94 protein-coding genes, 8 pseudogenes and 1 riboswitch (2 of these 103 only partly in view) are annotated in these 115,015 nt (G+C 58.9%); of the genes and pseudogenes, 57 read left to right on the plus strand and 45 right to left on the minus strand.

The window, feature by feature from the left end; genetic code table 11:
- Nucleotides 1–139: the 3' end of a GntR family transcriptional regulator gene (locus tag AC1RZR_RS36520; RefSeq protein ID WP_481829801.1), read on the plus strand. 488 nt of this gene lie to the left of the window's left edge; 139 of the gene's 627 nt are visible here — the last part of the coding sequence; its start codon lies beyond the left edge, outside the window; the stop codon is at nt 137–139.
- Nucleotides 140–216: 77 nt separating this feature from the next.
- Here the strand turns inward: AC1RZR_RS36520 and AC1RZR_RS36525 are convergent, their stop codons facing one another.
- The 3 genes from AC1RZR_RS36525 to eutB form a co-directional block, all read right to left on the minus strand.
- Complete coding sequence (locus tag AC1RZR_RS36525; protein ID WP_481829802.1) at nt 217–1,002, minus strand: maleate cis-trans isomerase family protein; 786 nt, start codon at nt 1,000–1,002, stop codon at nt 217–219.
- Nucleotides 1,003–1,527: 525 nt separating this feature from the next.
- Complete coding sequence (locus AC1RZR_RS36530) at nt 1,528–2,517, minus strand: cyclodeaminase (protein WP_481829803.1); 990 nt, start codon at nt 2,515–2,517, stop codon at nt 1,528–1,530.
- Nucleotides 2,510–3,523 (minus strand): hydroxyectoine utilization dehydratase EutB, encoded by a 1,014-nt coding sequence (eutB, locus tag AC1RZR_RS36535; protein WP_481829906.1) that lies wholly within the window; start codon nt 3,521–3,523, stop codon nt 2,510–2,512. Before eutB ends, AC1RZR_RS36530 begins: the two co-directional genes overlap by 8 nt.
- Nucleotides 3,524–4,512: 989 nt before the next feature.
- Here eutB and AC1RZR_RS36540 point away from each other — a divergent pair.
- From AC1RZR_RS36540 to AC1RZR_RS36550, 3 genes and pseudogenes are all read left to right on the plus strand, one after another.
- A complete protein-coding gene (locus AC1RZR_RS36540; protein ID WP_481829804.1) occupies nt 4,513–5,667 on the plus strand; it encodes a M24 family metallopeptidase in 1,155 nt (384 codons plus the stop codon).
- Nucleotides 5,668–5,836: 169 nt separating this feature from the next.
- A pseudogene (locus tag AC1RZR_RS36545) lies at nt 5,837–5,964 on the plus strand (bifunctional methylenetetrahydrofolate dehydrogenase/methenyltetrahydrofolate cyclohydrolase); the annotation flags it as partial.
- A 515-nt stretch (nt 5,965–6,479) separates the two neighbouring features.
- Nucleotides 6,480–8,138, plus strand: coding sequence for an MFS transporter (locus AC1RZR_RS36550; protein WP_481829805.1), 1,659 nt, complete (start codon nt 6,480–6,482; stop codon nt 8,136–8,138).
- Between the two features lie 209 nt (nt 8,139–8,347).
- Here AC1RZR_RS36550 and AC1RZR_RS36555 read toward each other — a convergent pair whose 3' ends face one another.
- Together AC1RZR_RS36555 and AC1RZR_RS36560 are read right to left on the minus strand one after the other, a co-directional pair.
- Nucleotides 8,348–8,533 (minus strand): glutathione binding-like protein, encoded by a 186-nt coding sequence (locus tag AC1RZR_RS36555; RefSeq protein ID WP_481829806.1) that lies wholly within the window; start codon nt 8,531–8,533, stop codon nt 8,348–8,350.
- A gap of 498 nt (nt 8,534–9,031) precedes the next feature.
- Nucleotides 9,032–10,327 (minus strand): annotated as a pseudogene (locus tag AC1RZR_RS36560) (aminotransferase); the annotation flags it as partial.
- Here AC1RZR_RS36560 and AC1RZR_RS36565 point away from each other — a divergent pair.
- A pseudogene (locus AC1RZR_RS36565) lies at nt 10,313–10,482 on the plus strand (pantoate--beta-alanine ligase); the annotation flags it as partial. The pseudogenes AC1RZR_RS36560 and AC1RZR_RS36565 overlap by 15 nt on opposite strands.
- 3 nt (nt 10,483–10,485) lie before the next feature.
- Here AC1RZR_RS36565 and AC1RZR_RS36570 read toward each other — a convergent pair.
- Nucleotides 10,486–10,761: pseudogene (locus AC1RZR_RS36570) on the minus strand (3-methyl-2-oxobutanoate hydroxymethyltransferase); the annotation flags it as partial.
- Between the two features lie 183 nt (nt 10,762–10,944).
- Between AC1RZR_RS36570 and AC1RZR_RS36575 the strand changes: the two are divergent.
- From AC1RZR_RS36575 to AC1RZR_RS36630, 12 genes are all read left to right on the plus strand, one after another.
- Nucleotides 10,945–11,904, plus strand: a complete 960-nt coding sequence (locus AC1RZR_RS36575) for an NUDIX hydrolase (protein WP_481829807.1) — start codon at nt 10,945–10,947, stop codon at nt 11,902–11,904.
- 62 nt (nt 11,905–11,966) lie between these two features.
- Nucleotides 11,967–12,941: a quinolinate synthase NadA gene (nadA, locus tag AC1RZR_RS36580; RefSeq protein ID WP_481829808.1), complete on the plus strand. Its 975-nt coding sequence runs from the start codon at nt 11,967–11,969 to the stop codon at nt 12,939–12,941.
- Entirely contained in the window at nt 12,938–14,479 is a 1,542-nt protein-coding gene (locus tag AC1RZR_RS36585; protein WP_481829809.1) for an L-aspartate oxidase, read from the plus strand. The genes nadA and AC1RZR_RS36585 overlap by 4 nt, the downstream gene beginning before the upstream one ends.
- A complete protein-coding gene (gene nadC / locus AC1RZR_RS36590) occupies nt 14,479–15,333 on the plus strand; it encodes a carboxylating nicotinate-nucleotide diphosphorylase (RefSeq protein ID WP_481829810.1) in 855 nt (284 codons plus the stop codon). The genes AC1RZR_RS36585 and nadC overlap by 1 nt, the downstream gene beginning before the upstream one ends.
- 159 nt (nt 15,334–15,492) lie before the next feature.
- A complete protein-coding gene (gene bioB / locus AC1RZR_RS36595; RefSeq protein WP_481829907.1) occupies nt 15,493–16,434 on the plus strand; it encodes a biotin synthase BioB in 942 nt (313 codons plus the stop codon).
- On the plus strand, nt 16,431–17,570 hold the full coding sequence (locus AC1RZR_RS36600) for an 8-amino-7-oxononanoate synthase (protein ID WP_481829745.1): 1,140 nt from the start codon (nt 16,431–16,433) through the stop codon (nt 17,568–17,570). The genes bioB and AC1RZR_RS36600 overlap by 4 nt, the downstream gene beginning before the upstream one ends.
- Nucleotides 17,571–17,581: 11 nt before the next feature.
- A complete protein-coding gene (bioD, locus tag AC1RZR_RS36605) occupies nt 17,582–18,217 on the plus strand; it encodes a dethiobiotin synthase (RefSeq protein ID WP_481829746.1) in 636 nt (211 codons plus the stop codon).
- On the plus strand, nt 18,217–19,482 hold the full coding sequence (locus AC1RZR_RS36610) for an adenosylmethionine--8-amino-7-oxononanoate transaminase (protein ID WP_481829747.1): 1,266 nt from the start codon (nt 18,217–18,219) through the stop codon (nt 19,480–19,482). The genes bioD and AC1RZR_RS36610 overlap by 1 nt, the downstream gene beginning before the upstream one ends.
- Complete coding sequence (locus tag AC1RZR_RS36615) at nt 19,479–20,462, plus strand: 3-oxopimeloyl-[acyl-carrier-protein] synthase BioZ (RefSeq protein WP_481829811.1); 984 nt, start codon at nt 19,479–19,481, stop codon at nt 20,460–20,462. The genes AC1RZR_RS36610 and AC1RZR_RS36615 overlap by 4 nt, the downstream gene beginning before the upstream one ends.
- Nucleotides 20,463–20,527: 65 nt before the next feature.
- Nucleotides 20,528–20,980 (plus strand): aspartate 1-decarboxylase, encoded by a 453-nt coding sequence (panD, locus tag AC1RZR_RS36620; RefSeq protein WP_481829812.1) that lies wholly within the window; start codon nt 20,528–20,530, stop codon nt 20,978–20,980.
- Between the two features lie 527 nt (nt 20,981–21,507).
- Entirely contained in the window at nt 21,508–21,861 is a 354-nt protein-coding gene (locus AC1RZR_RS36625) for a hypothetical protein (RefSeq protein ID WP_481829813.1), read from the plus strand.
- Between the two features lie 258 nt (nt 21,862–22,119).
- Nucleotides 22,120–22,590, plus strand: a complete 471-nt coding sequence (locus tag AC1RZR_RS36630; RefSeq protein ID WP_481829814.1) for a Ros/MucR family transcriptional regulator — start codon at nt 22,120–22,122, stop codon at nt 22,588–22,590.
- A gap of 243 nt (nt 22,591–22,833) precedes the next feature.
- Here AC1RZR_RS36630 and AC1RZR_RS36635 read toward each other — a convergent pair whose 3' ends face one another.
- On the minus strand, nt 22,834–23,046 hold the full coding sequence (locus tag AC1RZR_RS36635; protein WP_023749661.1) for a cold-shock protein: 213 nt from the start codon (nt 23,044–23,046) through the stop codon (nt 22,834–22,836).
- Between the two features lie 470 nt (nt 23,047–23,516).
- On the opposite strand from AC1RZR_RS36635, the gene AC1RZR_RS36640 reads away from it, so the two are divergent.
- A complete protein-coding gene (locus AC1RZR_RS36640) occupies nt 23,517–24,992 on the plus strand; it encodes an NAD-dependent succinate-semialdehyde dehydrogenase (protein WP_481829815.1) in 1,476 nt (491 codons plus the stop codon).
- 292 nt (nt 24,993–25,284) lie between these two features.
- On the opposite strand, the gene AC1RZR_RS36645 is transcribed toward AC1RZR_RS36640, so the two are convergent.
- The 5 genes from AC1RZR_RS36645 to AC1RZR_RS36665 form a co-directional block, all read right to left on the minus strand.
- Nucleotides 25,285–25,533, minus strand: coding sequence for a DUF982 domain-containing protein (locus AC1RZR_RS36645; RefSeq protein WP_481829816.1), 249 nt, complete (start codon nt 25,531–25,533; stop codon nt 25,285–25,287).
- Nucleotides 25,534–25,742: 209 nt separating this feature from the next.
- Entirely contained in the window at nt 25,743–26,045 is a 303-nt protein-coding gene (locus tag AC1RZR_RS36650) for a DUF982 domain-containing protein (protein WP_481829908.1), read from the minus strand.
- A gap of 402 nt (nt 26,046–26,447) precedes the next feature.
- Nucleotides 26,448–28,406, minus strand: a complete 1,959-nt coding sequence (locus AC1RZR_RS36655) for a putative bifunctional diguanylate cyclase/phosphodiesterase (protein WP_481829909.1) — start codon at nt 28,404–28,406, stop codon at nt 26,448–26,450.
- 320 nt (nt 28,407–28,726) lie between these two features.
- Nucleotides 28,727–30,940: a bifunctional diguanylate cyclase/phosphodiesterase gene (locus tag AC1RZR_RS36660; RefSeq protein ID WP_481829817.1), complete on the minus strand. Its 2,214-nt coding sequence runs from the start codon at nt 30,938–30,940 to the stop codon at nt 28,727–28,729.
- Between the two features lie 447 nt (nt 30,941–31,387).
- Nucleotides 31,388–31,933 (minus strand): DUF309 domain-containing protein, encoded by a 546-nt coding sequence (locus AC1RZR_RS36665; protein WP_481829818.1) that lies wholly within the window; start codon nt 31,931–31,933, stop codon nt 31,388–31,390.
- Nucleotides 31,934–32,125: 192 nt separating this feature from the next.
- Here AC1RZR_RS36665 and AC1RZR_RS36670 point away from each other — a divergent pair, with 192 nt between their 5' ends.
- Entirely contained in the window at nt 32,126–33,775 is a 1,650-nt protein-coding gene (locus tag AC1RZR_RS36670; protein ID WP_481829819.1) for an MFS transporter, read from the plus strand.
- 986 nt (nt 33,776–34,761) lie between these two features.
- Here the strand turns inward: AC1RZR_RS36670 and AC1RZR_RS36675 are convergent.
- The 3 genes from AC1RZR_RS36675 to AC1RZR_RS36685 form a co-directional block, all read right to left on the minus strand.
- Nucleotides 34,762–35,904, minus strand: a complete 1,143-nt coding sequence (locus AC1RZR_RS36675) for a porin (protein ID WP_481829820.1) — start codon at nt 35,902–35,904, stop codon at nt 34,762–34,764.
- Nucleotides 35,905–36,220: 316 nt separating this feature from the next.
- The gene (locus AC1RZR_RS36680; RefSeq protein WP_481829821.1) at nt 36,221–36,892 is read right to left on the minus strand and encodes an antitoxin Xre/MbcA/ParS-like domain-containing protein; all 672 of its coding nucleotides are present in this window, start codon (nt 36,890–36,892) and stop codon (nt 36,221–36,223) included.
- Nucleotides 36,893–37,727: 835 nt separating this feature from the next.
- Complete coding sequence (locus tag AC1RZR_RS36685; RefSeq protein WP_481829822.1) at nt 37,728–38,024, minus strand: DUF2958 domain-containing protein; 297 nt, start codon at nt 38,022–38,024, stop codon at nt 37,728–37,730.
- A gap of 425 nt (nt 38,025–38,449) precedes the next feature.
- Between AC1RZR_RS36685 and queC the strand changes: the two genes are divergently transcribed.
- From queC to AC1RZR_RS36730, 9 genes are all read left to right on the plus strand, one after another.
- The gene (gene queC, locus AC1RZR_RS36690) at nt 38,450–39,148 is read left to right on the plus strand and encodes a 7-cyano-7-deazaguanine synthase QueC (RefSeq protein ID WP_481829823.1); all 699 of its coding nucleotides are present in this window, start codon (nt 38,450–38,452) and stop codon (nt 39,146–39,148) included.
- Nucleotides 39,148–39,504, plus strand: coding sequence for a 6-carboxytetrahydropterin synthase QueD (gene queD / locus AC1RZR_RS36695; RefSeq protein WP_056567317.1), 357 nt, complete (start codon nt 39,148–39,150; stop codon nt 39,502–39,504). The genes queC and queD overlap by 1 nt, the downstream gene beginning before the upstream one ends.
- Entirely contained in the window at nt 39,501–40,238 is a 738-nt protein-coding gene (gene queE, locus AC1RZR_RS36700; RefSeq protein ID WP_481829824.1) for a 7-carboxy-7-deazaguanine synthase QueE, read from the plus strand. The genes queD and queE overlap by 4 nt, the downstream gene beginning before the upstream one ends.
- A gap of 257 nt (nt 40,239–40,495) precedes the next feature.
- A riboswitch (TPP riboswitch) is annotated at nt 40,496–40,612 on the plus strand.
- 102 nt (nt 40,613–40,714) lie between these two features.
- Nucleotides 40,715–42,550 (plus strand): phosphomethylpyrimidine synthase ThiC, encoded by a 1,836-nt coding sequence (gene thiC / locus AC1RZR_RS36705; protein ID WP_481829825.1) that lies wholly within the window; start codon nt 40,715–40,717, stop codon nt 42,548–42,550.
- The gene (thiO, locus tag AC1RZR_RS36710; RefSeq protein WP_481829826.1) at nt 42,547–43,545 is read left to right on the plus strand and encodes a glycine oxidase ThiO; all 999 of its coding nucleotides are present in this window, start codon (nt 42,547–42,549) and stop codon (nt 43,543–43,545) included. The genes thiC and thiO overlap by 4 nt, the downstream gene beginning before the upstream one ends.
- Complete coding sequence (gene thiS, locus AC1RZR_RS36715) at nt 43,514–43,711, plus strand: sulfur carrier protein ThiS (RefSeq protein ID WP_481829827.1); 198 nt, start codon at nt 43,514–43,516, stop codon at nt 43,709–43,711. Before thiO ends, thiS begins: the two co-directional genes overlap by 32 nt.
- A gap of 2 nt (nt 43,712–43,713) precedes the next feature.
- Entirely contained in the window at nt 43,714–44,487 is a 774-nt protein-coding gene (locus AC1RZR_RS36720; protein WP_481829828.1) for a thiazole synthase, read from the plus strand.
- Complete coding sequence (locus AC1RZR_RS36725; RefSeq protein WP_481829829.1) at nt 44,484–45,089, plus strand: thiamine phosphate synthase; 606 nt, start codon at nt 44,484–44,486, stop codon at nt 45,087–45,089. Before AC1RZR_RS36720 ends, AC1RZR_RS36725 begins: the two co-directional genes overlap by 4 nt.
- Entirely contained in the window at nt 45,080–45,841 is a 762-nt protein-coding gene (locus AC1RZR_RS36730; RefSeq protein ID WP_481829830.1) for a hydroxymethylpyrimidine/phosphomethylpyrimidine kinase, read from the plus strand. Before AC1RZR_RS36725 ends, AC1RZR_RS36730 begins: the two co-directional genes overlap by 10 nt.
- 666 nt (nt 45,842–46,507) lie before the next feature.
- On the opposite strand, the gene pmtA is transcribed toward AC1RZR_RS36730, so the two are convergent.
- From pmtA to AC1RZR_RS36770, 8 genes are all read right to left on the minus strand, one after another.
- Nucleotides 46,508–47,104 (minus strand): phospholipid N-methyltransferase PmtA, encoded by a 597-nt coding sequence (gene pmtA, locus AC1RZR_RS36735; protein WP_481829831.1) that lies wholly within the window; start codon nt 47,102–47,104, stop codon nt 46,508–46,510.
- A gap of 75 nt (nt 47,105–47,179) precedes the next feature.
- Nucleotides 47,180–48,073, minus strand: a complete 894-nt coding sequence (gene panC, locus AC1RZR_RS36740) for a pantoate--beta-alanine ligase (protein ID WP_481829832.1) — start codon at nt 48,071–48,073, stop codon at nt 47,180–47,182.
- Nucleotides 48,070–48,915 (minus strand): 3-methyl-2-oxobutanoate hydroxymethyltransferase, encoded by an 846-nt coding sequence (gene panB / locus AC1RZR_RS36745; RefSeq protein WP_481829833.1) that lies wholly within the window; start codon nt 48,913–48,915, stop codon nt 48,070–48,072. The genes panC and panB overlap by 4 nt, the downstream gene beginning before the upstream one ends.
- 1,648 nt (nt 48,916–50,563) lie before the next feature.
- A complete protein-coding gene (locus AC1RZR_RS36750) occupies nt 50,564–53,179 on the minus strand; it encodes a GAP1-N1 domain-containing protein (protein WP_481829834.1) in 2,616 nt (871 codons plus the stop codon).
- Nucleotides 53,180–53,183: 4 nt separating this feature from the next.
- Nucleotides 53,184–54,275 (minus strand): TRAFAC clade GTPase domain-containing protein, encoded by a 1,092-nt coding sequence (locus AC1RZR_RS36755; RefSeq protein ID WP_481829835.1) that lies wholly within the window; start codon nt 54,273–54,275, stop codon nt 53,184–53,186.
- Nucleotides 54,272–55,330, minus strand: a complete 1,059-nt coding sequence (locus AC1RZR_RS36760) for a TRAFAC clade GTPase domain-containing protein (protein WP_481829836.1) — start codon at nt 55,328–55,330, stop codon at nt 54,272–54,274. Before AC1RZR_RS36760 ends, AC1RZR_RS36755 begins: the two co-directional genes overlap by 4 nt.
- Complete coding sequence (locus AC1RZR_RS36765) at nt 55,330–56,358, minus strand: GTPase-associated system all-helical protein GASH (protein WP_481829837.1); 1,029 nt, start codon at nt 56,356–56,358, stop codon at nt 55,330–55,332. The genes AC1RZR_RS36760 and AC1RZR_RS36765 overlap by 1 nt, the downstream gene beginning before the upstream one ends.
- Before the next feature lie 3 nt (nt 56,359–56,361).
- Entirely contained in the window at nt 56,362–57,741 is a 1,380-nt protein-coding gene (locus AC1RZR_RS36770) for a metallophosphoesterase (RefSeq protein ID WP_481829838.1), read from the minus strand.
- An 834-nt stretch (nt 57,742–58,575) separates the two neighbouring features.
- On the opposite strand from AC1RZR_RS36770, the gene AC1RZR_RS36775 reads away from it, so the two are divergent.
- The 5 genes from AC1RZR_RS36775 (at nt 58,576) to AC1RZR_RS36795 (ending at nt 62,243) form a co-directional block, all read left to right on the plus strand.
- On the plus strand, nt 58,576–59,175 hold the full coding sequence (locus AC1RZR_RS36775; RefSeq protein ID WP_481829891.1) for an RraA family protein: 600 nt from the start codon (nt 58,576–58,578) through the stop codon (nt 59,173–59,175).
- Nucleotides 59,176–59,287: 112 nt separating this feature from the next.
- Nucleotides 59,288–59,587, plus strand: a complete 300-nt coding sequence (locus AC1RZR_RS36780) for a UxaA family hydrolase (protein ID WP_481829839.1) — start codon at nt 59,288–59,290, stop codon at nt 59,585–59,587.
- A complete protein-coding gene (locus tag AC1RZR_RS36785) occupies nt 59,584–60,774 on the plus strand; it encodes a UxaA family hydrolase (RefSeq protein WP_481829840.1) in 1,191 nt (396 codons plus the stop codon). The genes AC1RZR_RS36780 and AC1RZR_RS36785 overlap by 4 nt, the downstream gene beginning before the upstream one ends.
- A gap of 140 nt (nt 60,775–60,914) precedes the next feature.
- Nucleotides 60,915–61,418, plus strand: coding sequence for a DUF3830 family protein (locus AC1RZR_RS36790; protein WP_481829841.1), 504 nt, complete (start codon nt 60,915–60,917; stop codon nt 61,416–61,418).
- A gap of 441 nt (nt 61,419–61,859) precedes the next feature.
- Nucleotides 61,860–62,243 carry a hypothetical protein gene (locus AC1RZR_RS36795; RefSeq protein ID WP_481829842.1) on the plus strand — a complete coding sequence of 128 codons (384 nt, stop codon included), beginning with the start codon at nt 61,860–61,862 and terminating at the stop codon, nt 62,241–62,243.
- Nucleotides 62,244–62,412: 169 nt separating this feature from the next.
- Here AC1RZR_RS36795 and AC1RZR_RS36800 read toward each other — a convergent pair whose 3' ends face one another.
- Both AC1RZR_RS36800 and AC1RZR_RS36805 read right to left on the minus strand, forming a co-directional pair.
- Nucleotides 62,413–63,480 (minus strand): 2Fe-2S iron-sulfur cluster-binding protein, encoded by a 1,068-nt coding sequence (locus tag AC1RZR_RS36800; RefSeq protein ID WP_481829843.1) that lies wholly within the window; start codon nt 63,478–63,480, stop codon nt 62,413–62,415.
- An 84-nt stretch (nt 63,481–63,564) separates the two neighbouring features.
- A complete protein-coding gene (locus AC1RZR_RS36805) occupies nt 63,565–64,893 on the minus strand; it encodes an aromatic ring-hydroxylating oxygenase subunit alpha (RefSeq protein WP_481829844.1) in 1,329 nt (442 codons plus the stop codon).
- A 121-nt stretch (nt 64,894–65,014) separates the two neighbouring features.
- Between AC1RZR_RS36805 and AC1RZR_RS36810 the strand changes: the two genes are divergently transcribed.
- The gene (locus AC1RZR_RS36810) at nt 65,015–65,914 is read left to right on the plus strand and encodes a LysR family transcriptional regulator (RefSeq protein ID WP_481829845.1); all 900 of its coding nucleotides are present in this window, start codon (nt 65,015–65,017) and stop codon (nt 65,912–65,914) included.
- Between the two features lie 197 nt (nt 65,915–66,111).
- Here the strand turns inward: AC1RZR_RS36810 and AC1RZR_RS36815 are convergent, their stop codons facing one another.
- From AC1RZR_RS36815 to AC1RZR_RS36845, 7 genes are all read right to left on the minus strand, one after another.
- Nucleotides 66,112–66,891 (minus strand): ABC transporter ATP-binding protein, encoded by a 780-nt coding sequence (locus AC1RZR_RS36815; protein ID WP_481829892.1) that lies wholly within the window; start codon nt 66,889–66,891, stop codon nt 66,112–66,114.
- 74 nt (nt 66,892–66,965) lie between these two features.
- Complete coding sequence (locus tag AC1RZR_RS36820) at nt 66,966–67,766, minus strand: ABC transporter permease (protein ID WP_481829846.1); 801 nt, start codon at nt 67,764–67,766, stop codon at nt 66,966–66,968.
- Between the two features lie 89 nt (nt 67,767–67,855).
- The gene (locus tag AC1RZR_RS36825) at nt 67,856–68,863 is read right to left on the minus strand and encodes an ABC transporter substrate-binding protein (RefSeq protein ID WP_481829847.1); all 1,008 of its coding nucleotides are present in this window, start codon (nt 68,861–68,863) and stop codon (nt 67,856–67,858) included.
- 40 nt (nt 68,864–68,903) lie between these two features.
- Nucleotides 68,904–69,674: an ABC transporter permease gene (locus tag AC1RZR_RS36830; RefSeq protein ID WP_481829848.1), complete on the minus strand. Its 771-nt coding sequence runs from the start codon at nt 69,672–69,674 to the stop codon at nt 68,904–68,906.
- Between the two features lie 633 nt (nt 69,675–70,307).
- Complete coding sequence (locus AC1RZR_RS36835; protein WP_481829849.1) at nt 70,308–71,153, minus strand: fumarylacetoacetate hydrolase family protein; 846 nt, start codon at nt 71,151–71,153, stop codon at nt 70,308–70,310.
- Nucleotides 71,154–71,169: 16 nt separating this feature from the next.
- The gene (locus tag AC1RZR_RS36840) at nt 71,170–71,847 is read right to left on the minus strand and encodes a hypothetical protein (protein WP_481829850.1); all 678 of its coding nucleotides are present in this window, start codon (nt 71,845–71,847) and stop codon (nt 71,170–71,172) included.
- Nucleotides 71,834–72,634, minus strand: coding sequence for a 2-keto-4-pentenoate hydratase (locus tag AC1RZR_RS36845; RefSeq protein ID WP_481829851.1), 801 nt, complete (start codon nt 72,632–72,634; stop codon nt 71,834–71,836). Before AC1RZR_RS36845 ends, AC1RZR_RS36840 begins: the two co-directional genes overlap by 14 nt.
- Nucleotides 72,635–72,830: 196 nt before the next feature.
- On the opposite strand from AC1RZR_RS36845, the gene AC1RZR_RS36850 reads away from it, so the two are divergent.
- Nucleotides 72,831–74,285: an FAD-dependent oxidoreductase gene (locus AC1RZR_RS36850; RefSeq protein WP_481829852.1), complete on the plus strand. Its 1,455-nt coding sequence runs from the start codon at nt 72,831–72,833 to the stop codon at nt 74,283–74,285.
- Between the two features lie 375 nt (nt 74,286–74,660).
- Nucleotides 74,661–75,617 (plus strand): IS481 family transposase, encoded by a 957-nt coding sequence (locus tag AC1RZR_RS36855; RefSeq protein ID WP_481829853.1) that lies wholly within the window; start codon nt 74,661–74,663, stop codon nt 75,615–75,617.
- A gap of 19 nt (nt 75,618–75,636) precedes the next feature.
- Here the strand turns inward: AC1RZR_RS36855 and AC1RZR_RS36860 are convergent, their stop codons facing one another.
- Entirely contained in the window at nt 75,637–77,256 is a 1,620-nt protein-coding gene (locus tag AC1RZR_RS36860; protein WP_481829854.1) for a GMC family oxidoreductase, read from the minus strand.
- Nucleotides 77,257–77,561: 305 nt separating this feature from the next.
- Between AC1RZR_RS36860 and AC1RZR_RS36865 the strand changes: the two genes are divergently transcribed.
- Nucleotides 77,562–78,341 (plus strand): IclR family transcriptional regulator, encoded by a 780-nt coding sequence (locus AC1RZR_RS36865; protein WP_481829855.1) that lies wholly within the window; start codon nt 77,562–77,564, stop codon nt 78,339–78,341.
- Nucleotides 78,342–78,498: 157 nt separating this feature from the next.
- On the opposite strand, the gene AC1RZR_RS36870 is transcribed toward AC1RZR_RS36865, so the two are convergent.
- Together AC1RZR_RS36870 and AC1RZR_RS36875 are read right to left on the minus strand one after the other, a co-directional pair.
- Nucleotides 78,499–79,410, minus strand: a complete 912-nt coding sequence (locus tag AC1RZR_RS36870; protein WP_481829856.1) for a nucleotidyl transferase AbiEii/AbiGii toxin family protein — start codon at nt 79,408–79,410, stop codon at nt 78,499–78,501.
- The gene (locus AC1RZR_RS36875; protein WP_481829857.1) at nt 79,400–79,816 is read right to left on the minus strand and encodes a DUF6088 family protein; all 417 of its coding nucleotides are present in this window, start codon (nt 79,814–79,816) and stop codon (nt 79,400–79,402) included. The genes AC1RZR_RS36870 and AC1RZR_RS36875 overlap by 11 nt, the downstream gene beginning before the upstream one ends.
- A gap of 510 nt (nt 79,817–80,326) precedes the next feature.
- Between AC1RZR_RS36875 and AC1RZR_RS36880 the strand changes: the two genes are divergently transcribed.
- Together AC1RZR_RS36880 and AC1RZR_RS36885 are read left to right on the plus strand one after the other, a co-directional pair.
- On the plus strand, nt 80,327–82,366 hold the full coding sequence (locus AC1RZR_RS36880; protein ID WP_481829858.1) for an ATP-binding protein: 2,040 nt from the start codon (nt 80,327–80,329) through the stop codon (nt 82,364–82,366).
- A gap of 287 nt (nt 82,367–82,653) precedes the next feature.
- Entirely contained in the window at nt 82,654–84,069 is a 1,416-nt protein-coding gene (locus AC1RZR_RS36885; protein ID WP_481829859.1) for a hypothetical protein, read from the plus strand.
- A gap of 226 nt (nt 84,070–84,295) precedes the next feature.
- On the opposite strand, the gene scpB is transcribed toward AC1RZR_RS36885, so the two are convergent.
- Both scpB and AC1RZR_RS36895 read right to left on the minus strand, forming a co-directional pair.
- Entirely contained in the window at nt 84,296–85,018 is a 723-nt protein-coding gene (scpB, locus tag AC1RZR_RS36890) for an SMC-Scp complex subunit ScpB (RefSeq protein WP_481829860.1), read from the minus strand.
- Between the two features lie 5 nt (nt 85,019–85,023).
- Nucleotides 85,024–85,983, minus strand: coding sequence for a DUF1403 family protein (locus AC1RZR_RS36895; RefSeq protein WP_481829861.1), 960 nt, complete (start codon nt 85,981–85,983; stop codon nt 85,024–85,026).
- 183 nt (nt 85,984–86,166) lie between these two features.
- Between AC1RZR_RS36895 and AC1RZR_RS36900 the strand changes: the two genes are divergently transcribed.
- Entirely contained in the window at nt 86,167–87,384 is a 1,218-nt protein-coding gene (locus tag AC1RZR_RS36900; protein WP_481829862.1) for a site-specific integrase, read from the plus strand.
- A 38-nt stretch (nt 87,385–87,422) separates the two neighbouring features.
- Here the strand turns inward: AC1RZR_RS36900 and AC1RZR_RS36905 are convergent.
- Nucleotides 87,423–87,941: pseudogene (locus tag AC1RZR_RS36905) on the minus strand (RES family NAD+ phosphorylase); the annotation flags it as partial.
- Nucleotides 87,938–88,273 (minus strand): MbcA/ParS/Xre antitoxin family protein, encoded by a 336-nt coding sequence (locus AC1RZR_RS36910; protein ID WP_481829893.1) that lies wholly within the window; start codon nt 88,271–88,273, stop codon nt 87,938–87,940. The gene AC1RZR_RS36910 and the pseudogene AC1RZR_RS36905, both read right to left, overlap by 4 nt.
- Nucleotides 88,274–88,370: 97 nt before the next feature.
- On the opposite strand from AC1RZR_RS36910, the pseudogene AC1RZR_RS36915 reads away from it, so the two are divergent.
- Nucleotides 88,371–89,065 (plus strand): annotated as a pseudogene (locus AC1RZR_RS36915) (site-specific integrase).
- Between the two features lie 389 nt (nt 89,066–89,454).
- Here AC1RZR_RS36915 and AC1RZR_RS36920 read toward each other — a convergent pair.
- Together AC1RZR_RS36920 and AC1RZR_RS36925 are read right to left on the minus strand one after the other, a co-directional pair.
- Entirely contained in the window at nt 89,455–89,616 is a 162-nt protein-coding gene (locus tag AC1RZR_RS36920; protein ID WP_481829863.1) for a hypothetical protein, read from the minus strand.
- Between the two features lie 133 nt (nt 89,617–89,749).
- Entirely contained in the window at nt 89,750–89,962 is a 213-nt protein-coding gene (locus AC1RZR_RS36925; RefSeq protein ID WP_481829864.1) for a hypothetical protein, read from the minus strand.
- Between the two features lie 838 nt (nt 89,963–90,800).
- Here AC1RZR_RS36925 and repA point away from each other — a divergent pair.
- The 5 genes and pseudogenes from repA to AC1RZR_RS36950 form a co-directional block, all read left to right on the plus strand.
- Nucleotides 90,801–91,988: a plasmid partitioning protein RepA gene (gene repA / locus AC1RZR_RS36930; protein WP_481829865.1), complete on the plus strand. Its 1,188-nt coding sequence runs from the start codon at nt 90,801–90,803 to the stop codon at nt 91,986–91,988.
- Nucleotides 91,988–92,992, plus strand: a complete 1,005-nt coding sequence (repB, locus tag AC1RZR_RS36935) for a plasmid partitioning protein RepB (protein WP_481829866.1) — start codon at nt 91,988–91,990, stop codon at nt 92,990–92,992. Before repA ends, repB begins: the two co-directional genes overlap by 1 nt.
- A 157-nt stretch (nt 92,993–93,149) precedes the next feature.
- A complete protein-coding gene (repC, locus tag AC1RZR_RS36940) occupies nt 93,150–94,355 on the plus strand; it encodes a plasmid replication protein RepC (RefSeq protein ID WP_481829894.1) in 1,206 nt (401 codons plus the stop codon).
- The gene (locus tag AC1RZR_RS36945) at nt 94,352–94,675 is read left to right on the plus strand and encodes a type II toxin-antitoxin system prevent-host-death family antitoxin (RefSeq protein ID WP_481829867.1); all 324 of its coding nucleotides are present in this window, start codon (nt 94,352–94,354) and stop codon (nt 94,673–94,675) included. The genes repC and AC1RZR_RS36945 overlap by 4 nt, the downstream gene beginning before the upstream one ends.
- Nucleotides 94,676–94,829: 154 nt before the next feature.
- Nucleotides 94,830–95,000 (plus strand): annotated as a pseudogene (locus AC1RZR_RS36950) (IS1595 family transposase); the annotation flags it as partial.
- 136 nt (nt 95,001–95,136) lie between these two features.
- Here the strand turns inward: AC1RZR_RS36950 and AC1RZR_RS36955 are convergent.
- Nucleotides 95,137–95,898, minus strand: coding sequence for a GntR family transcriptional regulator (locus tag AC1RZR_RS36955; protein WP_481829868.1), 762 nt, complete (start codon nt 95,896–95,898; stop codon nt 95,137–95,139).
- 253 nt (nt 95,899–96,151) lie between these two features.
- On the opposite strand from AC1RZR_RS36955, the gene AC1RZR_RS36960 reads away from it, so the two are divergent.
- The 8 genes and pseudogenes from AC1RZR_RS36960 (at nt 96,152) to AC1RZR_RS36995 (ending at nt 105,535) form a co-directional block, all read left to right on the plus strand.
- Complete coding sequence (locus AC1RZR_RS36960; RefSeq protein WP_477278949.1) at nt 96,152–96,811, plus strand: amino acid ABC transporter permease; 660 nt, start codon at nt 96,152–96,154, stop codon at nt 96,809–96,811.
- Nucleotides 96,801–97,463: an amino acid ABC transporter permease gene (locus AC1RZR_RS36965; protein WP_481829869.1), complete on the plus strand. Its 663-nt coding sequence runs from the start codon at nt 96,801–96,803 to the stop codon at nt 97,461–97,463. The genes AC1RZR_RS36960 and AC1RZR_RS36965 overlap by 11 nt, the downstream gene beginning before the upstream one ends.
- Nucleotides 97,464–97,748: 285 nt before the next feature.
- Nucleotides 97,749–98,624 (plus strand): ectoine/hydroxyectoine ABC transporter substrate-binding protein EhuB, encoded by an 876-nt coding sequence (gene ehuB / locus AC1RZR_RS36970; protein WP_481829870.1) that lies wholly within the window; start codon nt 97,749–97,751, stop codon nt 98,622–98,624.
- 197 nt (nt 98,625–98,821) lie between these two features.
- Nucleotides 98,822–99,562, plus strand: coding sequence for an amino acid ABC transporter ATP-binding protein (locus AC1RZR_RS36975; protein ID WP_481829871.1), 741 nt, complete (start codon nt 98,822–98,824; stop codon nt 99,560–99,562).
- A gap of 302 nt (nt 99,563–99,864) precedes the next feature.
- Nucleotides 99,865–101,298: pseudogene (locus AC1RZR_RS36980) on the plus strand (transketolase-like TK C-terminal-containing protein); the annotation flags it as partial.
- 532 nt (nt 101,299–101,830) lie between these two features.
- The gene (locus AC1RZR_RS36985; protein WP_481829872.1) at nt 101,831–102,997 is read left to right on the plus strand and encodes a M20 family metallopeptidase; all 1,167 of its coding nucleotides are present in this window, start codon (nt 101,831–101,833) and stop codon (nt 102,995–102,997) included.
- Between the two features lie 212 nt (nt 102,998–103,209).
- Complete coding sequence (locus AC1RZR_RS36990; protein ID WP_477278939.1) at nt 103,210–103,707, plus strand: GNAT family N-acetyltransferase; 498 nt, start codon at nt 103,210–103,212, stop codon at nt 103,705–103,707.
- A 370-nt stretch (nt 103,708–104,077) separates the two neighbouring features.
- Entirely contained in the window at nt 104,078–105,535 is a 1,458-nt protein-coding gene (locus tag AC1RZR_RS36995; RefSeq protein ID WP_481829873.1) for an MmgE/PrpD family protein, read from the plus strand.
- A gap of 288 nt (nt 105,536–105,823) precedes the next feature.
- Here AC1RZR_RS36995 and AC1RZR_RS37000 read toward each other — a convergent pair whose 3' ends face one another.
- The 3 genes from AC1RZR_RS37000 to AC1RZR_RS37010 form a co-directional block, all read right to left on the minus strand.
- The gene (locus tag AC1RZR_RS37000; protein ID WP_481829874.1) at nt 105,824–106,984 is read right to left on the minus strand and encodes an ArgE/DapE family deacylase; all 1,161 of its coding nucleotides are present in this window, start codon (nt 106,982–106,984) and stop codon (nt 105,824–105,826) included.
- A 449-nt stretch (nt 106,985–107,433) separates the two neighbouring features.
- Nucleotides 107,434–108,444 (minus strand): succinylglutamate desuccinylase/aspartoacylase family protein, encoded by a 1,011-nt coding sequence (locus AC1RZR_RS37005; protein WP_481829875.1) that lies wholly within the window; start codon nt 108,442–108,444, stop codon nt 107,434–107,436.
- Nucleotides 108,445–108,468: 24 nt separating this feature from the next.
- On the minus strand, nt 108,469–109,698 hold the full coding sequence (locus AC1RZR_RS37010; protein WP_481829876.1) for a M24 family metallopeptidase: 1,230 nt from the start codon (nt 109,696–109,698) through the stop codon (nt 108,469–108,471).
- Nucleotides 109,699–110,231: 533 nt separating this feature from the next.
- Between AC1RZR_RS37010 and AC1RZR_RS37015 the strand changes: the two genes are divergently transcribed.
- From AC1RZR_RS37015 to AC1RZR_RS37025, 3 genes are all read left to right on the plus strand, one after another.
- A complete protein-coding gene (locus tag AC1RZR_RS37015) occupies nt 110,232–111,458 on the plus strand; it encodes a threonine synthase (protein ID WP_481829877.1) in 1,227 nt (408 codons plus the stop codon).
- A gap of 414 nt (nt 111,459–111,872) precedes the next feature.
- Nucleotides 111,873–113,069 carry a DUF932 domain-containing protein gene (locus AC1RZR_RS37020; protein ID WP_481829878.1) on the plus strand — a complete coding sequence of 399 codons (1,197 nt, stop codon included), beginning with the start codon at nt 111,873–111,875 and terminating at the stop codon, nt 113,067–113,069.
- A 285-nt stretch (nt 113,070–113,354) separates the two neighbouring features.
- Nucleotides 113,355–115,015 carry the 5' portion of a ParB/RepB/Spo0J family partition protein gene (locus AC1RZR_RS37025; RefSeq protein WP_481829879.1) on the plus strand. It continues 490 nt past the right edge of the window, so the window shows 1,661 of its 2,151 coding nt (coding positions 1–1,661); it begins with the start codon at nt 113,355–113,357; its stop codon lies beyond the right edge, outside the window.

The raw sequence follows: 115,015 nt of genomic DNA on the forward strand, positions 1-115,015 counted from the left end.
CGTGGAAGAGCTGTTGAGCGAGTTAAAAGGCCTTTCGGCCGCTCTGGCGTCCAGCGATCTTGGCACTTTCGGCAAGGTGAGAGCGACGTATCTACGCTGGATGCTGAAGAAAGTCAGCCGCTATATTTCGAGCGATTGAGCCCCACGCGACGGCTCAGCCCCATCCCTAGATCACCTCGCATTATTGTCGCTTTTCGCGGGATTTTAGCAGGATTTTCAGTGCTCGCGCAGCAGGCGTCCGTACCCGTCGAACTGATCGCTAATTCCTGCCAGGCGCAGGCAGTTCCACATCATACCCTGGTTACTGGTAATCACAGGCTTTCCCGTGTCTTGCTCTATCTGGTCAATAACGTCGATGGCGCGAAAGCCACCGCAGCTCAAGAAGATCGCATCTGCGTCCGGGTGATCGATCGCTTTGGCAAACTTACGAATGTATGCCGGGGTTACCCTAGTGATATCCTTGTCGTAAACCAGATTTAGCCCCTGGACATTCAGCAGCTCGAAACCGCTCTTTTGCATGTATTGCGCAACGACGGACGTTACGTCATCAGTGTAGGGCGTGCCTATCACAATCTTTCGGGCTGATACGGCGCGAAGCCCCTGGACAACACCGGTCAGGAGCGTCGTCGCCTGCCTATCAGGGTTGGCCCGCTTTAATTCACGGACGACTGCTTCTTCGCCCATTACAGCGGTCCCCGACGTGCAGGCATAACAGATTACGGGAACCTCGAATTCCGGCATCAACTCCGCCGCAGATGCCGCCAATCCGCTTTCCATCGCTGCTAGGTTTTCTACGGTGCAGCCTATCGGCATGTGCGAACGGGTGAAGTGGACACAGACGCCTTCCGGCGCCATGCGCATCATGTCTTCTTCAATCAGATGGTCACTTGAAATCAGGACAAAGCCGATCCTAGTGCGCCATGCACGCCCATTGTCTAACTCTGGTACCCATTTCTCCGAGGCAACTGTCAGAGCCCTCTGGGTTCTCGCCGCTTCCGCCATTTGCATTCCCTCTTATCGTTTGATGGGTGCCGTGCGTCGCGCTCACGGTCTTGTAAGTGGGGATCATAAGGTCCTCTCGGGTAAAATACAAGCTATATACAGCTGAAATTTATCCTAGGGAAGGACTGGGGGCGGTGCCCTGGCTTTCGATTTCTAATCCGGCTGTGATCGCGACGAGAGGGTGCTTGCCTTCGGTCGAGAAGCAATAGGTAGGGGCGCCGTTGTCACCAGCGATTTTCGAATTTCCCGGACCGGACGAAGATCCGGAACGCCGGCAACTCGCTTCGCAGAGTTTCCGCCTCCCTTTGCGGTGAGCCTGGGCCCATCTTGGCTCGGGTATAGTTGATTTGAGCGTTGGTGGCATTTCGTGGTAGTGGCAAGCGGCGATCCCGAACATGTGAAGCCACCTGGCGCTCCGGGGATTGCCACTTTGCTGTGAACAAGCCTCCTTCATTTCCACCTAATTCGAGGCCGCCCGCTCACAGCCCCACCCTGCGCTGGCTGTCAACTGACCGTGAAAATGCACTAATTTGAAATGAAGGTTCCTGCATCGAGACGCAGTGCGCGCTCGAACGCGAAGGCTGCAATAGCAGTGTCTTGGATGCCTGTTCCGGTGAGATCGCAAACTGTGATGTCGTCGTCGGATCTACGCCCCGACTCGCGACCGATGATGACCTCGCCAAGTTCCGGAAAATCGATGTTGGCATCGACGATTCCCGCGGCTATCGCGGGTCGGAGTTCTCCCTGCCGCCGGCATTGCGCCAAGCTGTCGCAAATGTATCGGCTGGCGGTGGAGATCACATCGGGAGCAAGCTCCGTTTTGTAGTCCGCATCGGCTCCCATTGCTGTCACGTGTTGCCCCCGCCTCAGCTGCGACCCCTGGATCAAGGGAATCCGGGAGGGGGTTGTGGTGACGACGATGTCGGCTGCGGCCATTACGTCGTCGATGGTCCCGATCCGCACGTCTATACCCAGCTTTTGCCGGCAATCGTCGGCGCATTGCCGTGCATTCTTCGGATCACGTCCCCAAATGACAACTTCCTGGATTTCGCGGACAAATGTAAGGGCCTCCAACTGTAGGCGAGCTTGTGTGCCGCTTCCGAGTATGCCAGCGACATGCGAGTCTGGTCGCGAAAGCCATTTGGCGGCGACCGCGCCAGCGGCGGCTGTGCGTATGTCGGTCAGATAGCCGTTGTCGAGGTGGATTGCTTCGACGATGCCCGTGCGAGCGGCAAATAGGATCATCAGGCCGCTTACGCTTGGTAGTCCAAGTTTCGGATTATCGAAGTACCCGGGGCTCATTTTGATCGCGAAACTATCAATGCCCGGCACGTACGCGGTTTTCACGTCCACCTCGCCGTTGTGTTCGGCAACATGAAAGCTGAGAATGGGAGGCATTACGACGTCCCGTGTCGCGAGAAGTCTGAAGGCGTTCTCGACACACTCCACGGTATCGAGATCAAGAGCAACGAGTCGGCGTAAGTCGGCCTCCGTGAGGATGTTGATATCAGGCATTTCCCACTATTCTTTCTGCAGCAGGCGCAACGTCGCTGATAGCGCCCTCGATGAGCCGCTTGTGGAGTCCCATGTCGAGATTGCAGCCCGTGACCAGAGAGACGCAGATGCCAGGGTTACCGATCTTACCTGCGAGGAGTGCGGCGATGCCGACGCTTCCCGATCCTTCGATAACTTGTTTTTCTGACCAGTAAGAATGCCGAACCGCGCTAGCGATTTCTGTCTCCGTAACTGTGATCAACTCGTCTGCGAGATCGCGAACCATGTCGAACGTATAGCGATTGTTGAGCCCAATGCCGCCGCCGAGCGCATCGGCGAGTGTGGGGAGTTCTCTCACAAAAATTGGCTTCCCAGCGCGCTGGCTTTCGATCATGGCGGCGCCTCGTTCCATCGAGATGCCTACGACACGGATCGATGGATTCGCGGATTTCAACGCAAGCGCGACACCGGCGAAGAGACCGCCACCGGACAATGGGATCAAAACCGTCTCGACTTCGGGACAATCCGCAAGGATCTCCAGACCTAAGGTTCCCTGACCGGCGATGACGTCAGGATGGTCAAAAGGAGGCAACATGATCATGCCCTCTTCCTCGACAAGGCGGTCGACCTCAATCTGGGCGTCATCCTGAGATCGGCCTGTAACTAGAACTTCGGCACCATGCGACCGAACGCCCTCGATCTTGTTCGAAGGCACCAATTCAGACATACAGATGATGCATCGAACGCCGGCTTCGTTGGCCGCATAGGCAAGGCCGCGTCCGTGATTGCCGGTCGAAACGCCGACCACACCACGGGCACGTTCGGCATCCTTCAGTCTTAGAAGAGCGTTTGTTGCTCCCCGCAGCTTGAAGCTTCCGGTCGTCTGAAGATGCTCCAGTTTCAGATTAATGGTACCTCCAGTCAGATCCGACAATGACGGTGAGACGATCAGCGGAGTCCGTCTTACTCGCCCGTCGATACGTTTTCGCGCTCTATAGATATCTTGAAGGCAGATCGTATTGTCCATTTCGCGTTCGGCCGTCGGCTGCCTTCTATGATTCCGTCCCAATCGGCTGTCAGGCCCGTCATCAAAATGGAACGTGACGTTCTCTTCTCTGCTTTCGGTCGCAGCGCGAAATGCATCTGTATCGCGCATGTTGCCTTGCGACGGCACCGTTGAGGCATTTGATGCTCGCGGGCTACGTCGGAGAAAATGACCAGCATGCCCCGCCACAGTAGCGCTCGAGGCCTGATTGATTGCTGTATATAGCTTGTGTTTTCCTGTCAAGCTTGTAGTAGGGTCTGGTGATTCGTACGCGGGCAGCGATGGGGTCCTCGCCGTGGCGGGCGGCCTTTAGCGCGGCATGCAAGGTGAGGATCGTCAATTCTCGCCCGCCTTTCCAATCCACCCCCATCGTGACAGTCGACTCGACCCCGCTGTACAGGGTCACCAGAGAACAGACCCCCTCTCCGAGTCCTCACGCGGTCCGCCGGTACGGTCTGCGTATCCTGGCTCTGTGTTCGGCGAAATCACAATGATGGCGCGTTCTAACTCCAACACCCTCCCAGGAAATGAAAATGGCGCGAGCGACCAAGGGCTACGCTAGGACGAGGGATGAACGCAGGATCGCCCGCCATACCGTCTGATTCAAGCTATATGTAGCTTGTATTTTCCTCCGATTAACCTTATCATCGCAATCGACATGAGACGTGCGCAACGAACGGGGCTCAGTCAGGATACTGGAGGAACGCAAATGGGACGCGGCTAGGACATACTCGCGAAGGGCGACCGACCACCCGGCGCAGATGCGATCTTCGCCGCTGCGCCACCCTACGTGTCATCAATGTCACTGAGCAGATCGAGCAAGACCGGGGAAAGTTCCGATTGCCAGTAATCATGGGAGGATGACGGTACTACTTGCGCCTGGCTTACGTCAAAGCGGGTCAGTTGGCGGGTCCGGCTGACTTTTGCTAGCGCTGAAAAAATCTCTCGCCAATCCCCGAAGGAAAATAACCATGATGCAAGCCAATCTTATCCCGCAATCAGAATTCGACGTGCGGATGAACAAGTTTAAACAGGCCCTTTCCCAAGGTGGAATGGACGTTGGGATTGTCACGAGCGCGGAAAATATCTTTTACCTCACAGGATTGGATCACCAGGGATACTTCGGACCTCACGCCCTCGCTGTCCGCTCGGATGGCGAGGCGCTTCTGTTTGCCCGAGCACACGAACAAACGACTGTTGATCGTCAAGTAGAGAATTCGCTTTTCGTAGGATATACTGATACAGTTTCGCCGGGGACCTTCATTGCAGAACATCTAAAGAGTGTCGGTCTAGGCGATGCGACTATAGGGATTCAGGGTGAAAGCCTTGGATTTCCACCGGCGTTCGACGCTGCCATTCGCTGCGGACTTCCGAAGGTCCAGTGGTCCGACATCTCCGGGCTTGTCGAGCGGTTTCGCTTGGTAAAGTCGAACAATGAGGTTTTGGCTATTCGAAAGGCCGCCGCCGTCTCAGACGCCTGTATGGAGATGGCGCTATCAGTCTCAAAAGTTGGCATCAACGAGCAGGTTATCGCAGCCGAGGTCCACAAACGGATGTTCGAAATCGGCGGTGACTACGTCGGCTTCGGCCCCTTCATTCGATCCGGCGAGCGGCTGCCCTATGAACACGAGGTATGGGCCGACCGCGTTATCGGTGAGGGTGAGCAACTTCTCTTGGAGATGGCCGGATGTGTCGGTCGGTACCACGCGCCTATGGGAAGGTTAGCATTCGCAGGGAAGGCGCCCGCGGGCACACAGGAATTAGCGGAAATCTGCATTGCAGCACAGGACCGTGTTCTCGAGGCGATGCGGCCCGGCGCGACCGGCGCTGATGTCTACAATGCTTGGCAGTCTGTCGTCGACCAAGCTGGATTGGCGCATTATCGTCGACACCATTGCGGTTACGCCGTAGGTATCGCGTTTCCGCCGACTTGGACCGGCGGCATCGGTGTCGTCAGCATGCATCCCGAGAGCGAGATGGTCCTGGAATGCAATATGGTGTTTCACCAATTGTCGTGGTTGCTCGGCTGCGGCCGAGGTGACTACTTCGTCTCGGACACGGTGTTGGTGGGTGAAGGCGGCGGTGAACGGCTAACCACGGCCGCACGCGATGTCGTTGTGTTCTGACAAGTTTAGTTTCCGAAGAAACTTCTGTTTGCATATCTACGCTGCGCGGGGCAGCGGAACATCTAATAAAACTTCGGGAGAGGCCGCGACGTCGAGGGCCGGGAAGGGGGGAACTTCGCTTCTGAGCGCATGGGCTAAGCAATGACGCACACCAACGACGACAACCGTTATTGAAGCGGTAAAGCAAGCGGCTTTTGGCCTCGAGCCAACAAGGGATGTGAAAGCAGGACTTGCAGTGGTAATTGTCGGCGATCATCCGTCGGCGCCAAGGACCGCATGGCCAAGGCATGCGGCTTCAACTAAACATGCTGCTGGCGCAGACATCGCAAGGCTAAAATCCCGCCATGTGCACTCGCAAAAGATTTGGTCGAAACGAGTCTTGCCGATCTTCAGCCATTCTGACATCGCATGTTCCGAGAGGCGACAACCGTCACGATATCGACCAGCCATTTAGTGAGTTTTCGTACCGTTTTGCGTCGCGAACAGGCGTTTGTCAGTGCGTAGGCTTGATCAGGTTTGGTCCGTCCTGGATCCGATTCTAATCGTTGGGTGAAGACTGCGGGGGTGCGCATCGGGAACGCGCTTTTATCGTTCCGCGCGTGGGCCGCATCCCTGAAATCTATCTGGGTATTAGATGACCGCCATAGATAAACAGCATTCGACGAAGAACCGCCGGCGACTGATTGTCTCCAGATTGAGGCGGGCAGTTTGGCGGCCCTTGCCCTCGACCACTCTCTCTCACGCAAATGTAGCCTAGCCGCATTGGTCGGCAGCATTGGCAGAATTGGTGCAGCAGGTCGAGGCATGGGGGCATGAGCAGGGAGATGGGTCCAGACGAGCGCCCAGGTACGTCGACCACGTTTGCGCCGCTCAGGAACTCGACCTTTCGTTCGATCTGGCTCTCGATACAGTTTGCTAACCTTGGCTGGCTGATGCAGGCCGTTGCCATCAGCTGGCTAATGGCAACAATCTCGACGTCCGATGTGATGGTTGCGCTGGTGCAGGCGTCAGCGACGCTACCTGCATTTATGTTGTCTGTGTTCGTCGGGGCCATCGCCGACAATTTCAGCCGTCGACGGGTTATGTTCGCCGGTTGGTGCCTTATGGCGGTAGCATCTGCGATGCTGGCCGCTTCCGTGGCGCTTGGCTTTCTCGACCCATGGATGATCCTCGGCTTCAGCTTCCTGATCGCGTGCGGCGGCGCTGTCAACGATCCTGCCTGGCAAGCGTCGGTTGGCGATATCGTCGACCGACGCGACGTTGCCGCCGCGGTCACCCTCCTCACCGTCGGCTTTAACACTGTCCGGACCGTAGGCCCGGCGCTTGGCGGCCTCGTCGTTGCCTCGTTCGGGCTTGTGACGGCGTTCACCGTAACCGCGCTCAGCTACCTGGTACCTGTGACCACCATATGGCGCAGCAATTGGAAGGTTCGCTCTTCGCCTCTCCCGCGCGAGCCGCTGAGGACGGCGATCTATGACGGTGTCAGGTTCACGGCGATGTCGTCGGAAATCAAGACAGTGATCGCACGCGGAACCATCTTTGGCCTGGCAAGCATTGCCATACTTGCGCTGCTGCCCCTGGTTGTCCGCGATCAATTGGGAGGAGGCCCCATAGCCTATGGCACCCTCATGGGCGGCTTTGGAACAGGCGCTGTCGTGGCCGGGGTCTCCAACAGCATGTTCAGACGGAGCTTATCGCAAGAGCGGCTGATGAGGCTTGCCTGCGTTGCTTGCGCGGCATGCTGCCTCTCCCTAGCACTGACCTCTTCGATTGCGGTGGCGGCAGTTGCGCTCGCCTTCGGCGGCGCCGGCTGGGTCACCGCATGGTCGGGGCTTGGCGTGAGCGTGCAACTGGCAAGCCCGCGGTGGGTGGTGGGGCGCACCATCTCGATCTATTATGCCTTGATAGATGGCGGCATCGCCGCCGGCAGCTGGTTATGGGGTACGGTTACGCAGAACCATTCCCTGACGCTGGCGCTGGAAGGATCCGCTGGTGCTCTGTTGCTCGTCGCTGCAGCTGGTGTCCTGTTTCCCCTTCGCGATCGCCGCGACTCCGACCCCGATGCTTTGGAGGAGTTTGACACACCGGTGATCGCGCTCAATCTGAAGCCGAGAAGCGGCCCGATCGTCATCAAGGTCGAGTATCTAATCCTCGAGAAAGACATTGAGGCTTTCCTGGATCTCATGCGCGAGCGCCGGCACGTACACACCCGCGTCGGTGCTCGCTACTGGACTCTCCAGCGCAATCTTCAGAAGCCTATGCAATGGACTGAAACATTCCGCACGCCAACCTGGACTGACTACCTTCGCCTGAACCATCGTCTCACCGAAGCCGACAAGGAACTGGACGAGCGTGTCTTCCAGTTGCACGGAGGAGAACTTCCTCCTCAAACGACGCTTTCGATCGAGCGGCCAACAAGTCCCGCTCGCAAAGTCGACCAATCAACACCTTTCTTTCCTCGACGGCATTGAAGCCAGGTTACGGCAGACCCGCACTCCCAACGGCCAACTTACGTCCCCCCGAAGGAACTTTTCTATGACGTCGGATTTGGCTTGAGGTTATTCGCAAGCAGCTTTACTCCGCCCCTCGTCCGTCCTGCAGGAACCCGCGCATACCGGGATAGAACGAGGGCGATCGGCTCAGGCCGCCCATATCGCGTGGGTGGCGTTCAATTTCCTGATCACCTCATGTTCCCGCAACTCAGCCCACCGGCGTTCGATGTTCGGGCAGGCTCTCGGAACCTTTTCAACTTGGGATGCCAGGCCACCAGCATGACGAGATAGATGACGGCCAGCGAGAGGCTGTCGCCGACCAGCCAGTCCTGGCCTTCGAGGACAGCATCGAGAATGGCAAAGCCGCGGTCCATTTTGGCAACCGCAGGTAACCGAATGAACGACCAACGACATGAAGATCATCCAGCGCAGGAAGTCGGCGAGGCCCGGCGTATTCGGCGCCGGCGCCAGGCCTGCCTGCGGGTGGCGCTCGGCCAGCATGATGCAGACCGCCGCCGACTCGGTCATCGAGCTTCCGTCAGACAAGAGGACTCGAACCTGGTTCGGTATTGCACGCGTATAAAGCCTGTACATCAAATCCTCGCCGGCCAGTACGGCACCGGCGACGATCTGAACCGGAAGCACCGCCCCATTCAAGCGAACAGCACCCTCCAGGCTGCAATGACCCATCGGGCCCCTTAGAAAAGCACCCTGCCGATCGGGAGGTAAACCGGCAGGGCGCACTGCGCAGAGCTCGGTGGGAGGACCGGACGGCAGCGGCAAAAGTGGTGGAGCAGGGTATTCAAAAGCTCATCGCCAACGACGTGAGCCAGCGGCTTTCCTCCAACAGTCGCCGTTCCAAGCAGGCTGGATCATATCGCACCCTCGGCCTTTAGGGCGCGATAGGTTGTATCGACCGATTTCGCGGTCGCATCGACAATGATGTCGATTTCGTCCCGGGTAATGATCAGCGGCGGGGCAAAGCCGAGGATATCGCCATGCGGCATGGCCCGGCCGATGACACCGTTCTCAAGCAAAGCAGCGGCGGCACGCACGCCAACCTGCAGTTCGGGCTCAAAAGCTACGCGCGCTTTGGGATCCCGCATCATCTCGACGCCAGACAGGATTCCAACGCCGCGAACTTCACCGACAATGGGATGTCCCTCCAGTTCGGCTTTCATGCGGGAAAGCCAATAGGGCCCGACATCCTGGACATGTTCCAGGATGTTTCTTTCCTTAAGGACTTTGATGTTGGCGAGCGCGGCCGCCGCGCAAAGCGTATGACCGGAATATGTCCAGCCATGGCCCAGAGCTCCGTGCTTCTCCGTTCCTTCTTCCAGGACCTTCCAGACGCGGTCGCCGATAATTGACCCGGAGATGGGGAGGTAGGCGGAACTGACGCCCTTGGCGATGGTGACGAAATCCGGGCGCATGCCATAAAGGTGGGAACCAAACTTCTCGCCGGTTCGCGCGAAGCCGCAAACCACTTCATCGGCGATCAGCAGGATATCATACTTGTTCAGCACCTCTTGAATGGCCGTCCAGTACCCCTTTGGGGGCGGAACGATTCCGCCGGTCCCAAGTGCCGGTTCTCCGATAAAGGCTGCAACCGTATCTGGGCCCTCAGCAAGAATAAGGGCTTCTAGTTCGTCGGCGCAGCGTTTGGAGAAGGCTTCCTCGGTTTCGCCCTCATGCGCCTGGCGATAGTAATGTGGCGTGGTTGTGTGGCGCACCAGGTTCAAAGGCAGATCGAAGAATTTGTGAAAGAACGGAAGGCCTGTCAGGCTACCGGTGAACAACCCGGAACCGTGATAACCCCGGTGTCGCGAGATGATCTTCTTCTTTTCAGGGCGCCCAAGGATGTTGTTGTAGTACCAGACGAGCTTGATGTTGGTTTCGTTGGCATCCGAACCGGACAGGCCAAAATAAACCCTTCGCATGTTCTGCCCGAAATATTCGACGATAGCCTCCGCCAAACGGGCAACGGGTTCCGTGCCCTGGCTGGCATAGACATGAGCGAACGGCAAGTCATGCGCTTGCTTGGCAATGGCGTCGGCGATCTCCGTGCAGCCATATCCCATGTTGACGCAGTAGAGTCCGCCGAAACCGTCGAGGCTCTTTCGGCCTTCAATATCCCAGATGTAGACGCCTTCAGCGCCGGCCATAATAGCCTGGTGCGCGCGGCACTCGAGAAGGCCGACCGGGTGATCGTGACGCTCTTCGTGAACCTGAAGCAGTTCAACAGCCAGGCTGATCTCGCCGCGTATCCGCGCACGGAGGATGAGGGGCCGCCAAGCTGGCGCCGCTTGGCGCGCGTCTGCTCCTAGGAGCCGAACTGCATCGCGATCATCAGCGACTGCTCCAGGCCACGGCGCACGGCCTGACCGTGCAGATCATCATCTCAAGCGTCACGCCCAGCGTCTCCGGCAAGCCGTGGAGCACCATGCGGACGCTGTCGCCAACGAGAACAATGTCACAATGCCGATCAACGAGCTTTGCGATCGGAATGGGTATAGGCCGTCAGGCAGACGAGCGGCGTTCCACCCTTCCGGGAACGAATATCCGGCGAGGTGGTCGCCTCGGTGCTAGCAACCGCAATCAACGAGGGCCGCTGCCCTTACGTTACCAACTGTGGGTGTCGCGTTTGGCACACTTCTGTGCAGGTGCGAAGAGCTAAAATCTTCCACGGGCGTGATGTTGACGCACCAACAATTATCGTAGAAAACCAATCTAAATCGGTTCAGCTGCTCCCGTAGCGGAACCTTGCGCAGCTAGTTCAGGGATCATGGACCATCAGGGAAAGCCAACCAGGCAACGCAGATCTGGAGGCAAGGGAAACGACGTGAAAGCGGACCTGATCGCCGTCGTCGTCGCCATGAATAACAGCGTCCCCGGTGTTCTCACCATCCCGCAGGCAAACGCCCTGCCATCAGGTCCGTTCGAACTCGCTCACCGTTCGCTGCAGTCCGGCCTCAGGGGATGGGTCGAACAACAGACCGGTCACCCGCTCGGCTATATCGAGCAGCTCTACACCTTCGCCGATCGCGACCGTATTGGCGCGGAGGAACGCGTAATCTCGATCAGCTATCTCGCACTCACGCAGGCCGAAGATGCGGGCGCCGCAGCCAGGCGATCCTGGGCAAGCTGGTACGACTATTTTCCATGGGAGGATCACCGCTCCGGCGCCCCTTCGGCAGTGGAAGATCTGCGACCGCGTCTAAGGGAATGGGCGGACAGCGTTGATGAGACAGCCCTGCGGCTCGATCGCCGGCGGCGCACAGCTGTTGCCTTCGGCTTCGACGGCCGGTCATGGAACGAAGAGTTCGCGCTGCAGCGTTATGAGCTTCTCTACGAGGCGGCGCTTGTGGAGGAAGCGATACGCGGTAGACCTTCAGCCGCACCTCCTCCGGTAGCGGGCAAATCGATGATCGCCGATCATCGCCGCATCCTGGCAACGGCTATTGCGCGGCTGCGCTCCAAGATCAAATACCGGCCCGTGGTGTTCGAGCTGATGCCGCCGCTCTTTACGCTTTTGCAGCTGCAGCGAACCGTGGAAGCGCTCTCCGGCAGGCTCATCAACAAGCCGAACTTTCGCCGGCTCATAGAGCAACAAGAGCTGGTGGAGAAAACCGGGGCGACGACCACTGAGACCGGCGGCCGACCGGCGCAGCTCTACCGCTTCCGCCACGAGATTCTCGATGAGAGGCCGATGGCCGGGACGAAATTGCCGCCCATGCGGGCTTGACATCCCTTATAGTCATAAAGGATATATATCTTATATTCTTGTAGACTATAACTGGAGGCTCGATGAGCGCCATCCTGCCCTCAGGCGCTTCCCTGTACGATCGCGTCCGGCGCGTGATCCCGCCAGCCGAATGGCTGACTTTCGCCGACGATATCGACGCCATTCTCGACCTCAAGCGGCAGCGAAACGCCGTCATCCTGGCGCACAACTACCAGACGCCCGAGATCTTCCACTGCGTCGCCGACATCGTCGGCGACAGCCTGGCGCTGGCCCGCAAGGTAATGTCGACGGAAGCAGACGTCATCGTGCTTGCCGGCGTGCATTTCATGGCCGAGACGGCGAAGCTGCTCAATCCTCAAAAGACCGTGCTTATTCCCGATTTGCGCGCAGGCTGTTCGCTGGCGGACTCGATTACCGCCGAGGACGTGCGCCTGATGCGTCGGCGCATTCCGAATGTGCCGATCGTCACCTACGTTAACACGTCAGCCGCCGTGAAGGCGGAATCCGATATTTGCTGCACCTCGGGCAATGCTCGGGCCGTAGTCGAATCGCTCGGCGTGCCACGCGTCATCATGCTGCCCGACGAATACCTGGCCAAGAACGTCGCCGCCGAGACGGATGTCGAGATCCTGGCCTGGAAAGGGCATTGCGAGGTGCATGAGCGCTTTACGCCAGCCGACATCCGCGAGTTGCGCGAAAGCCATCCTGGTGTGATCGTGCTGGCGCATCCCGAATGCCCGCCTGAAGTGGTCGCGGAAGCCGACTTTTCGGGATCGACGGCGGCCATGTCGGATTACGTCGAAAGGCAAAAGCCGCCACGGGTCGTGCTACTCACGGAATGCTCGATGAGCGACAATGTTGCGCTCGCCCATCCCGAGCTCGAGTTCATCCGGCCCTGCAATCTTTGCCCGCACATGAAGCGCATCACGCTCGCCAACATCCGCGAGGCTCTGGAGCAAAACCGGCATGTCGTGAGCATCGATCCCGAGATCGCCGGGCGCGCGCGGCTTGCCGTCGAGCGGATGCTTGCCGTATGAGCGCGGATGTCCGCAGTTTCTTCGGTCGGCCTGTTATCATCGGCGGCGGCATCGCCGGGCTGATGACCGCCCTTCACCTGGCGCCCGAGCCGGTGCTTCTTTTGTCGAGGACGCCGCTGGGAGCCGACGCTTCGAGCCCGTGGGCACAGGGTGGCCTGGCTGCCAGCCTCGGCGATGACGATAATCCAGCGCTGCATCTGGCGGACACGCTCGCCGCCGGCGATGGGCTGTGCGACGCGGAAATCGCCAGTCGCATCCTCCATGCGGCTCCTAGTGCGATTGAGACCCTGGCGAACCTTGGGGTCCGCTTCGATCGGAAGCCAGAAGGCACATTGCGCCTCGGATTGGAGGCCGCGCATGGCCGCCGTCGTATCGCTCATGCCGGCGGCGATGGCAGCGGACAAGAAATCATGCGTGCCCTGGTCGAAGCCGTGCGTTCTGCTCCTTCGATTGTGGTCGTCGAAGGCGTGGAAGCGCGTCGGCTGGCGGTCAAGGAGAATGCGGTCCGTGGTGTCTGGGCAAGCTGTTCGATGGGTTCGGTATTCTTCGGCTCGCGACGGGTGGTCCTCGCCACGGGCGGGATTGGCGGGCTTTTTTTCGACACCACCAATCCTTTGGGCAGTTGCGGACAAGGCCTGGCGCTTGCAGCGCGCGCAGGTGCTGTCCTTGCCGATCTGGAATTCATCCAGTTCCACCCGACCGCGCTCGACGGGCCGGACCGCCCCATGCAGCTCATCAGTGAAGCGGTTCGCGGCGAAGGCGCTGAGATCGTCGATGAAACCGGCCAGCGCTTCCTCGAAGGCTTACAAGGTGCGGAACTCGCGCCGCGCGACGTTGTAGCGCGAGCAATCTGGAACCATCTTTCGAACGGCCACCGCGTCTTTCTCGATGCGCGAGAAAAACCCGGCACGGCGTTCGCGCAGCAGTTTCCGACGATCGCGGCAGCCTGCCGCGATGTCGGCATCAATCCTGCTCATGACCTCATTCCCCTCCGCCCCGCCCAGCACTACCATATGGGTGGGGTCGCCGTGGACGGGTCCGGCCGCACCTCAGTCAAGGGACTCTGGGCCTGCGGCGAAGTGGCCTCAACGGGATTGCATGGCGCCAACAGGCTCGCCAGCAACTCCCTGACCGAGGCCGTCGTGTGCGCGCGCTGGGTTGCTGAAAGCGTCGCTGGTACGCCTGCGCGCAGGACAAAGCCTTTCTTTGCACGCGATTACCCATTGCCAGATCCCATACAAGTGCGCCCTCTCCTGTCGAACGCACTCGGCATCGTCCGGGATGGAGAATGTTTGAAAGCAGCCGCACGTGCCTTGTTGCCGCTCGCCGAGGCCAATGGCGCGGCATCGGATCCGGCTTCTGTCGGGTTGATGATGACGATCGCCGCCTTGTCACGCAAAGAAAGCCGTGGCGCCCACCACCGCGCCGACTTTCCCCATCGTGAAGCCATTGCCAGACGTTGCGAACTCACGCTCGCCGATGCCTTGGCGGCGGCGCGGGAACTCGCACATGTCGCGAGCCTCGAGGGGGCCAGGTGATGAAGCTCGCACCACTTCCCACGGTCATGCTGGAGCCGCTTGTCCGGGCAGCCCTTCTCGAAGACCTAGGCAGAGCCGGCGACGTGACCACCGACGCTGTCGTACCGAAAGAACACCATGCGAGGACCGTGCTGGCGGCGCGCCAGTCGGGAGTTGTTGCCGGCCTCGATCTGGCGATCCTTGCTTTCCGGCTGATCGATCCCGACGTCGAAATCTCCGTGGAGCGGGCGGACGGCAGCGACGTCGCGAAAGGAGAAGTCATTGCGTCAGTGGTTGGTCCGGCCCGAGCCATTCTCACAGCCGAGCGAACGGCACTCAATTTTCTGTGCCATCTGAGCGGTGTCGCCACGGCAACCGCAGCGATTGTCACCGCGGTACGCGGACATGGCGCGAAGATCGTCTGCACGCGCAAGACGACGCCCGGATTGCGGGCGCTGGAAAAATACGCCGTGCGCGCCGGTGGCGGCTCCAATCACCGCTTCGGCCTCGACGACGCCATTCTGATCAAGGACAACCACATCGCAATCGCCGGCGGAATACGCGCCGCGCTCGAGCGGGCACGAAACAGCGCCGGCCATCTGGTCAAGATCGAAGTGGAGGTCGATACCCTGGCGCAGTTGGAGAAGGTGCTTGGGTTCGCCCCCGATGCGGTCCTTCTCGACAACATGTCCCCCGACGATCTCCGTCGCGCCGTCGCAATCGTCGGCGGTCGGGCAATCACCGAGGCTTCCGGCACGATCACATCCGATACAGCGCGTGCGATTGCCGCGACCGGCGTTGATCTGATTTCCGTCGGTCGACTGACGCACAGCGCGCCGATCCTGGATATCGGCCTCGACTATCGGAGCTCATGACAGCGCGGCAAACGAAGGGCGGCAGGTCAATGAACGTTTCGATCGGCGTCAAGCGCACGAGGAAAGCGCGGCAAAAACCAGGACCGAGGGAACAGGATGGACACGCATACAACCAGTTTGACGAAGACATCGCCACAGGCTCAAGCCCCTGACACCGGGATGTGGACCCTGGAGAAGGCTCGGGCGCTCCATGATGCGCCCTTCAATGACCTGCTGTTTCAGGCGCAGACCGTCCACCGCCAGAATTTCGATCCCAACAAGGTCCAGCTCAGCCGGCTTCTCAGCATCAAGACAGGCGGATGTCCGGAAGATTGCGGCTATTGCAGCCAGTCGGCGCATCACGAAACCGGTCTGAAGGCGTCGAAGCTGATGGAAGTCAGGCGCGTCATCGCCGAGGCGACCAAGGCGCGTGACGCCGGCGCCACCCGCTATTGCATGGGTGCCGCCTGGCGAAATCCCAAGGCGCGCGACATGGATGCAGTGGTGGCGATGGTCGAAGGCGTCAAGGCACTGGGCATGGAGACCTGCATGACCCTTGGCATGCTCGATCTTGAGCAGACCGCTCGTCTGAAACAGGCTGGTCTCGACTATTACAACCACAACATCGATACGTCGGAACGCTACTACAGCGAGATCATCAGCACGCGCAGCTTTGCTGACCGGCTCGATACGCTCGAGCAGGTTCGCCAAGCCGGCATCAAGGTCTGTTCCGGCGGCATTGTCGGCATGGGCGAAGAACCGGTGGACCGGATCGACATGCTGGTGACGCTGGCCAATCTGCCGGAGCATCCGCAAAGCGTTCCGATCAACATGCTGATCCCGATTGCCGGCACCCCGCTTGCCGACGCCAAGCCCATCGAGCCGATCGAATTCGTGCGCGTGATCGCGCTGGCGCGCATCATGATGCCGAAATCGCATGTGCGTCTTTCCGCCGGCCGCACCGCCATGACCGACGAGATGCAGGCGCTGTGCTTCTTTGCCGGCGCCAACTCGATCTTCGTCGGCGACACGCTGCTGACGGCGGATAATCCGGGCGAAGACAAGGATATTCTGCTGTTCCGGCGCCTCGGCATCGAGCCAATGGAACTCGAGGCGCAATGAACGGGGCACCGCTTGCCCGCTATGACGCGACCCTGCAGGGGCTGGCGCGCAAGGACCGGCTGCGGACGCTGTCGCCGCGCGCCGGCCTCGATTTCTCGTCTAACGACTATCTCGGGCTTGCCGCTTCGAGAAGGCTAGGCGACGCGGTTGCGGCGGCGATCGCGCAGGGCACGCCGGTCGGCGCGACCGGATCGCGGCTGTTACGCGGCAACGCGCCGGAACATGAGCAACTAGAGGCAGACGCGGCGACGTTCTTCGGAGCCGAACGCGCGCTGTTCTTCGGCAGCGGCTACATCGCCAACTTCGCCCTCCTGACCGCCCTGCCGCAAAAGGGTGACCTGCTGGTCCTCGACGAGCTCGCCCATGCCAGCATGCATGAGGGGGCCCGCGCTGGCCGCGCCGAGTTCAAGCTCGCCGCACATAACGACATCAGTGCCGTCGAGGATGCGATCATGCGCTGGCGCGCCGAAGGCGGCACCGGGCGCGTCTGGATCGTGATCGAAAGCCTCTACAGCATGGACGGCGACCGCGCGCCGCTGGAAAGCCTGGTCGCGCTAGCCGATCGGCACGAGGCATTCATCGTCGTCGACGAAGCGCATGCCACCGGCGTGTGGGGACCGGACGGCCGCGGGCTGGCCGCTGCCTTTGAGGGTCGCGACAACATCGTCGCGCTCCACACATGCGGCAAGGCGCTCGGCGCGTCCGGCGCACTCGTCACCGGGCCGGGACTGCTGTGCGACTATCTCGTCAACCGCTGCCGGCCATTCATCTATTCCACCGCGCCATCGCCGCTGATGGCAGTGGCAGCGCGCGAAGCGATCGCGATGCTGTCCGATGAGCCCCACCGCCGTGTCCAGTTGCAGGAGCGTGTTGCCTTCGCGGGCCGCCAATTGGCCGAGCGCTGCGGCGTGGCACCCAGCGGCTCGCAGATCCAGCCCTTTGTCATCGGCGACAACAGGCGCACCATGGCGGTGGCGGCGGCGCTGCAGGCGCGCGGCTTCGACATACGCGGCATTCGCCCGCCGACGGTTCCCGAGGGCACGTCGCGGCTGCGCATTTCGCTGACGCTCAACGTCGACGAAGCCGACATTTCCGCCATGGTCGAGGCGCTCGTTGAGGTGTTGGCCCAAACATGACCGGGGGCGGCATGACCCAGCGCATCGTCATTACCGGAACCGACACCGGAATTGGCAAGACCGTGTTTGCGGCTGGGCTCGCCGGCCTGCTCGACGGTTTCTACTGGAAGCCGGTGCAATCAGGCCTCGACGGCGAGACCGACAGCGAGGTGGTCGCGCGGCTTGCCGGCCTGCCCTCGGAGCGCGTGCTGCCGGAAGCCTACCGCTTGCGGAGCCCGCTGTCGCCGCATCGTTCAGCCGAGATCGATGGCGTCGCGATCAAGGCTGCCGATCTTACTTTTCCCGTCCTGCCGACGCCGCTGGTCATCGAGGGCGCGGGCGGACTGATGGTGCCGCTCAACCGGCGCACAAGCTTCATCGACATCTTCGCTGAGTGGCGGCTGCCGGTCATTTTGTGCGCCCGCACCACGCTCGGCACCATCAACCACACCCTGCTGTCGATCGAGGCCCTGCGCGCCCGCTCCATCCCGCTGGCCGGCATTGCCTTCATCGGCGATGAGATGGCCGATACGCAAAGGACAATCGTGGAAATGGGCGGTGTACCGCAGCTCGGCAGGCTGCCCTATCTCCACCCGCTGACGGACAAAACTCTGCGAGACGCAATGATTGCCGGCTTTGCCTTCGCCTCGATTGCGGGAGGCGAATGATGTCGCAGTCCAGTGTGTGGCATCCGTTCACGCAGCACGCGCTTGAGCCCGTGATCCCTGAAATCGTCCTGACGGAGGGAGCCTATCTCCACAAGGCCGACGGCACGCGTATCCTGGATGCCATCTCCTCCTGGTGGGTCGTCACCCATGGCCACCGCCACCCCCGCATCATGAATGCTATCGAGACGACCGCGTCGAGCCTCGACCAGATCATCTTTGCTGGCTTCACGCACGAGCCGGCAGAGCGCCTGGCCAAGGCACTTGTCGGCCTCGCTCCCTCCGGTCTCGACTGGGTGTTCTATTCCGACAGCGGCTCGACCTCAGTCGAAGTGGCACTGAAGATGGCGCTCGGATATTTCCGCAACATCGGCGCGCCGCGCTCGCGCATCGTCGTCATGGAGCACAGCTATCATGGCGACACGGTCGGCACGATGAGCGTTGGCGCCCGCAGCGTGTTCAACGCCGCCTACGAGCCGCTGCTGTTCGAGGTCGACACCATTCCCTTCCCGGTCGCGGGGCGAGAGCAGGAGACGCTGGATCGGTTCGAGGCAGTCTCACGCGACCAGCGCGCCGCCGCGCTGATCGTCGAGCCGCTGGTGCTTGGCGCCGGCGGTATGCTGATGTATCCAGCCTGGGTTCTGGCCGAGTTGAAGAAGATCGCCGAGGCCTCGGGCACGCTGGTGATCGCCGATGAAGTAATGACCGGCTGGGGCCGCACCGGAACCATGTTCGCCTGCGAGCAGGCGTCAATCTCTCCCGACATCCTGTGCACCTCGAAGGGCCTGACCGGCGGCGTGATCCCGCTGGCGGCCACGCTTGCCACCAATGCCATCTTCGAAGCTCACTATTCCGAGGACCGCAAGAAGACGTTTTTCCACTCGAGCTCCTACACGGCCAATCCGATGGCCTGCGCGGCGGCACTCGCCAATGTCGAGATCTGGCGTGACGAGCTGGTGGCCGAGCGGGTCGCGGCGTTGAGCGCTATGCAGGCCTCCGGGGTGCAACGCTTTCGCGACAATCCATATTTTACCGACTGCCGCGCCAAGGGAACGATCGCAGCGCTCGACCTCCGAACCGGTTCTGCGGGTTATCTCGCCGAAATCGGCCCGAAGCTGCGCGCTTTCTTCCTCGACCGGGGGCTGCTTGTGCGCCCACTCGGCAATGTCCTCTACCTTCTGCCGCCCTATTGCATCACCGGCGAGGAACTCGACGGGGTCTATGACGCGGTCGAGGAGGCCGGCGAACGCTTCGGCGCGAAGCCGTGAGCAGGTCGTCGCGCCTTCTCGGGTTTGGTCATCATGCGCCCGCGCGCAAGGTCGAGAATCCGGAAATTGAAGACCGTCTCGGGCTTGAGCCCGGCTGGATCGAGCGGCGCACCGGAATTCGTTCGCGCTTCTGGGCAACCGACGAAGACACGCTGTCGGGCCTTGCCGCCTCTGCCGGTGACATGGCGCTGGTGAATGCCGGTATCGACCGCAGCAAGGTCGGCCTGCTGTTGCTCGCCACCTCGACGCCCGATCACCTCCTGCCGCCCAGCGCGCCGCTGGTCGCACACCGGCTGGGGCTCGGCCGGGCCGGCGCGATCGATCTCACCGGCGCCTGCGCCGGCTTCATCTATGCGCTGATGTTCGCCGATGGATTCACCCGCCTGTACGGCAAACCAGCGCTGGTCATTGCCGCCAACATCCTCAGCCGCCGTATCAATCCGGCCGAGCGCGCCAGCTCGGTCCTTTTCGCCGATGCCGCCGGCGCCCTGGTGATTGGTCCGTGCGATGACCCGGATCTAGGCATTCTCGGTGCCTCGGTGGATTCGGACGGCTCGCGTTACGGCCTGATCCAGATCCCGGCGGGCGGAAGCAACAAGCCGTTTCACGGCGACCTCGACCTTGGGCAAACCCGAATGACGATGACCGACGGTCGTGAAGTGTTTGCCAAGGCCGTCGAGATGATGACCGATTCCTCAACAAGCGCGCTTGCTGCGGCCCAGTTGCGGCCGCAGGACATCGATCGGTTCGTGCCGCACCAGGCCAACGCGCGCATTTTTGATGCGGTTGGGAAAAACCTTGGGATAGCGGATCAAGCAATCGTCAAGACCATCGCCGAGTACGGCAACTCTTCCGCAGCGACGATCCCGCTGTCGCTCTCGCTGGCTGATCAGGCGGAGCCGTTTCGACCGGGGGAAAAAATCCTGCTGGCGGCGGCGGGTGCGGGTCTGAGCGGCGGTGCGCTCGTGATCGGAATTTAGCGGAGCGACCAGCGCCCAGAGCACTGCGGGACAAGTCACCCATGATGATAGGAAAGAAGAAGAAAATGCGAAAAATAGTCGCCGGCAAGCTGCACGGCATCCACGTCACCGAAGCGAACCTCAACTACCACGGTTCGATCACGCTCGACCCTGACCACTGCGAAGCAGCAGGGATCTTGCCCATGGAATTCGTGGAGATATGGAACAGGAATTCCGGTGCGCGGATTTCGACCTATGTCATTCTCGGCGAGCGCGGTTCACGATGCTGTATCCTCAACGGAGCGGCTGCCCGCATCTGCCAGCCCGACGATCAGATCATTGTCTGCAACTCGATCTATCTGGACGAAGCGCATATTACCTCCTTGAAGCCAAGGATCGTTACGTTCGATCAGGACAACAACATACTCGACCGCTTAACCTACTCCGTCGATCTCGACGCGGATGGCCGGTACAGCTTCTCGATCCTTGACGAGGCGGATGAGGCTTTGGCCATTCCTGCCCTGATCTCCGGGGCGTGACGGCCGCCGCACAAGTGACATCAGTGTTCGTCAATTGGTGGCCTGCTGGCAAGGCCGAGCCTGGCGCGTTGGCCATCGGCGAAATTCTCGGCGGGCGACTGTGTCTTGAACCGATGAACTGTCAGTTTGCCGTCCTCCACAGTATGAACCACCCATCCCCCACCGCAACGCTTGACGCGCACGTCGTTTGGTTCGCCAGCCACCATTGCTGCCCCTCATTTTCGTCGCCCTGGACCGAGACTGGAAGTCGTTCCCCGCACAGGGAAAAACACCGGACCTTACGTTACGTCAAGCGCCGATTATCTGACAGCTGGCGCCTTATGGACTTGACGGCGACAGCGGCTCTGGCCCGGGCTATCCCGAGCCGGCCGCATCTTGCATTCGGATCGATTTAGATAGCCCGATCTTGCACGTTAATGCTGTCTTAATTATCCACAGCTAATGTCAGTGAGAGCGCGTATTCAGTTCGAGTAGCTCTGCAAAAAGCCCGCCGCTCTTGCCCCCCAAGAGTAGCGGGTTTTTCGGTTGTGAACACTGACGCGGTCGGTGTGGATGCTGCCACAGCACAGGCGCCGTGGGCGTCTTCCCTGCCCCTTTCCATCAATCTCGCGGTGCTGCTTTTCGGGGCGAAGGCTGGTCGAGGACGAAGCCGAACGGGCGAGCCGCGGCTCTTCCTGATGCTGGGCACCGGACCCTCCCGGAGCATGAGCCTTGGCGCCCAGGTTCTCGTGGCAATCGTTTCCGGTCTCGACCAGATCGTTGCAGAGCAACAGGAGAACGCCTGTACTACCGGCGAGTTCGATTCTACTGCTTCACAGGCGGCCAGCTCTGCTCGCGGAGGATGCATTGTTGAGCCTGCCGGACCGGAATTCTTCGAATGACCGATTCCGATCTTCAGCATAGATCGAGAACAGGCTTGGCAGCGTTTCACGTCAGGATCACTCCCTCATGCCACGTCAAGCATGGATGCGCCAACCGCGGTCGGATCAATACGATGCAAGATGGTCCGGATGCGTCGCTATTCACCGCAGTGCGGGACGAGCATCGCAACAGTCTTGCCGGGGCTTTATTGCTTTCAGCGGCAACCGCCACTATGTAGCGACACTTCGCCAGCTGTCTTCAAACCCCCGGAGAGTTTCATGACAGAAGAAACCGACAACAACATCGACGTCCTCATCGAGCTCACCGCCGATGTCGTCTCAGCGTATGTCTCCAACAATCCGGTCCCGGTGGGTGAACTCCCTGCCCTGATCGGCCAGGTGCACGCGGCACTCAAAGGCACGGCCGGCACCAGCATCTCCGCAGAAGAGCCGCAGGTTCTGAAGCCCGCTGTATCGATCAGGAAGTCGGTGAACCCGGACTATCTCATCTGCCTTGAGGACGGGAAAAAATTCAAATCGCTGAAGCGCCATCTGTCGACCCGCTATGGGCTGACGCCAGACGACTATCGCACCAAATGGGGTCTGCCGGCGGATTATCCGATGGTCGCGCCGAACTACGCCGCTACGCGCTCGGCATTGGCCAAGACGATGGGTCTTGGCCGCAAACCCAAAGAGCCGGAAACGCCGCCAACGCCGGCAAAGCGGACCCGCAAGAAGGTCGCAGCTTGATTTCAGAAATCAAGGTTTTATCTGGGCGCGCAGTGCCATCGGCATAATATGCATCTGAACGGAATATGAAAAGGCGGGGTATACCCGCCTTCCCTTTGAAGCAGCTTGGCTCCACCAGGACTTCGCCCGGGCTTGCATCTGTCCGCTGCTTAAGCCGTGCGGTCGAGCCCTGCGCTCGCCCGCCCTTGTCACGCGGCGAGACCTATCGCGTTCACCCGCTGTTGCCAGCAGGCGAGAGAAAAGTCAGCCGGCTTTGCTGAGGCTGCCGGCCGAGGACTTGCCGGTGCGCCGGTCCTGTTCGATTTCATAGTTGATCTTCTGGCCATCAGCGAGGGTCGAGAGGCCCGCTCGTTCTACAGCGGAAATGTGGACAAAAACATCCTGACCGCCATTGTCGGGTTGGATAAATCCAAATCCCTTGGTGCTGTTGAACCATTTTACCGTTCCAGTCGCCATATGCGTTTTCCTTTGTAACAATTGCAGTGTGGGCAGGCCCTCTGGCCAGTCCCGATTCATAACCGAAACTTCTGCGTAGGCGCAGCAAAAAAAGAAATTTGCAAATACGGTTTGACGGGCGGTTGTAACTCCTCATGGACCGTCCAGCACCCACCCGTTGGGGCTCGCGTCGCGACACGTTTTACGGCCCCGATGCGATACCCGAGACGGACGGCTAAAAGCGCAAGAACTACCGGCCAGGGCGACGGAAGTTGATCGCTTGGGTAAAATGGGGCTGTGGATGACGCCACTGGCGGACGGTTCGGGCCTCGCCGGTTAGGACGGAAGCTGGCCGTCCCCTTCCCCGCGGCAGGTTCGCCCGCGTCCAAGGATGCACGATTTTCGGGAGAGGTGGTCCTATGCAAAAGCCACCCGTGCGCAGTAGATGTCGACCCGGCCGGACAGGCCAAGAGCCTTTTGGGGAATCGACATTGCCGCTACTTCCGCCTTTGATCCGCCACCTCAAATCTCCTGACCTGTTTGGCTGCCTTGACCGCCTGCCGGCGCTTGGTAAACCGGTCAGTGAGCGGACATTTGAGGTCCTCAACCCATCGACAGGCGAAGTGCTGGCAGGGCTTCCCGACATGGGCGTCGAGGAGACGCGGGCCGCGGTCGACAAAGCCTATAACGCACAGCCTGGATGGGCGGCCTTGACGGCCCGTGAACGCAGCGACGTTCTGTGGCGCTGGCATCAGCTGATTATCGATCACGCCGATGACCTTGCTGCGATACTGACCGCGGAAATGGGTAAGCCCCTCGCCGAGGCCAAATCGGAAGTGTCGCATGCGGCGGCCTACCTGCAATGGTACGCTGAAGAGGCCAACCGCATCTATGGGGAGACGATCTCCGCGCCATCGACAGACCGTCGCTTGCTGGTGATCAAGCAGCCGATCGGTGTCGTAGGCACGATTACGCCATGGAATTTCCCGGCTTCGATGGTGGCGCGCAAGATCTCGCCGGCGCTGGCGGCGGGCTGCACGATCGTATTGAAACCCGCTGAACAGACGCCGCTCGTTGCCGGCGCAATGTTCGCCCTTGCGCATCAGGCTGGCTTTCCCGAAGGCGTGGTCAACCTGATCTACGCTTCTGAAGGCGATGCTGTCGGCCGCGAACTCTGCACCAACCCACGGGTCCGCAAGATTAGCTTCACCGGCTCGACCGAGGTTGGCCGGCTGCTCATGCGCCAGTGCTCGGACCAGATCAAGAAGGTCAGTCTCGAACTCGGCGGCAATGCGCCCTTCATCGTCTTCGACGATGCAGACGTCGATGCGGCGGTCGACGGGGCGATCCAGGCCAAGTTCCGCAATGCCGGCCAGACCTGCGTTTCCGCGAACCGACTTTACGTCCAGTCGGGCGTTCACGATGAATTTGTCGACAAATTTGTCGAGCGGGTTCGACAGCTTCAGGTTGGTGACGGTTTTGATCCAGGTGTCGCCATCGGCCCGCTGATCGACAGGCAGGCGCTCATCAAGATCGAATCGCATATCGCCGATGCCGTCACAAAAGGCGGTACAATTCGCTGCGGGGGCAAACGCATTGGCAAGGAGGGCACATTCTTCCAACCGACTGTCCTCACTCAAGTCTCCAGCGAAATGACGATTGCGCAAGAGGAGACGTTCGGACCGCTGGCCCCAACCATTCGCTTCGACGATCCGGATCAGGTCGTGCACCAGGCGAATGACACGATCTACGGCCTGGCCGCCTACTTCTATGCCTCGAACCTGCAGCGTGTCTGGCGTGTGGCCGAGGCCCTGGAATACGGCATGGTCGGCATCAACACGGGACGCATGTCGTCGGAAGCGGCACCTTTCGGCGGCATGAAGCAGTCCGGCATCGGGCGCGAGGGTTCGCGCCACGGGCTCGAGGACTACCTCGAAATGAAATACCTCTGCATGGGCGGCATCTGAAGCATCTGCTTGCGAATTCGCGGATTGGCCGCGCAAGCGATCCTCGAACATATGAAGCAGGTCGCACCTCGATGGCGGCGGCTCCGGACCAAAACCGTCGCGTTCTTCACCTTGAGGTCAGCTTCGCGCCGACGCCGCCGTTATGCCGCAGTCAGGCAGATGGTCGCCTCGAGGTGAGCGCGGCCGTGCAAAGCGTCGGGATACCGAACCTGGACAAACGTTCACATCATCGTTCCAGCCCAACGGGTGTCCCGGCGATGGTCAGTCAGCAGCTCCTGATCATCCCAGCTTCCTAATCGCTGCGTAGGACTTTTGCTTCAAGCGCGGCTGCCACGAAAGCTCTTCGAGCAGCCGCTGGATAAGCTTCACCGCGCAATACCTGCAGACAGGCATCCATCGCGGCCTTCCGTTTCACGGTCTGACGTTGAAGATCACGCAGCAAGATAGCGGCAGCATCATTGACCTCGAACACGATCCGCTCTGAGCTGTGTTGGCTAAGCCGAACAACGACTGGCCTTTCAAATCTGCTCAAGCCGGTCATGTCTCCGCTCCTGTGAGGCAAATAGCCTCGATCGCACCTTGGCCAGGCCGAACGGATCCCCTGGTCGCAGAACCTGGCCGCTCGCGATCCATGTGCGGTATCTGATTCATGATGGGATTGCGCCGCTAATGTCGAGACCTGCTTCTGCTTTCAGCTATCCCTGTAAATCTCAACACAATGCCCCCTCGGCCGGCCCCCGTACCAGATGCCTATACCTGCACCTTTCCCCCGCCCGCTTTGCATGCGGCCAGCCATTGCATGGCAGAAATTGCATCTTCCAATATGGCGGCCCGTTTCGCAAAGCCGAAAAAGGCATTGCGCGCTGCGCTTACAGGTTTTCTTCCATCGTATGCATCATAGCAGGCCCTGAGTGCGGCTTCGTGGATCAGGTCTCTGCGATCTTCTGGCCATTCATTGAGGAAATCGATAGCGTCCGCAAGACTGGCAATCTCCTGCACGATGTAGGTTGCACGCTTCACGAAAACTGGGCTGCTGAAAGCCTCAGGGTTCATTCGTTCCTCCCGATCTACTGAACGACTGGTTTGCCTGAACAGGCGCTTCATCGACACCCGCCAACACTCGCAGAATGTGTTGTCAGGGCAATGACGGTTCAAGAGGAAGGCAGCGGCGTGATGCCCTCCGGTAGGCCAGCAGGCCGATTCCATACATACTGTTGCAAGAGCGGCTCATCAGGTGGCAAGAAATCTGCATCGTTCGACCATTTCGTACGAAACGCTTGGTACTCTTCCGGCGTTGACCCGCCACGAGGAAGCGGCTCCGCACCCTCCGCTTCGTCACAGGGCTAATCCCAGGGTTGTACGGACTTGCCGCCTTCAGCCTACCTGAGCAAGGCAACGTGACCGTCGAGATACGAGACAACCAGACCATCGCCGCAAAAGTGCCGGTCCTGCCATTCAAGTACTTAGCTCCTGAACAAACGGCTCCGCGGCAATGCCAGGAATGTCGTCTATCGGGACAGGTTTCCCGATTAAATAGCCTTGAGCTTCATCACATCTGACGCAGCGCAGATAGTCGAGCTGTTCGGGAGTTTCTACGCCTTCGGCTGTTACCTCGATTCGAATCTCATGCGCCAACTCAACCAATGATCGTACAATCGCGGCGCAGTCCGCATCGGTGAGCATATCCTGGACAAAAGATCGGTCGATCTTGAGCCGCGAGAGAGGCAATTTGCGAAGATAAGTCAGGGATGAGTAGCCGGTGCCAAAATCGTCAAGAGCAACTGTGACGGATAGAGAAACTAACGATTGTAAGAATGAAATCGTTTCTTCAAAATTCGAAATCAGCACAGTTTCTGTTATCTCGACCTCGAGTCTTCGGGGCTCCAAACCGGCTTCAGCCAAGGCCACTATAATTCCATCCAGCAAGGCCTTGTTCTTCAGCTGCATTACCGACAAGTTGACGGAGACCCGCAAGTCGCGCGGCCAACGCGCCGCTGCCAAACAAGCCGTTTTGACGACCCAGTGTCCGATGGAGTGAATCAAACCCGTTTCTTCAGCGATGGGTATGAACTCCGTCGGAGGGATCTGGCCATGGGTCGGATGCTGCCACCGCAGAAGCGCTTCAAAACCTCGGATGCGATCGCTCCCGAGGTCGAGAAATGGTTGAAATGCGAGCCAAAGCTGGTCATTGGCCAGTGCAGATGGCAGATCGCGTTCAAGGACATGTCGCCTTGCAGCAGCTTCATCGTCGCCCGGGCTGAAAAACTGGATGGAGCCCGCCCCCAGCGTCTTGGCCCTGTATAGCGCGGTGTCGACGCACCGCAGGAGTTGGTTGGTGTCCAAACCGTCAGCGGGGGCCAAAGCGATACCTATAGAGGCCCTGCAATATATTTCGCGCCCTTCGATCAAGAACGGGGCGCGCATGGCATCTATGATCTGTTTGGCCAAGGACCTGATCTGATCTGGCCTGATATCGCGCGTAGCGATTATTGCAAATTCGCCGCCCTCCAATCTGGCAATGCTATCGCTCTCCCGCGTCGATCTCCGAAGTCTCGCAGCCACTTCGACCAAAAGGGCATCCGCCATTGCTCGGCCAAAACGATCATTCACCTCGGCAAAATTGTTAAGATCGAACAAAAGCAACGCACAGTGCTGGTCAAACTGCTTTGCGTCCACCAACGCGTTCTCCAGCCGCTCGTTGAAGCTGAACCGGTTTGGCAACCTCGTTAGAACGTCCCTGCGAATGGCATTTTCGCTTTCCGCTTGCAGAATGAAGCGTCGGGTAAATTCGAACGCGTGGGCAAGCACCGCGCGAAACAGCGTGATGGCGTAGCTCACTATCAGGATTGCGACGGGCAGATTGACGGCGCCTTCCGCCCACGCGATCGCAAGCATCGAACCGACGAAAATCGGGAGCGTATACGCGACGGCCGCAATAGGAATCGTGGAAAAAGAAGCGGCACCGCCAGCGATCATCCCGGCGCTCAGGCAGGTAATGACGACCTGGGCTGCACTTGTTGCCCCGCTGAAGAACAGAACGGGAAGTGCTCCCCACCATGTGCCGAACAAGAAGGCGTTCCGCACCAGGTTTTGCGTTGTTCGGCGAGACACTGACCTTGGTTTGACTGACTGAAATGATGATCTCGCTCTTAGGCCTACGAACCCGGCGGCGACGATGATAACACTCGCCCAGAGGATGGCTTTCGTTTGGTCCGGGGAGCCCCAAAGCGCCATGACAAGAGTGGCCGCATTGAGTATGTTCGCAGCCATGCCAAGAGGCGTGTTGCGAAGCACGATACTGACCTGCTCCGCCCTGATGCGGCCGGCAAGTGGTTCGATTGTCGAGGGCCCGCCAAAAACTCGCAGGTCTCCCGCCAGAAGATCACCAAACCTTGCGGCATACAGACGCTGCATCACTCTTTCACTCCCCCACGCTAGAGTAGTAGATGCGTGTTGTCCCCTAGCATCGAACACTTCGGAAAAAGTAAATTTCAACGGCAAAAATTGGACAGCCCAGTTGGGAAACCGCGGGCTGCGGAAATTCGAAGATAGCGAAAACCGCGATGCTTCCTCAGGTAACGCGGGAAGGCGCAGCGGTCGATCGCGGCGGGGCGGGCAGAACCGAGTTGCCGAAATGCGCCGCCATGTCAGCATAGGAGCTGCTGACCTGTGGAACACCGCACCATCTCCGAACGCTCGTGAGTCTCACCACGAACGTGCGACGCGCTTGCGCACTACGCCGCGCTGTTCTTGACCAGGCGCAGTTCGTGGTTGCTCTGCCGTCGGGAAGCGGGCGTCCTGCCTTTGCCGCTCGTATGCTGGGCGAAGTCGGAAATCGGGCAGGGTCGGCCAAGTATGTAACCCTGGATCGCATCGCAGGCTTCTTGCCGCAGGAAGGTCAGCTCCGCGTCCGTTTCGACACCCTCTGCCAGGACCGGGAGCTTGAGGCCCCGAGCGAGGCCAAAGACCGCACGCATGACCGCAGCCGCCTCATCGCTGGTATCCACTGCCCGGATAAGAGACTGATCGACTTTGATCTTGTCAAACGGGAATGCCCGCAAATTCGATAGCGACGAGTATCCGGTGCCAAAATCATCCATGGCGATTTGAACCCCAAGGCTTTTGAGCTGACGCAGGACAGCGAGCGCCCGCCCGATATCCTTGATCAGGCAAGTTTCGGTAATTTCCAGCTCGAGGCGGGACGGATCGAGCCCGGTTTCTTTCAGCACTGCGCCGACCAGCTCGGGCAAAGTCCCGCCGTGGAGCTGCATGGCCGAAACGTTGACGCTGATTGCTAGCGGTTGTTGCCAGCTTGCCGCTTCGGCGCAGGCGGTCCGCAGCACCCATTCACCGATCTTCAGAATGGCGCCACATTCTTCCGCGATCGGGATGAACGCCGCCGGCGGAACGGCGCCGCGTTCCGGATGATCCCACCGGAGCAGTGCTTCGAAACCGAAGACATCGTTGGACAAGAGTTGCGCCTGCGGTTGATAGACGAGGCGGAGTTCCTTGCGCGAGATCGCGTGACGGATGTCGTGCTCGAACTGGCGGCGATCGCGCAGATGCTCACCCATGGACGGCTCAAAAACGCAATAAAGGCCACGCCCCTGCATCTTTGCCTCATAGAGCGCAGCGTCGGCATGGCTCAGAAGCGTCGCCCGATCGGGTGCATCGTTCGGGAATACAGCGATACCTATGCTGGTGCCGATGGTGACGCCGGCGGGCAAGTTGGCGCCTGTGTCGTTGAATGCGTCCAGGATGGCTTCAGCAGTGCGCGTCGCATAGCCCGCACTCGGCAGACCGGGAACAATTACAGCGAACTCGTCGCCGCCCAAGCGCGCAACCATCTGCCCGGGCTTAAGGACGCCTCGGATCTTCTCGGCCACACACTGCAGCACGGCGTCTCCGACGAGATGGCCGAAGAGGTCGTTGATCTCCTTGAAGCGGTCGAGATCGAGGAAGAGGACGGCAAGGCACCGCTCAGCGCTGCGATGCGTCGCAAACTCGGCCTCCAGCTTTTCGTTGAAGCTCGTGCGGTTTGGAAGTTTGGTCAAGGGATCGTGGTGGGCAAGGAAATGAATCTCCTCCTCCGCCCGCTTGCGCCCGCGGATATCGCGGACGGCAAGAACCTGGTGTTGCTTGCCGGCATAGAGCATGCTGTGCCGGATCAGCTCAACCGGGACCGTACTGCCGTCCGTCGCGCATAGCCCCACCTCCAGCGGCGTTTGCGCAGTGCCCGTGAGCTCGCCTTGGGGAAGCGTGGGAAAGAAGGACTGCGGGCGGCCGGCCGGCTGAGAGCGGTCGACGCAGGCAAGCGCGGCGAAACTGCGATTGGCTGCCACGATCTCGGTTTCGTTGCCCACGATCAGCCCCTCGACGGCCGAGTTGGCCAGCTCCTGCATACGCGCTGCCTCGCCGGCGCGACGGAAATCGCGCACATCGAGGGCGAGGCCGATGATGGCCAAAAGGATGATGAGGATCGAAACGAGGGCTACGCCAGCCGCCATCCAGTCGGCGGGCAACGCCGTTGCGGAAATGACAATGCGCGGGTCTGGCATGATTGCGGCCGCGCCCATCGCCGTGAAATGGTGGCTGCAAATCGCTACCGTCAGCACGAGGGCGCCGAGCGACTTCCACTTGACCGTGTTGGCGTGAAGGGCAACCGGCAATGAGGCCGCGCCGAACAGCCCACCAAGAATGATCGAGGCGGCGACGAGCGGCACGTCCCAGACGACGCGGCCCGCGATCTCGAATGCGGCCATGCCGGTGTAGTGCATCACGGCGATGCCGCCTCCCACGATCGCACCGCCGATCCAGCGTCCATGTGGAACGCGTGGCGAGATGCCGATCGTGAAACCCGTCCCGGTCAAAGCGATCGCGGCCAGCAACGACATGATCGTCAAGGCGATGTTGTAGCCGCTCGGTACGGCGGGCTGGAAGGCCAACATGGCTATGAATGCGTCGCCCAGAATCTGGGAAGAAATCTACGGCCAAAACTTGAATAAAGCGCTTAAGCGGAAAATCCACTTTGATTATCGTCACCGAAAGTTGTGAAGGACCCCAATGGTCCACGTCTCGCTGGAGAATGCGCGCGCCGTAAATGGGAACGCGTGATTGTAGACCTAGCACTCATGTTGCCTCAGGCTACGGGCGTGAGGCGAACTCAACGGAGGCCGTCGATGTCGAGCTGCACTTGCGGTCGACGATGTCGCCGGCGGAGCTCGAGGTCCACCGCAGGGGCTACGCTGAAGCGGCGCCTGCCATGGGTGCTCCGCCAGAGCCGGGCTCAGCGGTAGGCCAACTGCTCCAGGATTGAAGCTGCCCTTGTCAAACTCACAGACCGGCAGTGCATCCAGTTAACGAAGAAGTTTGAACCGCACGCTAGGTGACGCCTATCAGCCGCTCCCGGATTTGGGTGCGAGAATGAAATTGAAAACGGGCTCAGGCAGCTCGCCAGGCGTCAGCTCTCGCAAAGCAGACGGGAACGTTGTGGCCGCTTCGGCCTCTACCGCGAGGGCGGCAGGTGTGATTCCGATTGCGGCCTCAAAGAGCCGGCTCGGCAGAAGCGCCACCTGACGAAAGAGCGCTGCAGCCCTTGTCGCATGGCGCGCGGCAGCGACCCTCTTTCTCTCGCGGATCTTCACCCCGGCCGCCGCCAACAGGATCAATCCCTTGAAGAACAGGCGATGCTGAGCGCTGCGTTTGGCAGCATGCCATAGAGGCTCCCACGCCTCATGAGCTTCCCAGTAATAGCCGTGGTTGAAAAGGTCGATCCCCCATCGGAAAGCGTTTGAGCTGAGTGATTCCTCGACCGTGACAACGGTCACCGGGTCGCTTTGATAACTGTGACCCAAGGGGTTACGAACCGGATGTGGATTTTTGCCAGGCAGGTAGGCGTAGCCCGGGAAATGCCTTTCGGGCAGCAATCGAAGACGTGACATAGACCCCAGCAATCACGAATGCACGTCGGTGGCAATTCCAGATGAAGTAATCGCTTGCGCCAGAGTGCCAGCGGTAAAGAAATATCTTGCGCTGCGCCGACAAAATGCGCTCATGGGGCCATTCCTCCATGGGCACGTGCGCCGGGAGGGCACCTCTAACACGAGCGATAGACCGAGGGAGGGCTCAACCCAATGAGCAGGGTGGCGCGCGAAGATGCGAGTCCGGCTTCGTCGGCGACATTTGCGCCGCTTGAGAATGCGACCTTTCGTTCGATCTGGCTTGCCACACAGGTCGCCAGCCTTGGCTGGCTGATTCAAACCGTCGCCATCAGTTGGCTGATGGCGACCATCTCGACCTCGGACGTAATGGTCGCCTTGGTGCAGGCTTCGACCACACTGCCCGTATTCGTCCTGTCGATCTTTGCCGGGGCCCTGGCTGACAACTACAGCCGCCGCAATCTCATGTTCGCCGGCTGGTGCGCGATAGCGTTGTCCTCGGCGATGCTGACTGTTCTTGCGGCGCTGGGGATTTTCAATCCTTGGATGGTTCTCGCCTTCAGCTGTTTGGCCGGAGCGGGCGCTGCTTTCACCGATCCTGCTTGGCACGCGTCGGTGGGCGATATCTTGCGAAAACGTGAAGTCCCAGCCGCAGTCACGCTCATCTCGGTTGGATACAACGCCATTCGAAGCGTCGGCCCGGCGCTCGGCGGCATCGTCGTTGCCTCCTTTGGACCTCTAACAGCCTTCGCTGTGGCGACACTGACCTATTTAGCCCTGCTGTGGACCATAGGGCGCCGCAAATGGGATGTTCGCACCTCCCCTCTCCCGCGCGAGCCATTGACCACTGCGATCCATGACGGAGCGCGCTTCACGGCCCTTTCGGCGGAGATCAAGGCGGTCATCGCGCGAGGAGCGCTTTTTGGCCTGACCAGCATCTCCATACTCGCGCTCCTGCCTCTCGTCGCCCGCGATCAACTGGGCGGAGGACCAATCGTTTATGGTGTCCTGATGGCCGGCTTCGGTGTGGGCGCACTGTGCGTCGGCATTTGCAACAATGTCTTGAGGCGGTCTCTGTCCCAGGAGCGGCTGACAACGCTGGCATGCATTGCCTGTGCGGCGTGTGGTCTATCTCTTGCTCTCACGTCTTCAGTCGTGGTGGCGGCTATTGCGCTGGCGCTCGGCGGCGCGGGCTGGGTTGTCACCTGGACGGGGCTCGATGTGAGTGTCCAGTTGGCAAGCCCAAGGTGGGTCGTCGGCCGCACGCTCTCGATCCACTATGCCCTTTCGTCTGGCGGTATCGCGGCCGGCAGTTGGCTGTGGGGCACGGTGGCTGAGACCTATTCGCTTACCTTGGCCCTCGAGGTTTCCGCTGGTGCGCTCGTAATGGTCGCGGCCACCGGCTTCCTGATGCCCATCCGCCAATGGCAGGACTCTGATCAGGATCCTTTTGGCTTCGAAACGCCACAGCTCGCCCTCGACCTGAAACCGAGAAGCGGGCCGATCGTCGTCAAGATCGAGTACTCGATCCCGGAGGCAAACGTCGAAGCTTTCCTGGACCGGATGCAGGAACGGCGACGCGTGCAAAGCCGCGTCGGTGCCCGGCATTGGAACCTCCAGCGTGATCTTCAGGATCCTTCGCTTTGGACAGAAACCTTCCGCACGCCGACGTGGATGGACTATCTGCGCCTGAACCATCGTCTGACGACCGCGGACAAGGAGTTGGATCAACATTTGCTCGAATTGAATATGGGAATTCCGCCTCGTACCAAGCTTTCAATTGAGCGACCGACCGGGGCAACCCGCAAGCGGGATCAATCGACGCGATTTTTCTTCCGGTTGTGATCGCAGGGTTGGGTTGGTAGGGTTTGCATCTTATCTCGGCGCCTTGGTGGGTTTGCAGGGCTTGGCGCTGACGTCGGCTAACGGTGTCGAATTTGGCCACGATGCCGAAAGCGGAGTGCGGGCAACGTTCTTGCGAGCGGCTCGTCGAGCTCCGCCTCATTCGTCCGAGTAGCGCGAATTTCGTTGGGAGTGAGCACCCCTGCTAAAAAGGCATGGTGGCCTCCCCAAAACGGTGGCGGCAAGAAAAGCGCCGCCGATGCGAATTTCGTGACGACCACGCTCGTGTCCTTCAGCACGTTTTTGTGGAATGCCGCCACTCTCCGAGCGTCCCGCGCCTCAGACTGGTCGGTAAGTCCAGAGCTGTGCGGGCGGGATGTTGCGGCGACGAAATCATAGCGAGACACGACGTAGAGGTCGGGCATTTTTCACCACCTCGACAAAGGTCCGTAGGTGAGCTGAATCACAGTCCTCCCGCGAGGAATGCGGGCAAGCAAGTCCTCGAGCAGCCCAACACGCTGTTCCATCGGAAAGCTCAAATCCGGACGGCACTTATCACGCAGTCGAATTGCTCCCCGCTCCGCTCGGCCAGCACCTCCTCCAGCGCGAACGCATCGCCCGATCGAAAATCCACGGTGTCGCGGACCCCTTGCCGGCGGGCATCGGGTAGTCGGGTGCCGGCTCGACGCCTTTGCTTTCAACGTTGAACTGCTGCCAGCGCCGTTTTGCGGATCATGCCGTTCTGGCTTGAAGAGAGCGGCCCGCCTCACAGTTGGCCGCGATCCATTTCGCGTGCGCGAGTCTGATGATAACGCCATAAAAAGGGCGCCCGGGAACAGGGCGCCCTTCTCATCGACGGAATGCTCGGATTGGAGGTCCGCGATCAAGCAATCCGCCGACAACCTCTTCAAGCCTCACCACAATGGTTCAGCCGCAATTGAAGGCTTCCAAATAACCGCTTCGAACGCGGCGAACGGGCCCTTCAATCCTCAGAACGAGCGCTGGAAGCGAAGCAAACCGCCGACGCTGTTTTCCTTGTCGGCATTGGTCCAGTTAGAGACGGTATCCTCACCAACATGGACGTAGTCGACTTCCGCCGTGACCGTCAGACCCGGGACGATGTCGTAGGCGATGTTAGCCGCGGCGCCGAAGTTCTTGCCTTCGTCATAAGACAGCTGAGCGTTAAACGAGGTCTTCTCGTTGAACTTGTAGGTCCCACCGCCCCATACTGCCCAGTTGCCGCTCCACTGCTTGTAGAAGCCGCGGCCGCCAGCCGGGATTGCCCAGGTCGGATCCGAGAGGTTGTCGTCCGTGCCGTAGCCGCCCATGACCCACAGCGAGATCGCGTCGCTGGCGTTCACGTCCAAGCGAACCTTGCCGGCCACTTCCTCGTAGTTGCTGTCATAGGCAACAACGCCGGTGATGGCGCCCCAGCCCTGCGTGTATTTCACGCCGCCGACGACATGCGGAACGTAGCTGTCGATTGTGCCGACCACGCCCGAGCCCTCTTCGAGAGAGAGGACGGCGGAGAAGCCGTTGCCGGCGTCGAAGTAGTACTGCACGACGTTGGTGTCGAAGTCGCCGTATGGAACGAGCGTATCGTTGATGACGTTGCCAGCGTAGCCGATGAACGTATCGAATGCCGATTCATCCTTGCCGACGCGAAGGCCACCGAGCTGGATCCAGGCGAAGTTCAGTGTAATTGCTTTATTGAAGGCATAATTCTGGGGACTGTCAGGCCCCGAATAGGCGTTGCGGTTACCAAAATTGAATTTGGTCTCCGTGTATGTCTTCAAAGTGCCGAGCTCGGTTTCCTGGCCAGTCCAAGTCCTTAGGTCAAAGCGGGCGTTCTTGCGCCAGGTGCCCTGATCGCTGCCGTCTTGGACGTCGTGGGTCCTCGCCCCGTCGTAGGAGCCAACGTCGCCAGCGCCGATGTCGTAGCGGACATAGCCGCCGATGCGCAGGCAAGTTTCGGTGCCGGGGATGTAGAAATAGCCCGAGCCGTACACGTCGCAGATCTTGACGTATTCAGCCGGTTCCGGCTCGGCGACGGTCACCGCGTCGGCGGCGCGGGCGCCCGAAACTGCGATCAGGGCCGCAGCTGAGCCGAGAAGAAGGCTCTTGATGTTCATACTTGATCTCCATTCATTGATTTGAAAAGGGCGAGGACGTCAATGGACGAACCGCTCCCTGTCCCCACGATCGAAAAAGATGCGCATCGCGATGCATCCTTCCCTGCTCGAACGCTATTCATCGGAGGAATTAGTGCAAGTTTAAATTCCGTGTTCCAGCCACATATCGAAGTATCAGTTGCATTTTTACCACGAAATCGTCAGTATTAGTTGCACAAATTGGACAACTATACATCTGCACAAATCGCACAATTGGTACATCTGCTTTGTGCGCACTTATAGAAGGCGCGGACAGCCACCGGCATCCGGTCAGCCGTCAGATGGATCCAATCAGAGAAATAGCCTGGGCGGCCGATGCGACGACTTCTTCGTCCATACCTTCTCTGAGCAATTCGATAGGAATGCGACCCTTGAGAAGAGGCGAGGGGCTGATCAGCCATAGCCAAGCCAACCTGGGATCGGAGATCGAGGCAAGGACCTGCCTGATTCCGGGCATAGGCCTACCGTCGATGAACTGAGCCAGGGGAAATACATGCTTGCGGGAGCCTCTCCGAAAGGCAACCACGTCATTGTGCCGCTGCCACCAATGCAGCGTGGACCGCGGTATTCCAAAACGTCTCTCGAGATGCGTCGACCCCGCAACTGGACCGGCCCACTCCGCAATGCGCGCGCCTTCTCTCGGGTAATCTTTCAGAACCGGATGCCCGAGCGGATGATCGGCTGGCCGCGGTCGCGAAGCGATCTCACACGCCTGTGCATTTAGCCGTCGCGCTGCTTCGGCCTCCAGCCTACCAAGAAATTCGGCGGCCACGGCGGTCAAATCGTTGGAAGGAGAACCCGAAGGTGCGACAGTAGCCGTGTCGCCCTGCCTCGCCGCATCGCATTGGGAAAGAATGCGCTGCACCTCCTTCATGACAAAGCTTGAAAGCTCGGCCTGACGCTTTTCATCCCCAAGATCACTCGACCCGGACATATCTGGCTTTCTCATTGGCTTCCCTCGGCAAGCCGCCGAAAGAGCGTTGAAGACATGAAGTTTGGAGGACGGCGATGTGTTGCGTTTTCGTATGCTCGCGACCTAGCAGCCGCTTGGGGCTTCAACTTGTGCCTCTCAATAAAAAAGGGAAAAACATCGATGGACGACCGTCTTGCCCCACGATCGAAACAGACGCACATCGCAGTGCATCCTTCACAGTGTGACGCTATCCGCGACGCTCATTTGTGCAAGTGTAAAGTTTAACTTGCCAGCGTTATATAATTAGACGTTGCTTTTATGCAACTACTTTCCAAGTGTTACTTGGACAAATCGAACGTATTGCACATTTAGACAAACTGTACAGTTCAACTGCGACTGTAATGTTCACATTTACCGGCGGTATACACGCTTCACCGTTGCAGCATCGCATTGGCCAGGTGCACGGCACCTCCTTCATGAAAGGTTGAAAGCCCGTCCTCGGGCGTTTCACTTACGTCGATCCACTCATAAGGGCTTCCCGGCCGGGTTTATCCGGAGCCTCTGCAGCCGAAGGACCGGGCGCCGCGTTCTCGTCACTACCGATTAGCAAGCCCCCGTGCCGTATCGAGATCGGAAGGTGAGCTGTTGTATTTCGCTCATTGTATGCACCCGAGGATATCTCTAAAGGCCGCATGGATGTTTGTCCCGCTAGCTGCAAGTATGCGCGAAGTGGTGTTCAGTTCGCCAATATAATATTCCGGACGACACCATCGCGTTTTCAGATGGCCGCGTCCCATGAGGAACTGCCGCTGCTTCGACGCTCGCAAGGACGTCGGGAATGAAGCACTACGCCGCGTCGCGAGAACGACGCTCACCGTTGCCTCGTAAGTTGGTTCATGGGATGTACAGCGAGGTTGGGAGGGTACGACGCCGGCTGAAGGTCCGCGACGCTGTTCAAGCTCCGCAAGGCTGACGTTGCCCAATTCCGGATACGGAAAACAGAGATCGCAAAGCTCAACAGCGTGTCGCTGTCGGCGCTGAGTTCGGTCAGAAGCCAGTTCGCCGCCCCGGGCGGATCGAATAATTTCACGACCGGGATATGGGCGGTTTCGGTGTCGGCTGCGCCATTGGCGAGAAGCCGTAAACGGAGTTCGTCGGTGATCAGCATGGATGTGTTGCATTTGATTACTGGCGCAACGGGCTGAAAAACCTCGAAACCAGCGAACGAAACAGGCGTTTCGCGATAGGCCGAACTCCTACACGCGTTTCCGCAATGCATTTAGGCGCTTGTAATCCTCGATGATATCGGCAGAGAAATGAGCGAGCTGAACGGCATCGCCCCAATCCGGGACGTGATATTGGCTGATTTCTCTATCGTCTATCCGCCTATACGCCTATACGCAGTGCCGGCCCCAGCCGCCAGCCGTCGAAGATGCGACTAATCGCGTGCAAGCCATGTTGGGTGCCCTGACACCAAGGTACGTGCGCCTCAGTCGCGTCCACCCCCATTCACAAAACCGGCTCCGTGGAGTACGGGGAACGCAGAGAAATCTCCGGTCGCAGCCTTACCCGGTCAAAACAAGGACTCAAACCATGAATGCCCTCGTCATCTGCTCCGGCGGATTGGACTCTGTTTCGCTCGCTCACAAGGTGGCGACCGAGCAGAAACTCATTGGCCTGCTTTCGTTCGATTACGGCCAGAGGCACAAAAAGGAACTCGGCTTCGCCTTTATCTGCGCCAAGCGGCTGGGTGTTCCGCACCAGATCGTCGATATCCGCGATGTCGGCCGGAACCTGAGCGGCTCGGCGCTGACCGATGATGTGGACGTGCCCGACGGGCACTATGCCGAAGACTCCATGAGGATCACGGTGGTGCCGAACAGGAACGCCATCATGCTGGCTATCGCGTTCGCGGTTGCCGCCGCGCAGAAGGCCGATGCGGTGGCCACTGCCGTCCACGGCGGAGATCATTTCATCTATCCCGATTGCCGGCCCGCTTTTATCGACGCGTTTCAGACGATGCAGAACCATGCGCTCGCAGGCTATGCCGATATCCGCCTTTACGCTCCCTATGTGAATATGTCGAAGGCCGACATCGTCAGCGAGGGGGCAAAGTACGCCACACCGTTCGAGGCGACGTGGTCCTGCTACAAGGGCGGCGCACGTCATTGCGGTCGCTGTGGGACATGCGTCGATCGGCGCGAAGCATTCGATCTGGCCGGCATTGCCGACCCGACAGATTATGAGGACGCGGACTTCTGGCTGCACGCTATCCAGACAAGGAGCGCGTGATGTTCCGCATTACCAAAGAGTTCCACTTCTCGGCCTCGCATCAGCTCACCTCCTTGCCACCAGATCATCAGTGCGCGCGTCTACACGGCCACAACTACATCGTCGTGGTGGAGCTTTCAGGTGGCGAACTGAACGAACATGGCTTTGTGCGCGACTACCACGACCTGGCGGCGCTCAAACACTACATCGATGGGACGTTCGACCATCGGCATCTTAACGACGTTCTGGGGCATGACCGTGTCACAGCGGAATGTCTGGCCAGGCACTTCTACGACTGGTGCAAGGTGCGGCTACCACAAACCTCCGCCGTGCGGGTGAGCGAGACGCCGAAAACCTGGGCGGAATACCGGCCATGACTTGCGCGTTGCATCCCGGAATCCGCGTCAGCGAGATTTTTGGGCCGACCATTCAGGGTGAAGGTATGCTGATCGGCTTGCCCACGGTGTTCGTAAGAACGGGCGGGTGCGATTATCGCTGTTCCTGGTGCGACAGCCTGCATGCGGTGGACAGTCGCTTCCGCCATGATTGGGAGATGATGTCAACCGATGCGGTCTGGCAAAAGGTCATTGCGCTTTCCCGCGGTCAGCCCGTGATGGTGTCGCTATCGGGCGGCAATCCGGCCATCCAGCCGCTTGGACCGCTAATCGACCGCGGGCATGGTGAGGGCTACCGCTTTGCATTGGAAACCCAAGGCTCGGTGTCCAAGCAATGGTTCGCGGATCTCGACGTGCTGGTGCTCAGCCCCAAGCCGCCCTCAAGCGAAATGACGACGGATTGGGCCGCGTTCGACGCCTGCGTCGAGGCGGCGCAGGATAAGCCGCAGATGACGCTCAAGCTCGTCGTCTTCGACGATGATGACTATGCCTATGCCAAAGACGCCGCGGCGCGCTACCCGCGATTACCCGTCTATCTCCAGCCTGGCAATCACACGCCGCCGCGTCCCGGTAACGAAGACGTGCTGATCGACATGGCCGGTGTGATGAAACGCATGGAATGGCTGGTCGAAAAAGTGACCCGTGACAGGTGGTTCGAGGCGCGTGTACTGCCGCAGCTTCATGTTCTGCTCTGGGGAAACAAACGGGGCGTCTAGCCCACGCCGATGACGTAGACGGACATCCAGTTGTCGGCAGCAACGTCGGCCAAGAAAGCCCGAAAATGCCGTGCTGGAAAAGGTTTCGAATCCGCATGCTGGCTCGCCTATCGCCGGTGCTTCGCGCTCCTCCAGGCGTGACTTGCTCTCGGTACGTGCGCGCGCTTCCCCAGGGTTGATTGGTCGCCGATCGCCGCCTCGGGCCAAGCCTCCGGCCGAATGCGCTTGACAAGATAGCGCCGGCTCGTTCAATTCGGAGCATTCACCAGGGGAGTCCCGGCAAGGGGCTGAGATACTGCTGGCTTTCGCGGCGCAGTGACCCGTTGAACCTGATCCAGTTCATACTGGCGTAGGGACGGTGCAAGCGCTTGCGGGAGTTTACGCCCGAGGTCCTGTTTCGGCAGGTCGAGCAAAGCGTCTTTTCATCCTTCCGGCACAGAACTGGGTCTCCAATGCACGAGCAAAGGAGCCTCAAGATGAATGCCCTCACCCCCGCCGTGTCGACGGGACCACTGCCCGCCTCACGCAAGATCCACAAGTCTGGCGTCCTCTATCCGCACATCAAAGTGCCGATGCGCGAAATCTCCGTCCATCCGACAGCCGGGGAGCCGCCTGTCACCGTCTACGATCCGTCAGGCCCCTATACCGACCCGACTGTCGAAACCAGCATCGACAAGGGCCTTGCCCGGCTTCGCCACGAATGGGTCGCGGCGCGCGGCGATGTCGAAGCCTATGACGGCCGCCATGTCCAGCCCGAAGACAATGGATTTGTCACGGGTGAGCGCCTGACGCCGGAATTTCCCTTACGCAACCGGCCGCTCAGGGCCAAGGCCGGCAAGGCGGTGACACAGCTCGCCTATGCGCGTGCCGGCATCATCACGCCCGAAATGGAGTTCGTCGCCATCCGCGAGAACCTCGGACGCGAGAGCCTGTGCGGCAAGCTGCATCGCGACGGCGAAAGCTTCGGCGCGGCGCTTCCTGATTTCGTCACGCCGGAATTCGTGCGCGAGGAGGTGGCGCGCGGACGGGCGATCATTCCCGCAAACATCAATCATCCCGAGAGCGAGCCGATGATCATCGGCCGCAATTTCCTGGTGAAGATCAACGCCAATATCGGCAATTCAGCGGTCACATCGTCGATGGCCGAGGAGGTCGAAAAAATGGTCTGGGCGATCCGCTGGGGCGCCGATACGGTGATGGATCTGTCGACCGGCCGCAACATTCACAACATCCGCGACTGGATCGTGCGCAATTCACCGGTGCCGATTGGCACCGTGCCGCTTTACCAGGCGCTCGAGAAGGTCGGCAGCGTCGCCGAGGATCTGACCTGGGAGGTCTATCGCGACACGCTGATCGAACAGGCCGAACAAGGCGTCGACTATTTCACCATCCATGCGGGCGTGCGGCTGCACTACATCCCGCTGACCGTCGACCGGGTCACTGGCATCGTCTCGCGCGGCGGCTCTATCATGGCCAAATGGTGCCTCCACCATCACCGGGAAAGCTTCCTTTACGAGCATTTCGCGGAAATCTGCGACATCTGCCGTGCCTATGATGTGTCCTTTTCCCTCGGCGACGGCCTTCGTCCCGGCTCGATCGCCGATGCCAACGACGCGGCGCAATTCGCCGAGTTGGAAACGCTCGGCGAGCTGACGAAGATCGCCTGGGCAAAGGACTGCCAGGTGATGATCGAGGGGCCCGGCCACGTGCCGATGCACAAGATCAAGGAGAACATGGACAAGCAGCTCGCTGTGTGCGGCGAGGCGCCGTTCTATACGCTTGGGCCGCTGACGACCGACATCGCGCCGGGCTATGACCACATCACCTCAGGTATCGGCGCGGCGATGATCGGGTGGTTCGGCACGGCCATGCTCTGCTACGTCACGCCCAAGGAGCATCTCGGCCTTCCCGATCGCAACGACGTCAAGATTGGCGTGATCACCTACAAGATCGCCGCCCATGCCGCCGACCTGGCGAAGGGCCATCCGGCCGCGAAAGTCAGGGATGATGCCCTTTCCCGCGCGCGCTTCGAGTTCCGCTGGGAGGACCAGTTCAACCTGTCTCTCGACCCCGAAACCGCGCGGTCCTTCCACGACCAGACCTTGCCTAAGGAGGCGCACAAGCTGGCGCATTTCTGCTCGATGTGCGGGCCGAAATTCTGTTCCATGCGTATCTCTCACGACATCCGCGCCGAGGCACAGAAAGAGGGCATGGCGGCAATGGCCGCGAAATACCGCGAGGGCGGCGATCTCTACCTGCCGGTAGACGAGACCGACGCACCGCTCATGCCAGAGGCGCCGGAACCGTCATGAGGGTGTTGATCAAAGGGGCCGGCGTCGCCGGCCTCACCGCCGCCTTCGAGCTCGCCGCCCGCGGCGCGACAGTCACAGTCGCCGAGACCCGGCATGGCATCGGTGGCAACGCATCGTGGTTCGCCGGCGGCATGCTGGCGCCATGGTGCGAGCGTGAAAGCGCTGAGCAGCCGGTGTTGGACCTGGGCCGCGACGCTGCCAACTGGTGGAACGAGGTACTGCCCGGCCAGGTGACACGGGCCGGAACACTGGTTGTTGCTGCACCGCGCGATGCGGGCGAGCTTGACCGGTTCGCCAGCCGCACGTCCGGCCATCGGCGTGTCGATGAAGATGAGATTGCGCTCCTGGAACCCGACCTCGCCGGCCGCTTCCGGCGCGGACTGTTATTCCCCGATGAGGCTCATCTCGACCCGCGCCACGCGATGGGGGCACTTCATGACAGGCTCGCTGCCATGGGTGTCGAATTCCGCTTCGGCGCCGATGCCCGGCACATTTCCGGTTTCGATCGCCGGATCGACTGCACGGGGATGGCGGCAGAAGACGACGGCCTGCGCGGCGTTCGCGGCGAGATGCTGATCCTGCGCACGCCGGACATTTCGCTGTCACGCCCGGTCCGGCTGCTTCATCCGCGCTTTCCGCTCTACGTGGTGCCGCGTACCGATCACCGTTTCATGGTTGGCGCGACGATGATCGAAAGCCAGTCCACAGGACCGGTCACGGCGCGTTCGATGATGGAGCTTTTGGGCGCGGCCTATGCTCTCCATCCGGCCTTCGGCGAGGCTGGCATCATTGAGACCGGCGCCGGCGTCCGTCCGGCCTTTCCCGACAACCTGCCGCGTGTCGAGGCATGTGGAAGCACCGTCGCGATCAACGGGCTCTATCGCCATGGTTTTCTTCTCGCCCCCGCCATGGCGCGCCAGGCGGCCGACCTGGTTTTCAATCAAGGAACCAAGGAGCTTGCGCATGAAACTGATGGTCAACGGCGAAGTGCATGAGGTTGCCGCCACCACACTGGCCGAGCTGCTTGCCGCGCTCGACTATGAGGGCGATTGGCTGGCAACGGCCGTCAACAACGATCTCGTGCACAAAGCCAACCGCGCGGAATTCCAGTTGAGCGACGGCGACCGGATCGAAATCCTCTCACCCATGCAGGGCGGTTGACCATGTTCGATCTCCTTGGAACGACGCTCCCTTCCCACCTGCTTCTCGGTACCGCTCAATATCCTTCGCCGGCCATCCTTGCCGATGCGGTCAAGGCGTCGGGCACGTCGGTGATGACCGTCTCGTTGCGGCGTGAGATGGCGGGCGGTAGGGCCGGCGAACAATTCTGGTCGTTGATCCGCTCGCTCGGCGTCAGAATCCTGCCCAACACTGCTGGCTGTCACTCCGTCAAGGAAGCGGTCACGACCGCGAAAATGGCGCGCGAGGTCTTCGGCACCAACTGGATCAAGCTCGAAGTGATCGGCAACCACGATACGCTGCAGCCGGACGTGTTCGGCCTGGTCGAATCCGCCCGCATCCTGTGCGAGGACGGTTTTGCGGTATTTCCCTACACCACCGACGACCTTGTTGTCGCCGAGCGGCTGCTGGAGGCGGGCTGCAAGGTCTTGATGCCGTGGTGCGCACCGATCGGTTCCGCGCTCGGGCCGGTCAACATCATGGCGTTGCGCTCGATGCGCGGACATTTCCCCGATGTCCCACTGATTGTGGATGCGGGGCTCGGACGGCCGTCGCATGCGGCAACCGTCATGGAGCTCGGCTTTGACGCCGTGCTCCTGAACACGGCGGTCGCCAGGGCGGCTGATCCGGTCGGCATGGCGCGTGCGTTCGGCAAGGCAGTCGAGGCCGGTCGTGAAGCTTTCAACTCGGGAATGCTCGAACCGCGCGACGTCGCCTTGCCATCTACGCCGACAATTGGCAGGGCAGTTTTTTCATGAAGCTCGATCCCTTCTACCTGATCGTCGACAGCGCTGCCTGGATCGAGCGGCTGGTGCCACTCGGCGTCAGGCTGGTTCAGCTCCGCATCAAGACCATGGATCAGGCCGGGTTGCGCACCGAAATCCGCAAGGCAAAGGCCTTGTGCTCCCAGCACCACTGCCAGCTCATCGTCAACGACCACTGGCGCCTGGCAATCGAGGAAGGCTGCGACTTCGTCCACCTCGGCCAGGAGGATTTGCAGACCGCCGACCGTTCGCGGATTCGGGCAGCCGGCGTGAGGCTCGGACTGAGCACCCATGATGATATCGAACTGGAAACGGCCATGGCCGCCGAGCCCGACTACATCGCGCTCGGCCCCATCTACCCGACCATCCTGAAGCAGATGAAATGGGCGCCGCAAGGACTCGAACGGATCGGCGAGTGGAAGCGCCGGGTCGCACCGATTCCCCTGGTCGCCATTGGTGGTCTCAACCCGGACCGGCTCAACGGTGTCTTTGCGGCTGGCGCGGACAGCGCGGCGGTGGTGACCGACATCACGCTGAACGACGACCCCGAAGCGCGCACGCGGGAATGGATCGAAAAGACAGGCCGATGGCGCTGAGGCGAGACCCTTATGTGCTCGTCGTCGGTGGCTCGGACTCCAGCGGCGGAGCCGGAATTGCGCGTGACATCGAGACGATCTCATCGATTGGCGTGCGAACCTGCCTTGCTGTCGCCGCGCTGACGGTGCAGACGCACGAAGCCGTCATGGAAATCCATCCTTCGCAGCCCGATCTTGTGGCCGATCAGATGCGCGCCGCGCTGCAGGCCAACGAGGTGGCGGCCATTAAGATCGGCATGCTCGCAACGGCTGAGATCGTTGTTGCCGTTGCCGCCGCGCTGCGCGAAAATCCGCACGTGCCGGCGATACTCGACCCGATGCTGGCCTCCACGTCAGGCCGGCCGCTCCTGGGAGCCGGCGCCGTCGCGATCATGAAGCGTGATCTGATGCCGCTTTGCCGTCTCGTCACACCCAATCTCATCGAGCTGGCGCTCCTTGTTGTCTCGGAACTGGCGGTCGATGAGGACAGCGCGGTCAGGCAGGGCAAGGAACTGCTGGCCGCGGATGCGCAGGCCATTCTGATCAAGGGCGGCCATGCATCGGGACCTCGATCAACCGATATTCTGTTGCGCTCCGATCACGAACCAGTCCGCTTCGACATGCCCCGCCTTGCCGCATCGATGCGCGGGACGGGTTGCATGCTGGCCAGTGCGATTGCGGCACATCTGGCGAAAGGGAGATCACTCGAAGACGGCGTGCGCGACGGCAAGCTGTTTGTGTTCGAGAAGCTGCAAGCCGAAAACAGCGAGTGACCGTTTTGCGGCGGTTTGCCGATCGCGCCGTAATGGCTGACTAGCGACCTCCCTCCTCCAAAGAAAGCGAGCCGAGGGGGCCCCCCAAGGAGCGAAAGAACTCGCGTTTCCTTTTTTCGCGGTCCGCTGAAAAGTCTTCAGCCTAAACATGACTATTGTGGTTTGCCTGTCGTATTTCCGAACGCCATTGCACGGTAGAGTGACCGAACCTCATCGCGTGCGTGGCACGGAAGGCCAGGAGGCCGTCGTACAAGCTGAGGCACTACAAGACGGCACAGACTGTCGCGCTCTTCAAAGAAGAATATTCTCCAGGGGGATCGTCATCAACGATCCGGCGGTCGGGAGGCCCGCCCGGCAAAAAGAGGGCGATGGCTATGATATGGTTGGGGACGAGATGGCATGGTTTGCGTCATGCACCTCCAAAATGGCAGGCCGGTGCCGGTACCGAGACGCCGTCGCGAGATTTTCGCGGCCGTGGTGGCTTCGCCGTCTGTCGTCCGCAGGGCGATGTGCGTAGCAGATGAGTGTGCACCTGCCAGCGAAAGGGCATAGCGGCCTCCGCAAAACGGCGGCGGCTATAAAAGCGCAATCGATGCGAATTTCGTGATGACCACCGTCCTGTCTTCAGTGCGATTTTGAGGAAAGCCGCCACTTCCGCGCGTGCCCTCAGACTGCTCGTCGGTAAGTCCACAGCTGTGCGGGCGGGATGTTGCGGACCACGAAATCATAGTGTGACACGACATAGCGGTCGGGCATTTTTAACACCGGCGACAAAGGTCCGTAGGTAATTTGAATCACCGGTCTGCCAGCGGGTATTCGGGCCAGCAAATCCTCAAGCAGGCCTACACGCTGTTCCATCGGAAAGCTCAGCAACGGCACCGCACTTATCACACAGTCAAACTGCTCCCCTCTCCGCTCGGCCAGCACTTCCTCCAGCGCGAACGCATCGCCTAGTCGAAAATCCACGCCCGGAAAGCCTCGCGTCAGGCGCTGATAGAAATCCTTGGAATATTCGACCGAAACCAGCTGATGCGGCTTGATGCCTCTTTCCAGGATTGCCTTGGTGATGACGCCAGTTCCTGCGCCAAGTTCAAGAACCGGCAATCCGGATGCCGGGTTAATCACGCTTGCCATACGACGCGCGGCATGAACGGACGTTGGCATCAGCGCGCCCACTCGTTTCTTGTCCTTCTGCCAGCCCTTGAAGAATTGTACTTCTTCTTCAAATTTTCTTCCGAGGCGCTCCTTCAATCGAAAGACCATATCCACTCCCTGCTACTGCCATTTGTCTGGGTCATTTTGACGACGCACGTTTGTCCAAGCCTTGCGGCTGCTCAATCATGCGGCATTGGCTGCCGCGAGCAGCTCGCCTTTGCGCCGCCCGGGCAGAACTCCGAAATTATCGATAAGCCGCGTTCCGCCGAGCCGGGCAGCGACGATCAGGCGGGCCGGTCGGTCCGCGGCGGATAGTGGCGACAAGTCATGGTCTGCTGCTCGTAGCTCGAGATACTCGACTTCGTCGTAACCGGCAGCGAGGATCGCTTGCCTGGCCTCGGCAAGCACAAGGTCCGCCGGCGCTCCCGCCGACAGCCGCTCGGCCGAAGCCGAGAGGACTTCGGCGAGCTTTGGCGCTGCCAGGCGCTGTGCGGTCGAGAGCCTGACGTTGCGCGACGACATCGCCAGGCCGTCGGCTTCACGCACCGTTGGACAGGCTAATATCTCGATCGGAATGTCGAGATCGCGGACGAGCCGGCGAATGACGTGCAGTTGCTGGAAATCCTTCTCGCCGAAGAAAGCGAGATCAGCACGCGTCTGGAGAAAGAGCTTGGCGACGACGGTTGCCACGCCGTCGAAATGGCCGGGTCGAAACGCGCCGCACAGGCCCCTGCTCACCCCACTCACCGAGATCGTAGTGGCGAAACCTTCCGGATACATGTCCGCCGCGTTCGGCGCGTAGAGCAGATGAGCGCCGAGCGGCGCGAGCCTGGCGGCATCGTCATGCTCAGTGCGCGGGTAGGCCGCGAGATCGGCCGCGCTGTTGAACTGTTTCGGGTTGACGAACAGCGTCACGATAACCCGGTCGGCCTTGGCAAGCGCGGCACGCACCAGGCTCAGATGGCCTTCATGCAAGGCACCCATAGTCGGCACGACAGCGACCTTCAGGCCATTCTGACGCCATCCGGCCACAGCCATGCGCAATTCGGCGACGGTTCGTGCGATCGGAATGCTCATGCGCCTTCTCCACCATTGACCGTCCTTGGCGCATCGCCGAACAGAAGCTCGGCCGCTGGAAAGCGGCGGTCGCGCACTTCCTGCGCATAGGCGGCAATCGCCGCCTCGGCGATCTCACCGAGTTCGGCATAGCGCTTGACGAATTTGGGCCGGAAGTCGCCGAAGATGCCCAACATGTCGTCGACGACGAGAATCTGCCCGTCACAGGTCGCCGAGGCGCCGATACCGATCGTCGGGATCGCTACCTCTGCGGTGATCCGGCGGGCGAGCGCCTCCGGGACCTTCTCCAGCACCACCGCGAATGCCCCCGCTTCGCTCACAGCAAGCGCGTCGGCCCCGACGCGCTCGGCATCACCGCCCCTGCCCTGGACGCGGTAGCCGCCGAAGGTATTGACCGCCTGCGGCGTCAAGCCGACATGGCCCATGACAGGGATGCCGCGTGCAACCAGGAAGCGGATCGTCTCCGCCATTGCCTCGCCACCTTCGAGCTTGACCGCCGCGCAGCCGGTTTTCGCCATGACGCGAGCCGCATTGCGGAAGGCCTGCTCGGGGCTTTCTTCATAGGAGCCGAATGGCATGTCGACGACCATCAGCGCCTGCTCCAGGCCGCGTCGCACGGCCTGACCGTGCATGGCCATCATCTCAAGCGTCACGCCCAGCGTCGACGGTAAGCCGTGGAGCACCATGCCGACGCTGTCGCCAACGAGAACAATGTCACAATGCCGATCAACGAGCTTTGCGATCGGCGTGGTATAGGCCGTCAGGCAGACGAGCGGAGTGCCACCCTTCCGGGAACGGATATCCGGCGGTGTGATCGCCTTGGTGTTAGCAACCGCACTCAAGAGGGCTCCTTCCCCAACGTTACCAACCATGGGGCCGCGTTTGGCACATTTTTGTGCAGGTGCGAAGAGCTAAATTCTCAAATGCGAGTGTGTGACGCGCCGACAGTCCTCATCAGAATAAACTAAATCGGTTCAGCTGCTTAACCATCGCTCCCTTGCCCAACCAGCCCAGGTTCATGGCTTTCGGCAAAGCCAACCAGGTAAGGCAGACCGGGAGCCAAAGCCAACCACGTCAAAGCGGACCTGATCACCGTCGTGGCCACCACGAAGGTGAGCTAGGCGTCCTCACCATGGGGCAGGCGAATGCTTTGCCGTCCGAGCGCGCTCGCTCCGGTCTGCTTCTGGTGCAGCTGCGATCTCCGCTCGGGGTGGTCCACGAAGCGGCGAAGAAGACCGCCTACCGGGACTACGTGTCCTCCTCCGCATCCCTTGTGGTGCTGGCTTGCAGTGTCTTGGGCGTTTCGCGGGCCCGCGAGGATCGCCGTAGAAGCGCCTCTGCATCCAGCCCACTAGAATAAATCTGCGTCAGCACAGACTCGGCAGCACTGGCCCTATGGTAGGTACAGCCCACCAATTCACGCCCTCCGAGTTTGGCAGGTTTGCTAGTTAAACGATCCCAGACGGTCCACTGCGCATTTGACTCTTTCTCGCAATAGAAACGAGATTCAGCATTATCCTTCGTTTGGATAGAGCGGTCGAATAATACTTCTTGGTTCACTACCGTATCCAAATTGAAATGGCGCTGACAACCAGATAACAACTTTCAAAGTCCCTTCCTTGACCGAGATCAAAATGTTTCTGGCAACCATTTAAGCGCAAACCAACTGAGCCCCGGCTTGTGTCGGTCCCCGTGCATGAGTTTGAAGTTCCACATCGTCCCAAGACGCCGAACCGGGGGCTAGGGAACCTGGATATATCGACGTGTGACGAATATTCCCGTGGATTTCCAGACGGTTCCAGTGTGGCGTCCAGAATTATCTGCCTCTCTCCGGAATTAAGCCGAGGTTAGAGGATCGTGTGCGGTATTGTGCGCCCGGTCAAACCGTGTCGATTTGCGGCGTGGCCGAGGTGTCTCACGCTAGGCGGCGTCGCACGCTGGTCCCGATTGTCGCCCGAATATCTGCTTACTGGCGACAGTGAATGCCCAGAGCTGGACCTTTGTCGATAGGGCGGCTCCGGTTTACCAATCCTGTCGTCCTGGGTTGACCAATCCGTTGTCGACCGTGAGCGGGTTTACCAATAAGGGCGGCTATATTCTGCGCAAATCCAATCACTTAATGCCAATCCAGAATTAACTGTCATTAAGGCCATTGGTAAACTCGGTCTGAGGATCGGAAACCCCTACCCACAGCCAGAAAACGCTCCTGTTTTCAATCGCATAGCCCGCCCGCCAGCAACCCACAATTCCGGACTGGTAAACCCCGTGAAATGCCCAATAATTCCGGACGTCACACCAGGCTGCCAATTATGCGACTTTCGAGGCACAAAAGGCGAACATTCAGAGTGCGTTGTCAATAGCCCTGCCCATTCCGCAGTTCGGCGAGCATTAGCAATAGCTGGAACGGGCCGCTATCGGACTGGCAGCTTTTCGGGCAGCTATGGCACAATGTTGCCGTTCAATTCGTCTCATGTCGGACAGCAGCTTCCGCTATGGCGGATCGTTCCGGAGATCCTTGATTGCCTTCTTCACCTGATGTCTCCAGGGATCCGGAAGCGAGTTCGCCTCGCGCTCGATCGAGTTGATGGCACGAAATCCGTCGTCTCGCTTCGCAATGCTCCTGATGATCCGACCAGCATCGCCGGCACGGGCCGCTGCCAGCGCGATGTCCCTTGGCCGCCAGTTCGAGTTCAGGAACGATCGCGCGAGCTCGTGCCGCGCAACCTTGCAGCGATCCCAATCCACGAACGGGAACACGTAGGAGAGGAAATCTGGAAGGCTTTCCTTCTGGAGTTCGCGATACACGGAGGGGAATGCGGAGGCGATGATGGGAGACGCCGCCTCCGCCTTCACGTTGGTCGCGAATGAGAGCAGTTTCGACGAAGCCAGTAGGAAACCGCGGTGATTGACTGGATCCGAATCCCATAGCAAGCGGCCAACAGCCTCTCCTCCCTGATAGGACAGGTCAAGCGTCCTCCTACTGACCACCGTGTCGGCAAGCGCGATCGGGTTCTCGAGAAACTTTGCACGCACCGATGGAGGTGACCCGTCGAACAGCATTAGGTTGCTGCTCGCCAACTCCGCCGGCACACCTTGGCCGGCGCCAATCTTCAGAACGCGCGCGCCGTCAAGCTGCGCTGCGGCGCGATTGAGCAGGGTCGAGACTATACGCTCTCGCTCGGCCACGAGCTTCTTGGGAAGCGCCGCCTCCAGTCCGGAAACGGCGATCGACCCCGCTCTCGGGCCATCGATGCGAGGTAGAATCCGCATAACGAGCTCAATGTGATCCGCAGGCTGCAGCCGGACATTCTCGACGATGCGGGCCAATACTTCGGTCGCAGAGGGCAAATCCCCGGCCAGCACAAGCACGTCCGAAAGCATGCCCGGTTGTCCGAAGATGGACCGCAATTGCTCGTTCGATGCGCTTGTGAGCACGTCCGCGAGCAGCATTGGGCGACGTGCATCTGCCTTCTCCATCGTGTCGAGTATCCAGCGAACGTCCGCGACGCTCGACCCGAGGAGCTGGCGCAGCATCGAGTTCGAGGCCTGCGACTGGCGTGCCTTTGCGGCCACGTCCCGCAAAGCGGTCGCTCCGCCTTCTCGCTGCGCAGCATCCACGAGCACGCTGTTCAAAGCGACGGCCGTGAGGTGATTAGCGTTTCTCAGCCGTTCCGCCTCGATCACGATCGTGGGTGCGCCGGCGTTCGCCAGCAGTGCGCCGAGCACCCCTGCGTGTCGGTCGTCGACGAGCTGCGGCAAGATGCGCTTGCGTGCCTCCGCAATTTCGTCCCCGTTGGCGCCGCCGATACTCACTACCAGTGACGGCTCGACACCATAGTCATCTTCCAGGAGCCGGACGATCAGTTCCGGCGCCGCCAGCACCGTTCGTAGCAGGGCATCTCCCGAGAGACTAGTCAGGCTACTCGCTACGCGCTCGAATGCGTCTGCCTTCGCAACGCCCGCGGCGATTCCGCTGAGGAGGAATTCGCCGCCGTCCTTTAGCAAATGAGGAATGGCCTCTACCGCCTCGATCGGATGCCGCTGCGCGAGCGCCACCGTCGAGGATCTCACAGAGCGAATCAGGGATAGGCGCCAGCGTGTCTCGCCGAGTTTCCCGATCAGTACTTGGAGAAACCGCCAGGCCTCGGATGGTGCCATAGCGGACACCGCCGTCGTCGCAGCCCTTGCCAGGACTGGCGCGAGCTCGGTAATGAGCTCAGACCGACGCGACATCCTGGTATTCGCGATATCGAGCAGGCCGAGCGCCGCGTGCGGCTCCGATCCCACCTTGTCGGCAAGCTCACCCCACAATAGCGACAGACGAAGCGCCTCCTCGCTTCCCTTCTCGTCTTCCGCCATCTCCCCGAACGTATCAAGCGCCGAAAGCGAGGGGTATGGTGCCCGGAAGACCTCCTCCGCGATCCTCGAGGACCACCGATGCCGCAACGGGCCTGCCCGAATACCATCGACGCGTCGTCCCTTCCAGTCTGAGAAGCGCGACCGCGCTTCGACGGGGGCGAACACTAGGTCGAAGCTCTTCTTGGAGATCGTCCGGGGGGAATTGCAGAAGGTCGACACGGTGAAGCGGCGGCGCATCGAGGGCCAGATCGCAGTCAGGATCCGCAGCGCGATGAGCTCGGCCGATTTGGAGCCGAATACGGCTACCGACACTGAGTGCTCGAGAAAAAGGGCTTCCAAGAGCTCGGCTCCGGCTGTTTCCACGGGCGGCGACGGCTTTGCGGGACCCGGTTCGACCGAGAGCCTCTTCATTTTTTGGGTCGGCCCGGCGTCGGTGGCCAGCGCTACCAATGCCGACGGATCCGCAACAGAGGTCCATTCTGCCATCGGGATCAAAAGCGACCGGGTGCGGACGCACCCAGCCCGTGGCGCCTCCCGATCATGCCAGGTCCTGGCGACCACATAATGCGATCCACTCGGCAGTGGGTAACACGTGATATACGGGGGAATCTTCTCGCCGGGCGCGATTGGGCCGGCGATGTCTGACAGACGATCGACGAGATCCTGATCTCGGGGAGGCAGCGTGATGGATCCGGACAGCAGCTCGTGCCCGTGATTGTATCCATGCAGCTGCTGATCGACGATCATCCGCCTACCCTCGGTCCCCGAGTGCCCACGCGAGCGGCAGCGTTACGTCAGGGTCCTCCACCACGACACCCTCACGCATGACCGCCGTGTAGCCGACCTCCGAAAGGTCACGCTTCTTCAGCGAATCGCGGAAGTGCCTGTTGGCAGTGCCTCGCAGGTTGCCGCCCACGATGGACATTCCGAAAACCTCGACGTCGAGACGACCTGGAGTCTTCAGCCTACCAGCGAACATCGGGAATTGGTCCTCGAGATAGCTCATAGGACCGGCCGCTTTAGCCTCGGTGTCGAGCATGTCCCACGCCGTCACCACGATTGCCAAGCGCGGCTTCGCGCCGTCCGGCCAGTCTGCCAGCGTGAGCGTGAGATAGCGGACAAGTTCGCAGAATCCTACCTGCGCGGGGAGGCCGTCCTTCTTGATGACCACCTCCTCCGATTCCTGCTCTCCCGCATCAGTCCCAAGGGTGTCGGCGTCACCCCCGCCGCCATGCAGATGCTCGACCTGGGCCTCGGCATGCTGCGCTTGAATTGGCTCGACGGCAACATCCCCGTCGGCCGCTGCCGCGGCGTGAGCCGGAATCGGATTCCCGTGCTCGTCCTCGTCGTCTCCGTAGCCGTCATCTTCCTCGTCGTCGTCGTCCTCGTCGCTGTGCCCCATGAGCAGGTCACGCGCGGTCACCCAATCCATCGGCTGGAGGTTCAGCTTCGAGTGCGCGCGCACGAAGAGGATCGCGGACGACGAGGCCGCGAGCGCATCCAGCCATCCCTGCGGTAGCTCGTAGGAATTGATCGCGCGCCTCCAGAGCTCGCCGGTGATGTCCGGGACGGTGATGTCCCGCTCCGGACCCGCGCCGTCATTCCCACGCACCTTGACGACGAAGTCGCGGCGCCCACTTTCCTCCATATTGCGCTCGGACCTCGGCGCGAACTTGCGCGCGAGCAGGTGCTGGACCGCCTCGTTCACGTATTCGATGTTCTTGGGGAGCTTCTGCGCACGCAGCCGGCCTTTCCTTGCCATGAAGGCGAGCCAAAGCCGGGCGATATAATTCGTCTTGCCGGACGCTGGACCACCGACGAGCATGATCGAGCCCTTGTTCATGGTTGCCTCCGAAACGCCGCTAACTGCCTACCACCGTCGTTACGATCGGTCTCCGGCCAGAACTCTGGCGGGCTGGGCCGCGCCGCCAGGGAATGGGCAAATAGCTTCGGAATACCGTGGCCAGGGTCCATCTCCTCGTTCCAGGAGAAGGACGCGATGGGTACTGTTTCCAAATCGAAGCCGAAGCCAGCCCCGCAAGCGGCCAGACGATCGGCCTCGTCCTGTGGAAACGGCTGCTTGTCCTGCCAGGTCGGGACGACGATGATCCGAGGACGACGATTTCCAAGCAGATTCGCCAGACGCTCTATCAAGAGGGTCGCACGGTAGCGTGCGTTGGCGACCCGCCCATCATCCGCGAACTGCCGGCCATCGACCATCAGCCAGATCACACTGGCCGCGCCGAGAAAGTTCAGGCGGTCCTCGTCCGTGCGGTCGATCAACGCACGGGACCACTCGCCCGGAAGATCAGGGAGCAGGATGTCGAAGAGGCGATCGTCAGAGTTCCGACGTAGCCGGAGATGGAGGAAGCCGGCCTCACGGTCATTCGAAAGGGTCGTGTGGCTTGTGATCTGCTCAGGCGGATTGCCCCTGTCCCACGTCCTGCTCGCCCTCGCTATCTCCTCGAACGCGCGAAGTGTATCGCTGTCTGCATAGGAGAATCCTTCGAACTGCCCTTGGGCGAGCATCAGGTAGGCACTGACAAGCGCCGCCGTCTTGCCCGCGCCCGCAAGGCCGACAATGCCGACGAGGCAGGTTGGCCGATCCTCCATCATCGCATTGGCCTGCTGAATCCCGAGCGTGCGGCTTGCTGGAAAAGTGGGCAGGTCATCATCGGGCGCTGATAGGACGGCGCCGCCTAGGCCGGTCGCGATGCTACCGTCCGCCCCCTCATTGGCCTCTTCAACCTCGGCCTCGTCCAGCGCCTCGTCCTCGTGATCATCGTCCTCGCCGTTCTCGATGACAGGACGATGAGAGCAATCCTCCGGCGGGTTGCCAACGACGCACGATCCGGTCGCGTTAAACGTGCAGTTCGAGTTCTCACAAGGCCCGCGCATCAAGCGGCTCCAGCAAATCGGTCTTCCATCGCCACGATCGAAGCCTCGAGCAGTGCACGCGCACCCCAGCCGCGAGCGTCGAGCTCGACGGCTATGGCAGGCTGGTGCTCGTCAGCGATGAGCGAGCAGATAAGGGGAAACACCAGCGGGAAGTCGGTTGCCCAGCCATTGACATGCGGTTCGCGCAGCTTCGTCCGCCATTCGGCGAGTGATACGATCAGGTCGGCGAGCGACATACTCTCGGAGGTGCCCACCTGACGGAGGACGGCGTGACGGAGGCCATCGCTAGGCAAGCGGCACAACATGGTCGCGCCTTCGAGGCCGCTCGCGATCGCCCGTGTAAAAGGCTCCCGATCGCCAAGCGCACAATCGAGAATCTCGCTGTAGTCCGCGGTGGCCCACCATAGGAAGTCGATCTCCTCGTGATCAAGCTCCTGGTTGGTCTTCAACGCTGCGATCACGGGCGCGGTCGCCTTCCTGTAGGCAACGTTAGCGCGGCTACCCGCCGGATCGCTGTCGGGAATCGTGAGCGTGCCGACATCGGGCACATCCACGCGCCTACGAGCGGTCTTCGCGACCCGCCCGACCCTTGTGCGACAAGCCTCGATCAGGTCCTTCCTCAGTTCCTCGAGCTTCGCGTGATCGGACTGGTCCTGCAGAGTCAGAGCCGACCAGAGCGATGCTGCTAGGGCATCCGCTGTGGTCCATCCAAAGCTTTCGTCGACCGGACCCTGCACGGCAGAGAGCGCGGCGACCGCTAGACAAACGTGCGCCTGCAGTTCCTTACCCTTCAGAACAAAGGCCGCGCTTTCGTCGCTGATGGCGGTCTCGACCTGCCGGGCAAGGCCCTCGGGAAGTTCTGTGCCACCAAATCCGCCGGCAATCACCGCGGCGAGCTCGATTGCCTTGTGGGTCGCCTTTCCCAAAATCTGCGCGCGGAGCGTCTCCACCGCCTTGTTTCGGTCTTGGACATCTTGGTTGGTCGGTTCCGCCCAAATTATCTGGGCATACTTGGCCATAATGCTCATTCTTCAGAGCCCCCCTTTTCCTGACTTGGCCTCGTCGAGCAGCTGCTCGATCTCCTTGGCCATTCCCTGACGGACAGCGCGCCGGAACAAGCGCCTCTCCATCGCGTGATCGATCCTGCCCTTGATCTGGGCGACGACGCCGAACTCGACGAACGCTGTCAGCCGGGCGCCTTGCGAAAGCTCCTGGAAGAATCGGAGTTGCAGATCTCGAACGTCCTGCGAGGGCTCAGCCTCAACCCGCTCGATGCCAGCCTCGCCTGCTTCTCCAGTCTGGGCCGGTGTGGCTGCAGGATGCTCGTCTTCCGGCGCCTCGCTCCCGGCTGCAGCCAACGGCTCCTCGACGAGGTCCCCAACAGCTGCGGCCAGCTCTTCGTGGACGGATGGCTTCGGGGCCTTTCGGAAGTTGGGCGATCCAAGGACCTGGCGTTCGTCTTTGCCATCCATGAACTCGTCGTCCCGCCGGAACCGAGCGACACTTCCATCCCAGGTCCGAGGGTTAAGGGAGACAGCAAGGGCGTCGTTCTCTCCGTCCCACTCAAATGCAAGAATGTTGTATTTGTACGTGTAACGGTCGTCGATCTGGTCGGGTGCGGTAGCGCCGGCAGCGAGCATCATCAACTGACAGCCGTTCTCTACATCGACGATCTCGAGCTTTGGGAAGTGCTCGTGTCCAGAGATGAAAACGCGGGCACGTCCCTGCAGGAATCCACGCGCTTTTTCGGAATCTTGGAACCAGTGGAGCGGATGGTGGGATAGCACAACGAACTCCTCTCCTTCTTCCATGGGTAGTGTCCGTTGCCGCGCGCCAAGGATCAGCTTGCCCTCCTCCTTCTTGCTAGAGCAGATCAGGGCAGAGTTCAGCCGTACAAACCGGACGGCGCGCCCCGGGGCTAATTCGAGCCTTGCGCTGGTAGAGATTCCGCCATTGAGATCGAGCTCGCAGCGATAATCGAGGGCAAAGCCCTTGTACGCGTCGAACCGCTCATAGAGAACCTTGCAGCTGTCCTGGTTGTCGAGGTTTCGGTCGAGCCATTCGTCTCCACCTTCGCGGATCGCGAAGAGGACTGTCTCTATCATGTCCGTGATTTTGCCGCGATCAATGTCGTGGTTTCCCGGGATCATCTGAACGTCAGACCGCTCGCAACCGATCGCATCGGTGAGGTCGGCGAGCCATTGCCCCGCAAGTTTGTATTCGTCCTCATTACCGGAATAGGCGATGTCGCCGGTCACGATCACACCATGAACCTTGCCGCCTAGCTTGCTGACCTCAACACGCGCGTCCTCAATTAGCCGTTTCTTCGCGTCCGCGTTCTCAGCGTTGGTGCCGCCGTCCTTTTCCTGGCCGAAATGGATATCGGACAGGTGAACGAATACTGCCTTCAAGTTGTCTTCCCCCAAGCTGAGCCAATATAGCTCTATTTTCCCTCGCATGCCGGAACATAGTGGGTCCAAGCGGCTGATGCCAGCGGTTCACCAAATGAATGCCTCGCCTCCAGACGATCTAGTCCGAGAAAGGTCTGCCGACCTTGCTTTAGGGTCGATGCACTTAGGCGATTGCTATGCAGCTGGTGACATTTTTCGTTTCTTCTAGAAGACCCAATCTGCAGAATTAGAACCCGCTCCATCCCTTCCTAGAAGGCAACGGCCGTTCGCAAACTGCAATTCATGGCGATGCACGGCGAGCGGGCGGGATACCCCATGGATTTTAGTCGCGTTAGGAACATTTTTGCCGGCGATGGTTGCAAGCTCCGCGGGCGATCTCACCCGATTGGTCCTGGAGCTTCGTCATCTGCTCGTTTGAGATCTTGGGTGTGCGCCGTTCGCGTCTTTTCAAGACCAGCATCCCGCGCGTGCGCCTAAAGCCGGGCTGAGGCACGTGCGAGGAGCGTACCTCGGACATGTTGACGGCTGTGATGAGCGCTGTTGCAACAAAATCGCCGGCTACGCCGGCCGAAGGCCGCCTTGACGCAAAAATGGCATGATGCTAATGGAATACTTGTATCAGATTGAACGATGTTCCAATAGTGAGTGGGTTGGAGGTAGAGTCGCCGTGATGCAGGGGAAGTTGGAAGGGGTCGCCGGAATGCCGCTCCCTGACTATCCCTCCCTCGTGCTCCCGCTTGTCTTCGGGCGACCGAAAATCGCCTTGGTTCACAATCGAAGGATTTTGCCGTGACAGATATCACCGGGCGCCTAGGGCGGTGCTACACTGGTGTCGTGCACGACGTCATGCGCGCCATGGGTTTTCGCGATTTCACGTTTCCCCACGAGCTCAGGCCGCTTGATCCAGCGGGCGTCATTTGCGGTCCGGCCTTTACCGTCGAAGGCGAAGCCAGCCCTACCGATGCGCACGAGACCCTGCTCGCCTGGACCGGCCTGCTCTCTAAGGCGCCGACGGGCCACGTCTGGGTATCGCAGCCTAATGACAGGATCGTCGCGCATATGGGCGAACTCTCCGCAGAGACACTGAAAAACAAGGGGGTCCTCGGTTGCGTAGCCGACGGGTTTATTCGTGACACCAACTTTCTGCTCGAAATAGGATTTCCGTCCTGGTCTCGGGGCTACACGCCGCGCGACATTGTCGGCCACTGGCTGCCCAAGTGTGTGAACATCGAAATCCGGATCGGCGACGTCACGGTGGCGCCAGGCGATTACGTGCTTGGCGACCGCGACGGCCTCCTGCGCATTCCAAAAGCGTCGGTCGGCGAAGTCCTCGAAAAGGCCGAGACGGCGATCACCACCGAAAATCTTGTGCGCAAGGCGATCCTAGCTGGTGTCGACCCGCAGGAAGCTTATCTCCAGCACGGTAAATTTTGAGACGGCAGGACTATGAAAATCTTCAAGATGGCCGCCGCCGTTCAGTTACACGGAAAACAGCCTGCGCTGAACCAAGCTCAAGTTCCAGCAAGCAAGTTCGCGGTGGTCCGGCATGCGTGACGATCCGAAGCTGCTGATCCTAAATATGGCTGACAACGTCGCCACGGTACGCACGCGGCTTAGGAGCGGCGACATCGTCGCCGTGTCAGGCGTTCGAGTGCAGGTTTCAGCCGACATCCCTCTCGGCCACAAGGTGGCGCGAGCCGCGATCGCGGCGGGCGAGAAAATCATAAAACTTGGCGCGCCGATCGGCTACGCAACCGAGGCGATCGCGCTCGGGGCTCATGTCCACACGCACAATATCGCTAGCGCTTACATCCCCACTTATACGCTGCCGAAGGACACACTATGAAAGGCTATTTGCGTGACGACGGTCGCAAGGGCATCCGCAACGTGCTCGTTGTCGTCTATACGGTCGAATGCGCGCACCATGTGGCGCGCGAAATCGCGCGGTCCTTCGAGGGACGCGACATACAGGTCATTGGCTTCCCCGGCTGTTACCCGAATGACTATGCGCGACTGATGCTCGAGCGGCTCTGTACGCACCCGAACGTCGGTGCCGCGCTTCTAATTTCGCTTGGCTGCGAGTGCATGGATAAGAATCGCCTTGCCGCTACGATCCGCCAGTCGGGCCGCCCAACGGAAGTGCTCACCATTCAAGCAGTCGGTGGCACACGTACTACGATCGAGCAGGGCCGCGCCTGGGTGCAGAGCACCCGCGCCCTTCTTGACGCGCAGAGCCCTGTCGATATGGCGGTGAGCGAGCTCGTCGTCGGTACAATCTGCGGCGGCTCGGATGGGACCAGTGGCATTACCGGCAATCCGGCGGCGGGTCGCGCCTTTGATCTGCTGATCGGCGACGGCGCCGCCTGCATCTTCGAGGAAACGGGGGAGTTGATCGGCTGCGAGCACATCATGGCCGCTCGCGCGAACACCGCTGAACTGGGACAATCGCTGATAGACAGCGTAGCCAAGGCGGCGCGCTACTATGCGACGCTCGGCTACGGCTCTTTCGCCGTCGGCAACGCCACAGGTGGTTTAAGTACCATCGAAGAAAAGTCGCTGGGCGCCTACGCCAAGTCCGGCGCTTCACCGATTTCCGGCATGCTAAAGCCTGGCAATCTTCCCCCGCGAGGAGGGCTCTATCTGCTCGACGTTGTGCCAGACGGCGAGGTCCGCTTCGGCTTCCCCAACATCAACGACAATGCGGAAATCGCAGAACTGATGGCTTGCGGTGCGCATGTCAATCTGTTTGTCACTGGCCGTGGATCCGTCGTCGGCTCTGCCATTTCGCCTGTCATAAAAATATGCGCCAATCCGGAGACCTACGACCGAATGGCGGATGACATGGACGTTAACGCCGGTAGAATCCTGCGCAGTGAGGCCTCTATTGACGAGGTGGGCCATGAGATTCGCGACTTGGTGGTTTCGCTTGGCGAAGGCGCTCGCACGCGGTCCGAGGAGCTCGGCCACCAGGAGTTTATATTAACCTACAAAAGTTTCGAGCCGCTTGGGCCGTCGTGCCTGCCTGCTGCGTGAAGGAGCAACCAATTTCTGACCGGGTCGTGATCACTGGCGGAAGTCGCTCGCCCGGTCACCCACATGCACGCAGCGCTCCAGTTGGCTTGCAGTGAGCAGAATATTCAGGCCCAAAGAGTCCCGCTCATATGGAGATATCTATGTCAGAACTTGAGTACCTTAGACTGGGGTTGCGAGCTAGGGGCGTGTCAATAAAACTGAAGTTGCGCCCAGACAAGTCTCCATGGACATGCGCGGCAGTATGCAAGCGTCTCCCAATCGAAGGACAGGTGTGGCATGCCAAATGGGCGAACAACGAGATATATACACTCCTGCCTGTTCGTGATGAAATCTATAGAGAAGAATGGAAATGCCTTTATCCGGCGCCGGGAGATTTAATGTATCTACCGATTGAACCGTCCCAAGCTCGACCGCCGCATGGCGTTAGCAACATGGATATCTCGAGGGGACTGATTGACCTAGCCTATTTTTACGACAGAGGCAGCAATCTGACTAGTGGACCATCCGGCGCCCATGCTGGGAACATCTTCGCCACTCCCGTTGATATCCTTAGCGTTGAGCAGTTTACCCACGCATGCACCGACGTCTGGTTCTCAGGCGCCAAGGGGGAGCAGCTGTTCTTGGAGGCTGCGACTGGAGACTAAGCCTAGCTGAAGGGATTCGTTCCGCGCGACAATCCTCATCATCGCCATTAGTGATTGCCGTATGCTGCGGGCTGATATGGTGAAAACGCCAGCGACGGCCCGCCGGACGCGGGACATAAAGCACTCCACCGAATTGACGTGAACAGTGTCGCGGACATATTCGTGGCAGGTGCTTCAGGTCTCATGTTTGGCAAAGCTCTGGCCTATGGCCATGAAGGCTTTGCCTCATCGCTCATAGAATGGGCTGGGGCTCGATCTGTGTTTCGACTGCCTGGTGGGTCGCACGCAGTGAAAAGTCGGCACGGCTGCAGCCCACGCGTCGCCGGGAGCATCGCTGGGAGTGACGTCCTTTTGGGCGCCGCACCATCGCCATGAACGGCGCGCTCGACCCCTCCGAGAAATGGGTCCCGGCCGCTTTCAAGGTCGTCCACGGGGACGGGAATGGTCAATCTCGACCGTGTCGTCGAGCATAGCTTCCCAAGCAACGTGACGCCCAATCGCGGAGGCGTCACGATGCGAGAGAAGACCAGCAATAGCGATGACGCTTGGCGGACGAAGTGCTTTCTGCGGCCCTTCCCGGCAAGCGTCTGGCCCGTCGGCAGCAACCGGTTGCTGGATCAGATGTCAGCTACGCCGAAGGTCCGATCCCAGTCCTGCTTGACACGACCGAATTTATCTACAACCGCCCAGCCGGGCAAGATCGACTTCACCAGCCATCAACGCCGGCCGCTAGAGGCCGGTCGCCCCAACGTGCTGACCTTGTGCGGCGCGCTGATGCATTTGAGCCTGGGCGTCACCCTCACCGGCGCCGCCCTCTCGGTCTGACGGCGGCGAAGTGCTGACCCGAACGAAGTCCAAGGGACGCTTGACTCGCAGCACATCAATCCCGCGCGTGCCGATCGGGACGAAGCAATCACCGCTGGCTGGAGAACCCCCGCCAGTTCATCGAGCTTGTTGGCGCGCCTGGCGATCGCGTCATCGCTCCATGACTACCTTACAATGCGGCGTCATAGTCCACCACGACTCGGTCGCTAGTGGGGCGTGATTGGCAAGTCAGCACAAAACCTGCTTCTCGCTCCCACGCCTCGAGCGCCGCATCGGATTCGATCGCGACACTACCCTCGACGATTTTGGCGACGCAGGAACAACAAGTGCCACCCCCGCAGGAGAACGGAACGTCCACACCCTGCCGGCGTGCGGCGGCAACGATAGTCTCGCCGGGATGGGTTTCGACTGTCGTGCTCTGGCGGTCCAGCCAAATTTCTACTTGCCTCTGGCGTGCAGGTTCGTCTGACAAGATCTCGTGAACTGACGTCGTGGCAGCATCCGAACTAAAGGATTCAGAGAGGATCTTGTGTGACTGCAGACCGTGCTGTTGCAGCGCCGCGCGTAGATCCGCAACCATTTTGAGTGGCCCGCATAGTAGCGCATGATCGACCAGCGACACCGGAATATCCAACTCGCTGAGAATATCGGTTAGTTTGTCGCCATCTATCCTGCCGTGCCCGAATTCCTGGCCGGCGTTTTCACGGGACAAGATATGACGCACCACAAGGCGAGGGGAAAATTGCTTCTGAAGATCTGTTATCTGGGCTCGGAAAAGAATGTCGCACTGCCGCTTGTTGCCGCAGAGCAAAACAAAGCGACTACAGGGCTCTCTACTCAACACCGATCTAGCCATCGACAAGACCGGGGTTATCCCGGAGCCCGCTACAGCGGCAAGCAAAGTTCGACCCTCTTTTGGAGACGATGGCAAAACGAAGCGACCTCTCGGTTCCATCACCCCCAAGACGTCCCCAGGCTTAAGGAAACGGTTCACGAAAGCGGAGAACCGCCCCCCTTCGATCTCTTTTACGGCAACCCTGATTTCATCGTCGTCCAACCCTGAACATATCGAATAGGCGCGCCTCACGCGCTCCCCCGTGATCTCAGCTTCCAAGGTGAGATAATGGCCCGGCTGAAATGCGAAATGAGACTTCAGCGCTTTCGGGATGTCGAATACCAGGGAAACGGCATCAGGCGTCTCCCGGTGGATCTGGCTAACTGTCAGGTGGTGAAGCATTGGTTGTGGTACAATCATATGGCGACCGGCATGCCGGCACCCTTGAGGCCGGCACGCTTTGATCGCATAGTTTTAGGATTCGTTTCAGACAACTTCAGCCGTTGCGGCGGCGTCGGAAGACGTTGTGTAGCCCTTCGTTGGAAACTGCCACGTGGGAGCTTCGGACGGTTCCCCCGTGATCAACTCGCGCATCTCGCTTAGATATGTTTGGACGAAGACGGAGGGTTGGAGTTCCAGTTCAGTGTAGGGGCCGGGTCGGTAGGCCCTTGAGGCAACGCCCGCAGCGTTATCCTCAGTAATCGTTTTATCCTGCGCTGTGGTTACGTCCCACATCCAAGTTATTGCGTCGGTGTTGATTTCAGTATCGGCTTTTTCATCTACCAGCCAAGTTAGTATTACGTCTGTTTCATCTACACCACGAGGAATCATCTGGAATAGCGTGACGTAGTCATTTGCCGCACTAATGAAGGAAAGCCTGCCAAGCCGAAACCCGGTCTCACCCCCATCATATTCACCCCGGCCACCCATCAAGCAGGAAACCGACTGGCCATCATCAGACAAGGTTAAGCGACCGCGGCCGATAGGCTTGCGGTACATAGCGAACTGCACCTTGTCGAGCCCGCCAGGTTCCCATGCCCCTTTGTAAAATTCCGCGTCACCGATGACGCTATGCCAGGCATCGAGTTCTTCCTGCCAAGCTATCGCGTTCGCCTCATCGCGCATTGCAACGACTTTCACGTAACTATTCACCCGGAAGTATTCGGGATGAGCTGGCCGGCAATGATAGCACTCGCTGAAATTCTCTACGACGAGCTTCCAATTGGCTTTAGTTGGGTAGCATTTGCGAGCGGCCACGCGCGCGCGATTCATACCCATATCCCGCAAACCCTGGTCCAATCCATCGACGAGAGGTTCAACGCTTGGCAAACTAGCTTGGTCGAGACCGCAGAGCACAAGGCCGCCAACGCACCTTATCGGCACGCGATGCAAGCCTAACGACTCCGGATCGACGTTCTCAGGCACATCCTGCCGCGATTGTAATTCTCCGGTCAAACGGAAAGACCATGCGTGGTACGGGCAGACCAAAAGCCGTCCTCGACCGTCATTTGTGCAAAGCCGGGAGCCTCGATGAGTACATACATTGTAATAGGCAGCGATGTCATTCTCCCCATCGCCAAATCGAACAACAATGATCTCCTCGTCGAACAGTTGACGCAAGATGTATCTCCCTTTTTCAGGGACCTCGCTTGCATGGGCGACCAGCGTCCACTGGCGCGGAAACCATAACTCGCGCTCGAGTTCGAATATAGCTGGGTCGACGTAAAATGGCCGCTCAAGCGCCCAGCCCGGCTTATGGCGATCTATCAGATCGACCGTGGCGCGCTGGGACATAGAATTCTGAACAGCTTCCATCGAACTCTCCCTTCCAAAGGTGGTCTTGACGATAACTTTTAATCAACACCATGCAGTTCGAAGCCCTTCGTTGCAAATACGTCTATGATATCGTACCATAACAAAAAAGCATTGTGGAACGATGAAGACGCTTAAAACTTCAGTGCCCCTCCTAAACGCTATGGTGGCGTTCGAGGCCGCGGCGAGAAATGGAGGACTAACCTCGGCGGCCGATGAGCTCAACATTGCGCAATCAGCAGTGAGCCGGCACGTCACTAATCTTGAACGACAACTAAAGGTCACATTGTTCATCCGCAAAGGTAACAGGTTGGTCTTGACTGATGCCGGCACTAACCTCGCCGAGGCAATCCGCGACGGCCTAGGCACGATCAGACAAGCTGTTGAAAGAATTCAAGCCTCGGACCGTGACACGTTCATTGTTGGTTGCGCATATGATTTGCAACAAATGTGGCTAATGCCTCGTTTCGACATAGTGGCGTCCAGGGTCACTACCAGCCAAGTGATGTTGATGACATCCTATAATTACAGCGATTTCGATAAGCCCGATGTCGCACTTTCACTGCGTTTCGGGAGACCGGAAGACTGGCCAGACCTAGTGGCCACCAAGCTGTTTGACGGGGAATGGTTCCCTGTTTGCTCACCAGGCTTCTTGGAGCGATATCCAGCTCTCATGTCCGGCGATCCAAGCGCCTTCTTGCAGGTGCCTCTCTTGCACTCAACCACGCAGCCTGAGGCAATCGATAGCTGGGAATCTTGGATCGGTATCGATGGAAAACTTGATGGCCCGAGATTTACCAACTATTTGTCCATGATCCACGAAACAATTGCCGGGCGTGGCGCCGCGCTCGCTTGGATCGGCTTTATTGAGGAACACCTAAGGCTAGGTCAGGTAGTGCGCCTAACACCTATGTCCCGGCGTCACCATAATTCCTTCTATATAGTGACTGGCAGGACAATTAGCCCTGTCACGCGTAAGGTAGTGAAAGCCCTTGTCAATTCGGTCGCCGATCACGTGGTATAGCCTTGAAGCGGGCACCTGAAGGGATCGCGTGACCTTGCCTGACGGATAGCTTCCTTAAGCAGCCGGGCAGCAGTGCTCGGAGCGTTCCTCGGCGGAGCGCTCCCGCCAAAGCTACGCGGTATTGGATCTGCCAGTGACCCGCACGATCCCAGCGGCGCCAAATTTCCCACACCGTCGTCACCAACAATGCGGTCCCTTTATTTGAAACGGTAAACACCCAGCGCTTCGAAGGTCTTATAAATCTCGTCGGCATACTTTGCGAACTCTGGGTATTGACCCAGATAAGCCGGCCGGGGCCTCGGCAGATCTATGCGTATTTCCTCGACGACTTTTCCAGGAGAATTCGACATAACTAAGATTCGATCTGATAACCCAATTGCCTCTTCAATTGAATGAGTGATGAATAGAACACTCTTACGCGTTTCCATCCAGAGCGCCTCAAGGTCGTGCCTTATCTGCGTGCGCGAAATAGCGTCGAGGGCACCGAACGGTTCATCCATCAGGAGAACTGCCGGATCATGAACCAGGGCCCGAGCAATAGATACGCGCTGCTGCATTCCACCCGATAGTTGTCGTGGATACCGGGCTTCTGCGCCCGAAAGCCCTAGCTTCTCGAACAACTCCTCCGCACGCTTTCGACTTGTGGCACGATCGAGACCTCGAATTTCTTGTTGAAGGAGGACGTTGTCCATAGCAGTCCGAAATTCAAGCAGTAAATGGTCCTGGAAAACAATGCCGACATCGGTCATCGGATTGGTAAGTACCTTTCCGTTTATCTCAACATAGCCAACTGTTGGCTTAAGCAAGCCCGCGATGATTAGCATGAGCGTGCTCTTGCCACATCCAGACGGGCCAAGAACGCTTACAAATTCCCCTTCTTCGATTTCGATCTTAACCGGCCCAAGGGCGCGGAATTTTCCGTAATGTTGCTCGATATCAGACGCCAATATCGATCTGCGATGCTCACGGTTCGTCATCGACGCTGGACTACCTCTAAACTTAGCCGGGATTACCTGCTGCAAATTCGTTTCTCGTCTGCCAACAATACCAGTCACTGAATTTTCCTCCAAGGCATCATCACTGTTTCCATTCCAAGCAAGATGCCAGTCAACACCATCGCGAGTGACGCCGTCGCAATGACTCCAGCAAACATCAAGGCAATGTCCATGGTGCTCGACGCTGAGAGTATTAGCACTTCAAGCCCTTCGTTAGCGCCAATAAACTCGACCGTAATGCAGGCGGTAACCGCATACACCATCCCGATCTTCATTCCCGAAAAAATGTATGGCATCGCTGCGGGTAGTCGAATGAACCGAAACGTCTGCCACGAGTTCGCACCCATCGATTGTGTTAAGAAATGAAGGCGCGGGTTGAGCGACGAAAACCCAGCGATACTGTTCACGAGAATCGGAAAGAATGTCATGACGGCCGTCAATGCAACCCGCGGCGTAAACCCGAAGCCAAACCATACTATCAAGAGGGGAGCAGTGATCGTTTTGGGTATGATTTCGAAAAATACGATCAGCGGAAACAAACTGCGCCTCAAGGAAGAGTACGAAGCGATCGCGAGCCCCAACGGAATGGCGATCAACGTTGCAAGTGTGAAACCCACGACCACGACATATCCTGTGGCAGCAAAATTGTAAGCGAGCGCAGCCCGGTCGGTTACGAATTTGCCTACAAAGTCGCTAGGAGCCGGAAAAAGGTATGTTGGAATGCCAAACCAGACACTGCTGAATTGCCAAGCAGTGATAAACGCAATTAGTACCAATACCGGCGGAACAATTCGCTCGGCCCCTTTGACCAAATGCGGTTTAAGGGAACTTGAAGTTTCGGCGAATGCGTTGGCCATCAGTTGTCCTGCCCTGGTCGTGAGCGCTTTAAAGAAGCCTTAAGAACCGGCGGCGGCACTGCAATGTGCCGCCACCACATTACACGGTGTTAGGGACAGGGTGGAACCTGAGCAGGAAGGTAGTCCTCAGTATGTTTGGCTTCGATGCCCTCATTGCCCAAAGACCCGAGGGTCGCGGTTAGGGCCTTTCCAGTGGCGACCCAGAGGCTCGCGGGCGCCTGTCCCAAACCCGTAGCGCCAGCCACGCAGAAGTCGGCCATATAGTATTTCGTGAAATCCTCCATAAGCGCCGATTTTGCAGGAGCATCGGAGTACCTTGACCGAAGCGCATCGACGGCGGCACCCGGATCCTTGGCAGCTGCGGAATAACCTTTCAGAGTTGCGTCAACGAACCTCTTATAAAGATCGGGGTTCTGTTTGAGCTTGTCGTCTCGAGCTATAAGGCTCAATCCTACGAGAGGTGCGCCGTTGTCCCTGTAATACATTATTTTTGTTTTGATGCCTTTTGCCGCAAGAGGCACCATCACGTCGCCCGGCGCGGCCGATACTCCATCAACTTTTTTCTCAGCAAGAAGGCCGATATCGCCTGAGGCATCGGCAGAGAGGATGTTGATCTTTGACTTATCAACCCCATTCGCATCCACCATCATTTGAAAAAGTGCGACATCTGCCGATCCTGCCGCCATAGCGATGGATTTTCCCTCCAGGTCCTTTGGACGCGATATGGGTGTATCATCAAGAGAGATTATCCCCCACTCGGCCGCCTGAAAAATAGGGGCGATGATTTTGATGGGCGCTCCCTTAGCTGCGATCGCAATCGCAGATGGGCCGTTTGCTAGTCCGACATCTGTACTGCCAGCTGCGACGAGTTGTGAAGTCGTACCAGACCCCTTCCCAGGTTCAATTTCCAGATCTATCCCGGCATTCTTGTAGTAGCCCAACGCATCAGCGTATACAATTCCGAGGCTTGGGGTGTCAGGTGTCCAATTTAGTGTCACCTTGAGCTTGTCGGCCGCGATCGCTGGTGAGAGTCCGGCAGTAGCCGCAATAACCCCAGCCCCAATGACACGTCGACAATATTTGAGGTATCTTTCCATTGCGTTCGTCCTCCTTGGTTATGTTTACTTCACTTCCAACCTAGTCGCGATACTTACGTGTGATCTTTTTCTCCACCAGCAAGCTAAGGGTGTTAAGCAAGACACCGACAGTGGCGGTTATAAGAACGACCGCGATGACTTGTACCGTATCTCTGTTTCGAGCACCGATTAGCGCCGCGTAACCAAGTCCGTCATTCGACGCCAGGAACTCACTGACAACGGCGGTCGTAGTGGCAAGCGCCAACGCGATACGAAAGGCGCTAGTCAGATAGGGAAGCATCGTGGGCCAGTCGATGTACCTGAAGGTCTGCAGAGCGCTCGCACCCATTGTCCGAGTGACGAAATAAAGGCGATCGGGAGTGCTTCTTACGCCTGCAACAGCGTTCACCAAAACGGGAAAGAAAACGCTGAAGCCTACCAAGATTGATGCCGGAACTAGGCCGTACCCAAACCAGATAATCAAAACCGGCACTAAGCTGATCAACGGCATGGTCTGCAAGAACACAACAAAGGGATACAGCGCCCTTTCCAGCAATCGTATTTTTGCTAAAGCAAGGCCTACCGGAATAGCAGCGGCAACACCGCAGCCAAAGCCAACGGCTATAACTTTAAGGGTCGAGGCTGTATGGGCTAGAAAATAGCTGAACTTCGACCCAATCAAACCGACCACTTGTTCCGGACTTGGGAGGATGTAGTCCGGAATCTTCAGCACACGAATTGCGGCTGACCAAACCGCAGCGAGGACCAAGAGCCAAAACGATGCGATCAACCAATCTGGTAGAGTGCCCGTCAACCTGAAAAGCTTCGTCATTCAGCCGTCGAACCCCAAATGGAACAGTCTATGTAATTGGAACACCATTCCAGTTTTATGCCGTTCTCCTCTCTCTGTCAATCCTCATACTCGGAGGGTCGTGCTGTCCTTCGGCGCGATTGCGTCTTTGAAAAAGGATCGTTGCTATAGAGGCCTTGCACCGCAGAGGCATGGCCAAAGTTGCGGCTGCGATAGTGCCAGTGGTCCACACTGCTGGCGCGCGTTTGCTGCACTGGGCGACGGCCAACACGGATATTTGGTGTCTCCGCCCGGTCCAGCCTGCCGTAAGGAAACGCAACGCACAGACCGTCTGGCTCAGCGCCAGCCAAGAAATGTTCTACAACACCGATAACCGAACGATCGAACGTCCTCCGGCCGTAGCCGATCCGGCGACCGGCCAAAATAACGGCTGAACTTCGGCGGATAGGTTCGCTTGCGCAGCGACCGACGGGCTTGTGCAAGCTCATGTCGTCGATCATGGGACGGCGCAGCGGGCGCAACGCAACCAACCGTTCCCATCAGGAAGCCATTCCGGCCAATGCACGCTCTCCAATGCTGCGTCGGCGGGTTCGCTCAATCCAAAGAGTCAACTCGGCCTAAGGCAAACAAGCACAAACCAAACATACAACGGAATTATCGTCTCAGGATAACGGTTTGCCTTTGCTGACCCAGCCCATCGGCACCCAACTCCACCACGTCGCCCGGCTTCAGAAATACCGGTGGCTTCATCCCAAGCCCCACACCATGCGGAGTCCCCGTCGTAATGACGTCACCGGGTTCCAGCGCCATGAACCGAGAAATGTACGAGATCAAATGCCCGAATGAAAAAATCATCTTAGCAGTCGATCCTGACTGCCGAGTGATCCCATTAACCCTGAGCCAGAGTTTCAGGTTCTGCGGGTCGGGGATTTCATCCGCCGTCACAAGCCAGGGTCCAAGCGGGCCAAAGCTCGGCGAAGACTTGCCTTTAATCCATTGACCGCCCCGATGTATTTGAAACTCGCGTTCCGAAACGTCGTGGCAGACAAGGTAGCCTGCCACGACCGAAAGTGCGTCATCGTCAGTCAGCTCAAAGGCGTGCTCACCTATCACTACGGCAACTTCTGCTTCCCAGTCGAGCATGCGGGAGTCACGAGGCATCAAGACGTCATCATTTGGTCCAATAATGCATGATGGCGCCTTGGAAAATATCACCGGCTCGTCCGGGATGGGAGTGTCGGTCTCGATTGCGTGATCGATGTAATTTAGGCCGACCGCGATGAAATGACGGGTGTCAGCTACCGGAGGCCCAAGGCGAACGTTGTCGTCCACACGGGGCAAGGATGAAGGCGCCACGGAGCGCAACTTCTCCAAGCCAGCGCGTGATAGCGTAATGCCTCGAATATCCGGAACAACGCTAGTAAGGTCTCGGATAGCTCCGGCCTCATCCAGCAACCCGGGTCGCTCGGACCCGGGTGGTCCAAATCGCAAAAGTTTCATAGCTTTTTCCTTGAGTTCAGCCGGCCGCCGAGTCGGTCTTCAAACGGGTGTATTCGAGTAAATAGCGGCCGACTTGCGCGTTCCGCACGCCGGAATGCTGGAGAACAGCCTGAACGGGCGCTTCCAGGGACTCCATGGTACATCCCTCAAGAAGGATGAACCAATTAGGAGGGGCATCAAAATCCGTGCGCCCTTCACTCTCCGCGGTGCGCACCTGGGTGGCCTCTTGATCTGCCTTGCAGAGATGAGCCCCGGTCAGGAGTGGGGATTGCGCAATACTGGATACGAGCTCCAATAGCTCACTGGCCGCTTGCTGGTCATCGTTTGCCGCAGACTGGATGCGCAACGTGGCAAGGACGCCGCCCGGCCCAGGTCCTTTCGACGAAATGACCCGCGCGAGCCCGCGAGACGTGTTGCGAAAATGCAATGTTGCGCGCCTGGTCCACGGGGTTGGGGCATTGAGCCGCTTGGCGTACTCCACGCCTACAATGACGTCGAATTGCTCGACTTCGTAGAGCGTAAAGAACTCGGGCCGAGTTTCCCCATCAGCGGCTCGATAGCGTCGTCCCCGCGAAAATCCAGGAATTGAAGTTCTCTCAGGCATGTGCTCGTGTATGTGCCATTGATAGAAGTCCGAGCGCCCTTCGTCAGATATTCCATTCCAAATGGCCACAATGCCTTTACCGCAAAGCATAGATCTCTCCGCTATTTTCAAAGCTATTGAAAGTCACCCAAACTGATGTGAATCCGTCGAACTCGGCGACAATCTCGTCGCCCGGATTTGCGGTATGAAAACCCGTGTAGCTTCCCGTCGTGACAATCTCACCGGGCCGCAGCACAATCCCCCTGCTACGCAGATCATTTGCGAACATGACTAAGAGTCCAATGAGGTCTCCTTGGGGGTTGCCCATGCCTTGGCAGATCGCAATTCCGTTAACGACCAGACGAGCCCTTAAGCTTTCAAAAGCGACATCTCGCCAACTGCTACTTACCGGGCCAACGATGAGCGCGCCGTTTGAAAGTAAGTCCGCAATCATCGCGTTACGAGGCGTGGAGAAGGTCGTGGCCCAGCGGCTATTAACGACCTCAATTGCCGCACAAGCCCCGTCGATGGCTTCGATAATGTGCTCCCTGTTGAAGCCGTCCCTCCCCGCAACTGGCTCTCGCGCAAAGCGAAAGGCGATCTCGCATTCGATGCCGCCGAGCCCAAAAACCGCAGAAGAAATCGAAGTCGGACTTGATAAAAGCCGGCCCTCAACGATGGGGGCCGATATCAAGTCACCATCGGGCAAATGCGCGACCTTCCAGCCCAAAACTGGAAGCGACAATGCGCTGACGACTTCATTCTGAATGCTCAAGGCTTGCGCGCGGCTCAACGCTTGCAGCACTGATGCGTCAGCGGGAACGCGCTGCCCACTTCGATGGGCCGCCACGAGCTTCTCAGAGATGATGCTTGTGATTTCGCTTGTGCTCGATGACATATCATATTATCTGGAACGATATTCCATCAATCGATAGGCCCTTTTTTGGTCAAGGTCAACCGGGGCCACCAAAAAGGACCTTCGGGACTGGGAGCGGCGTAGCCGGACGAATAGAGGTTGTCAGGCAGTGCGCCCTGGAGAACCTTGTGTAAAAGGGAGAAGGTTCGTGGTGGATACGGCTATAAGGTCCAGAGACGTGATCGTCGTCGGTGCCGGAGGATCAGGTCTGTTCGCTGCGATCGAGGCGGCTGAAATGGGCCGTCGTGTATTGGTGCTAGAAAAGAACCCTGCGCCGGGCGGTACGACCAATTGGGCTGTAGGTTCTCTCTCGTCGAGCGCTTCGCCGATGCAGGCTGCTATTGGCATTCTGGACACGCCGGCTGCGCACTTCGAGGACATGGCGCTTTTTCACGGCTCCTTATTGGCCCGCGACAATCCCGATCTCCGCAGAGTCTTGGTGGAGAATGTTCCTGATACTCTAAAGAAACTGCTCGACATGGGCGTGGTCTTTTTCGGACCCATGCCAGAACCTCCCCACCGTGTTCCCCGCATGCACAACGTACTTCCAAATTCGCGAGCCTACGCACACGCGTTGTATCGGCGCGCCCGTGAGCTTGGCGTCGATATACGCCTTAATCATCGTGTTCGTCGCTTACTGTACGAGCGCGGGAGGGTCGTGGGGGTCGAGGCTGAAGCAGATGGCTCGCAGCATCGTTTCCTCGCCCATCGTGGAGTTGTACTGGCTGGCGGAGATTTTAGCGCCAACCGAGAAATGAAGAGAATTTATGCCGGCGAGGTAATTGCGCAAGCAGGTGCCTTGGTTGAAACAAGTACAGGCGATGCGCATCAGCTGGCATTGGATGTTGGTGCTGAAATTGTGAACGGTGATATCGTCAGCGGCCCGCAACTTCGTTTTGTGCCGCCCAAGGTCAACCTAGTAACCATGTTGCCGCCGAGCCGATTTCTGGCATTGCTGATGAAATGGGCCATGGCCAAATTACCCCAGCCGATAATTCGACCTTTCATCATGATGTTTCTTACGACAGTCCTGGAGCCACAGCGGAAATTATACGAAAGCGGCGCGATACTGATAAACAGAGACGGGTTTCGATTTTCCGACGAGTGCGATAGGCCTGAGCTCGCCGTACCGCAGCAGCCGAAAAAGGAGGCATTCATAATTTTGGATGGACTTCTAGCTACAAAATTCAGCGCGTGGCCAAACTATATCTCAACGGCGCCAGGATTCGCCTATGCGTACCTGCCAGACTATAAGCGCAATCGCAAAGACATTTATAATCAAGCTAACTCAATAGCCGCGCTCGCCAGAAAGATTGCTGTCCCTTCAACTGCGCTTGAAAAGGCCGTTTCGGATTATAATAATACTCCTCGCGCAGGTACTCCGGGTTTGCTGCAGCCGCCGTTCATCGCGCTGGGGCCAGTTCGAAGTTGGGTTTTGACCGAAGGAGGACTGCGAGTTTCCCCAGCTATGGAGGTTCTCTCGAGAACGGGAGAAGCCATCCCCGGTCTCTATGCGGCTGGAGCAACCGGACAGGGTGGGATCATCCTGGAAGGCCATGGTCACCATCTAGGATGGGCGTTTACGTCTGGGAGGTTGGCGGGCCGGGCTGCCGCCCTTCGACAGGCGGGATGACCTGACGCAACGAAAACCCCAATCCAAGTCAGATTGATCGATAGGAGTTTTGCGGCCTGGAGTTTAGCGCCCATAGTTTGGAGATCGTAGAAAGCTCGGGCCGCCTACCTGCCCCTCGCAGAAGGCGACGGCAGGCGCGATTGCGAAGCAGGTCGGTTGTGGCGCTGTGCCCTGCGATGCGCCTTCCAAGACCTGGTCGTGGAGGGCGGCGGGCCGCCCGCCAATTTGGTGAAAGGTCGCCTCCGATTATCCCATGCGTGTGGCACAGCGAGCGGCCGGAATCCTACCTAGATGTGAGCTTTCAGGAGGTTGTCCATTCGGACCGGACCGAGGAGACTGGAGTTACCAGGCTTCAGCACTCGTCGGAGGGTCCGAATGAACATTCATAAGAATGCCCGTCTCACGCCTTTGCGTCGAGAGGAAATGGCGCTTTCGGCTATAGAAGGCGGCCGCTCTAAAGCCCAAGTGGCGCGGACCTACGGTGTGTCGGCGAAGATCGTGGCGCGTTGGGTCGAGCGCTACAAGGTCGATGGCAGCAAAGGCATGACCGACCGCTCTTCGCGTCCCAAGATCATTCCCGCAATGACCGCCAAGGCCGTGGCCGAGCGCATTGCCGCCTTGCGCCGCCAGCGGCTGACCGGCAAGCATATCGCCATACAGGTTGGCGTCTCGCCGGCCACAGTCAGCCGGGTTCTCAGGCGTGCGGGGTTGTCGCGGCTGAAGGATATTGAGCCCGCCGAGCCCGTGCGCCGCTACGAACGCGACAACCCAGGCGACATGATCCACATCGACATCAAGAAACTCGGGCGATTTGAACGGGTTGGCCATCGCATTACCGGCAATCGCACCGGCCAGTCCAACAGCCGTGGCGTCGGCTGGGAGTATGTCCATGTCGCCATCGACGACGCCTCGCGCCTCGCCTTCTCGCAGATCCTGCCAGATGAACGCAAGGAGAGCGCCATCGCCTTCCTCAAGGCGGTGGTCGCCTACTACGCCAGCCTCGGCGTCGCGATAGCCCGCGTCATGACCGACAACGGCTCCTGCTACAGATCGAAGGCCTTCGCAAAGGCCTGCCGCGATCTCGGCCTCAAGCATGTCAGGACAAGGCCCTATACGCCGAAGACCAATGGCAAGGCCGAGCGCTTCATCCAGACGGCGCTACGAGAATGGGCCTATGCCATCGCCTATCCGACTTCAGACCACCGCGCCGCCGAACTGCCTGTCTGGCTGCACAGATACAATTGGCATCGCCCGCATGGCAGCCTAAAGTCCAAACCACCTATCGGTCGCCTCGATCTAACCGAGAACAACCTGTTGAGGCTCCACATCTAGAGCTCTTTCAGAAGGCGGCCTACGGAGCAGTTAGGCGTCCTCGAATGAGGTCTGCAGCTCTCTCGGCAATCGCGATTGCCGTAGCATTCATCCCGCCCGACACCGGACTGGGCAGCACAGAATTATCCACGACTCTCAGACCTGACACTCCGCGAACGCGAAGCGAAGTATCCGTTACACTCGTGTCATCCGAACCCATTTGGCATGTGCCGGCGTAATGAGCGGCTGTGGAACCTACGCGCCTTGCAACGTCGTACAGTTCGTCGTCGGTGACTGCGCCGGGGCCCGGGGTCGTCTCGCTCACACTCCACTTTCTGAGGGCATCCATTTCAAATATGCGCCGAGCTGTGCGTAATCCAACAAGCAGACGCGGCCAGTCTGTTGGCGCGCTGAGGTAGTTCGGACTTATGGCTGGCAACTCTTGGGGATTAGAGGAACGAATCAACACAGTCCCGGCGCTATCTGGACACGTCAAGAATACTCCGATCGTCATCCCCCCTGCACTCTCAAGGGCGCCCGGAACAGAAGGCGAAAAGCTCACTGGGGCGAACATAAGTTGCAGATCCGCAAATTTTGCGGACGTCGAACTCTTGCAGTACAGAGCAGCCATGCTTGCCCCCAGGGTAAGCAGTCCCCTATTCCGAGTGACGTATTTCCATCCCTCTAGCGCAATGGTCGCGAAATTGTTCATTTCGTTGATCGTGAGAATGCCCTGAGTGCGGTGAGATATTCTGACTATATATTGGTCACGGAGATTCTGCCCGACGTTGGGTAAGGCGTGAACAACTGGGACGCCAATCTGCTTTAGGTGTTCGGGATCCCCGATCCCGCTAAGCTGGAGCAATTGGGGCGATCGCAGAGAGCCACAAGAAATAATCAGCTCACGTCGTATCTTCACTCGTCTATGGTATCCGTTTTGGACAAACTCCAGGCCATCGACCTTCTTACCCGCGAATAGAATCCGAGCGCAAAGTGCATTCGTCTCCACGCGCAGGTTGCGGCCCTTCTTCAGGGCGGGACGAAGGTAGGCTGCAGCTGTACTCGCCCTGAAACGACCCTTTCGGTTCTGTTGAAAAAGGCTGGCCCCCTCTCTGTCTGGAGAATTCATGTCCGCTACCTCAGCATATCCAGCCTCGGTCGCCGCTCTTACAAAATCCTGCGCAAGTGGATGCACCGTGCGAAATGGCACGACCGGCACAGGACCGAAGGTGCCGCGATACTGTGACGCTCTACCTTCAAAGGCCTCTGATTTTCTAAAGTAGGGAAGTAAACCCGCATAATCCCAACCCGGGCACCCCAGGTCCTCGGCCCACCGGTCATACTCCGCGGCTTGTCCTCTCGCGAATAGGATGCCGTTTATGGAACTGCTGCCGCCGAGACCTCTGCCGGCAGGCGCAATGATCCTGCGATCAAAGGTCTTGGCATCCGGCTCGGTCTTATACATCCAGTTGAAGCGGCGATCCTTCAACAGGTAGAAATAGCCTGCGGGGATGTGGATGAGAGGGTTCCAATCGCTCGGACCGGCCTCCAACAACAGCACTGAGTTGTCGTCCTCGGATAGTCGAGCGGCCAGGACGCTACCCGCCGACCCAGCGCCAGCGACGCAGTAGTCTGTCTCAAAATCCCAAGCTTTGCCCATTCTTCGGATCCATATCTTTTGACGCAAGGCGCCCCTCGATGGTCCTCGAGATGACGCTTCCTGCAATTGCCATGCGGGAATTTTGTCGTTCAGTTAGACTTCTGCGGCGGTCACACGATTTGGAAGACCGTGTTAGGAACGCTATTCCAGATGGTATACTGTGTCAATTGCGCTTTTAGACCCTTGCCGGCGCAAAGCTGCGCTGGGGGCAAATCGTGACCCTATCTCTTGATTGAGAAAGCCGCTTGACCTAGATTGCCTAAATAGAATTTCGTTCTTAATGGAACGTATTGAGGAGCGTCAGCGTGCGGGTTGTGAACTCTCTTGTGGAGCGGTGTTTTGCTGTCATTGAGCTGCTGGCACAGGAAGCATCGGCAATGCGGCTTGGCGAAATTGCTGAAAAGCTTGATATTCAAAAAAGCGCTGCCCACCGGATGCTCAATTTGTTGTGCGACATAGGCTGGGTAGAGCAAGAACCGATCACCGGTTTTTACAAGCTTACACTCAGACTTGCCATTCTCGGACAGCGCTTCCTAAGCGCCACTCACCTAACAGACGTATGCCTCCCCGTACTCGAGGATTTGGCAACTGAAAGCGCGGAACTCGTTCGGATGGCAGTCGTGCAGGGTGAGACACTAACTTGGATCGCTCAAGTTCAAGGTGCTCGGAACGGATTGAAATACCAACCCGAAATGGTAGCGAGAGTTCGGCTTGATAGAACTGCCAATGGCAGAGCTTATTTATCGACGCTAAGTCAGACAGACGCGGTTCGCATCGCAATCAATGACGGAGCCGATGAGCGGCCTATAGCCTCTGTTGAAGAGTTTATTAAGGAACTGGAATTGGCTCAAAAAAGAGGCTGGGCGATTTCCGACGAGGAGGCTGAGCCCGGTGTCGTTGCGATTGCCGCCCCAATTATTTTGGGGGGAAGCCAAACGGTTGGCACGGTTAGCGTCGCTGGACCGAGTTCACGCCTAACTTCGGACAGGCACGGCAAGGTAGCCTCATCGGTACTGTCAACTGCCGCCAAACTTGGAGAACTCTGGCCCCTAAGGCAAAGATACAATACCATGCAATCGGACTAATCCCTGTCGGAACGTTCCTAGGCAGAGGCTACATTTCGGCGCCTCTTTCGCCGGCGCAAGATCCCGGTGTTGACGCGGCCCGGCAAACTCGACCAGCGAGAATCGCAGCTAACCCTAGTGAAATGACACACCGGGAAAACCAACGCTCGTTGAAAAACTATGCGTTGCGTATCCGTTCGGCGAACCTTTGTACCTTCTCGAAAGCTGATGCGAATTCAGGTTTTTCGCCATACACCATATCACCGAGCAGCTTCGCATAGCCATCGGCGAACTTTGCGTCTTTCGACAAGAACTCGAACGTACGGAGCGTTTCAGCCTTTGGGTCCGCTTTGTATGCAGGATAGTCGTCAGCACGGCCTTCCGCTTCAGCCTTCATTGTTTGTAAAGCGATCGCGGCCGCCTCGTCCGCATCATAGTGTCCGTCCATGCGTGACAAGTCGTAGACGTGACGAACAAGGGTGTAGTCGAAGTCTCCCAGCCCTGACAAAGCCAAACCGGCTCGACGCCCAAGCGCAACGAACTTGTCCGCTGCGGTTTCGACCAGTCGCACGCACGCGACATCTGTGGCCTCGGCAGCAGCGCGATTGGCTTCAGCGACAAAGGATGAGACCGAACGCTTCTCAGGTGCAGTGCAAATAGGAAACGCGGAGATTTCGATCTTGATCTCCGGGCGCAAAACACCCTCTCCCCTGGCGATGGGCTCATAGGGCAGATCGTACCGGACGTATCGGTCGTTCTGCTTGACCGAGTAGTGGCCCTCTACCGCGAACTCAGCCGCTTCGAGCCTATCGTTCACCTCGCCCCGTAGACGCTTGAGCGCGCCGCGCGAATTGGCCTTTTCGCCTACGACGCGCAGGTCTATGTCCTCGGACATCCGTTCGAGCAGGCGATAGGCGCGGCCAAGCGCTGTTCCCCCACCGAACGCCATACTCAGTCCATCTACCTGCACATCGTGTATGGCAGCCAAGGCCCGAACGACAAACCAGTCCTTCTCGACCAGAGCCGGCGAAGGAAGGCGAAAGAATTCCTGCACCTCCAGAAGAGTTTTCTGGTCCGGCTTATCGTTCAACGCGAAGCTCCACACGGCCATCGGTTAACCGTCGGCTGAACCGCGATTTGACTTTCACTATCGGGTTCACTGGGATCTGAGTGGAACGGCCTTCATTGTAGGCTTTTGTGCTGTCACTCTGCTCCCAAGGCACACCAAGCTTGTTAAGCGCCTGAAGTGCCGCGCTGTGGAAGCCGTTGGAACTGGAGACCATGAGCCGGCCCGATATGCGCGATCGCATCGCGCGGGCGTAGACACCGTAACCCAGCTTCATCAAAGCCCCATCGCGGATCAAGGACCTGAGCGCGCGCAGAACCTGGTCCTCACCACTGAGATCAGCGAAATCTCGCGGAAGAAAGACATCGGTCTTTTTCGTTCTTGCGACGCGGCTCTGGATTTTCTGTTTCAATGTCTTCGGCTGGTGCATGGTCAACTTCTTTCTGCAAAAACCCGACACCCAATATATGCAAAAACCCGACATGAGACAAGGGCGCGTGGCAAATCGAAATGCCCTTCAGTTCATCTAATCGAGCTCGTTCCGGGCGACTATTCAGCGTCCCATATCCGCTGCGGTACGCACAAATGTTGCCTGCAATGTGTGTATCTAACGGATCATCCGTACGACAGCGTACGCGCAGATGGCGAGTAATGCGGAAACTCGCCGATCACGCTGGCGGTTTGGAGAACGGCGAAATCCCCAAGGCGGTCTGCGACATCCCGGAGGGGCGAAGGAGCTTTTCGGGAGCACGCACGCAGATTGCAGATCAGGGTCGAATCGGCGCAGGGCCGCAAAGTTGCAGAAAACGAAGTTGCCTATTGCCAGAAAGGCGTGCAGATGAGCTTGATACCAAAAGACGCCACCGACTTCTGCCCGTCTGCGCATCGTAAATTATAAAATCGAAAGTAAATTTGGCCCGCATCATGGGCGGGAGGGATCATGGCAGGGGAGGAACACGTCTCTGTTGCAGTTAGAGATGACTTTTTGGCGCGGCAGACCAAGGCAAAGCCCGTGCCTGCACTTGCGGAGTTGTTGTGGAATAGCCTTGATGGGGACGCGACCGACGTCTCGGTGGAGTTTGTCCATAGCGACCTAGCGGGCGGATTATCCAAGATCGTCGTCTACGACAATGGCGAAGGATTTTCTCGCACCGATGCGCGCGCCCTCTTCGGCAATCTAGGTGGCTCCTGGAAGCGCCATATCCGTCAAACGAAGCGCAATCACCGCATGATTCATGGGCAGGAAGGGCGCGGGCGTTACAAGGCCTTCGCCCTCGGCCAGTCCGCCAAGTGGAAGGTCTGTTACGACGATGCATCAGGCCGAAAGGCTTTTGAGATAAGGCTCCTGCAAGCCGATCTCACCGACGTCACCATCACGGAGGAAGTGCTGGCGCCGGACCGCGCGACAGGCGTCATCGTCGAGATTGATGATCTCCAGCGCGATTTCAAAACCTTCGAAAGCGACGAAGGCATTCAGGACCTGAATGAGATTTTCGCGCTCTACCTTATAAACTACCGGGGCGTGTCAATCTCGATTGCCGGCCAGCGGCTCGACCCCGAGAAGGTGATTGCCAGCCACCACAAATCTTCACTTGCGCCAATCGAAATTGCCGAAGGTGCGAAGCATAGCGTCGAGCTCGAGATAATCGAATGGCGAACCGATGCGCGCCGTGCGCTGTACTTATGTTCCGCAGCCGGCTTTCCGTTCGACCAAATCGAGACGCGGTTCCACATCACCGGATTCTCCTTCTCCGCATATCTGAAGTCTAGCTACGTCGAAGAACTCCAAAACGAGGAGCGCATCGCTCTATCGGAGATGGATCCTCTACTCGGCGAGGCGGTGGAAAACGCGCGGTCTGCGATCAAGGACTATTTTCGCGACAAGACGGCCGAAAAGGCTCGGTCCCTTGTCGATGAATGGATCGCCGAGGATGTCTACCCCTATCGCGGCGCGCCACAAAACGCCGTCGAGAAGGTCGAACGGCAGGTTTTCGATATCGTCGCCGTTCAAGTTCAGGAGCTCGCCCCGGATCTGGGGATTAGCTCGGCGAAAGCGAAAGCACTGCACCTTCGAATGCTTCGAAACGCCATCGAACGTGGACCGGAGGAGCTGCAACTTATTTTAAAGGAAGTGCTCGACCTTCCCGCGCGCAAGCAGAAGGAATTGGCAAGCCTCCTCCAGGAAACGACGCTGTCGGCGATAATCACGGCAGCCAAGACCGTCGCCGACCGGCTAAAATTCATATCCGCCCTTGAGTCGATTGTCTTCAACCCCGAGACCAAAGGTCGCCTGAAGGAGCGCACCCAGCTCCACAAGATACTCGCTGAAAACACATGGGTGTTCGGAGAAGAATATAATTTATGGGTAAGCGACAAGGATCTTCGCCGAGTTCTCGAAAAGCATCGCGACTATCTTGATCCGGACATCTCGATCGACGAGCCCGTCAAAGTGATCGGCAAAGCACGCGGGATCATCGACCTAATGTTCTCGCGTTCCACTCGCAGACATAGGGCTAACGATATCGAACATATGATCGTCGAGCTCAAAGCTCCGAAGGTCAAGATCGGCGCCGATGAGATCACGCAGGCGAAAAAATATGCAATCGCCGTAACATCAGACGAGCGTTTTTCGACCGTTGACGGAGTCCGCTGGCACTTCTGGCTGGTCTCGAACGCCTACGACGGTTTTGCCAAGCACGAAATCGAAAGCGGACCAGATCGTGAGCGGCGCCTGGTCGCAAAGGGAGCAAGACATATCGTCGGCATCAAGACATGGGGCGAGCTAATAGAGGAGAATCGGGCTCGGCTTCAATTCTTCCAGGAACACCTGCAGCACTCGGCCGATGAGGGCACCGCAATCAAATACCTGCAGGAAAAGCACAGCCAGTTTCTGGAGGGTGTCATTGTCGAGGAAGCCCTGGAGAACAGCGAGGATCAGCCGGCGGCTCTTGCCCAGGAAAATACAGAACAGCCCGCTTAGTCAACCTGAGGGATCTTCATGGGCAATTTATTTCGGCTGTTCATGGCGACCGGCTCGTCGGGCGCATTGTGACGATGAACGGAACGGCCACTCTCTACCCGCGTGACGCGATATGTGTCGAGGCCGACCGGATTGCGGGCCGCCTGTGCTGGAACCACTGCCGATGTCGCCCATCGCCGCAATCGATGACCCAAATTTCATCTCCCGCGCTGCAGGCCACCGTCAACCTGCCGGCCTATCTGAAACAAACCCTGTAGGCGGAGGTCAATGCAAGCGAGGGAGACGGGATGCGCAAAATCCCGCAATGGGAGTTTGATTTCTACGCCTTGTCGCTTCCGCGCGGCCACGACTTCGGCGACGAACCGCCAGTCGCGGCCTGGGGCGGCTCGGACGGCCTTGGTTGTGGGATCGTCACGCACAACGGAGCCACCTTTGGCATCATCCTCATGCGACGGCGCGTGGATTCTGTCTGGGCCGTCATCCAGCAGAGAAGCGGTTACGCATCGATCGACACCGCGCGTGACGCTTTGGAAGCCCTTCTCGTCAAAGGTCAGCCGGCCGAGCCGGTGCCGTCCGGGATAATTCATCGTCCGCCACTGTTTGATTTGGCCGGACGGTCGGCGAGCGACTTATTTCGATTGCTCATCACGCCGGCGCGTCAACCGGCAGCGTGGGCGTTTAACCAGCTCTATCTCGCCATGCCGAAGCCGGACCGCAATTGGGTCAGCGATTGCCAGACGGCCAACTTTCACACGCGCCTGTGGGAAGCGCAGCTTCTCGCATCGTTTCGCGAGCAAGGCCTGCTTGTCGAACAGCCGTTCGATTCACCTGATTTTCGAATTTCGAACCGTCTCGGCGGCGAGGCCTGGGTCGAGGCGGTTACGTCCAATCCGTCGGTGCCGTACAATCATGTCAACGCGCCCTTTGCCAATGTGCCGACGGACAGGGAAGAGATCTTCTTCGGCGCGGCCGCCTTGCGGTTCGCCAAGACTATCGGCAATAAGCTGGAGCGACGATACGATCAGCTCCCGCACATCAGTGGTAAGCCGTTCTTGCTTGCGATCGCTGATTTCCATGCCTCAGGCTCAATGATGTGGAGCCGGGAAGGCTTGATCGGTTATCTGCAGGGTTCGGGAGCAACCATTGCCGAGGTGGACGGTCGGCCGCAAGCGGTACCGATGCCGGCTGAGTACCTCCTTGGCCCGGCGCAGTTCCAGGCCGGACTATTCGCCAACGATCGTCATGCCGAGCTTTCGGCCGTGGTTTTCTCGAACGCCTGCTCCATCGCAAAACTCAACCGGGTCGCGATTACCGGCGGCGGTGCCCCGAGAGGCTATCGCTACACGAGAATGGGAAATTTCTTCGACCGCACGCCCGGGGCCCTAAAGGGCATACCCTTCTGCCTCGATATCACGGGCGACGAGTATCGCGGGCTCTGGCCTCATGGCTATGAGCCCTGGACGGCCGAAATGGAGGTCTTTCACAATCCCTTCGCCCGCCATCCTATCCCCTTTGAATTGCTACCCGAGGCGCAACATTGGTTCAAGGAGAACAGTGAGTGGCTCTGCAGCTCCGTCTATGAGGCGTCGATTTTGTGGTCGCAAACCCTAATTACCGATGCCGATGAGCCGGCGCCATCGCTCCAAGATTTCATGGGCGAGGAAGGTCTCAGTCCCGAAGGTGACGCACACTTCGAAACCTGAAAGCCTGCTCGGCAGGTTAGGGCTTTGCGCGTCCGTCAAGCATACGACGAGCATTTGGATTGAGTATCCGTCTTGCCGAAGAACACCACCCTCAAACATTCTATGTCCGAAACTTACCTACGAATTTCGGACATGGGCACCCTCGCCGGCGCTGTCCCTGCAGCGATTGGCTAGGGAAAAGCGGGACGCACCCGCAAAGCACAGCCATAGCGTCGGCAGCGCCGAGCTATTCCTCCATGGCGACTCCGAAATCCTCATGGCCGCCAGCCAACTCTGGCATGATGTCACCAGCCAGCAGCTTCTCTTTGCTCAGCAGTCCGGCATCCTCGAGCGCTTCGAAATCCGGCAGGTCGCGCAGCGTGTCGAGACCGAACTCCAGCAGGAACTCTTTCGTCGTGACATAGGTGTAGGGCGCACCCGGTGTCGGGCTGCGTGGACCAGAAGCGATGAGCTTCGAACCGCGCAGATGGCCAATGAAATCGCGGCTGATCTCCTTGCCGAAAAACGAAGACAGTTCGGCGCGGGTGATCGGCTGGAAGTAGGCAATGCACATCAGCACCAGCACCTCCGACTGCGTGAGATCGCCCGCACCCCCGCTGCCGCTGATGGCGGTGCCAAATGCACTGCGAATGGCGTCGGCATATGCCGGCCGGGTCAGGTGCCGAAAACCGCCGGCGACGGCGACCAGGTCATAGGGCCGACCACGCAATTCCTCGCGGATGTCGTCGATCAGGAGGTCGATGCTGCAGCCATTGCCGACGATGCGGCCGAGCGTTTCGCGAGTGACGGGCTCGCTGGCCGCAAAGATGGTCGCCTCGACGCGGTTCATCCATTCCCGCCAACGCGCCTCTGGCGGCAGATGATCGAGCTCGCGGTCGAACAAATGATCATTTGGTCGACCATCGTCTGACCGCCCTTTGCCTCTTCTTGTGCGTGTTGTCTCTACCATTGCTCTCAAAGCCCGTAGATGCGGAAGGTCGAGCGGCCGGAAAGCTCGCGCACGGCGCCGAGTTCGACCACACGGTCGAACAGGCGGCGCAGCCCACGGTCGCTCATGCCGGCGATCTTTTGCGATGCAACGATCGCATCGTCAGACAAGAGTTGCTCCACCACGGCGTCCGCCGCCTTGGCCCTGAGTTTCGGCGCAACGGCAAGCAGCCGGTCCGCCCGGCGCCCGAGTTCGGCGGACAGATCGATGGCGCGCAACGCAGCGCGTGCCTGCGCGGCAAGTAGACCTTTCGCACGCTCAGAATGTGTCGCAATGCGTGTCGCCACGGAGCTGGCTGCTGATCGACGCGGGCGGGCGCTTGTGCCCAAGGCTGCCTCGGCGCCCAGCAGCGGCATAGCGTATGCCCAACCCAGCTGTTGCGCCAGCAGGGCGTCGGCGAGCCAGGCTCCAAGGGCGCGCCCCAAGCCGTGGCGTTCTGCGATCGCGAAGGCGCCGGTCATCATTCCCACCGTCCCGGCGCTGGCGCCGAGTTGCCGAACCTCGTCGGCCAGATCGCCGACCACCTCATCGGCAGGGACGTGGCCAAGTGCCTCTAAGGCCCCGCCGAGGCTCTTCTCAGTCAGAAGATTCTCGGCGGGACCGACTGCTAACCTGCACCAGCCCAAAAACATCCGGCCCGCTGGCCCGACGTCGTCGCCAGGTCGTGTGAGCAGCACGGCGTCGCGAAGGGCCGCTTCATCCTCGACGCGGCCGGCCTGCTTTGCCGTGACCGCGGCCGCCGAAAGTGCCAGGCGCTGCCGCCAGGCGCCAGCCCACCGCTCCTGCCGGCGGACAACCGCATCGAGCGCGCTGATGGCGGCGCCGGCGGTAATTGCAATGTCCTCAATGCCCTGTCCCGCAACCGTTTGGGCGTCGAGGGCAGCCCTGCGCAGCCAGGCCGGCACCGTTGCCAGTGGCGCGGTCAAGGTGCACCGCCAAGCGTGACGTAGTGGCGCGGAGAGGGTTTGGCACGCAGAATCATCTGCCGAGAAGGATGAATCACGGCGGCGCTTTTGGCAACCGAAATGGATTGAAAGCGCTGTAGCTGTCGTGCAAACAAAACGAACGATAATCTTGCATTATCGTTCGTTTTCGTCTTTAAATAGGAGATGGCCCCTCTCGTCGATCAAAACCCCGAAAATCGTACTCGGCATCGCTCCGCTCGACCACAGGAAACGGCGCGGGGTGTCGATCAAATCGCGCAGGCAGGCTCGGCCGGGCACAACACGCCGATCGCCGACGACCTACCCGACATCATCGACGTCGTCATGCAGATGGGCAGGACGCCGGAAGAACCGCCGGCCAAAGCGCCCTCCCCTCTTCCGGCCGTCGCCAATCCTCGCCTGCCGGCACATCTCGACGTGCTGGCCGATCGCGCCCGCGATTACGTCGAGGCAGCAAGCTCGGCCAACACCCGCCGTGCCTACGCCGCCGACTGGAAGCATTTTTGCGCCTGGGCGCGCCGCCAAGGTCTGGAGGTATTCCCGCCGGCACCGCAGACTGTCGGCCTCTACATCACCGCGCAAGCCTCGGGGTCGGGAGGGGATAAGAAATCCGTGTCGACGATTGAGCGGCGGCTTTCGGCGCTGACCTGGAATTTTTCTCAGCGTGGCCAGCCGCTGGACAGAAAGGATCGACACATCGCCACCGTGCTGGCCGGCATTCGCAACAGCCACGCCTCCCCTCCCCGGCAGAAGGAAGCCATTCTCCCGGAGGATCTGGTTGCCATGCTTGAGACGCTCGACCGCGGCACGCTGCGTGGCTTGCGCGACCGCGCCATGCTGCTCCTGGGTTTCGCAGGCGGCTTGCGCCGCTCCGAAATCGTCGGTCTCGACTGCGGCCGCGATCAGACCGAGGATTCTTCGGGCTGGATCGAGTTCTTTCCCGACAAAGGGATTTTGGTGACCTTGCGCGGAAAGACCGGCTGGCGCGAGGTCGAGATCGGCCGCGGCTCGTCGGATGCAACTTGCCCGGTCGTCGCCCTGCAGACCTGGCTTAAATTTTCCAAGATCGGCCATGGCCCCCTGTTTCGCAGGGTGGCAGGGCAAGGCAAACAAGTGGGCGCCGAGCGGCTCAACGACCAGGAAGTGGCGCGGCTGGTCAAGCGCACCGCTCTCGCCGCCGGTGTCCGCGGCGACCTGTCCGAAGGCGATCGCGCGAAAAAATTCTCGGGCCATTCGTTGCGCGCTGGCCTTGCTTCCTCGGCCGAGGTTGATGAGCGCTACGTGCAAAAGCAGCTCGGCCATGCCTCGGCTGAAATGACTCGCCGCTATCAGCGCAGACGCGATCGTTTCCGAGTCAATCTCACCAAAGCGTCAGGGCTGTAGGGCAAAAAGGCCCCTGCCCTTCGCATACCGAGAGTGCGTCATCGCCAGGATAGCTGGTCCTTCGGCAACCGGCCGCTCGGATCGAATACAGTTACCTTGTGCGGCAGATCCGGACCCCAGTCCCAAAGGACCAGGTTGCGATCCTCCATCTCAGCGCTCGGCGCGAAACTTGGGACCACAATCCCGGCAATGTTTCGAGACCGCAGCCGGTCGTAGATGGACCAGGACGCCGGGCGCTCTCCGTCGCTAAGCGCCGTCGCCCAGGCGCAGGCCATGTCTTCGAGCGTCACAGAAAACTCTCCCCTCCCCTCTTGTGTTGTCAGATCCGCGATGTCGTCACAGTCGATCTCATAGGAGCAAAGCACGCAGGGATCGATCCGCTGCGCGAAGCCCTGGTTGGCTTCCTTGATCGCCGTCATCAGGGTCAGCGCCAGATAGAGCGTCGACACACCTTTGGGATTGAATCGCGCACCTCGGATCGCCGCTCCTTCACCGGAGGTCGGCTTGAATGCCCAACGTGGATCGTGTGCGCGGTAGCAGGTTCTGACGAACCTTACGCATAACCACCAACGGCCATGTGATCGAGATAATCACGGACCGCAGCGGCCTTGCCGTCCTTCACCAGCGCCTCAGCGGTGCGCCCCCCAAATGCCGGAAGCGGCTGAGCCCGATACCAAGCCATCGCCTGTTCCTTGCCACCCGCCCAATCCGTCACGCGGCTGATGATCTCGAGCATTTCCCGCAGACGCCCTTGGGTCTTTACCGTGGCGCTGCGCTCTGACCGATAAAGGGTCTCGCGCGCAAGACCTGCAGTCTGGGCCAACTGGCCCTTGGACATGCCAAAACCGTCCGCGACCTGCTCGATCGCAATCTTCCCGTTCCGGTCCATATAGGACAAGATGAGAGGTCCAATCTGCTCGGGGATCTTGAGTGTGTGGGCCACAGAATTGATCCTACCATATCGAAAGTCATGGTTCCTGTGCAAAATGTATGGCAGTTCTCGGCGGCTTTCAAGCCCAGGATCGAACCAATTCAAGCTGCTGCCACCGCCTAGCACGCACGCCGGATCAAGCCGACCGCGCGATCATGTCAAGGCAGCACGTTCGGCGAACATACCGCCGCGCCTATGCCGCCGACTGGAAGCATTTTTTGCGCCTGGTGCCGGCGTGTTCGTTTGATTCGCAGCCGCCAGACCCACCAAACGTCGGCTTCTACATCACGGCCCAGGCCTCGGAATCGGCAAGGACAACAAATCGCCGCCGCCTGTCGTCGCTGACCTGGGAACTATACGCAACGCCGTCTACCGCTCGACCGGAAGGACCGACAGCCCGGTCGTCGCCCCGCAGACCTGGCTCAAGCTGGCCCGCATCGCGCATGGCCCCTCTTCCGCCGCGTCACCGGTCAGGGCAAAGCGGCGGGAGCCGAACGGCTTGACGATGAGGAGGTGGCGCGCTGGTCAAACGCTCGGCCTTGGCCGCCGGCGTGCGCGGGGATCTTCCCGAGGGCGAGCGCGGCCAAAATTTTTCTGGCAATTCGCTGCGCGCTGGCCTCGCGTCCTCTGCCGAGGTCGACGAGCGCTATGTGCAAAAGCAGCTGCCACGCCAGCGCCGAGATGACCCGCAAGTACCGGCGGCGTCGCGAGTGTTTCGGGGTCAACGTCACCAAGGCGTCCGGGCTCTGAAAAGCCGCCCGTCGCCCGATTGTTCGCTACCGTGAGGCGGTCAGATTCTGATGACAATACCTCGTCGAGCACAGCGATCGCTGGGACCAAACTATTGGCGGCCGACGCCTCATTGTCAGGCATGATCATCAGTTGCGCAATTGCGCGACTGACGAATTCCGGGTTGAGCTTTTCCATCCGCTCACTGGTGCGAGCGACGTATTCGGGAAGCGCGCGTAGGGCGTTGACGACCTCGCCCAATTGCGACCGGGCCGCAGCGGCGATATCGAAGATGTCGCGCGGGTTAGCTTCCGATCCACGATAATACACCTTCTTGGCGATAATTTCCGGAATGGTTTCAAGACGCACCGTCCTGCCCTCCACCATACGGGTTTCGAACGGCGTCGTCGTCAGCGCTCCGGCAACGACAAAGTCGATTCTCCTACGCCTTCAAAGGCGAACTTCTGAAAGTGCAGGTGGCTCCTGGATGGGTTGATGAAACCAAGCAATTGAGGATCGTCGAGGAAAATATCAATGTCGTGGCTTTCGCGATGGCCGATCTGGATCATCATCGCCGTTCCGCCGCCAATTGACCCATTCGAAGTCGTAGCCCCCAGCATTCTGGCGAAGCTTGGTCGATTTGGTCGATAGTAATGCGAAAAGGCCGCCGCCATTCGGAAGGGCGCCGGTTATCAGGTCCAGCCATTACGTGGCGAGCGGATAGCTCTCGCCGGACCAGGCAGAGAGCTTGGCGGCAAAAGCCTTCAGGTCGTGGACCGCTATATGGTGCGCGATTGCGAACTCGACTTGCTGGGCCAATGGGACCTCGCCGAAAAAGGCGCTGATATGACGGGGATGCTGCTTGGCCAGATGGATATCAGTAAGACAATGCGCCAGCGCCGCGTCGTCCTTGATCACTGGTCAGGACTGAACCTAGGTGCTTGCTCCTGATGCGTTTAAGATAGTCGTTTCAGGCTTTTCGCACAAGTTGCGGCCCTCTTCCGCACCCATCGGGGGTCTGCGACGTCAGCGGGGCTACCGTCAATGAGTACCTCTTGTCGACAGTAGTTGCTACGCAGGCGAAATCAGATGGACTCGTCCTCCATCTACCCGTTAGCGAAGAGACGTCGGGTCTGGCCGACGAGCACGCGTTCCTCAGCCCTCGCTGCTGAGATCTGGCATGATCAAGAAAACCCGTTGCCCTCCCCGACCCTGCGTCGTGCTTGTCTGCCACGCTTGAGTTGTCCGCGGACAACCGCCTGTCCGTCCAAGGGCCACTCGCGTTTGAGCCGACGGATTCCGGTGTCACTTTCGTTTTGGAACGCTATCACCGCAAGCTGCGGGGCTACTTCCTTGAGATGGCGGTCAGATGTAATCCCTCACACGCAATACTAATCGAGCCCTTGACCCGCTAAAGGCTCTTGGTGGCCCGAAAGAGGCGAGGCCCCGCGCCAGTTACATCAGTCTTTCGTGCGACCTAAAGTTAAATGCCTCGGGGACTCGCCGTCCACTGCGCTCAATGTTGCCCTGCATTGATTAAATTGCTGGCGCTTTATTGCAGTGGGTCGCCCGGTCTCTGGATCTCACGAGAGGGGACTTTTGCGTCGAGCCTCACCCGCGTTGTCCGCGGACAACCGGCCTAAGGCCTCAAAACCCGCTTATAGTTAAGCGTTTGTAAAATGTTTACGAATCGGACCATACTGTAATTGCGCAGTTTGATTGAAATCCGCATCAAATGCGTAGTTCGGGGAAAGCAATGCTACAGGCAGTCACACAAGGGCAGGAACACCTGCCGTCGATGTTGTCCGCGGATTCTCTCGAATTGTCGCGGCAGCTTCAGCTGCACCAACAAAAGATTTTTCCGCCAACCTCCCAAAAAACGATCCGGCATTTCACACCCGCAGAAGCCGCATACTATATTGGTATCGGCGAGGGCTACTTAAGGCAGGTGGCCTCGGGTGGACATGGGCCGGAACCATTGGCCAATGGGCGCCGGGTCTATTCTCCTGCCGACATGGAAAACATCCGTCGGTCACTCGACGAAAAAAACGGAACACCGAAGTACGTTCCGACCCGTCGGCCTGGAGAGAAGCTACAGGTCGTCGCCGTTATGAATTTCAAGGGCGGTTCGGCGAAGACGACAACTTCCGCACACTTGGCACAATACCTTGCTTTGCGCGGTCACCGGGTTCTGGCAATCGATCTCGACCCACAGGCTTCGCTGTCAGCACTCTTTGGACATCAACCCGAACTTGATGTGGGCGAAGGTGAAACGCTTTACGGGGCGATCCGCTATGAAGAACCTCGATCTATCTCTGAAATCGTGCGCGCCACTTACACCCAGAACCTGCATATCGTGCCCGGAAATCTGGAACTCATGGAGTTTGAACATGAGACACCGAGAGCGATCACGTCTGGGTCGGCCGAATCCATGTTCTTCGCGCGCATTGGAGAAGTGTTGACCGACATCGAGAGCCTATACGATGTCGTAATTATCGATTGCCCACCGCAACTCGGCTTCTTGACGATGTCGGCGTTGTGTGCGGCGACGTCGGCACTGATAACCGTGCATCCGCAAATGTTGGACGTGATGTCGATGAGCCAGTTCCTTGCGATGACCAGTGAGATGATGGCAGTCGTCGAAAGGGCAGGGGGGCGTACCAGCTACGATTGGATGCGCTATCTCGTAACTCGCTACGAGCCGAACGATGGTCCCCAAAGTCAGATGACAGGCTTTATGCGGGCAATCTTTGGCAATCGAATGCTCCACAATCATATGCTGAAGTCGACCGCAATCTCGGATGCCGGGGTCACCAAGCAGACACTGTATGAGGTCGAGCGACAACAGTTCACCCGCGGCACGTATGACAGGGCGATGGAATCCCTAAATGCGGTCAATTCGGAAATCGAAGGCCTGCTAAGGACGACTTGGGGGAGAAAGTAATGGCGCGCAAGAATCTCATTGAGATTTCATCGGCAGAAGAACTGCCAATTCCTATGGCGGATATCAGGCCAATCGCCGGCTTTGTAGCACCGGCGGTCCGCAGTGCTCCCATCGGAGGCATCACAAGAACCCTTGGTAACATCACCCAGAAATTTGAACGGGCGCAAGACCTCGAAAAGCAACTCGCAGAAGGCAAGATAATTGTCGAATTGGACCCAGCCCTGGTCGACGGTTCATTCGTCAGTGATCGTCTTGGTATCGATGCGGTCGAACTGGCCGATCTAGCTGCCCAGATCAAAGAGCATGGGCAGCAAGTGCCAATCCTTGTTCGTCCTCATTCCCATGGCCGGTATCAAGTCGCATACGGACACCGCAGGCTCGCGGCGGCAAAAGAATTAGGCATCAAAGTTCGTGCCGTTATCCGTGAGTTGTCCGACGATCAATTGGTTGTCAGTCAGGGGCAGGAAAACAATGCACGGACGAACCTGTCATATATCGAAAGAGCGTTGTTCGCTGCCCGCCTGGAAGATCGGTCCTTCTCTCGCGAAGTCATCATGGCGGCCCTAAACATTGACAAGGCTGCTCTATCCAAAATGTTATCGGTTGTCCGCGTGATACCGATCGAACTTATAGAGGCGATCGGAGCAGCACCAGAGGTCGGACGCCGCCGATGGATGGAGTTCGCCGAGAAGTTGCCAACGGCAAAAGTTGAACTGCCGGCGGTGTTGGCATCGTTGTCCGCGGACAACTCGAGTGATCAACGCTTTCAGCAAGCTGTCAGTGCCCTCAACTCGCTTCCTAAAATGACCAGGGAAGGGCCAACGACCAATCTCTGGGGCCCCAAGGACAAATCAGTTAGCGTTAACGTGAAATCGACCGCGAGGAAGGCGGTTGTGACCTACGAAGCAAAGGATGGTCCGAGCTTCGCGGCATACATTACGGGGCGACTGGATGACCTCTACGAGGCTTTCCGGAAGTCGCAAGAACCATCAACAGGAGACTGAAACCGCAAAAGAAAAAGGCCCCCAAACGACTTTCGTCGTGGAAGCCCTTCTCCGTAGTAGCTGACCGAGAATCGCATCTCTACGAATCACTGTCAAGAGTCATTAGCGTCGTTTTGGCGAGCAGATTTCTTTTGCCTAATTGAAGGCGAAGGAAGAAATGGAGACGGGTATTGCAACGACGCCCTTTGGGCGGCGGCCGATGTCGCTTGCCATGCTGGCAGCGCAAAACGATTCACGTGAAATCCCCAAGGGCAGGGTGGTCGACAAATGGCAGATCTACCGCAACCTCTGCGAGGGCAAGAGCATCATCGGCATCGGCGATCGTGCGCTGGCCGTCCTGAATGCGTTGCTATCATTCTATCCTGACAGCGATTTAACTGAGGAAAACGACCTCATCGTGTTTCCGTCGAACGCCCAGCTGTCTCTCAGGGCGCACGGAATGCCCGAGCCTACAGTCAGGCGGCACCTGGCGGCTCTTGTTGACTGCGGGCTGATCATCCGTCGGGATAGCCCGAACGGCAAGCGCTACGCCCGCAAGGGCCGGGGAGGGGAGATCGAGGAAGCATTCGGCTTCTCCCTGGCGCCGCTGCTGGCGCGCGCTTACGAGTTCGAGGCGGCGGCCGAGCGTGTTCGTGCCGACAATCGGGCGCTCAGGCTTATGCGCGAGCGGATCACCTTGCACCGCCGGGACATCCACAAGCTGATAGAGGCGGCCCTTGACGAAGATGTCCCCGGCAACTGGGGAGGCCTGTGGAAGCGGTTCCGCGGCGTTGTGGAGGCAATTCCGCGCCGAGCTTGCATTGCCGAGCTCGAGCCAATCGTTGCCGATCTGGCCGCCTTGCGTGATGATGTGGGTAAGCTCCTGGAAATCCATATGAAATCCACGAATCCGAGCGGCAATGACTGTCAAAACGAGCGGCAGCAATCTGATTCAAATACCGACTCTACTTTTGAATTTGAACCTGCTTTAGAGAAAAGCGGGGCGACGGCCGAGCCCAAGACGAGGACCGCAGAGGCGCCGAAAACATACCCGCTGGGGATGGTGCTGAAGGCCTGCCCCGAAATTGCAGATTATGCCGTCGACGGGATCGGCAATTGGCGCGATCTCATGATAACCGCCGCTCAGGTGCGGGGATATCTGGGGGTTTCGCCGTCAGCGTATGAGGAGGCCTGCCATACCATGGGCCAGGAAACCGCTGCGATCGTGATTGCCTGCATTCTGCAGCGGGCACAGCACATCAATTCCGCCGGCGGATACCTGCGCGTCCTGACCGACAAGGCCAGGGTAGGGGCGTTTTCGGTCGGGCCGATGCTGATGGCGGCACTCAAGGCCAATGGCGCCACAGCGAGGATGACGGGATGACAATCGCCAATACCGCAGCTTGTGGCTATCCGCGCAGCCTCACCGACAAGGTAAAAGGGCAGGCATTCGGCGCCTATCAGGATGCAGCGGTTCGCGACTCTGTCATCATCACCAAGAACGGGCGGCCGCGCACCGTGCTGCTGGCTTACGAGGATTTCGTCCGGCTGTCGAAGCGCGACCGGCGGGTCGAGCTCACGACAGAGCTCAGCGCGGACGAAATCGCCGCGGTCGAAGCCGCCGAAATGGAGCCGGGGCTTGACCATCTCAACGACGAGCTGCCTCCGGCAAGAGGTTTGTCGGCAAAAAATGCTGCCGACTGAAATCAAACCTATCTCTGGCACTGGCAACACCGCGAGGGCCCGCGAGGAAGCCGAAAAGGATCACCCCTGCCTGGGGCTGGCGCTGGTTACCCTGCAGGAAGACGGCTCGCCGGTTGTCCGGGTCCTTCCGATCACGCACACCACCTTCTGAAGCCAGGCCGGTCGGAAAACTAGGCACGGCCGGGAAATCGTTCGAGCGCTCTGGTCACGCATGCCGTCGACGCTGCAATTGCCAAACGTTTTCCGCGCTGCGACGGGTCGTCAGATGCGTCGCAGCCCGGATGGCGGCATCATCATCAAATCGGCCGTAGCTGTCTTTGGCTGATAAAAGCCGCGTATGATTTCGCACTGCTCTTGTTCCGCCCCCGAATGGGACCAAACGCGAAGGCCGGAGAGGTCCAGGTCGACGATTATTGGCAGCGCGATTGTGCACGTTTGGCAGTTAGCCTCAGAGAGAGCTGTCACTTCTTGTTCGTTGCGCGGCGTTCCGACCTCGAGTCTGAAGGAATTGTTATAGAGCATGCAAGCCGGTCGAAGGGAGATTCGACCACGCCGAAGATAGTGATGCCTGGATCAGTAGTCGTGACTTTGTACAGCCGACGTAGGGTCGGATAACCGTTCGGGATCTCGAATATGTCCTCGATTTTTCCGGCAGCTGGCGCTGCATCGATAATAATACGAGTGTTCACGATTCCGATCGCATGTCGCTCTAGCGCGTCAGTTACAAAACGCTCGCCGAACTCCTCGACGATGGCGTCGTCAATGTCCGACGATAGATAAGTGGCATCATACATAATAGGTAGATTGTCGGCCAGGATCATCTTCCGCACGCAAAGCATGGCTGCGTCGGGCGGGCTAAACACACTCATTGTCGGATCTGATATTCTTTCCCTGGTGATGGACAGCAGCCGCATGCTTGGCGTGAAACCAAGGACGCGCGCGTTGTCCATCGAGGACAACCAGACATCGAGTTCGCGCAGGAATCGTCTTTGTTCCTTAACGAACGTGCCTTTGCCTGCGATTGCGATCAGTGCTCCTGCAGTTTGCAAGTCGCGTAACGCCCGCTTGATAGTAATCGGGCTGACGCCGAAATGTTCACTAAGCGTCGCCGTGGAGGGGATCGGATCGCCTGACGGGTAAGTGCCATCTTTGATGCGCTTGAGAAGCTCTTGGCGCACCGACTCATGTAGGGACGATGCCCCGCGCAGCCGTAAATTGTTCAAAGCCTTCTCCTTATTGGGGGCCGCCCGAAACTAATACCGTCTGATCCGTCCCGGCTCTTGGCAGCGGCTGACGTCACGTCGGCCATTGACTCACTGGATATACCTAGTATAAGTATCTTTGATTGTCAACTGATGGGGAGGTCGGAATGAGGAGGTCGGAATTCAGCAAAACAACGGCATCGGCTCGCGGCGTGGCCGCTAGGTTCGACGACCAGAGCTCGTGCCCTGAAAGCTGGTAAAAGGAGCGAAGTGAATGAGCTTCCTTGACATCATGCGCGGAATATACAGCGGATTTGGAGTTACTCTGAGCGTTACCATTCTCGCGCTCATGTACGCAATCCCATTCGCTCTCGTTGCGGGTGTCCTGCAGCATTTCTCAACCGGTACCTACCGGCGAATCGTTACCGCCATCATCGAATTCTGGCGGAGTTCGCCGGTCATCGTTCTCCTCTACGCGTTTTACTATTCCCTTCCTGCGTTCGATATCTATTTGTCTGGGTTTGCTGTTGGGGCCTTGGTGCTTGGTCTCAACGCCGGCGCGTATGGCAGCCAATCGGTTCGTGCGGCGTTGCAAGCTCTTGATCGTGGGCAAGGTGAGGCTGGATTGGCTCTAGGGCTGAGCCGCTTCGACGTGCTTCGTATGATTGAGTTGCCTCAAGCAATTGTGGCGATGATCCCAACATTTATAAATGAGGCGATCCAACTTATTAAAGGGACGTCTCTGGTTTCTCTGTTAACTCTCTCAGATATGACCGACAGAGCAGGAAAGTTGTTTGCACTTACATATGACCCAGTTGGGATTTACGGCGGTCTTTTGCTGGCTTATTTGCTAATATGTTATCCGGTAACTATTCTCGGGCGATATCTGGAACAAACGTTTGCCAAAGGGCGGGGAGCGTCACATGAATTTTGATGTTCATTTCGCGTTGCAGATTGTGCCTCGAATTCTACAGGGCATTGGGATCACAATCACGGTCGCCATTTTGAGTTTTATCTGCGCGACCTCTTTGGGTTTCATATGGGAGATGCTACGACGTTCTCACCGTCTAGCGCGCCTGCTAACGCAATTTTTGATCGATGGGATACGATCGACACCAGTGTTGGTTCAGGTTTATTTTTTATTTTTCGTTCTGCCTTATTATGGTGTCAAACTGCCAGCGATGTTCGTAGGCATCTTCGGGCTAAGCGTTTACTATTCGGGGTACATCGCTGAGGTCTTTAAAGCCGGGATAGACGCAATACCGTCCGGGCAAAGTGAAGCTGCCCGAAGTCTTGGTCTTAAATGGTTCGATAGGGTGGCGTTCGTGACGGCGCCCCAGATGCTTCGAAACGTAGCAGCACCGCTTGGCGCTTATTCTGTCTCCATCCTAAAGGCCACACCGCTGCTTGCCGTCCTTGGCGTAAGCGAGATGCTAGGCCGCGCGTTTGATGTGGCCGCGGAGACCTATCGTTACGCGGAGCCCACCTTCGTGTCCGGGGTTCTCTTCCTAATTCTAGCGCTGGTCGTTGTGTTTTTCATCGGGCGTCTCGAGCGGTTCCTGGGGATTGGCACTCCGCGGGCGTGATTAGAATATGGAGGTGATTGCAGCGCCATGCCTACAGCAATGCAGCTCCATCCCTTGACGCGTAAATCCGCCCCGCTGTCCTTATTTGAAAGCTACCCGAAGTAGGCGGCTGGTAAGTTGATATCTGATCTGTTGGGTAGCACGACAGGGCACAAGACGGGGTCAGGTGGATGGAGTTCGCCGGAGTTTCAGGTCACAATTTAGGAAAAGGTAAACCTCGCTATTGACGAACAAGGTATACATGGTATGGTTGGTAGCTTGTCGCATTTCATGGGAGAGACTAGAATGAATGAAATCACGAGACGAACCATAATCGGTGTTGCCAGCATGATGTTCGCATTTAGTTGGGCCGGGTCGCCTTCCTCTGCCGCCCAGACAACCCTTGAGAGGATTGTGTCTGAGGGGAAGGTCACAGTTGGGATCGTCAACGACAGAACCTGGGGCTACGTGGACGAAAGCGGAAATGTTACCGGGTTTGACCCTGACCTGGTTCGGGCTGCGCTGGAACCGCTGGGGCTCAAGAAGATCGACTTTGTAGTCTCCGAGTTTCCGGCACTTATTTCTTCCCTCCAATCAAAGCGGTTCGATATTATCGGCGCCGGGATGTGGATCACGCCCACCCGCTGCGCGGCGGTCGGCTTTAGTGACCCCGATGTGATCGAAAAGGATGGCCTCCTCGTCATGAAGGGAAATCCACTCAACATTCATAGCTACGCGGATATAGCTGCTAACCCTAAGCTGCTGATAGCTGCCGATCGCGGCAGTGCTGCCATTGAACACGCCAAATCTGCAGGTGTGCCGGATGCCCAGATCTTGCAGCTCACAGACTACAACGCCGCTATAGCTGCTTTGACGGGTGGTCGCGCTAATGGATTGCCGGCAGCGGCGTCTAGTGTAGCAGTAACGGTTAAAGATCCGAACCTTGCGGGCGTAGTCGAGATTGCCTCTCCATTTACTGGATACATTTCGAAAAATGGAGTCGAGGCCGGTGGCGCGTCCGCGCTAGGATTTCGGCTGGAGGACAAGGACCTCCGTGAGGCTTACAACAAGCGCCTTGCGGAAATGAAGGCCGATGGCACGTTTGAGAAGCTTAAGCAAAAGTATGGTATCGCGACTGAGACGGCGACAGTCACCGCAGAGCAGCTCTGCAGCCTCAAGTAGAGCTTGGCATTGCAAGCGGGCACCAGCCATTTGATGGTAGATGGACGTACTGCCCCGCCTCTCGTGGCGTTACAGAACTCGTTCCTCTCCTGATGCCCCTTGCCATGTCTGCGCACAGAATGCGTGATTGTTTGGGATGGAAGTAAACTTGCGCGTATCGGGCACCTACTAGGAGGCCTGAAAGGATGGAGCCAAAGATGGAGCCCAAGCCCGCGGTGCAGATTAGTCGCCTGTCTAAGTGGTTCGGTGCGTTTCAGGTTCTGAGAGACGTTAGCCTCACGGTCCGGAACGGCGAGCGGATCGTTATCTGCGGTCCATCGGGGTCGGGCAAGTCGACGCTCATCCGCTGCATCAATCATCTCGAGTCGCATCAAGAAGGCAAGGTCGTTGTCAATGGTGTCGAACTGGCGGCCGGTATGCCGAATCTCCCCGCTCTCCGCCGCGACATTGGAATGGTTTTCCAACAGTTCAACCTCTTTCCGCATCTGACTGTTGTTCAGAATTGCACCCTCGCACTTACCCGTGTGAAGAAGATGGACAAAGTGGAAGCGCGGGAGGTCGCCATGCGCAACCTTGAGAAAGTCCGTATTCCCGAGCAAGCTGATAAATATCCGGCGCAGCTTTCGGGCGGTCAGCAGCAGCGCGTGGCGATCGCCCGCGCGCTCTGCATGGCGCCAAAGATCATGCTGTTCGATGAGCCCACATCAGCACTCGATCCAGAGATGATCAAAGAAGTTCTTGATGTGATGACCCGTCTCGCAAAGGACGGAATGACGATGATCTGCGTCACACACGAGATGGGCTTCGCCCGCGAGGTAGCCGACAGGGTCATCTTCATGGACGGAGGCGAAATCGTGGAGGAAGCGCCGCCGCAGAAATTCTTTCGCGCACCCGAGGCGGAACGTACCCGCCGCTTCCTCGATCAAATCCTGCATTAAAGAACAGAGCACGTGCACAGGCGGAGCGCGGTTGAAGGACTGCGGACTGTTGGCTGAGAAGCGCCGTGCCACTTTCCATCAGCTACGAGCGAGTGCGGACTGTCGATGGCTATCCGGGCATCGTTGTGACCAGAAGAGCAAGGGAGGTCTCATTGCAAGCCATGCAGGCAGACTCTAGACGCATACTGCGCGAGATCGAGCGGAAGGTTTTGTGGCTATCCTGCTGGCTTATCGCTCAGGCAAACCGGCGTGAGAAGGTGGATGGTGTCAAGGTTGGCGGCCATCAGGCCTCCTGCGCGTCGAAGGGCTGGGGAACGCCGCTTGCTGGGCACAAGGACAACCACGCAGGGCTGATGACCGAGCCTCAGATGAAAGCATTCAAAAAACGCATGAACATCCGCGACGGGCATGAGTGGGATCCCGCCGAAGGGCTTCACTTGGACGGGAAAGCGTTGAATGCCTTCATTGCCGGCACACCGTTCTTTGCTGGTGGCCGCCGGCGCCATCGAACTGCACCTGTTGCAATCGTGCCCGATGCGGTGCCAACGCCGGCAAGCCCGCGCGAGATAATCTCCACACAAACAGCGTTCGGCAAGATTCTGGATGCCATCGGAAAATCGGACAGCGAGCTTGCAAACCGCATCGTCACGACGTCTCCGGACGTGACTGTTTCGACCAACCTCGGACCGTGGGTCAACCGGCGGCAATTGTTCGCTCGCACCGAATTGACTGACACATTTCGCGACGAGCGGGTGCCGAGCGCCCAGAAATGGAGTTTCACGCCGCAAGGCCAGCACATCGAACTCGGGATCGCTGAGATGAACCTGTTCTTATTGCTCGGCGCGATGGGGCTATCTCACTCGCTGTTTGGCGAACGTTTGATCCCGATCGGAACGGTCTATGACCCGTTTGTCTCGCGCGGCCTCGATGCACTCAATTATGCCTGCTACCAAGATGCGCGCTTCATGATCGTCGGCACCCCGTCGGGGGTGACGTTGGCGCCGGAAGGCGGCGCGCACCAGTCGATTGCATCCCCCTTGATCGGCATGAGTCAGGACGGGCTTGCCAGTTTCGAGCCGGCATTCGCCGACGAGTTGGCAGTTATCATGAGCTGGGCGTTCAACTACATGCAACGCGACGGTGAGGGAGATCCCGACGAGCGAACCTGGCTGCGCGACGAGACAGGTGGAGCAGTCTATCTGCGCCTATCGACGCGTCAGCTCGAGCAACCCAATCGGGCGCGCGACGCCGCCTTCGAACAGGGCGTGATTGACGGGGCCTACTGGCTGCGAAAGCCAGGTCCGAACTGTGACCTTGTCATTGCCTATCAGGGGACAGTAGCAAGTGAGGCGATCGCTGCCGCCGGAATGCTGGCCGATCGGCGCCGCGACCTCGGCGTGCTCGCAGTGACCTCCGCCGATCGGCTCAACGCCGGCTGGCAGGCCGCGATGCGGGCCCGCGCCCGCGGCCAGGTTGGTGCGACCGGCCATATCGAACGGCTGCTGGCGGCGCTGCCACGCCACACGGCGATCGTCACGGTGATCGACGGCCACCCCGCAACGTTGTCATGGCTTGGCGGCGTCATCGGCCACCGCACCCACAGTCTGGGTGTCGAACATTTTGGCCAGACGGGAACCGTCGCCGACCTCTATCGCCATTACGGCCTCGATGCCATAAATATCGCCGAGATCGCTTCAAACCTTACACCTGGGCGCAAAGTCGGTTGGGCTGCGTAGAACTTGCAATTCAGACCGCCATACCGCGTCGAACACAGATTGCTCCGCGAGTCCAAGGCTATTGGTGTAGAGGGGAAGGTGGATCGGTTACTTCATCGAATGTTGCAGGACAATTGATCCGGCGACGCGGCTATAGGTGGCCTTTCCAAGCACCACAACCGCTCGCTCGATGGAACTACCCTCACACTTTTCCCTGCTACAGACTATTTGTCTGAGGCCGCGCCGAAACTGTCAAATAGCCGCTTACCTGGATATGCGCTTCAGTGCCTAGCCGCGGGGACCCACGCTGGCTTCAGAGAAGCGGTGCGCCCGGCGAACCGCAGCTCTTCGGACTATCAGGCATGTATTGACACACCATGTATGCCTAGCATATCTAGTCATAGGAACTATCAGAAGCGAACGCCCCAGGGCTCCGTGATACCTTGGTGAAGGTGAACTCGCTGCTGCGCTGCTGCTCGAGACGAGCCGGTTTCCCGGCCCGACGCACGGCTCCCGCGCAGCATAAGCGCGCAATGACTCGGGTCGATCGATAATGAGGAGGGATCAGACCGTGACCAGCGAAAAGCCAGGCAACGCAACTTTCGAGACGCAAGCTCTGCTCAATGAAATCAGAAGCTGGGTCGAAATTGAAACGCCATCGGCCGATGCTGCGGCGGTAAACCGACTGGTCGACAAGATTGAATCCGATGGTAAAGCTGCCGGTGCCAAGACGAAGCGTATCCCAGGTCGCGACGGCTACGGCGACCTGCTCCTTGTTACTTCGCCCTGGGCCGGCGACGAGCCTGGCCTTCTCGTGGTGAGCCATATCGACACAGTGCATCCAGTGGGCACGCTAGCAGGCGATCTCCCCTTCCGGGTCGAGGGCGACGCCGCCTATGGACCCGGCATCTACGACATGAAGGGCGGAGCCGTGATCGCATTCGCCGCTCTTTGCCATCTAATCCGTGCCGGCGGACCAGCGAAGCTCCCGGTTCGCCATCTGTTTGTCTCGGACGAGGAAGTTGGAAGCCCCACCTCGCGCGCACTGATCGAGGAGGAGGCCGGCCGTGCGCGTTACGCATTGGTGACAGAGCCCGCGCGCGACGGCGGCAAGATCGTCACTTCGCGTAAGGGCGGCACGGCGAGCTTCGACCTGCAAGTAACCGGCCGGTCCGCGCACTCGCTGGGCCCACAAGACGGACGCAGCGCCGTCCTTGAACTCGCGCGGCAAATTATCGATCTCGAGTCAATGAATGACTACGATAGGGGCCTCACCGTCAACGTTGGAATCGTCGGGGGAGGGACCAGTACAGGTATCGTGCCAGAGAATGCTTTCGCCAAGATCAGCATGAGCTCACCCGACGCGGAGCTCGCCGAGAAAGTCATCGCGCGCGTCCTCGCGCTCAAGTCTTACGACCCGGGGGTGACGATCGAGGTGACCGCCAGGAGGGGTCGCCGTCCTGGTTACGAGAAAACCCCTGAGATCGGGGCGCTCTTTCAGCATGCACACAAGCTTGCGGCCGAAATCGGCTTCGAGCTGGTCGGCGTCAATGGTCCGATTGGCGGGGACGCCAATTTCACGGCCCAGTTTGCACCCACACTCGATGGGATGGGGCCTGACGGCCGGGGAGCACACAGTCATCAGGAGCAAATCGTCATTTCATCCCTCGTCCCACGCGCCACGCTGTTGCTGCGGCTTTTCGAGACGCTAGGGCGGTAGCCACACCCAATGTCACCACCAAGCTAGAGGCTGGTTTAGTAGGACGGACGAATGACGGGACGGCGTTATGCCTTGCAAGCCGGCGACCGTCGGCAGCCCACAACCGCTTCACAAAAGCGCCGAGTGCAACCGCTCGATCGCTTCAGATACGAGAGTTCCGAAATCCAACAGATTAGTAAGACACGGACGCATTCGGCAGATGGAAAACATCCATGCACCCTGAATTAGAGCTGCGCCGCGCGACAGCGGTCGACATTCCATTCGTGATGGCCACCGAGCGAGGCGAAGGTTACGGCGAGTTGGTCGGCCGATGGACCGAGGATCAGCATGCTGCCGCTCTCGCTGACCCGCGTTTCGCTTATTTCGTGGCCTGTTCAGGCGACCAGCCGGTGGGTTTTGCGATACTGAGAGATTGGGCCTCGACCAGTCAAGTCACGTTGGTTTTCCGTGCTGCCGTCGCCCAGCCCGGTTCAGGCTTTGGCAAGGGGATGATGCGTCTTGTAGTGGACGCGGCTTTCCTTGAGACGGATGTCTATCGCTTATGGATCGGCTGTCTTCATGACCATGAGCAGGCCCGGAGAGCCTACGAAGCAGTGGGATTCAGAGCGGAGGGCATCGCACGCGGCAGTTGGGTTATGAACGGGAAGCGCTGCGATGAGCTTGTCCTCGCAATAGTGCGACCCGATTGGGAGTCAGAGCACGCGAAATGAGCCACCCGTCGATGCCATGGGGTAACCATGGACTGCATTGGTCAAACCTTGCTCAAAAAAAATCGCGAATTAGGAGGCCGCAAGTGGGATCTGACGCGAGATCGATCAGGTGCTGATCGCGGCCAACGCCAAAGGAGCGGAACGCCTGGAGACGGTTTGCGGACGGCCCCGCAGTGTGCTGCGGCCGGATGGTCAACATCCGTTACCTGCCCCACGGTCCGGTCGGGCGAAGTCGGCCCGCCAATATTATGTGAATTATTGAGGCGCCAAGTACATAGCAACTTAACACAAACGTGGCGCTCTTGGTTCATCGCAGGGCTAAGGAGCCAATGGTTCAGCCTGGCTATGGGCTAAGCGGCAGGGAAAGCTAATGTCGACAGAAAGAAACTCCGCGTTCGACCATGAAACGAATGCAGCCAACTTGTTTGAACACATTCTATTTCCCCGTGACCCAATTCACGCCCCCGCCGGCCAATTGGCGCGCTTCCTCACTGATCTGCGATATGACAACATCCCTGATGACGTTCAGCATAAGGCCAAACTCATTACCCTTGATACGATTGGTTGTATCATCGCCGGTGCGAACACGTCCCTGGGCGAAAAAATTCTGGATGCATACGAAAGCGGAAACAAGACAAGCGGCTGTTGCGTTCCTGGCACGTCGCGCCAGTTGGCGCCTTCCTTGGCCGCTAAGGTAAACGCCTGGCTGGCTGATGTCCTCGACTATGAGGATGTCGCCGTTGGCCATCCAAGCGCAACCGTCATACCTGCAGCCTTAGCGATGGCGGAAGATCTGAATGCGTCGCCCAAGCAGTTTCTCGCGGGAGTTGTTGCGGGCTATGAGGCGGGTATCCGGGTACACGATGCAACTCTCGCAAGTCCTGAAGTTTATCGCCGATTCGCTGTCTATCACGCCTGGCATGGTATAGCGGCCGGGGCAGCTGCTATGGTGGTGTCCGGAGGGACCGAAGAGCAATTCCGATCTGCGCTAGGCCATGCAGCCGCCAACACCTCCGTCCCTCTGTGGTACGTTCAGTACGGTCGGCCAGCGCATGCCCTCAAAGCGAATTATGGTCAAATGGCACTAGGCGGAATCGACGCTGCTATTTGCGCTCGTCGAGATATCATTGGTCCTTTTGCGATGGTGAGCGACGCCGAAAGGGGCTTTGCAAGAATAATTGGATCCGACAGGTTTGATCCCACTCAGCTGTCAAACGGCCTAACGCAAGTGTGGCGCACAAGGGAGTCGTCTCTTAAAGCATTTCCATGCTGTGGTTTTCTTCATACGACAATCGACGCTATTTCCACTCTGGTGAGTGCACACGAGATTGACCACGAGAATGTCGATCGGGTCCAGATCCGTTGTTTCGCAAGAATTTCCGAATGGTTTTCTGACAGCGCACCTGCCACCGATATCGATGCTCAGCTTTCAGTCCAATACGTATCAGCTATGGCTCTACTGTCTAAGGAGCCGGGCAGGGAGTGGTACTCGCCCTCATTAATGAAAAGCCCCACTGTAACGGGGTTGGCGAAGAAAATTGAGATCGAGATTGATCCGGTCGCCGAACAAGCATTCTGGAATGATCGACAGTATCTATCTTCAGTCACCGTTCTGATGAATGACGGTCAATCTTACAGTGCGACCGTGATGTTCCCGCCGGGACACTGGCGTAGACCGTTGAACAACTCAGATGTTGAGAAAAAATTCTTGCGAAACGTTCGTGGAACGCCACTCGAAAAAGATGGAACAAACATTGTCGAAATGGCGATGAATATGGAACGGCTGAGCTCTCTAAATGAAATGATTAAGCTACTGAGGTGTCCGTGACCAGCATCGGTGCTTAATATCCGAGTTGATTAGCTTGTATTTAGTCAGTAAAAGGTTCGGCGCCCGCTGAGCTTTTTGGCGATACAAGCCATCTTTGGGCCGGATCGTCGAGAGCATCGCCGTCGGCGAGAGCCGCGGCGAACACAGACAAGATAAAAGCGGGCAGGTTCGATCAAGCCTGCACTAGCGCAACCATCAGATCGGAAGTCGAGATCGTTGCCATAGTGAGCACATGAGAAGATGCGCATCCCTGCCTGCGGTGAAGTCGTGTGTTTGCCTAATTGAAACTCAAATCTCTGTGGTAGGTTTCTTATTGCACGCGGGGCGAACACCGCACCATTCTGCCGCGAATAGAGCAATTGTCTTAGTCACCCGTCGCAAAGATGATAGGGACACTCGCTCGTCCACCGCGTGGATGTTCTCCGCGATGGGGCCGTAAACCAGCGACGGAATCCCTGCGTGGACGGCATAGAGGGCCGCATCCAGATAGCAAGCCATGACGTATGTCTTTAAGGGAGGACCTTTGGGTGCGTTGGCAGCAATGTGCGCCTCCGCAAGAACAGATTCCGCTTCCGTTCCGGGCGCAAGAGTATAGCCCGCTTGCACGACGCCGACCCATTGCACAACGGGTTCTGGGCAGCGCTGAACCAATGGATCCCCGGCAGCCACGGTGGCAACAAAGGCTTCGAACTCCTTCATCCGCTCCCGAGGGCTGTCGCCAGGATAAAAGCCGATGCGCCCCTCGAAGCAACAGGATGATGGAACAGACGCAATCCACTCGCCACCTTTGATGGTCCCTATCGTCAGAGCGGCCGGATTTTCCACGTTTCCGAAGAATGGTTTCATCACCCGCTCCCCATTCCAGCGTGCCTCAAGTTTACGCAAGTGATCGATGATCCGGATGGCTGCTTCGAGGGCGCTCACGCCGCTGCTGACTTCGCGCGGATGGGCCGGCTTTCCGTCAACCGCGATGGCAAATTTGATCACCCCGGAATTTGCGCGAACAAGCTTTTCATCGGTCGGCTCTGGAATTAGCACCGCGTCAGCGACAAGTCCGCTCGCCAACGCCATTGCAGCTCCGTTACCGGTGATCTCCTCCTCCACGACGGAATGGATTTGCACGGGCGCTGTCAGTTCAAGGCCCGCAGCGTTAATTGCGTCTATGGCAAAAATCGCTGCAGACAAGCCTGCCTTCATGTCGCCGGAACCGCGGCCGTAAACCCAGTCACCACGTCTGGTTGGTTTGAAGGGTGGGTCTTGCCAACGGTTCGGATCGCCTGTGGGCACAATATCGACATGGGCGTTCAGGATGAGCGACCGTCCCAGTAAGGTTGCCGATGTGTGCGTCCCGATTACATTCCATGAGTCCTCGTAGCTGACCGTTGCAGGGGAAAATGCCGGATGCTGACCTATCAGTGCCGGATTCAATCCGTTGGCGGTTGACCGCATAACCCCGTTCCTGCAGCGCCGCTTCGACCAATGCCTGGATCCCGGCCTCTTGTCCCCGAAGGGAAACACAGCGTACCAGTTCTGACAGGAAGGTAACCTGCCTTTCAAAGGCCTCGTCGACAGCGAGGAGGATACGATTGCGATCGGCCTCAGAAACGGCACTCATTGAGGGGGAGCGCTTATTGGCAGCTTCATTGGTCATTGTGCGAAACCTTTGGTCGGGAAGGTCGAGCGTTGAAATTATCTACCTTCGTGGTTGTCAAAATCTATCGATACAGTAGTTCCTCAGATCGCATTGGCGTGCATCCCCGAAGGATCCTGAGCCCATACTTGAGCGCGCCCATGTCAGCTCGTTCAATTCCGAAATGCTGACACGATTCAACCGAGCATCCGCTTAACCTCCGAGTGCCCTGGCAGACGCGATATATGTCAATTCGCGATGGCTAAGCTTAATGCGCGAGCGGACGCATCAAGCTGAAGAGACAATCACCGCGGCTGGTCAGCGAAGGGAAACGAGTGCAAGCGATACGGCCGGATTGAGGAAAGCGGATCTCTAGTGGCTCCCGCATCGGATCATCAAGCGAGTACAGCCGCCCAGCCAACTCGCCCTTAACGACAGGTTGACCAATCGAAGCCTGAGGCTCGAATATCCCATCCGCGTCAGCGTATACGAAAAAGTCGCGGTTCGGGACTTCCATGAGTTCCGTTCCAGAGCTCGGTGGCACCGGTATGTTTGGCGCGACACCGATGTGCCTAAGGAGGCGCTTTACACCGTTTTCAGCCACATCGAGCCCTGCTAACGACAAAGTGGCGCCGCCTCCGAGCTCTGTGGTGATGATCGGAACGCCGAGTTCTCCAGCGACAGCATTCAGGGTAGTGGCGCCACCGCCGCCATCACCACTGCTGACGAAACTCACGGGTGCCCCAAAAACCTGCATAAGCTCTAAGAGCTTTTGATGCTCTTGAGGTGTTCGCCCGTATCGGATGAGTGCGCACGGAACGTAATTGAGCGAGAACCCGCCGGAATGAAGGTCGATTGCAAGGTCCGCCAGTGGCAGCAGGACCTCGCTGACGTAGTGAGCTATCATCTGGGTTGGAGTACCGGCGGCCTTGCCGGGGAATGACCGATTGAGGTTTCCCTCATCGAGTGGAGAGACCCGTCGCCCTGCCTTTACTGCTGGAAAATTCAGAGACGGAATAATGATCACTCGACCCGAGACATCTTCTTGGCGCAAATCGCGCGCTAGTTTCCTCAGCGCCAGTTGACCTTCATACTCGTCGCCGTGGTTGCCTGCGATCAGCAATGCCGTCGGACCGCAGCCATTTTTGATGCTGACGATTGGAATAGGAACCCAGCCATAGGCCGACTTGTCGGTGGAGTGAGGTAGCCGAAGACAATCGCTAAACTTGCCATCCCGCTCGTAGTCGATAGGCGTCCAGATTCGCGATGTCATTGTCATGATGCGCTCTCGTTGACTGCTTTGCTACTTGATGACGGGGACGCGCTCAGGCGAAAGCTCGCTCAGGAACTCGACGCCCGCATCCGTTACGAACACGACCTCTTCGAACTGAAAGACTGCGCCGTTTTTCTCGAGCTTCGGCTCCACATGAAAAATCATCCCTGGCTCAATTACAGTCTCATCAGCAGCAGATATCGACGGAGGCTCGGTAACGTCGAGGCCACCGCCGTGCCCAATGCGCGAGACCTGTCCGTAGATTTGGCCGAGATCAGCATCTCTCCACAGGTGCTGGAACTTGTTGTAGATGTCGCAACAGCGAAGCCCAGGTTTGATGCTGTTGGCGAGTTCAATGGTTAACGAGCGGACGCGCTCATATGTACCGATCTCCCAGTCAGTTGGATCGCCGCACCTTGCGATTCGATTGCGATCGGCGGGATAACCGCCGTAGGTCGCGCGGAAATCTGTCCAAATGTAATGTCCCTCCCTGAGCCTACGCTCCGATGGATGGCGGCCGTAGAAGAAATCGCCATCACTGAACAGCATAGCGATCGGCGGTGCACTCTCAGCGCCGTTAAGATATATTTGCGCCTGCATCATCTGGCAGAGCTCATATTCAGTGATACCGGGATAGGCATTCGCAATAGCCTGATCGAAGGCTCTGTTGACTATATCGAACGCGATCCTTTTCATCTCCGCTTCAAAGGCCGTTTTGATCAACCGCACTTGCCACAGAAGATCCACCGCACTGGTAACACTCCGGTCTGAAGCCATATCGCGAAGGCGATCGATCAAGTGGAGTGAACCGCGTCCAAACATGTCGGGCCCGAAGTCGACCGCAATGCGTCGGCGGCCAGCGGCAGGCATCGTGCCGATCCAGTGGGCAATGGAATCCACAGCCTCAGGTAGGTAGCCATCATACAGAAGAGCCGCAAAGACTCTCGGTGCGCTCTCGATTAGCTTGGATTCGGTGAGGCTTCCCACGATGAGCACATGATCAGTCGTAACAACGGCCAGTACAGGCCGAGCGTTATACCCCCACGAGAAAGTTCGATAATCGGTGAAGTAGTTAACATTATTTTCGTCCGTCAGAATCATGACATCGATTGCGCCGCGAGTCATCTCCAGCCGCGCGCGGCTGAGCCGCATTTCGAGCTCCGCCAAAGGAACGGATGGTGAAGGCGGCAATGGCCTCGCGTTCAAAGTTATCGTGGATGAGGGGTACAACTTGTTCTCACCGGCGGTAACATTTTTCATGAACTTAAATTCCCCTAGGGACTGGAAGGTGGAATGAGCGACCAGCGGATCGAAAGTTCGACGCTGCCCGGACAAAATCGCTTGAACCTATCGGCCGGATCTCACAGAGATGTCTCGAAGTCGGATCGAATTGGGTGCCCGGCCGACGCTCTGCTCTCGCGGTGACAGAGGAATCCGGAGACAATTATTAGGGGACCGACTTTGCGTCAGCGGCTGAGAGGTAAATTGCGGTTCACGCTGCGTAAATGCGAACTGAAAGCAATGGATTGGGAGGCCGGAAAGCTGGCTCGAAGCGGGAACGTCATCTGACGATATCTTGGCACTGCCAAGCTTAAGGCTCTTTCGCCAGCCGATCCATCGGACAAGCGATGCACTCCGAACCCAAAACACTGCTCGGTTGCCGATTGCGGACGCATCCATTGTCGTCCCCCGGTTGACGAAACTGTATCAATCATACTAGGTATACCGAACATGTCAACCGTGACGCGTATTGCCTTCTGCATTTTTAGGGTCCGCCAGCGGACGCCCGCCTGGTGGATGTGATCCAGGATACCATCCCAACCACCGACAAGGATAAGGCTGTGCCCAAGAAGACCAACTTCAGAATCGACGGCATGCAATGCATTCGGTGTCAGGTCATCCATTCCTTGATGGACTATTTCGAAGGGTGCCCCGCTTGTATGGAAGCGGGCACGCCGGCAAGTGTTGCACCGCACTATACAGCGTGGCCATCGTCATTGGACTTTGACACGATTGGCGACTGGCTCGCATACCCAGAGCCCTCCGGTTTGGGGGAAGGCAACACGCCATTGTCAAATCTGCCTCGGCTCGCTGCGGCCCTGGGCATAAGCGCATTGTGTACTAAGAATGAGTTCGCCAATCCCACTGGTTCCCACAAGGACAGGATGGGAAGGATAGTTGTTCAACGGGCCCTCGATATCGGAGCCAAGACGATCGCCGTCGCCTCAAGTGGAAACGCAGGGGTGTCGGTGGCGGCCTACGCCGCGCGAAGCGGTCTTGAATGTGTCGTTGTCACGACGCCGGATATCAGCCCGAACTGGCGGCGGGCCATCGAAATGCTCGGCGCACAGATCGTCGCAACCGAACATTCTGATGATCGATGGGCACTCATCGCCCAGCATGCGAGAACAGGTAATTGGTATCCGGCAACAAATTTCACAATCCCACCCGTTGGGAGTAATCCGTTTGGCGTCGACGCCTATCGTGCCATAGCTCTTGAGCTTCACCTGCAGCTCCAGGCGGTGTCGCCGACAGACATCATTGTGCCGACCGCACGCGGAGACCTGCTCTGGGGGATCGCCAAAGGTTATCAGGATTTGTGGGATTCGGGCCTGGCGCGATCGATACCCAGGATCCATGCAGTGGAGCCCTATCCTCGCATTTCCGGCGCCCTCGCCGGCCACGGCATGGTTGGCTCCTTCTCAGGTGATACCACCATGGATTCGATCGGTGGCAACACTGTCACCCAGCAGTCACTGCATGCGCTCGAGATCGCAAATGGCTCACCAGTCGCGGTAGATGGTGATGACGTCGCCACCGATCAGGTGGTTCTCGCAAAAGAAGGACTGTATCTCGAGCGGTCAAGCGTCGCCACCCTGACGGGTTTGCGCAAATTGATCAGCGAAAAGAAGGTCGCGTCGGATGCCCGCGTCGTGCTGGTTGCCACGTCCCATGGCTACAAGGAACACGCTCGCTTTCTTGATCGACTGCCGACGAAACCGCTTTCGGCGTCACGGTAGCTGTGTTGAGGATAGGCTAGCCGCATCTAATTTCTCCGGAAGGTACCCATGCGATTGCCCAGGGAGCCTCGCCGCGCCGTTCGGCTGCGATCGGATCCACATACGTGGGGATCGGTGTCTCTTGGTGACACCGCCAAGGCGCGTCACCTAAAACCAAAGCCCTACGCGTTCCCAATGGTCTGAACGCGGCGGAACCGCGTTTCGTTCGACTATGAACCAGCCAAGTAGCGGGTCGTGACACCGTAGCCGGCCGCGTGGCGGCGGCGGAAAATGCACCCGGCAGGCTGTTTGCGCCGACAGTGGGGCGGCTTCTAGTGGCGCGCGGGTGCCGGGAGAGGAAGAGGGCGGGCGGGGTGCGGTGGCGGGTAAAGGTCCGGGAGAGAGTCTTCCGGCGCCCGCCGAGGAGCGACACCCATGACCCAGTTGGAAATTCACACACCCAAGCGCAACGAGCGTGCCGGTTACAAGGTCGACGTCAGCCGCGGCCAGCGCATCGGCCGCGTGTCGTCAGAATGGTTCAACCGCCCAGCGGACGAGCGATACCTGTCACTCACCGACCTGCGGAATTCGGTGAAAAGACGGTCGGAGCGCAGCAAGACCCGCATCGTCGAAAGTGAGCTGATCCGCGTCGAGGCCAGCCGCGACGATCCCGAGCGCCTGAGGCTAATGCTGCCCGATGCGCGTGCGCCTGTTGCACCCACGCATTGGAGTTTTGGCCAACTCGCCAGCCTGGTCGGCGCCGCGGCCACATATCTGCGTCAGCTTCCAGCTCCGCTCGCGGCGATCAATCTCCAGCACGGTCTCCTCAACCATCGCGCCGAGCAGGTGAAGACGCTGGAAATCGAGAACGGACGCCTCGAGTTGCGGGCGGTGACAGGCCCTGACTACGGCAGAATATTTGACTCAGAGCTGGTGGACGCCGTGCAAAAGATCGCCGGCAACGGTACCGGCGACACGCGCTGGAAAGTGCCCGGTGTGCTCGACTGGTCAACGGGAATTTACAATCCGCACGTCGACATCTCCAGCGACACCACGACGCTCTACGCGTCTGATCGCGATATCTTCGTGTTCCTCGTCGACGATCTGAACCCGATCGAAGCGGGGCGGCTGCCGAATGGGGAACCTGATCTCTATTTCCGCGGCTTTTACTGCTGGAATTCCGAAGTCGGAGCCCGCACCCTCGGGATCGCCAGCTTCTATCTCCGCGCGGTTTGTCAGAATCGCAATCTGTGGGGGGTCGAAGATTTCGAGGAAATCACCATTCGCCATTCAAAATACGCGGCCTCCCGTTTCGCCATGGAAGCCGAGCCGGCCCTGATCCAGTTTGCCGAATCCTCGCCCATGCCGTTCGTCAACGGCATCAAGACGGCTCGGCAACGGATCGTTGCCAGAGACGACGAAGACCGCCAGGGCTTCCTGCGTAAGCGGGGCTTCTCCAAGTCCGAGACTACGAAGATCATCGATTCTGTTCTCATGGAGGAAGGGAGACCGCCGGAATCGATCTTTGATTTCGTGCAGGGCATCACGCGGATCGCGCGCGACAAGCCGCATCAGGATGTTCGCCTGGAAATGGAGGGCAAGGCCAAGAAGCTTCTCGATTTTGCCGCCTGATCCTGCGGAGGCCGGTAGCGAAAACTTCGTCGCCGGCCCCGTCCGGGCTGTCCCCATCAATCGCAGCGCGGTCCTCAGAAGTAAGAGGGCGGCGCTTTTTTCGTTTGAGAACTCGGTGAAGCCAACATGCTGGAGGGATGCGCCTCCGGCGGCTCGGCCGCGTCGAGGTCTGAGCCGGGGCCGGGTCGGCGTGAGGCCTGGAGGCAGAGGGGGGAGGGGAGGGTTTTTGACGGGCTTGGAGGTTCGGGGAGAGGCCCCGGACCGCCCGTCATGGAGAACCTGACCATGGCAAAGAGCGCCATTCAGAAGATCGCGATGAACGCCGCCGAGAATATTCCCTATGACAAGCTGATGCTGTCGCAGAAGAATGTTCGGCGCGTCAAGGACGGCGTGTCGATCGAACAGCTGGCCGAAGACATCGGACGGCGAAAGCTGATCCAGAGCCTGAACGTCCGTCCCGTGCTCGACGGCGAGGGCGAGGAGACCGGCACGTTCGAGGTGCCCGCCGGCGGCCGGCGTTATCTCGCGCTCGGCATCCTCATCAAGCAAAAGCGCCTGGCCAAGAATGAGCCAATCCCCTGCATCGTCAATCGCGGGCAGGAGACCTCGGCCGAGGAGGATTCGCTTGCCGAAAACCTGCGGCGCGCCGACCTGCACCCGCTCGACCAGTTTCGGGCCTTCAAGACACTCAGCGACCAGGGCCTCGATCCGGACGAGATCGGCGCCCGCTTTTTCGTGTCGCCGGCCACAGTGAGACAGCGTCTGCGGCTGTCATCGGTATCGCCAAAGCTTCTCGAGCTCTACGAGAATGACGAGATCCGGCTCGAACAGATCATGGCGTTTTCGATCTCGGACGATCACGCTCGCCAGGAGCAGGTCTGGGAGCGGATTGCGAGCTCGCACACGCAGGAACCATACTACATCAGACGCCTGCTGACGGAGACCACGGTGCGGGCCGATGATCGCCGGGCCGTCTATGTCGGCCCCGAAGCCTATGAGGCGGCCGGCGGCGTCATCCTGCGCGACCTGTTCGAGCAGGATTCCGGCGGCTGGTACCAGGATGCCGCACTACTCGAGCAGCTTGTCTTCGACAGGCTGAAGGTGGATGCCGAGGCGATCCGCGCCGAAGGCTGGAAATGGGTGGAGGCGGCGATCAGCTTTCCCTATGGCCACACCTCCGGAATGCGGCGCATGTACGCCGACGCGCAGGAGCTCAGCGCCGAGGAGATCGAACGCTACGACGCGCTGAAGGCCGAATATGATAAGCTGGATGCGGACTATGCCAAGGCAGAGGAGACCGACGAGGCAATCGAGGCGAAGCTCGACCAGCTGGGTGCCGAGCTCGATGCGATCGATGATCGTCCTCAAAGCTACGATCCCGCCCAAAAGACCATTGCCGGGGTGTTCGTTACGCTTGCCGCGAACGGTAAGCTCCAGGTCGACGCCGGTTTCGTTAGGTCCGAGGACGAGCCGCGGCCCGAAACCTGCGACGTCGATGAGGGCGAGGAAGGAGGCACCGAGGGCCAAACCCGATCTAATGGCGACGACGACGGCGATGGCGTTGTCGTCAACGGCCAGCCGGTGAATGGCGCCTTTGGCGACGACGGCGAGGACGATGGCATCAAGCCACTGCCTGATCGGCTCGTCTTCGACCTGACCGCGCAACGCACGCTGGCGCTACGCAACGCGCTCGCCGGCGACGTCGATATCGCCATCATCGCCGCACTCCATGCCTTCGCCCTGCAGGTCTTCTATCGATTCGCGCCGGACACGTGCCTGGAGATCAGCCTGAAGAGCGGCAGCTTCAGCCAGGTCGACGGTCTTACCGAGACATCGTGGGCCAAGGAGATCGCCGAGCGGCACGAAGCCTGGGACCGCGATTTGCCCGATGAGGTGGAAGGCCTGTGGGACTTCCTTCTCGGCCTCGATGAAGCAAGCCGCAAGGC

It is taken from the genome of Mesorhizobium bavaricum, from assembly GCF_056781655.1.

What these genes read in the sequence shown, in the direction of transcription:
- AC1RZR_RS36815 (WP_481829892.1), bottom strand. Translation starts at nt 66,891, where the DNA reads ATGACGAACCGTGAGCATCGCAGATCGATATTGGCGTCTGATATCGAG.
- AC1RZR_RS37000 (WP_481829874.1), bottom strand. Translation starts at nt 106,984, where the DNA reads ATGCGGTCAACCGCCAACGGATTGAATCCGGCACTGATAGGTCAGCAT.
- bioB (WP_481829907.1), top strand. Translation starts at nt 15,493, where the DNA reads ATGTGGACCCTGGAGAAGGCTCGGGCGCTCCATGATGCGCCCTTCAAT.
- AC1RZR_RS36835 (WP_481829849.1), bottom strand. Translation starts at nt 71,153, where the DNA reads ATGAAACTTTTGCGATTTGGACCACCCGGGTCCGAGCGACCCGGGTTG.
- AC1RZR_RS36985 (WP_481829872.1), top strand. Translation starts at nt 101,831, where the DNA reads ATGAGGAGGGATCAGACCGTGACCAGCGAAAAGCCAGGCAACGCAACT.
- AC1RZR_RS36845 (WP_481829851.1), bottom strand. Translation starts at nt 72,634, where the DNA reads ATGTCATCGAGCACAAGCGAAATCACAAGCATCATCTCTGAGAAGCTC.
- thiS (WP_481829827.1), top strand. Translation starts at nt 43,514, where the DNA reads ATGAAACTGATGGTCAACGGCGAAGTGCATGAGGTTGCCGCCACCACA.
- AC1RZR_RS36765 (WP_481829837.1), bottom strand. Translation starts at nt 56,358, where the DNA reads ATGAGCATTATGGCCAAGTATGCCCAGATAATTTGGGCGGAACCGACC.
- repC (WP_481829894.1), top strand. Translation starts at nt 93,150, where the DNA reads ATGGAGACGGGTATTGCAACGACGCCCTTTGGGCGGCGGCCGATGTCG.
- AC1RZR_RS37020 (WP_481829878.1), top strand. Translation starts at nt 111,873, where the DNA reads ATGACCCAGTTGGAAATTCACACACCCAAGCGCAACGAGCGTGCCGGT.
- AC1RZR_RS36670 (WP_481829819.1), top strand. Translation starts at nt 32,126, where the DNA reads ATGAGCAGGGTGGCGCGCGAAGATGCGAGTCCGGCTTCGTCGGCGACA.
- AC1RZR_RS36555 (WP_481829806.1), bottom strand. Translation starts at nt 8,533, where the DNA reads ATGGACCGCGGCTTTGCCATTCTCGATGCTGTCCTCGAAGGCCAGGAC.
- AC1RZR_RS36875 (WP_481829857.1), bottom strand. Translation starts at nt 79,816, where the DNA reads ATGCACCAGCCGAAGACATTGAAACAGAAAATCCAGAGCCGCGTCGCA.
- AC1RZR_RS36655 (WP_481829909.1), bottom strand. Translation starts at nt 28,406, where the DNA reads ATGCAGCGTCTGTATGCCGCAAGGTTTGGTGATCTTCTGGCGGGAGAC.
- AC1RZR_RS36855 (WP_481829853.1), top strand. Translation starts at nt 74,661, where the DNA reads ATGAACATTCATAAGAATGCCCGTCTCACGCCTTTGCGTCGAGAGGAA.
- queD (WP_056567317.1), top strand. Translation starts at nt 39,148, where the DNA reads ATGTTCCGCATTACCAAAGAGTTCCACTTCTCGGCCTCGCATCAGCTC.
- AC1RZR_RS36660 (WP_481829817.1), bottom strand. Translation starts at nt 30,940, where the DNA reads ATGTTGGCCTTCCAGCCCGCCGTACCGAGCGGCTACAACATCGCCTTG.
- AC1RZR_RS36780 (WP_481829839.1), top strand. Translation starts at nt 59,288, where the DNA reads ATGCGTGACGATCCGAAGCTGCTGATCCTAAATATGGCTGACAACGTC.
- AC1RZR_RS36965 (WP_481829869.1), top strand. Translation starts at nt 96,801, where the DNA reads ATGAATTTTGATGTTCATTTCGCGTTGCAGATTGTGCCTCGAATTCTA.
- AC1RZR_RS36630 (WP_481829814.1), top strand. Translation starts at nt 22,120, where the DNA reads ATGACAGAAGAAACCGACAACAACATCGACGTCCTCATCGAGCTCACC.
- queC (WP_481829823.1), top strand. Translation starts at nt 38,450, where the DNA reads ATGAATGCCCTCGTCATCTGCTCCGGCGGATTGGACTCTGTTTCGCTC.
- AC1RZR_RS36800 (WP_481829843.1), bottom strand. Translation starts at nt 63,480, where the DNA reads ATGCTTCACCACCTGACAGTTAGCCAGATCCACCGGGAGACGCCTGAT.
- AC1RZR_RS37010 (WP_481829876.1), bottom strand. Translation starts at nt 109,698, where the DNA reads ATGAAAAATGTTACCGCCGGTGAGAACAAGTTGTACCCCTCATCCACG.
- panD (WP_481829812.1), top strand. Translation starts at nt 20,528, where the DNA reads ATGCGAAAAATAGTCGCCGGCAAGCTGCACGGCATCCACGTCACCGAA.
- AC1RZR_RS36525 (WP_481829802.1), bottom strand. Translation starts at nt 1,002, where the DNA reads ATGGCGGAAGCGGCGAGAACCCAGAGGGCTCTGACAGTTGCCTCGGAG.
- AC1RZR_RS36635 (WP_023749661.1), bottom strand. Translation starts at nt 23,046, where the DNA reads ATGGCGACTGGAACGGTAAAATGGTTCAACAGCACCAAGGGATTTGGA.
- AC1RZR_RS36680 (WP_481829821.1), bottom strand. Translation starts at nt 36,892, where the DNA reads ATGAGAAAGCCAGATATGTCCGGGTCGAGTGATCTTGGGGATGAAAAG.
- AC1RZR_RS36900 (WP_481829862.1), top strand. Translation starts at nt 86,167, where the DNA reads ATGGCCCCTCTCGTCGATCAAAACCCCGAAAATCGTACTCGGCATCGC.
- ehuB (WP_481829870.1), top strand. Translation starts at nt 97,749, where the DNA reads ATGAATGAAATCACGAGACGAACCATAATCGGTGTTGCCAGCATGATG.
- AC1RZR_RS36785 (WP_481829840.1), top strand. Translation starts at nt 59,584, where the DNA reads ATGAAAGGCTATTTGCGTGACGACGGTCGCAAGGGCATCCGCAACGTG.
- AC1RZR_RS36650 (WP_481829908.1), bottom strand. Translation starts at nt 26,045, where the DNA reads ATGAACCCTGAGGCTTTCAGCAGCCCAGTTTTCGTGAAGCGTGCAACC.
- AC1RZR_RS36995 (WP_481829873.1), top strand. Translation starts at nt 104,078, where the DNA reads ATGTCGACAGAAAGAAACTCCGCGTTCGACCATGAAACGAATGCAGCC.
- AC1RZR_RS36805 (WP_481829844.1), bottom strand. Translation starts at nt 64,893, where the DNA reads ATGGAAGCTGTTCAGAATTCTATGTCCCAGCGCGCCACGGTCGATCTG.
- AC1RZR_RS36825 (WP_481829847.1), bottom strand. Translation starts at nt 68,863, where the DNA reads ATGGAAAGATACCTCAAATATTGTCGACGTGTCATTGGGGCTGGGGTT.
- pmtA (WP_481829831.1), bottom strand. Translation starts at nt 47,104, where the DNA reads ATGGTCTTTCGATTGAAGGAGCGCCTCGGAAGAAAATTTGAAGAAGAA.
- AC1RZR_RS36750 (WP_481829834.1), bottom strand. Translation starts at nt 53,179, where the DNA reads ATGATCGTCGATCAGCAGCTGCATGGATACAATCACGGGCACGAGCTG.
- AC1RZR_RS36860 (WP_481829854.1), bottom strand. Translation starts at nt 77,256, where the DNA reads ATGGGCAAAGCTTGGGATTTTGAGACAGACTACTGCGTCGCTGGCGCT.
- AC1RZR_RS36755 (WP_481829835.1), bottom strand. Translation starts at nt 54,275, where the DNA reads ATGAACAAGGGCTCGATCATGCTCGTCGGTGGTCCAGCGTCCGGCAAG.
- AC1RZR_RS36795 (WP_481829842.1), top strand. Translation starts at nt 61,860, where the DNA reads ATGGTCAATCTCGACCGTGTCGTCGAGCATAGCTTCCCAAGCAACGTG.
- AC1RZR_RS36990 (WP_477278939.1), top strand. Translation starts at nt 103,210, where the DNA reads ATGCACCCTGAATTAGAGCTGCGCCGCGCGACAGCGGTCGACATTCCA.
- AC1RZR_RS36760 (WP_481829836.1), bottom strand. Translation starts at nt 55,330, where the DNA reads ATGCGCGGGCCTTGTGAGAACTCGAACTGCACGTTTAACGCGACCGGA.
- AC1RZR_RS36540 (WP_481829804.1), top strand. Translation starts at nt 4,513, where the DNA reads ATGATGCAAGCCAATCTTATCCCGCAATCAGAATTCGACGTGCGGATG.
- AC1RZR_RS36810 (WP_481829845.1), top strand. Translation starts at nt 65,015, where the DNA reads ATGAAGACGCTTAAAACTTCAGTGCCCCTCCTAAACGCTATGGTGGCG.
- nadA (WP_481829808.1), top strand. Translation starts at nt 11,967, where the DNA reads ATGAGCGCCATCCTGCCCTCAGGCGCTTCCCTGTACGATCGCGTCCGG.
- AC1RZR_RS36840 (WP_481829850.1), bottom strand. Translation starts at nt 71,847, where the DNA reads ATGCTTTGCGGTAAAGGCATTGTGGCCATTTGGAATGGAATATCTGAC.
- AC1RZR_RS36960 (WP_477278949.1), top strand. Translation starts at nt 96,152, where the DNA reads ATGAGCTTCCTTGACATCATGCGCGGAATATACAGCGGATTTGGAGTT.
- AC1RZR_RS36685 (WP_481829822.1), bottom strand. Translation starts at nt 38,024, where the DNA reads ATGCTGATCACCGACGAACTCCGTTTACGGCTTCTCGCCAATGGCGCA.
- bioD (WP_481829746.1), top strand. Translation starts at nt 17,582, where the DNA reads ATGACCCAGCGCATCGTCATTACCGGAACCGACACCGGAATTGGCAAG.
- scpB (WP_481829860.1), bottom strand. Translation starts at nt 85,018, where the DNA reads ATGGTAGAGACAACACGCACAAGAAGAGGCAAAGGGCGGTCAGACGAT.
- AC1RZR_RS36645 (WP_481829816.1), bottom strand. Translation starts at nt 25,533, where the DNA reads ATGACCGGCTTGAGCAGATTTGAAAGGCCAGTCGTTGTTCGGCTTAGC.
- eutB (WP_481829906.1), bottom strand. Translation starts at nt 3,523, where the DNA reads ATGGACAATACGATCTGCCTTCAAGATATCTATAGAGCGCGAAAACGT.
- AC1RZR_RS36945 (WP_481829867.1), top strand. Translation starts at nt 94,352, where the DNA reads ATGACAATCGCCAATACCGCAGCTTGTGGCTATCCGCGCAGCCTCACC.
- nadC (WP_481829810.1), top strand. Translation starts at nt 14,479, where the DNA reads ATGAAGCTCGCACCACTTCCCACGGTCATGCTGGAGCCGCTTGTCCGG.
- AC1RZR_RS36675 (WP_481829820.1), bottom strand. Translation starts at nt 35,904, where the DNA reads ATGAACATCAAGAGCCTTCTTCTCGGCTCAGCTGCGGCCCTGATCGCA.
- AC1RZR_RS36725 (WP_481829829.1), top strand. Translation starts at nt 44,484, where the DNA reads ATGAAGCTCGATCCCTTCTACCTGATCGTCGACAGCGCTGCCTGGATC.
- panC (WP_481829832.1), bottom strand. Translation starts at nt 48,073, where the DNA reads ATGAGCATTCCGATCGCACGAACCGTCGCCGAATTGCGCATGGCTGTG.
- thiC (WP_481829825.1), top strand. Translation starts at nt 40,715, where the DNA reads ATGAATGCCCTCACCCCCGCCGTGTCGACGGGACCACTGCCCGCCTCA.
- queE (WP_481829824.1), top strand. Translation starts at nt 39,501, where the DNA reads ATGACTTGCGCGTTGCATCCCGGAATCCGCGTCAGCGAGATTTTTGGG.
- AC1RZR_RS36790 (WP_481829841.1), top strand. Translation starts at nt 60,915, where the DNA reads ATGTCAGAACTTGAGTACCTTAGACTGGGGTTGCGAGCTAGGGGCGTG.
- AC1RZR_RS36665 (WP_481829818.1), bottom strand. Translation starts at nt 31,933, where the DNA reads ATGTCACGTCTTCGATTGCTGCCCGAAAGGCATTTCCCGGGCTACGCC.
- AC1RZR_RS36585 (WP_481829809.1), top strand. Translation starts at nt 12,938, where the DNA reads ATGAGCGCGGATGTCCGCAGTTTCTTCGGTCGGCCTGTTATCATCGGC.
- AC1RZR_RS36530 (WP_481829803.1), bottom strand. Translation starts at nt 2,517, where the DNA reads ATGCCTGATATCAACATCCTCACGGAGGCCGACTTACGCCGACTCGTT.
- AC1RZR_RS36820 (WP_481829846.1), bottom strand. Translation starts at nt 67,766, where the DNA reads ATGGCCAACGCATTCGCCGAAACTTCAAGTTCCCTTAAACCGCATTTG.
- thiO (WP_481829826.1), top strand. Translation starts at nt 42,547, where the DNA reads ATGAGGGTGTTGATCAAAGGGGCCGGCGTCGCCGGCCTCACCGCCGCC.
- AC1RZR_RS36880 (WP_481829858.1), top strand. Translation starts at nt 80,327, where the DNA reads ATGGCAGGGGAGGAACACGTCTCTGTTGCAGTTAGAGATGACTTTTTG.
- AC1RZR_RS36610 (WP_481829747.1), top strand. Translation starts at nt 18,217, where the DNA reads ATGTCGCAGTCCAGTGTGTGGCATCCGTTCACGCAGCACGCGCTTGAG.
- AC1RZR_RS36920 (WP_481829863.1), bottom strand. Translation starts at nt 89,616, where the DNA reads ATGATGATCCAGATCGGCCATCGCGAAAGCCACGACATTGATATTTTC.
- repB (WP_481829866.1), top strand. Translation starts at nt 91,988, where the DNA reads ATGGCGCGCAAGAATCTCATTGAGATTTCATCGGCAGAAGAACTGCCA.
- AC1RZR_RS36830 (WP_481829848.1), bottom strand. Translation starts at nt 69,674, where the DNA reads ATGACGAAGCTTTTCAGGTTGACGGGCACTCTACCAGATTGGTTGATC.
- AC1RZR_RS36975 (WP_481829871.1), top strand. Translation starts at nt 98,822, where the DNA reads ATGGAGCCCAAGCCCGCGGTGCAGATTAGTCGCCTGTCTAAGTGGTTC.
- AC1RZR_RS36575 (WP_481829807.1), top strand. Translation starts at nt 10,945, where the DNA reads ATGGACCATCAGGGAAAGCCAACCAGGCAACGCAGATCTGGAGGCAAG.
- AC1RZR_RS36885 (WP_481829859.1), top strand. Translation starts at nt 82,654, where the DNA reads ATGCGCAAAATCCCGCAATGGGAGTTTGATTTCTACGCCTTGTCGCTT.
- AC1RZR_RS36720 (WP_481829828.1), top strand. Translation starts at nt 43,714, where the DNA reads ATGTTCGATCTCCTTGGAACGACGCTCCCTTCCCACCTGCTTCTCGGT.
- AC1RZR_RS37005 (WP_481829875.1), bottom strand. Translation starts at nt 108,444, where the DNA reads ATGACAATGACATCGCGAATCTGGACGCCTATCGACTACGAGCGGGAT.
- AC1RZR_RS36550 (WP_481829805.1), top strand. Translation starts at nt 6,480, where the DNA reads ATGAGCAGGGAGATGGGTCCAGACGAGCGCCCAGGTACGTCGACCACG.
- AC1RZR_RS36910 (WP_481829893.1), bottom strand. Translation starts at nt 88,273, where the DNA reads ATGGACCGGAACGGGAAGATTGCGATCGAGCAGGTCGCGGACGGTTTT.
- repA (WP_481829865.1), top strand. Translation starts at nt 90,801, where the DNA reads ATGCTACAGGCAGTCACACAAGGGCAGGAACACCTGCCGTCGATGTTG.
- AC1RZR_RS36600 (WP_481829745.1), top strand. Translation starts at nt 16,431, where the DNA reads ATGAACGGGGCACCGCTTGCCCGCTATGACGCGACCCTGCAGGGGCTG.
- AC1RZR_RS36730 (WP_481829830.1), top strand. Translation starts at nt 45,080, where the DNA reads ATGGCGCTGAGGCGAGACCCTTATGTGCTCGTCGTCGGTGGCTCGGAC.